Genomic DNA, 115,343 nt, shown 5'->3' on the forward strand with positions numbered 1-115,343 from the left:
TAAAACTAAGCCTAATTTAAAAGATTTGTTGAGATTTGCTATTTTAGGCTTCTTTGGTTTCTTTGCATATAATGTATTGTTAAATTCAGGAGAATCTAGAATTACAGCATCTAGTGCTAATTTTATTATAGCTCAGGCTCCTATAATTGTAGCTGTATTTGCATTTATATTCTGGGGTGAAAAAATTAATAAGTATGGTGTTTTTGGGTTTATCTTAGCTATTATAGGTGCTGCAGTAATTTTTTGTTCAAAGAATGATACATCATTTGAGTTTATTGGTATTTGCTTAGTTTATGGAGCTTGTTTTTCAGGTGCTATTTACTCAGTTTTCCAGAAAAGTTTATTTATAAAGTTTCATCCAATTGAAGCTATTACCTATTGTATTTGGTTTGGCACAATTATGTTGATGGTATATTCTAATGAGGCTTATGCGGAATTATCTACAGCAAATTTCACAAGTATCTTTGTTGTAATTTATATAGGAGTATTTCCTGGGGCATTGGGTTATTTATTTTGGGGTTATGCTTTTAGAAATATTCCTGCAACAGTTGCTATTAGCTCATTATATTTTATGCCTATAATTTCTTTATTCTTAGGTTGGATTCTCTTAGGAGAGACAGAAGCATACATATCGATAGTTGGCGGAATAATAAGTGTTGTAGGAGCTTTTATAATCAGTAAATATGGCTTAAATAAAAAAACTAACTAAAACTCTTAAATTGTTTGTCTTACCACATTTTAATAAAAATCTTTTTTGTCTATAATATCTGCAAGTTTTTAAATAAAGGATAAATATGCAAATAGTTGATCAAATGAGAGATCAAGCTCTTGAAGAGTTAAATCTTGTCAATGATAAAAAATCTCTAGATGATATTCGAGTAAAATATCTTGGTAAAAAAGGTGAGCTGACAGGTATGATGAGACTAATAGCTACACTACCTAATGAAGAAAAGCCAAAGCTTGGTCAAGCTGTTAATATTGCAAAAGAAGCACTTCAAAATGCTATTAATGAAAAATTAGCAAAATTTGAAGAAGCAGAATTGAATGAGAAATTAGCAAGTGAAAAAATTGATGTTACATTAAAAGGAGTAGGGCAAAATCAAGGTTCACTTCATCCTGTAACAAAAACACTTAATCGAATTGAAGCTTTCTTTAAGCAAAATGGTTTTGCAGTAGAAGTAGGACCTGAGATTGAAAGTGATTATTATAATTTTGAGACTCTAAATATACCATCGCATCATCCAGCTCGTGCTATGCATGATACTTTTTATATTGATGATACTCATGTACTTAGAACTCATACTTCAGGTGTTCAGATCAGAACTATGGAAAAGCAACAGCCTCCGATTAGGATTATAGCTCCAGGTAGAGTATATCGTTGTGATTCTGATATTACACATACACCTATGTTTCATCAGGTCGAAGGGTTGCTTGTAGATAAAGATGTTTCATTTGCTGATCTAAAAGGTTTGTTACATGCTTTTCTTAACTCATTCTTTGAAAAGGATCTAAAAGTAAGATTTAGACCATCATATTTCCCATTCACAGAGCCATCTGCAGAGGCTGATATGGAGTGTGTAATGTGTGATGGTAAAGGTTGTAGAGTTTGTAAACACACTGGTTGGTTAGAAGTTCTTGGTTGTGGTATGGTGCATCCTAAAGTTTTAAAAGCTGGAAATATAGATTCTGAAAATTACCAAGGATTTGCTTTTGGTATGGGTGTTGAGAGATTGTCAATGCTTAGATATGGTATTGATGATTTAAGAATGTTCTTTGAGAATGATCTAAGATTTTTGAAACAGTTTTAATTATTATTTGAGGTTTATAAATGAAATTTTCACATAATTGGTTAAATGAATATCTAGGTGATACTCAAAATAGCCAAAATTTGGCAGATACTTTAACTTTAGCTGGTTTAGAAGTAGACGCAATTGAACCAGTTGTCGCAGAGAAAGTCAGTGGTGTTGTGGTTGGTCAGATCAAAACTATCAATAAACATCCTGATGCCGATAAGCTTAATATTTGTACTGTAGATGTAGCTGAGGACGAACTCCTAACTATAGTTTGCGGTGCTAGTAATATATATGAAGGCATGAAAGCACCAGTTGCAAAAATTGGAGCTGTTTTACCAGGTGATTTTAAAATCAAAAAATCAAAGCTAAGAGGACAAGAATCTTTTGGGATGATGTGTTCTGAAGAAGAGCTTGGCTTAGCTGAAAAAGCGGATGGCTTAATGGATCTACCTACAGATGCTCCAGTTGGTGTTGATATTAATAAATATCTAAATTTAAATGATAATATTATTGAAGTTGATCTAACTCCAAATAGAGCAGATTGCTTGAGTGTATACGGTATAGCTCGCGAGGTTTCTGCTCTTACAAAAACAGAACTTAAAGATTTGGAAATACTAGAGCCTAAAGTAATTATTACAGATACTAAAGATGTTAATATTACTGCGACAGATGCGTGTTATGCATATTATGGTTGTATTATCAAAAATGTAAATAATAATGTCCAAACTCCATTATGGATGGTTGAAAAACTAAGAAGAAGTGGTATTGGAAGTATTTCATTTTTTGTAGATGTTACGAATTATGTATTGTTACTAACTGGTCAGCCAATGCATGCTTTTGATTTAGATAAGCTAGATGGCAGTATAAATGTTCGCTATGCAGATAATAATGAACAACTAACTCTTTTAGATGAAACTCAAGTAAAGCTTCAGTCAGATACTCTAGTAATAGCAGATGATTCAAAAGCTCTAGCTATAGCTGGTGTAATGGGCGGTTTAGATTCATCAATAACTGATAGCACTACTAGTATATTCTTAGAAAGTGCATTCTTTGTACCAGAAAAAATAGCTGGTAAAGCACGTAAATATAATCTACATACTGATTCATCACATAGATTTGAGCGTGGAGTTGATCCGCAACTAGCTAAAAAAGCGATGAAAATAGCTATCAAATTAATAAATGAAATAGCAGGTGGTGAAGTCGCTCCAATCCATGGAGCAGAGGATTTACAAAAGTTAAATAAACAAAATAAAATTACTCTTTCTATCAAAAAACTAAATCGTGTATTAGGTACTGATTTTGATATAGAATATGTAACAGAAGTTCTCAAAGCATTACACATGGATGTAGAAACAAGCTTTGATAGCAATTGTATAGAAGTATTACCTCCTTCATATCGTTTTGATATGGAAATACCTGAGGATCTAATAGAGGAAGTTGCTCGTGTATATGGTTATTCAAAACTGCCAGAAACTATGCCTAAGTATGCAGCAACTAAGATAAATATTTCAGAAACAAAGCAATCTTATGATGTTTTAAACTCTAGGTTAGTTGATAGAGGCTATCATGAAGCTATTAATTATAGCTTTATAGATCCTAAGTTTGATGATTTTTTCTTTGAGCAAAAGGGTATCGCTATTAGAAATCCAATTTCTCAAGATTTATCTGTAATGAGACAATCTTTGATACCTGGATTGATCAATTCATTTAAGGCAAACACATCACGTCAACAAAATAGAATAAGAATATTTGAGAAGGGTGCTTGTTTCAAGTTAGAAAATAATCAAAGAGTTCAATTTGATAAAATAGCTGGCTTAGCGTATGGAGAATTACTAAATCCAAACTGGTCTAGTACAAAAAAAGTAGATTTCTTTGATGTTAAAGCTGATATTGAGGCGCTTTGTGCCGACATTGCCGATCTGAACTTTGAAGTATGTGATGATGTTAATTGGCTACATCCTGGCCAATCAGCTTATATACTTGCTGGCAATAATAAGATTGGTGTTATTGGGGTAATTCATCCATCAGTTTTAAAAACTTTCCAAATCAAAGCAAAAGCTCCTATAGTATTTGAATTAGACTTGGATATTTTAGTTAACAAGAAAATACCTAGTTTTGAAAAAATTTCTAAATATCCATCAGTATCAAGAGATATATCATTCTTAGTTGATAAATCTGTACTTGCTGGAGATATTATCAAAGCTATAAGTGACCTTAATATAAGTATACTAAAAGATCTAAATATTTTTGATATCTACGAGTCTGAAGAAAATGCAAGAAAGAGTATAGCCTTAACTATGCTTTTCCAAGATAATGATAAAACTTTAGATGATATAATTATAAACCAAGCTGTAGATTCTGCTTTATCTATTCTAAGAGATATGTTTGGTGCAGAACAAAGAGTTTAATTTTATGATAGAATGAAATAACATAGTCACACTCTAAGGGATGAGTAGATGTTATTTCTAGCTGTTTGTTTTATCATTACAGGGATGATTGTTGGTATTCTTTCAGGGCTTTTTGGTCTTGGTGGTGGCTTAACAATAGTACCTTTGATGATGACTTTTATGACAATTTATGAACCTGCATATAGCTCTAATGCTATGCATGTTGCTATTGCAACTTCTCTTTTTGTAATGATATTTACTTCTAGTATTACGACTTATTCTCATCATAAATCTAATAATATAATATGGGAAGTAGCTATTCCTCTGAAATTTGGAGTTATAATTGGTGCCATACTAGGAGCAATTTTTGCTAGTTTTTTACCAGGTAACATACTCAAGATATTTTTCATAATATTCCTTATATATACAATAGTTAAATGGGCTATCAAATCTTTTGCAAAAAAAAGTACTAATAACAATAATGCTAATAGACTAAACCCAAAAAAAATAATATCGGTCATTTATGGTGGCTTTACTGGCGCAATAGCTGTACTTCTTGGTATAGGAGCTAGTGTAATGATAGTACCTTTTCTAAAACATAAAAACTTTACTATGGGTCAGGCTGCTGCTATAGCCGCTGCCGTAACACCATTTATTGCATTACTTGGCGCTAGTACCTATATAATCACAGGTTTATCTGAATCAGCATTGCCTAAGTTCTGTCTTGGATATGTATATATCCCTGCGGCTATTGGTATGATATTTGGTTCGTTGCTGGGAGCTCCAATTGGTACTAGACTATCATCTGTAATACCGCATGTTGTTCAAAATACTATATACTTTCTATTCTTAATCATAATATTTTTAGTAATGGTGAGCTAAATTTATTATTAATTTAAATTAGATGTATAGAGTTGTAATATATTTTTTATTCGTAATTTTTTTTATATATGGCTATTCTGTCGATTTAAGCAGTTCTCAAGAAAACAACTATTCTTCAGATTTAACACAAACAGTTGATGATGTAACTATGCAGTATGGAGAGTCATTAAATAAAAATAAAATTAATCAGATAAAAACCTACACTTATGATGATTTGATAAATAGTCAATTAAATATATCTTATCTTAAATATAAATCTTTTAATGGTTTTAGGGTTAATGAAATATTTTCACATGCAATGTTAAATCCACTTAAACGTACAGGGCATCCTCTATTTATGATGCAAGCTAGAAAAGATGGCCTACTAGAAGATGGATATATTTATACAGGTGGCAAAACGGCTTTTATTGATTGGAATAGGCTTCATGCAATACATAATCAGGGAGCAACTAAAGATTTTTCTTATTTTATAGATGGATATATAGCTTCTACATTATCTAAATGGATTAGCGCTTTTGGTAGTCTTACTGTATATAACGATGGAGCTGGAACGCATGTGATTCCTTATTCATGGTATGTAACAGTAGGAGATTTATCAGAGAGTAATATTTTTGGTTATGTAGCAAATGATGTAGTCATGTTTGGTAATTTTGATATTGTATCAAATTATGTTTCTACTCTAACCCGTTTATATTTTATGCAATCAGGAGGTAATGCAAACCTATCATATGCAACAGACAGTATTCTTCTGAATGCAGTTATACTTAACTCAAATACAAAAGGCTATTTTGGAACTACTAATGCTGATAGCAAAGGAGGTATTGGCTATACTTTAAATGCTAAATATACCTATAAAATGTCGACCGAAGGAAATTATCAGTATTTTGGTATAGCCTATACAAATTCTTCGGGATTCAATTCAACCACTAATGGTAGAGTAGGGGTATTTGATGCTCATTACGTTGCGGCAATATCTGATTTTAATTTTTTCGTTGAAGGAGCTGTTACAGATAAAGGTGTTAGTGGAGTTAACTATTCCTCAGCAATTAGCTCAAATAAAATTTCAGGAGTTCCTTTCTTTGGATCAATTAGACCAGATTCTCAGTATATTTATGATAATTTTTTAAACTCTGGTGGTGTGGTTGGATCATGGTCAATACAAGGTAGTTATACTTGGAACTTATTTGAGAAAAGTTTTATAACATATTTAGATTATTCTCAACTTTATCAAAATATAAATAATAATGCTCTTCAGTATGGTGGAGGATTTCGTTATAACTTATTATATAGTTCATGGCTTGGCTTAGATTATACAAGTATTGCAACTAAAAGTACCAAGTATAAAAGCTCACAAAATTATTTGTCTATTAGTTATGTGATTTATGTGTAATATATTTTAGCCTTTCAAAATTAAATTCTTTTGTATTCCTAAGCCCTCTATTTCTAATTCAAGTACATCATTTTCTTGTAAATAACTAGTTTCTAATCCAAGAATTTCATTTTCAAGCTGAACTCCCTGAGGAGTTCCTGTTAAAATAACATCTCCAGCTTCTAAGGTAAAATACTCACTTAATTTAGCTATTAATGTTGGGATTTTAAAAATCATTGTTTTAGTTGAACCATTTTGCATGATTTGATTATTTACTTTAGTTTTTATGTAAAGATTATCTGGGTTAATCTCATCTTTGCTAACGAGATAAGGTCCTAGTGGACAGAAAGAGTCACAGCTTTTACCCATATTATATTGCCCAGGTTGTTGAAATTGTAGTCCTCTTTCAGAAGCATCATTAGCTATACAATATCCAAATATGTATTCATAGGCATCAGATACTTTGATATTCTTCGCAGGTTTACTAATAATAACAGCAAGTTCGTTTTCATAATCTAGTTTATTACAATTTTTGGGGATATATATAGGATCGTAAGGTCCTGTGATACTACTTGAAGGTTTCTGAAAAAATATAAAATTAGTTGGTTTAATTTTAGGTCCACTAAGAAAATTGACTCGCTCTAAATGATCTAAATAATTCATTCCTATAGCGACTATTTTTCCAGGGTTATTAATGCAGCTAGTTATATTATTTTCGTTTATATTTTTTGTTAATACAGATAAAGTATTTATATCAATATTGCTTATTATAGAGGTAAGTTTGACAATATTTTGCGGTGAAATATCTGATACGAAATCTTTAATATTGTATAAAATGTCTTTTGATAAGATACATGGATAAATATCATTATTATACTTATAATGTAGAAACTTCATGATAATTCCTTTTTTTTGTTAAAATTTTAGATGTATCAATAATCTTGGAGCAAGTTGAAATTATAGTTAATTTAGTGCTATAAAACTAATATTACACTAACTTTTATTGAGACATTTATCGCATAATCCTCTTAACTCAAGATTCCAACTTTCAATTTGATAAGGTGTAAGTTTTTGAAACTCTTTAAAAATATCTAGATTACAAAAATGTGATTCATCAACAAAACCACAATTTTGGCAAACAAATACTTCAAAGCCTTGATGCTTGTGATTTTCTTTACATTTTACATAACAATTTTGACTTTCTATCCTATGGATAAAACCATGTTTTAACCAAAAATCTATTGCTCTATATACAGTAGGGGGATTTGTTTGTTTTTTTGCTGAAAGAATCTCTAAAATATCATAAGCACTTAGGGGAGTGTCTTGATTATAAATAGTTTGGAGCACTTGTTCTCGAGGTTTAGTAAATCTGTATTTATTCTTTTCACAGAAATTTTTAGCTTTTTGTATACTTTTACTCATTAATAGAAGTCAAACTTTGATTAATTTACTCGACAAAGTATAACTCATTTCTTATTATTTAATAAACTGTTATATTGTAACATATTGTGTGTTTATGTATTATATCAATCAAAATTGAACTACAAGAAAACTCTATATGAAAAAATTACCTGTTACAGTTTTATCTGGCTTTCTAGGGGCCGGTAAGACTACTTTATTAAGTAATATTCTCAATAATAGTAATGGTTTAAAAACTGCTATGATTGTTAATGACATGAATGAAATAAATATTGATGCTGAGCTAATCAAAAATCATGATTCACATATTTCAAAAACTGAAGCAAAGATGGTTGAGCTTAGTAATGGCTGTATTTGCTGTACACTACGTGAAGATTTGTTAGTAGAAGTAGAGCAGTTAGCAAAATCACAAAAATATGATTATTTAATTATTGAAAGTACTGGTATCTCAGAACCATTACCTGTTGCGACAACTTTTGAGTTTAGAGATGAAGAGGGCAAGAGTCTTGCAGATGTTGCTTATATAGACACAATGGTTACGGTAGTCGATAGTGTTAATTTTATGAGTCATTATAGCTCTTGTGAATATCTAAAAAATACTGATGAAAGCTTAGGGGAAGAAGATGACCGAGCAATAGTTGATCTTATGGTCGAGCAAATAGAGTTTGCTAATGTCATAATATTAAACAAAATTGATGAATGCTCGACGGCAGAAAAAGAGACTGTCAAATCTATAGTCAAAGGTCTAAATGTTGATGCTGAAATAATCGAAACAAGTTTTTCAAAAGTTGATATAAATAAGGTAGTAAATACCAAAAAATTTAACTTAGAAGAGGCTGAGAATCATCCGTTGTGGAGCAAAGAGATTTATAATTTCAAAGAGCATGTACCAGAAACTGAAGAATATGGTATTAGATCTTTTGTTTATAACTCAATAAATCCTTTTGATCCTGTTAAGATAATGAATTTTTTTGATAATGTTGACTGGCCAGGAGTAGTCAGAGCAAAAGGCTTTTTCTGGTTAGCTACTAGACCTGATTATGTTGGAGAAGTTTCTCAAGCAGGTGCATTAGTTAGACATCAAGGTATGGGTATGTGGTGGGCTAGCATGGACAAAGAGCAATGGCCAAATACTCCAGAATTTCAACAGATGCTAAAAGATAGATGGAATGATATCAGTGGTGATAGAAGACAAGAGATAGTCTTTATTGGCTTAAAAGACGAAATGGATGATGATCAAATCAAAGCAGCTTTGGATCAATGCTTAATAAATGACTATTGGGATAATCCAGAAAAATACACTAATTTAGCAGATCCATTTCCTAGTTGGTTTGAATCAGATGATGAAGAGGTATAAAAAATGAGTAGTTTTCAATTAACAGTCTTATTGGTTATTTTAGTAGTTACAGCTATCTCTGGTATTTATCCATTTGTTAAAAAAGCCAATAATCAGGACGGATTTCATTTCCCAGTAGGAGAAGCTCTAGCAAGTGGAGTATTTTTAGGGGCTGGACTAATTCATATGCTGGGTGATTCAGCTGGAGATTTTTCAGAACTAAATATAGATTATCCATTTCCATTTTTGATAGCAGGGATAACTATTTTACTCTTTTTGTTGTTAGAACATATCGGTGGAGCATTATCAAAGAGCAATAAAGGCAACTTATCTTTTATGGCTATAATGGCAACAATAATGCTATCTATACATAGTTTTTTTGAAGGTGCTGCTTTAGGTCTATCTGAAGAGTTAAGTGTAGCACTTGTGATATTCTTAGCAATTATTGCACATAAATGGGCAGCAAGTTTTGCTTTAGCTATAAGTATTAATAAGACAAGCCTAAGATTTTTAGCAAGGCTAATCCTATTTATAATATTTGTTTTTATGACACCATTAGGAATATTATTTGGACAGGCTGCACATAACTACGTTTCAAATCCATTTGTTGAGCCTACATTTACTGCTATAGCAGCAGGTACTTTTATATATATGGGAACTCTACATGGTTTAGATAGATCTGTACTTATTAAAGACTGTTGTAATACAAAGCAATATAGTTTTGTAATTATTGGCTTTTCAATTATGGCAATAGTCGCTATTTGGACTTAGAAATTAACAATAATTTAGACTCTAATTACCGCTATAATATTTATTATCTTTGAAATTCTTACAATAATTAATTGTACCATGCTCTAATATTCCTGATTTAATTCTATCATAGCAACTTTGAGTAGGAGCAGTAACAGTCATCAACATACAGTTGCTAGGATTATCATAGTTATTAGGTACTATATTACTTTGGAATAGCTGATTTGGGAATTTGACTTTTAAACCACTATGAGAGCCGTACCAATCAGTCATTTGATCACCAATAGACATCAGCCAATATACATTTCTTTGCTCTGATAGGGCTTGTCTAAATGAATCTTTATAAGCGACTTTATCATTTGCACTTGATGCACAAAGACTATTTTCAATTGAACCTGACAAAAACACATATTTATTAATCTGATTATCTGTAAGATTGAGATTATTTTTTAGCCATTTTGCAGTAGTAGTTGCTGAGGCACTATTACAATACCTAGCAGTTATAAAATAGCAATTAACACCATCTTTAAAACATTGATTTTTGACAAAGTCAGTAATATATGGAGTTGGTTTGGTACCTTTGCTATCGTAATCATCATTAAAAGAAGTTAACTCAAGAGTGTTATCAATATCGAACATAATAGCAGGGTGTTTACCACTTTTCTCTATAGCTTTAATAAAGCCAATATTTTTAAATTCGTACATTAGATTATTTAGACTATCTACTAATTTTTTTGCTGTTTGGGCATATTGAGAGTTATCTGTATAATCATAACCTGTTTTGCTATCCATATACTTAAATACATCTGAGTTTTTGGTAATATTTGTAGTACATTGTTTAGCATTTTCTGGTAGTTTAAAAGTATCACCATATTGTTCATCAAAAGCAGCTTCAAGCTGAGTTACTTTGTTATAAAGTTCTAATGGATCAACATTGCTTTTGTCATCATTATTTGAACATGATGTCAATATTGTTATGCCTAATCCTAGTATTAACAATGCTTTCGATGTGGCTTTAAGTTTTTGCATAATAGTATATCTCCTTGGTTTAACTAAAATAAATCAAAAACAAGGACATAATAATTTACAAATTCAAGAGATTAACCAGCTTTTATCAAATAAAAAAATATCAACAAAAGTCTATTTAAAAGATAGTAAATAAGTGTTACGATTTAGGGTTACATTAATGGAGTAAGTATTTTAAGAATACTTTCTGCAATCAGACTACCCCTGCTTGTAGTCATATGCTGTGTGCTTTGAGTAGAGTCAGCTAATATTTTGTCAGCCCACTGATATATTTTTTCGACATCGTTCTTACTATATAAAAAAGTAGCAATTTCATAATTCAAAAATAAGCTACGATTGTCTAAATTAACAGAACCAAGCATAGCGATATTATTATCTATTAACACGGCTTTTGCATGGATCATATTCTTTGTAAAATGAACATCAATATCATTTGCTAGAAAATCTCTTATATAACTGGCTCTGGCACGATCAGCTAATTGATGATTAGATTTTTTAGGTGTAATAATTTTGACATCTATGCCTTTCTTTTTCGCTAGTATAATTGAGTGGTATAGTTCAGCAGATGGTATTAGATATGGAGTTATTATCCAGAGCTTTTCTTTGGCTGAATTAATAGCTGTAATAAGACCAGAATATAGTTGATCTTCCTGTAAGTCTGGTCCTGAAGGTATTACTTGAACAAAACCTTCCTGAGAAATAGTGTTTTCAATTTTAAATTCAAGCTCTTCACTTGTAGCAAAGTGCCAGTCTGAGCAAAAAACTTTAAGAAAATATGCTAATGAATCTCCTTGTATTTTAAACAAAATATCATCCCACATTCCTTCATGCTCAATTGGCGACATATATTCATCACCTATATTCATACCACCACTAAATACAGTTTGATTATCAAAAATATATATTTTACGATGATTTCTGTAGTTAATATAGTTACGCAATGGGTTTGATATTACCGGCATAAAAAATACAACTTGAGCACCTAATTTACGTAAGTTTTTAAAGATTTTTCTATTATGGCGATATATATAGAATGATCCTAAAGAATCTATCATCATTTTAACTTCAACACCTTCAGCAGCTTTTTTTTCTAAGGCACTGATTACAAGTTTAGATGTTGTGTCATTTTTAAATACATACGTTTGAATGTAGATATTTTTCTTAGCAGCTTTAATCGCTTCCATAAAAGCTTCGAATGACTTAACCCCATTAGCATACATCTCAAAAGAGTTTTTACTTGTTAAGGTTGGTAGATCCATATTTGTAAAAACATTTATTGTTTCTATCGGCAAATTTTTGCAACTATCACTATCATTAATACAAAATGATTGTAAGCCTGATTCGCTAATATCCATATTTTCCTTTTGCCAAAAGCTACGCTTATCTTTGCGTTGGAATATAAAGAAAAAAGGTATAGCTACATACGGAATAAAAAGTATAGCAAGTAACCACGCCAATATATTAGAAGCAGACTTCTTATCGACTATTAATTTTAGAACAATTAATATTGTAAATGCCTGACATACAAATAAAATGATGTTTGCTTCCAGGATGTATAGTAAATGTAGTAAGAAATTTTCCATTTATTTATATGGTGATAACAATTTATTAAGCTAGATTGTAACACAGCCTAAATTTTATAGGTAATTTACATTAATGGTGTCAATATTTTCATTATACTTTCAACGATTAAACTTGTGCGTTTCGTTGGTAGGTGAGATGCATCTTGTGTTGAGCCTTCTATTACAGTTTCTGCCCATTTATATAATTTCTTAACTTGTTTAGGTGAATATATAAAAGTTGCTACTTCATAGTTCAAAAATAGACTACGATTATCTAAATTTACTGAACCTAAAATAGCTATGTTAGAGTCAACAAGTACAGCCTTTGCATGTAGCATGTTTTCAGTAAAATATACATCTATGTTACATTCGAGTAAATCTCTAATATAGCTGGATCTAGCTCGATTAATTATTTTATGGTCAGAGTTTTTAGGTGTGATTACTTTTACATCTATTCCACGACATTTTGCTAATAGTATTGATTGTAATAAATCAAGTGATGGGATTAAGTATGGTGTTATAATCCATAACCTATGTTGAGCAGAGTTTATGGCAGTAATTAATCCAGCATAAAGCTGATTTTTATGCATATCTGGACCAGAAGGTATTACCTGAGCGAAACACTCAGTTGTGATTTGACTTTCAATTTTGAAGTTTAGTTCTTCTGATGTTGCAAAGTGCCAGTCTGAACAAAAAACTTTCAGAAAGTGGACTACAGATTCTCCTTCAATTTTGAACAATAAATCACTCCACATTCCATTATGCTTAGTCGGTGACATATATTCATCACCTATATTTATTCCACCACTAAAAACGGTATTATTATCAAAAATGAATATTTTACGATGATTGCGATAATTTATATAATTACGCAAAGGATTAGATATTATAGGCATAAAAAATATTACTTTAGCGCCTAGTTTTCTTAGATTCTTAAATATTCTTTTGTTATGACGATAAACATAAAATGATCCTAATGAATCTATTAATATTTTAATATCTAAACCATCAGCTGCTTTTTGTTCTAATGCTCTTATTACAAGCTTTGATGTAGTATCATTTTTGATAATATATGTTTGAATATAAATACTATGTTTGGCTGATTTTATAGCCTCTATAAATACTTCAAATGACTTTGTTCCATCAGTATAAATATCAAACGAGTTTTTCATAGTTAGAGTAGACAACTCAAGATTTGAAAATGTTCTAATGACACTAACAGGTAAGTCCTGACAACTATTTTGATATATACATGATTTATCAAATGATTCGGTATCATCCATACTCATAGCATTTTTTTGCCAAAATTTACGCTTATCCTTGCGCTGAAAAATAAAAAAGAATGGAATCGCGATGTAAGGAATAAAAAGTATAGCTAATAGCCATGCTAATATATTTGATGGTGATTTTTTGTCAACAATTAGTTTTAAGACTACAAAAATAGTAAAAGCTTGGCATATAAACAAAATTGTATTTGCTTCTAAAATATATATCAGACTGTTTAGGAAGTTTTCCATGGTAAAACTAAATAAAAGAAATATGAGAAAAATTTTATCATAATGATAGCAATCTATATAGCTATGTTATGTTGACCAAATTTTTTAGTGATAAGTAAAATTATAATGGAAATGACAACTACGGTTAATATTAGATATAGAGGCGTTAATATGTATCCTTTAGCAATACCTAAGCTCGCTAAAGCCAAAAAAGCACCATTAAACACTGCAAAACTAATATTATAACTAAAACCTAATCCACTAGCTCGTACTCCTGGCGTAAATAAAGTGCTCGCATAATTAGATGCTACTCCAACAACAAGTCCCATAAAAATATTGTTAATAAGCATTATTTCTAAAAGATATTTTGAATTAGTTATAACACTATAGTAGAAAAAGCTTCCAAATATCATTAAGCCTAAAGCACCAATCAAAAGTATACGTAAAGGTGTAAATTTATCAGCGAGATATCCTGCAGGTATAGAAACTACTGAAAAAACAAAAAGATTAATAAGTATTAAACTAGGTCCATTTTCTATATGATTTAGCTGAAAGTAAGTTGGTAAATATAATGAGAAAAAACCAACTACCATAGCAAATATTGAGACTGCAGCTGTTGCTCTTACGATTGCGAGCTTTTCTGTTTTGAATAAATCAATTAATGGAACTTTGTGATGATCTTTCTTATTTAAAAAAGTGTTGGTTTCATGTATCTCTTTTCTAAAAAAATAACTAATAATAGCAGCAAGGCCACCAAACATAAAGGCTACACGCCAAGCATAATCATCAGTAAGAAAATGAGTTGTTATAATCTTTGTAATCTCTGCAAAGAAAATACCAAAGTTAATAAAGCAAAAAATAATTCCACAAGCAAGACCGCCATTTTTAACTAAAGATTCCTTCACAAAAACTACAGCACTTGGAATTTCGCCACCAATTGCTGCTCCTTGGATAATTCGTAGTACTACAAATAGTAATGTAGCCAATATACCTGCATTCTGATATGAGGGTAGTAACGCTATCAAAAAAGATGCTAGACCCATAAATAGTATTGTAAGAATAAATGATTTTTTACGTCCGTATCTATCGCCAATATGTCCAAATAATATTCCACCAAATGGCCTAGCAAAATAACCTACTGCAAAAACTGTAAATGCAGAGAGCGCTTGTAATGCAGGAGATCCTTCTGGTGGGAAAAATGTCTTGCCTAAGACGATTGCAAACATACCAAATATGACAAAGTCATAAAATTCTAACATTCCACCAATGCTTGTTAACAAAATCGTTTTAAAATCATCTTTTTTAAGCATATTTAATTAAGTATAATTAGAGTCAAATTGTATCTATGATAGCGAAAACGCTAGTAATTTGAAATCATGAAAATTGAAAATGTGGCTAAAAGGAAAGTCCAAAAAGGACAGAAGCTTTTGCCTAATATAAAAAATATAATCTTGGTTGCATCTGGTAAGGGTGGTGTTGGTAAATCGACTGTTACGGCTAATCTTGCAGTTAGTTTCGCAAAGATGGGGGCTAGTGTTGGTATATTAGACGCTGATATCTATGGTCCTAGCCAACCAACATTATTTGATCTGAAACAGAACCCTAATACAACAGATAAGAAAAAGATTATTCCGTTGGAAAAATACGGAGTTAAGATGATTTCTATAGGAAATCTAATAGACTCTGAATCAGCAGTAATTTGGCGCGGTCCTATTGTATCTAGAGCGTTGATGCAACTTTTGAATGATACTGACTGGGGAGATCTTGATTATTTATTTTTAGACTTGCCACCTGGAACAGGAGATATCCAGCTTACTATCTCTAAAAATATGCCTGTAACAGGAGCTGTAATCGTTACGACACCACAAGACTTATCACTAATTGATGCAAGAAGAGCGTTAGCAATGTTTGAAAAAGTTGATATAAAAACTCTTGGTGTCATAGAGAATATGAGTTACTATATTTGTCCGAAATGTGGTAATAATGATCATATCTTTGGTGAAGATGGTGCTCATCTATTGTGTGGTAAAAATAACATTGAATTTTTAGGAAATTTACCACTGCATAAATCCATCCGTGAAAATGCTGACAATGGAAAACCATATGTCAGTTTAGATAAAGATGATGCTATCAATACTAGCTATATGACTGTTGCTGAAAATATTATAAATGAAATTGAAAAACTACCTAAAGCGAGTAGTTTAGATTCTATTGGTGTTAAATTAGAAAATTAAGAGAGAAATAATAGTAATGACTATAAAATCAGATAAATGGATCAAAAAAATGTCTCAAGAGCATAATATGATAGAACCTTTTGAGGCAGGACAAATTAAAGTTTCAAATAACCAAAAAATTGTTTCTTATGGAACTTCAAGTTATGGATACGATGTACGTTGTGCTGATGAGTTTAAAATATTTACAAATATAAACTCTTCAATAGTTGATCCTAAAAATTTTAATGATAAAAATTTTGTCGATTTTAAAGGAGATGTTTGTATTATTCCTCCTAATTCATTTGCATTAGCTCGTACAGTTGAGAAATTCAAAATCCCAAGAGATACTCTAGTAGTCTGCTTAGGTAAATCTACCTATGCTAGATGTGGAATTATTGTTAATGTAACGCCTCTTGAACCAGAATGGGAAGGCTATGTAACACTAGAATTCTCAAATACTACGCCACTTCCTGCAAAGATATATGCAAATGAAGGCGTTGCTCAAATGTTATTCTTCCAATCAGATGAAGAGTGTGAAACTTCTTATGCAGATAAGGGTGGCAAATACCAAGGTCAGGTTGGTGTTACATTGCCTAAGTGTTAGTTTTTAGATTATCTATTCTACCTCTAATATCTTGGAATGCTCTTAAACCAAATAAGTGCATACTTGCATAAATATAATCAAAGATTCCTGCTTGTATCGCTTCATAGTTAGCCCATACTGTATCTGTTGTATACATATATAGCTGGATTGGTAAACCTTTCTCTGTAGGTTGTAATTCTCTTACAATAAACAACCAACCAGGCTCTGTATGAATTTTTGGATGATCTTTTAGATAGTGTTCTAAGTATTTTCTAAACAATGTTGTATTAATTAATTCATCCTTATTACAAGAGTTTATAATATCATCCATGTAATTTAGTTTTCTTAAATTATCAAGAGTTTCTGCATCACAAAACTTGATACTATCAACATCAATATTAAAAGATCTTTTGATCTGTCTACCACCCATTTCAAACATTCCACGCCAATTTTTGACGCTATTTGTGATTAATGAGTAAGTAGGGATATTGTAAATTGTCTTATCAAATCCTCTAATTTTTACAGTATTAATAGATATTTCTTGGACAGTTCCCTCAACCCCTAATGACTGTATACTTATCCAATCACCAACTCTAACCATATCTAAAGCAGCTACTTGAATATTGGTAGCAAAACCCAAAATTGTATCTTTAAACACTAACATTAATACGGCTGATAGTGCGCCTAAACCTGTTAAGAAAGCAATAGGTGATTTATTTAGTAATAGTGATATTACTAATATTGTACCCACTAGATATAATAAGATCTTTACTACTTGAGCATAGCTTTTTAGAGAATAATATTTAAATTCGTGCAGGGATTGAAAATAGCTAAAAATAGCATCAATCAAGGATATGAAAAAAGAAATTATTGATATTGTAATATATACCTCAGCTATCAGCTGGATAAAAGAAACTAATTGTTCAATCCATGGGTAAGTAGTACTACTTAAAAATCCAATTACAATATATATAAAAACAGCAGGGGCTATATGTGCTAACTTATCAAAAATTTTATTTTTGATAAGAGACTTACCCAATGATGAATTTGCTTTAAAAAAAACTCTTTCTGCTAATGATGATATATATTTACTAATTATCTTATTTATTATCCAAGAAAATAATAAAATGGCTAACAAAAATACTATAAAAATCAATATAGCTACTGATGTTGAATTATTAATTAATTCCATATAGTACGCTTTTAACAAATCCATTATATTAATTCCTTTAGTTTCTATTTAGTTTCTTTACTTGGCAATAATTCTGCTATTTGAAGGACTATTCTTGTTAGTAAGTCCGACTGTTGATAATCATAAATTCTAACTAACTCATTATTTTGTGCTAATTGAGTAGTTGAGTTTGACTGCCAAAACATCTGTGCGTTTACAGTTTTATCAGGTATCACGGGAGTTTTTACTTCTGGTTTAACAACGTTATATGTAATTGTATAAATTGCTTGGTATGTATTATTTGAAGCACCCCCAACAATGCTAGTTAGTTCGGTACGTTGGCTAGCCTCTTGTATGTTTATAATATAATCAGCATCTTTTTCTTGATTTTTATTTTTTAATACAACAGCTTGGTATCCAATTAGTCTACGTCTTAACTCATTAATTAAACTAGGTGGTGCACCACCTGCATTATAGATATAAAACTTAGTATCAACTAAGCTGCTAAAATTTCCAGCATTGCCATCCGCAAGATCTCCACGTAGGTGAAAACCACAACTAGATAAAAATGCAGCTATTACTAATAAAAATAAAGTTTTGGTATAGTTTTTTATCATTGTGTATACCTATTTGACTACAATATTAATTAATTTCTGAGGCACATATATAACTTTGACTATTTGTTTATCTTCGATAAAAGTTTTAATATGCTCATCAGATAATACCTCTTGTTCAACTTGCTCTTTTGTTAATGAGGCTTCTAATTCAAGTTTCACTTTAACTTTGCCGTTAATTTGTACAACTAATAAAAATTCATCCTTCTCAAGAGCTATGTCATCAACAGTAGGAAATTGTGTATGCAAAATATCTTCACCTAAGCCAATTTCTTGCCACAAATAATGACAAATATGTGGTGTGAAAGGTGATAATATTCTTAATAAAATACTAAAACCCTCTAACTTAACACTATCAGATAAATTATCATAATTGTTAAGCGTATTTAAAATTTTCATACATGCTGAAACAACTGTATTAAATTGACTTTTATCAAAATCAAAAATAGCTTGTTTTAAATTAGCATATATCTCATAACGAGCTTTCTTATCATTTTTTGATAATTTAGTTACATCTATAGTTATATTTTTAGCCAAGATTTCTTTGTTTGTATAAGCATAATTATATACTTTACGCAAAAACTTATTAGCACCATCAACTCCAGTATCAGACCACTCAAGTGATTGCTCAGGAGGTGCTGCAAACATACTAAATAATCTAACAGTATCTGCACCATATTTATCGATAAGCTCTTGGGGGTCTACAGTATTCCCTTTAGATTTAGACATTTTAGCACCATCTTTTAGCACCATACCTTGAGTAAGTAAGTTTTTAAATGGTTCATCAGATGTAACTAGTCCTTGATCTCTCATTAATTTATGGAAAAATCTTGCATATAATAGATGCATAATAGCATGCTCAATACCACCAATATACTTATCAACTGGTAGCCAATAGTTAGCTTCTTCACTTAACATCTTATCAGCAGTAGGGCATGTATATCTTGCATAATACCAAGATGATTCAAAGAATGTATCAAATGTATCCGTTTCTCTAGTTGCTGGTTTACCACAATTTGGACATGCTACATTTAAAAATTCTGGCATATCTTTAAGTGGAGAGCCTGCTTCTGTAAGAGTTACATTAGTTGGTAATTTAACTGGTAAATTTTCTTCTTTTTCTGGTACTAATCCACAATCATTACAATGGATCATAGGAATAGGGCATCCCCAATATCTTTGACGTGAAATACCCCAATCATGAATTCTAAAATTTGTAGTTTCATAACCTTTATCATTGTCAAAAAGATATTTTTTAATCGCTTGATAAGCAGATTTAAAATTTAAACCATCAAATTCACCTGAATTAATCAAAATACCTTTTTCAGTAAATGCTTCTTTATCTAAGTCTAATTTTGACTTATTATCACTATGCTTAATAACTTGTTTTAAAGCAATATTATATTTCTGTGCAAATTCCCAATCTCTTTGATCATGTGCTGGGACTGACATTACAGCTCCAGAACCGTATCCCATAAGTACAAAGTTTGCTACCCAAACATCAACTGTTTCTCCTGAGATAGGGTGGATTGCTTGTATTGAAGTTTTAAAGCCTTTCTTTTCTTGAGTTGCTAAATCAGCTTCCATAGTAGAGATTCTTTTACACTCATCTATAAATGATTTTAATTGAGAGTTTGTTTTTGCTTCTTCAATAGCAAGAGGGTGCTCAGGTGCTATACCTAGATAACTAACTCCCATAAGAGTATCTGGACGAGTTGTAAATACTTCGATTTCCTTATCAGAGTTTTGAATTTTAAACTTAACAGTCAGACCTTTTGATTTACCAATCCAGTTAGTTTGCATAGTCTTCACAGCTTCTGGCCAGCCATCTAATTGATTAATATCTTTTAGAAGCTCATCTGCATAATCAGTTATTTTTAAGAACCATTGTGGAATCTCTTTCTTTTCAATTAGGGCTCCAGATCTCCAGCCTCTACCATCTACAACTTGTTCATTCGCTAAAACAGTTTGATCAACAGGATCCCAGTTTACAACTGAGTTTTTGCGATATGCTAAGCCTTCTTTGTAAAGTTGGATAAAGAACCATTGTTCCCATTTATAGTAATCTTCGTCACAAGTTGCTACCTCTCTAGACCAATCAAAGCTAAACCCAAGAGAATCCAACTGCGATCTCATATATGCAATATTACTTTTTGTCCACTCATAAGGAGATTTTTTGTGTTTTATTGCAGCATTTTCGGCAGGTAATCCAAATGCATCCCAACCCATAGGATGAAGGACATTCTTACCTTGCATCTTTTGATATCTTGCAATTACATCTCCAATCGTATAATTACGCACATGTCCCATATGAAGGGTACCACTTGGATATGGTAACATTGACAAACAATAGAATTTTTCTTTATTTTTATCTTCTTCAGCTTTAAAAGAATTATTTTCACGCCAATATTTTTGAGCCTGTTGCTCAATCTGAGTAAAGTTATATTCGCTCATTTAGATATTAATTCCAGTTAATAATTTATTGAAAATATAATTGCTTAATTTTATTTGAAAATGAGTAAAATATCTAGGAAGTTTATTATGATAAAGTATTTACTTAGCCAAAAAGAAATATCTAAGAGTATTATTAAAAATATATTTTAATTTTCCGCCATCCAAGTTTCTAAAATCACACAAGCTGCCAAAGCATCTACTTTTATATGAGATACTTTTTTACTTTTTACTTCTTCTAAGCGCCATCTTGCTTCACGAGTAGAATATGCTTCATTAATGAGATGAACATTTCTTTTATAGCGTTCTTTAACTTCTTTAGCAAAATCTTTAGCAGCTTTTGTAATATCTGTCTCAAAATCTTGAGTGTCTAATGGTAATCCAATGACTATATCAGAAGGATTCCAACGTTTAACAATCTTATCAAGCTCGATCCAGTTAGGTACACCATCATAAGCTTCAACTGTACCTATAGGAGTTGCTGTTTTGGTAATCATTTGACCACTAGCTAGGCCAATTCTAGCTTTACCATAATCTATTGCTATTAAAGATTGAAACATTAACAATTTCCTATATTTTTGAATAAACTATCTAAACTTTGCAGAGTATATCCTGCATGTTCAATATGATTTTGCCATTTTACTTTGTTCTCGTGATTAAATAGTATCTTTTTGCTTAGTTTATTTGTTACGATCCAATCATTAGACTTTATTTCGTCTGTAAGTTGATCAGCAGTCCAACAACTATAGCCGACTACTGGCAGAAAATACTCAGGTAAAATATTATTGGCTAAATCTTCTAAAATATCCATAGAAGCAGTTATAGCAAGACCTTCATCTAGCTTGATTGTGGAACTATAGTTTCTACCATTGGTAGTATGTAAAATCATGATTTTATGGGGACTAATAGGACCGCCCATATAAAGAGGGTAATCTAAAATTTCATTAAAAGTGTTATGATGAGAAATTTCTAGTTCTTCAAAAACATCTCTTAATGTATCACTTAAAGGTTTGTTAATAATTAAACCCATAGCACCATGACGATCATTTTGGCATAGATAGATTACAGATTTAGTAAATATAGCATCATCTTTGATAAGTGGAGTTGCTAATAAAATTTCACTTTTATGATTTTGGAACATATTATATTTCTTAAGTATAAAAATTTTTTGTAAAAAATGGCAAAAATAAATGCTGCAGTGGCAATAATTTTAGATGAACAGAATGCTAAAGTCTATATAAGTCTAAGACAAAAGTTTCAGACATATAGTAACTATTGGGAATTTCCTGGTGGTAAAGTAGAAAAAAATGAAACTTTTGAACAATGTATAAGAAGAGAGGTTTATGAAGAAGTTGGTATAATAGCTAAATCAGTAAGTTTTTATTTTCGCAAAAAACATATAAATAAAGATAACGATGAAGTTAATCTAGAGTTTTTTATAATTAAGGATTATGAAGGTAAACCTTATGCTAAGGAAAACCAGCAATTAAAATGTATAAACATCCTAGAGCTTAATAATTACAAGTTTCTTCCAGCAAGTTTAGAAGTAATAACGATGTTACAACAAGATTACTCATACGATAGTTAGTATCAGTCAATAATTAAGCATTTTGTGAAAAAGGTTAGTAAGTATGTAATTTAACATAATATATATTATGCGCATTTATATATTTTATTATTTCGCAGTAATAACCTTACATGATTTAGTTATATTTGCCCAAATTATTATAAATATAATAATTGTTGCTATGCCTACTATTATATTGATTACAGGAATTACATTTAATAAAGTCAATCCCACATACCAATATACAAGTGAAGCTTTAAATTTTAATTTTTTTTCGTGCGTTTGATTATATAATTTAGTTTGCTCATCTAACTTTACAGCTGTTACCACTAATGCTATATATGACCATATTGGTATTAGTTGAGTCCATAACCATGCTGGATGTATTTGTTCACCACTATTTATAGTAACTAAAGCTTTTGCAAATTTTTGTTGCGATAAAATAAATAAAACTGAAACAATCAAAGATGTAATTATTAAAGCTACTATACATATTTGTATAATGAGCATCATTGTTTCTGGAGATATAGAGTTTATCATTTTGGACTAAATGTATAAATTAAACATGATGATTATTTTATATAATAATTAAGTATCAGTAAATCCTACAGTTAATTTTGCTAATTAATATTTCTTATTATTTTGATATTTAAATATTTTGTTAAAGACTTAGATTATGGAATAATTCATATAGTTGAAATATTTCTGAAAATTTAATATGAAAGACAAAAATAATTTAAAAAGAGATATATTATCACGCCATATAGTCATGATATCTCTAGGAGGTACTATCTCAGCAAGCTTTTTTCTTGGTATAGGTAGTATTCTAAACTCAGTTGGTGCATTTGGTACTGTATTAGGGTTTTTAATTGGTGGGATAATTATGATGCTAGTAATGGTAAGTCTAGCAGAAATGGCTATAGAGATGCCGGTAAGTGGATCCTTTCAAAATTATGCTACCAGATTTATTTCGCCATACTCGGGCTTTTTGACTGGCTGGTTATACCTAATAAATTGGCTTACAGCAGCTGCTGGAGGTCTTGTTGCTGCTGGAATTATATGTCATAACTTTTACCCTGCTATTAGCGTTTGGCAGTTTTGTATAGTTACTATATTTATCATAAGTTTATTAAATTTATGTGCCGTAAAAGTCTTCGCAGAAATTGAGTTTTGGTTATCTGCAATAAAAATCATAACTATTATAGTATTCATACTAATTGGTATTGGAATTATAACAGGATATTTAAATACTAATAGGCAAATTTCAGGCTTAGTAAATTTCTATGCAGATGGTTTATTTCCAAATGGATACAAAGCATTTTTATTTGGTCTAGTTATTATAGTATGCACATTCCAAGGAGCCGAACTAGTTGGTATTGCTGCCGGAGAGACAAGTAATCCCGAAAGAAATATTCGTAAAGCAATAAAAAGTGTAGCTATTAGAATATTACTCTTTTTTGTATTATCATCATTCATAATAGCCTATATTATTCCATATAAAGACTCTAGCGTAGCTAATACTCCTTTTATTACAGTGTTGCAACTAGTCAATATTAAGTATGTTGATACCATTATGCAACTTGTGATTCTTACAGCAAGTTTATCAGCTGTAAACTCATGTTTTTATACTTGTGCAAGGCTTATGTGGTCTATGGCTTCAGATAAACAAGCACCAAAAATATTTACAAAACTTAGCAAAAAACAAGTTCCGATATATGGCGTCATATTTGTAGCTATACTTTCTTGTCTTTGTTTGATTACAAAATTTGTTGGTGCTGAGAAAATATTTATACTCGTAGTTTCATCTTCAGGTATGGTTGGATGTATGATTTGGATAATTATTAGTTTATGTCATATCTACTTTAGAAAATCTCTTTCTTCAGAACAAACTAAAAATCTTAAATTCAAAGCATGGGCTTTTCCACTAATCCCATATTTGAGCATATTGTTTAATTTTTGTGTAATATTAGGAATGTTTTGGGATCCTGATCAACGCATGGTTATTTATTCAGGGATTAGTTTAATTATTTTATTTTCATTATGTTATAAGCTATTTTATAAAAATGAATAAATTCTGCTTTGAAAGTCCCCTACTTTCGTGAGCTTTCTTTTTGATTTTTCACATTTTGAAACATATAAAGTACCATTAATTACATAATAGATCGCATCCTGCGAAAATTTCTCACCTAAATTACAAGCATCATCAAGCGATTTAGCATCAAACATAAAACCATTTTCTTTGTGCTTAGATGACTTATCAAAACCATTAATTTCATAGACCCAACTATATGACTTTTCTAGTTGATTTCTTAATATTTGGTTTCTAGCTAAATTTTCTTGATCTTCAAGAAGCTGATTAAATGGATTGTATGCTGTAATAATCGCAAATTGGTTAGGATACCTGCTAGGTAATATAGGAACTTCAAATTTAGTTGTAAAATACCATTCACAAAGATCTAAATTAGAATTATTATTCATAAGCCTTTAGCTTCTGCTCTAATTGGCTACCTGTATGGACACCAGTAAGCGTTTCTACAGGCTGACCTGCTTTGAAAATTATCATAGTTGGTATACTTCTTATGCCAAATTTAGCTGCTAGACTTTGATTATCATCGACGTTAACTTTGACAATCACAGCTCCTGCATAATCTTTTGATAGCTGATCAAGTATCGGCGATAAAGTCTTACAAGGACCACACCAGTCAGCATAAAAATCTACTAATATAGGTTTCGTAGAACTATTTATTAGTTTATCAAAATTAGCTTCATCTGTTTTTATTACTTTACTTAATGCCATATTTATTTCTCCATAAATGTTACATTTGCTCTTATATTAATATCTTGAGATACAGATACTGGACTATAGCTACTTGCATCACTTTCATTATAAGCTGCTGATTTCATTAACATAACCGTATTTCTAGGCTTATAGCCATCTATATCAATATATTGTACTGACTGAATAGTATAGTTGCTATTAGTTTGTTTATTAAAACTAGTAAGGTAGTCTTTTGTATCCTTAAAAAGTTGTATCATAAGCTGCTGTTTTGCAGCTTCTACTTCTTTAGCAGGAGGATTGTAATCTAATACTTTTACAACTAATCTCTTTCCAGAAGATCTGTCTTGATTTTCAATTGCTTGTTGTAATTTATTTAAATCACCTTGAGATATTCTAGATTGAAGTTGTATCGTAATATTGATAGCACCACTATTACTAGTATTTTGCTCAATATTTTTGACTTTCCAGTCGGATTTTACAATGTTGTTTATACTATCTGTAATTTGATTTTCTATACTATTTTGCTTATCTAAAGTAGTTGTTGCATAGCCAGTTACTTCGACAAGTATACTATCACTTTTTATAGTGGTTTCAGCTTGAGTTGTATACTTGATAGTATTGTACTCGACACAATTATCCGAATCTGCTACTGCAAAAGATACTGTACCAACAAGCCCTATTAAACAAAATGGGATTAATCTCTTCATATATACATCCTCTAAGAAATATTTCTACAAATTCAGTTTAGCAGATATTAAAATATTAAGCAGGCGCAATTTCAGCAATTGTTACTAACAATTATATTATATCATGAAGAATATCATCTAATGATTCTAAAATTTGCTCTTTAATTTCATTTTCAAATGGGAAATCATCAGATGTTAGTTGAGATTTGACAAAGCTCTCTAGAAGTAGATGCTGAGCGCTTTCTAAAGTCAGTCCTCTTGACTGTAAATAGAAAAGAGCATCTTTATCAAGCTCCCCTATTGTTGCACCATGAGTGCACACTACATCATCAGAGAAGATTTCTAATTCTGGTTTTGTATTAATCTCAGCTTTATTGCTTAACTGAATATTTTTATTGTTCTGAAAAGCTTGTATTTGCTCTATACCTTTGTTAACTACTGCTTTTGCATTAAACCATGCTTTAGAGCTACCATTAGCTACACCACGGAAATTTACATTACTATATGTATGAGATGCATTATGATTAACTAAAAAACATGCATTAGCAATAGCATTATCAGCTACTAAATATAATCCTCTGATATCAAATCTTGAATGTGGCTTATTTAGATTTACTACGAAATCATTTCTAAGTAGTCCATCCTTATTCAGCAAACTAAATCCATTAAACTCCGCTGCACGATCTAAATTAATCAAATAATTAGCAGTAGTAATTAACTGGGTGTTATTTGGGTTATCTGCATTATTTGTAAAGTTTACCTTAGCAGATTCTGCGACATTCACATCCAAAAACAAATTGATAGCAGAATTTTCAGTAAGACTTACAAAGTCAATATCCAAATCTAGATTTGCAAACATATCGACATCTAACTTCAATGAGATATTAGTTAGCTTATTTTTAGCCATATCTGTATTTATAAATATAAGGCTAAGAGAGTCTTTAGTATCTTTAGGTATATTTATTGCAAAGTGCTTAGAATTTTCGATAGCTAATCTAGACATAGTTCTATCATCTCTATGTAGCTCTAGAGCGCTAATATGGTTTAACTTTTTGTTATAATCAATAGCCAAAACACCATCTAGAATTATTACAACATTTTCTTCAGTATCAAATTTAAAGCCTTCTAAATAATCCTTAGACTTAGGAGAATCTTTAAGCATTTCAGATATACCACTTTTACTATAAATAGTAGCTAAGTTTGTATATTTCCAGCTTTCTTGTTTAGTAGTTGGTAGCGATTTATTATCTATTAACATTTTTAATCAACCTTTAGCTATTTAACCAAGAATAACCTTTTTCTTCTAGCTCAAGAGCTAGCTCTTTACCACCTGTTTTGACAATTTTACCATCAGCTAAAACATGGACAAAATCAGGCTGTATATGATCTAAAAGTCTTTGGTAGTGTGTAATAACTAAGAAGCTTCTCTCTGGAGATCTCATAGTATTCGCGCCTTGAGATACTACCTGAAGAGCATCAATATCTAATCCAGAATCAGTCTCATCTAATATAGCAAGTTTTGGCTCAAGCATCATTAATTGAAGCATTTCATTACGTTTTTTCTCTCCACCTGAGAAGCCTTCATTAACTCCACGCGACATATATTTTTGATCTATCTTTAAGACTTGCATGTTTGCTTTTAGCTTTTTCATGAAATCTATAGCATTGATTTCTTCTTCGCCATTTTGCTTTCTAATGCTATTTACAGCTGTCTTTAAAAATTGAACATTACTAACACCAGGAATCTCAATAGGATACTGTAAGCTTAAAAAGATACCTGCTGCAGCTCTTTCAGATATAGATAGATCATCTAAATCTTTACCGTTAAATGTTATCGACCCTTGAGTAATCTCATAGCCATCTTTACCAGCTAGAACATTACTTAGTGTACTTTTACCAGCTCCATTAGGTCCCATAATTGCATGGACTTCACCTTTGTTAACTTTTAGATTTAAGCCTTTTAGAATCTGTTTCTTTTGTTCGCCAACGCTTACATGTAAATCTTTAATTTCTAATAACATTTTATTAACCTTTTAACTTATATAATTCTAAAGTTTAACCAACAGCACCTTCTAAACTAACTTCCATTAGTTTTTGAGCTTCAACTGCAAACTCAAGTGGTAACTTTTTAAATACTTCTTTACAAAAACCATTAACAATCATAGCAATTGCATCCTCTTCTGAAAGACCTCTTTGCTTACAATAGAAAAGCTGATCATCAGAGATCTTTGAAGTTGTAGCTTCATGTTCGATTTGAGATGAATTACTCTTATTTTCTATATACGGGTATGTATGTGCACCACAATTATGCCCTATTAGTAATGAGTCGCATTGAGAAAAGTTTCTAGCATTAGAGGCATTAGGTGATATTCTCACAAGCCCTCTATAGGCTTGAGAAGCTTTACCTGCAGAAATACCTTTTGAGATAATCGTACTCTTAGTATTTTTACCAAGATGAATCATTTTTGTACCAGTATCAGCTTGTTGAGCATGACGAGTTAAAGCTACAGAATAGAATTCACCAATTGAGTTATCTCCACGTAATACTACTGAAGGATATTTCCATGTAATTGCAGATCCTGTCTCAACTTGTGTCCAAGAGATTTTTGCATTTTTGTGACAAACTCCTCTTTTAGTAACAAAGTTGTATATACCGCCCTTACCTTCTTTATCTCCTGGATACCAGTTTTGCACTGTAGAGTACTTAATCTCAGCTCCATCTAAAGCAACCAGCTCAACCACTGCTGCATGAAGCTGATTTTCATCACGCATTGGTGCTGTACATCCTTCTAAATAACTAACATAACTTCCTTCATCTGCGACAATCAATGTTCTTTCAAATTGTCCAGTATTCATCGCATTTATTCTAAAATACGTTGATAATTCCATTGGACAAGTAACACCTTTAGGAATATATACAAATGAACCATCACTGAATACAGCAGAGTTAAGTGCTGCATAAAAGTTGTCACCCTGTGGAACTACAGAGCCTAAATACTTTTGAACTAGTTCTGGATACTTCTGTACTGCCTCTGATATGGGACAAAAAATAACTCCCGCTTCAGCTAGTTTTTCTTTGAAAGTTGTTACAACTGAAACTGAGTCAAATACCGCATCAACAGCTATATTCTTAACTCCAGCTAACATTTCTTGCTCATGCAGAGGAATACCAAGCTTGTTATATGTCTCTATAATCTCAGGATCAACTTCATCTAAACTTTTAGGATGATCTTTTAATGATTTTGGCGAAGAATAATAACTTATTGCTTGAAAATCAATAGCAGGATAACTTAAATCAGCCCACTCAGGTGACTTCATCTCCAACCATTTTTTATATGCTTTTAAACGCCATTCCAATAGAAATTCAGGCTCTTTTTTTCTTGCAGATATCAAGCGGATTACATCTTCATTAAGACCCGCATCGATAGTCTCAGCTTCTATTTCAGTTACAAAACCATGTTCATAATCTTGCTCAATGATTTTATCTAAATTTTCGCTCATACTTTAACTTCTGCCCTTATTGTTGACAATATCATAGATTGATGTTTTTGAAAGTAGATCTAGCAATTGACTATTTAAAACTCTCCAATAATTACTTACCATACAGCTTCCCAAGCTACATTTTTTATGTAAATCACAACATTCTGTAAGATTCACATCTTTCTCTACAGCTTTAACGACATCCAGAACAGTAATATTTTGTGGATCATCAACTAATGTGTAGCCACCCTCTATACCGCGCTTAGATACTACAATATTTGATATTGAAAGCTGATTTAACAGTTTTCTAACTGTAGGAATATTTAGCCCAGTAGTTTCAGCAATTTTTGCAGCACTATAGGGATTTAAGTTATTTTCAGCAATTGTTACAACCACAAGTAAACCGTAGTCGAGTAATTTACTTATTTTAAGCATAATTAACTCTAATCTATACTAATTTAGTATCATATGGTAGATATAATAATATTTATGATGCTCAATGTAAATTAAAAATTTGATTATTTTATAACCTTAGAATAGTATTTGTAAATAGTTAACCACTACAAGTGTTATTATAACAATTAATCATGAGAATAGCTATTTTAGGTGCAGGACAATTAGGAGTTTATTTGACTCAACGATTAAGTCTAGATCATCAAGTTTCTATAATAGATTTAGATGAAGAAAAATTAGGATTCATTTCATCTGCTTTTGATGTCCAAACAATCATTGGAGATGTAACAAAACCTAATATAATGATGGAAGCTAATTTTAAAGATACTGATATGATTATTGCTGTAACATCTAATGATACTACCAATATAGCAGTATGTGATATGGCTTACAAGCTATATAAAACACCATATAAAATAGCGCGAATTCGTGATACAGAATATAATAGATTTCCAAAATTACTCAATAATATAGACTTAGTTATAAAATCTTTTTTTGAAACTACAAAAAGATTAGAGCAATTGATTTTTCTATCTGGAGCTTATTTCATATCGACATTCTTTGATAAACGTGTGCAATTAGTTGGAGTTGAGGTTTCACAAGATTCATCACTTATTGGTTTATCTGTCAAAGACATATATCTTGGTTTAGGAGATATTAAAGTTGATATAATTTCAGTTCATAGGGGTGGGAATAAGCTAGATATTAATGATACTGATATTTTAGTTGAACCTGGTGATAGAGTTATGTACTTATCAGAAAAAGCATATTCATCCCAAATTCTATCAATATTTCAGCCTAAAAAAGCAAATATTAGAAAAATTTTTATTGCTGGGATTAATTACGCGAGTATTACTCTTGCAAAATCATTAGAAAATAAAGGTTATATTATAAAGATGATTGATCCAAATGCTGAAAAATGTGAATTTGCTCTAAATGAGTTATCAAAGTCTACAATTCTGCACTATAATCCAGTAAATAATAATCTATTAGTTGCTGAAGGTATTGACGAAGCTGATATGTTTTTCGCGTTAACTAATTCAGATGAGATCAACATAATGTCATCTATTTTAGCTAAAAAACTTGGTGCCCGAAAAACTGTAGCAACAGTAAATAGTTCAGAATATTACGATATTACTAGAGATCTTAAGCTTATTGATATATCAATTTCTCCACATAATTTTTCATACACAACAATCAAAGCATTTTTAACCCAAGTTGATATGCTTAAAATGTATGAGGTTGAAGATAGTGAAGAAATGTTTGTTGAGTTAAAAGTTCATGGTCAAGAGAATATGTCTACAGTAATCGGTAAAAAAATATCTGATCTGAAATTGCCAAATGGTTTACAAATTTTAGCTATCATGAAGGATGATAATATTCCTAGATTCTTTACTGATAATTCTATTGTCAGTGATGGAGATAGAATTATAATCAAAGTTGATAACAAAAGTGCTCTGCAGACACTCGAAAAACTTTTTCAAGTAATGCCTTTATACATTGCATAAATGATTGCTAAAATACGAGAAATTAGGTTATGATAAATCTATCATAAAATTTACTCATAAGTATAACTCATGGTATCAAACTCAACAGGAAAAGAAAAAATTGGCTTAATTTTACTTATATTATTGATGACTGGAGCAATTGATAATATAAGAAATCTCCCCTCTACTGCCACATCAGGCACCTATATATTTTTCTTTTTTGCTGTTGCGGTTTTGTTATTTCTAGCTCCTGTAGCCTTAGTATCTGCAGAAATGACTGCAACATATACAGCAAAAGGTGAAGAAGGTGTATATGGTTGGGTTAAAAAAGCTTTTGGACCTAACATAGCTATGCTAGCAATCTGGTTTCAATGGATTAATACATTAATATGGTTCCCAAGTATACTGACATTTATTGCAGGAACTATTGCATATCTATTTAATCCAGATTTTGCTCAAAATATTAAATTCACTATTATTTTTATTACAGTAGTTTTTTGGTCTTTAACTATTCTAAACCTCAAAGGTTTACGTGTCTCTGCGATTTTTGCAAGTGCTTGCACATTTTTTGGCATGGTTGTTCCAATGCTGCTTATGGTTATTTTTGCATTAATATGGTTACTCAATAGCTATACTATAAACATTCATTTTGAATTAGGAAATTTAATCCCTAGTTTCACATCTACCGAGTCTTGGATGGGTCTGACAGCGATAATCGCATCTTTCTTAGGGCTTGAATTAGCAACAGTTCACATAAGAAATGTAGCAAACCCTAAAAAAACATTTCCATTAGCACTATTAATTTCAGTGATTTTTATAGTATTTACGATGGTATTAGGTGCTTTAGCAGTAGCGATCATATTCCCTCAATCTGAAATAGATGTTGTACATGGAACAATTAAGACTTTTAAAGTTTATCTAGAAAGCTTAGGTATACCTATGTTTTTCTATTATGTTCTAGGATTGATGATCTTCATAGGTTCTATAGGATCGATGATCAATTGGATGATTTCACCTGCTCGAGGTTTGTTACAAGCTGCAGATGATCATTTTTTGCCTGATGCTTTAGATAAAACAAATAAACATGATGTACCCAGCGGGATTCTTATATTACAAGCAATCATTATGACTATTATATGTCTTTTATTAGAGCTTGTGCCATCAGTTCAAGCTTACTATTGGCTTCTTACTGCTTTAAGTACTCAAATTTACTCTTTGATGTATTTGATGATGTTCTTTGCAGCACTCAAGCTAAAACTTACAAATAAGGAATCCACTCGTAACAATGAAGATTTTAATATACCTGGTGGTAAATTTGGTATGGTTTTTGTTTGTATCTTAGGTATCGTAGGAACAATCTCTTGTGTAATAGTTGGCTTTATTCCGCCTGATAATTTATATGAAAATCCTTTTGAATTTATTCAAATGTTATCAATATGTTTTGTATTATCAATCGTTCCTGTAGTATTATTCATGATTTATAGAAGGATCAAACTTAAAAATATCTAATGCTTGAATCACTAATTCTCTTTATATTCCTAATTATTGGCTATTATATTTTTAATTTCTCACAATCATTAAAAATTATAAAACTTATAAATTTATCATTAGATTTTATTGTAATTTCTATAATTTTTTTACTAGGCTATAACTTTAGTATATTTACTAATACAAATACCATAGTTCTAGAGGTTATAGGTATAAGTTTGATATATATTACAATTATTACAGTTGCTAATATATTGGGGATTTTTATTTTTTGTAAAAAAGATCCTAATATAAAAGCTCAGTTTAAATCTGATAACATAAGTGAAACTAAAGAAAATCTATTTATTACAATTCTTAAAGCAAGTAAGTACTTAATATATCTAATAATAGGTTATATATTAGGCGAAATTATTAATATAAATATTACTTCATTTATAAATGACATTGTATTTGTGATGTTATTACTTCTTATGCTAATTATTGGTGGTTTATTAAGATTTGAAAATATATCACTAATAAGTCTCTTTAAAAATAAATTAGCTATGTCCGTGGTTGTTATAGTTATTGCAACATCGATAATTTCAGCTATTTTGATCAGCTATATGATTAATATACCAGTCAAGCAAAGTGTTATGATCAGCTCAGGCTTAGGCTGGTACTCTTTATCAGTTGTCTTAAACACTGACTTCATTGGTGAATATTATGGAATGATAACATTTATGGTTGATTTTTTACGAGAAATATTAGTGATCGCGATGGTACCATTACTCAAACGATATTTTTCTGTAGAGATGGTCGGATATGCCGCAAATACTGCTATGGATTTCTGCTTACCCATACTTAGAAATAATTATGGTAATAAAATAGTTCCATTAGCTATAACTATTGGCTTAACGATGACTATTATAACTCCAATTCTTCTCGTGTTAGAAAATATAATTTTATAACTAATCTAAAAAAATATTCTAATATTATGAGATTTATCTCTTATGAATGGATTAAGTAAAGATAATGGAAAAATTATTTGCTACGGAATTTGATACGACCTTTAGTTAAGTCATAAGGAGTTATTTCAACTACTACCTTATCACCAGTTAATATACGAATATAATTCTTTCTCATTTTACCTGAGATATGCGCTGTTACAACATGCCCATTCTCAAGTTCTACTCTAAACATTGTGTTTGGAAGAGCTTCTAAAACAACACCTTCCATTTCTATACAATCTTCTTTTGCCATATTGGCCTCATCTCCGGTTAAATTAGTTTTTAATAATTACATAAAACAGCATCTATTTTAAAAGGAATTATTTAAAAACTCAAATCTTTTGAAAAAATACTTATGAAAAGGTTATAATTCATTATCAAAATCCCAATATTTTAAGTATTCCATAGTGGAAAAAGTTTTTTTCTTTGAATTAATAATCTTTCTAGTAGCCATTTTAGGTGGTGGCATAGGAGCTATTATAGGTATTGGAGGAGCACTGGTAATAACTCCTTTACTATCAACGATATTAAATGTACCTCTTCACTATGCTATTGGAGCATCACTAGTAGCAATAATCTGTACATCAACAGCAACTTCTCTTGTTTCTTTAAAATCTCATGGATTGACTAAAGAAAAATTAGGAATGTTTTTAGCATTAGCTACTGCTATTGGGGCTATATTTGGAGCTAAACTAGCTTTAACACTAAAATCGCAAGCATTATTTCTTATATTTGGTGGAATATTATTTGTAGTTGCTGTTTTAAGTTTTGTAAAAAAGAAACAAAATAGCACTATTCAAGAGTCTACCAAAATATCAGTTATTGCTGAAAAACTTCAGCTTAATGATTCAATCACTGTAAATAAATTAAAACAGCAATATAATGTCAGACATCCTATTCTTGGTTTTATATTTATGTCTGGAGCTGGGTTTATTGGAGGTTTACTTGGTATTGGTGCTGGTATTTTTAAAGTAATAGCGATGGATAAGGTTATGAAGATACCTTTTAAGGTAAGTGCATCTACTAGTAATTTCATTATGGGTATTACAGCATTTGCAGCGACTTCAACATATTATTTCGCAGGATATATAGATAGCTCGATAACTGCTCCTGTTGCTTTAGGTACTTTATTAGGGGCTACTATAGGCTCTAAAATTATGCCTCATATTTCAACAAGAGTTTTAAGACTTACATTTTTTATAGTTTTATTTATCTCAGCGTTACAAATGATAATTAAAGGATTAATATGATCAAAGATAATGTCATATATCGTGTTATAAAGCTAAACTTATCATTGGCTGTTTTTATAATATGCTTAGGTGCTGTAGATGCTATTTTGGTAAGTCCATATGTTGCAAAAAACATTGTTAATCTTGGAATTTTTTTAATAATAATAACGCCTGTGTTAAGGATTCTTTTAGAATTTATCTTTTTTATAAAAGCAAAAAACTTCACTTACATGCTAATATGCTTACTATTATTCCTAATAATAGCCGTTAGTATAGTCTGTTAGATAGTATATTTATTCTAAAAATGTTAATATTTTGTCTATTGTGATAATTGTGCTCATAAGGGCTGAAAACTTATTGAAATATGTTTACTAGTTTATCAGATAAATTACAATCTTCTTTTAAGAAGATAAAGGGACAAACGTCTTTAACAGAAGAAAATATACAGTCAGCTTTACGTGACATTAGAGTATCTCTACTAGAGGCCGATGTTGCATTACCAGTAGTCAAAAAATTTATAGAAAATATAAAGCAAAAAGCTATAGGTGAAGAAGTCAAAAAAAGTCTTACACCAGATCAAACATTTATTTCATTTGTAAAAAAAGAAATAGAAAGAGCATTAGGTGAAGAAGCTGTACCTATCAACTTAAAAACACAACCTCCAGCTATTATACTCATGGCTGGTTTGCAAGGTGCTGGTAAAACAACTTCTACAGCTAAACTTGCTAAGTATTTAAAAGAGCAGCATAAGAAAAAGGTAATGGTAGTCAGTGCCGATGTCTATCGCCCTGCTGCTATTGATCAGTTAAGAACTCTTGCAAATAGTTTGAACATAGAGTTTTTTGAATCTGACACATCTCAAAAGCCTGACTATATTGTTACAGAAGCTATTAGAGCTGCTAAAACAAAATTAATAGATGTTCTGATAATAGATACCGCTGGTAGATTGCATATTGATAGTAATATGATGGATGAAATCAAACAAATCCATAAAATTGCAAATCCAATAGAAACATTCTTCACTGTAGATAGTATGACAGGTCAAGATGCCGCTATTACTGCTAAAGCATTTAATGATGCTTTAGAGTTAACAGGTGTGATTCTTACAAAAACTGATGGTGATGCTAGAGGTGGAGCTGCTCTTTCGATTAGAGAGATTACAGGTAAACCTATTAAATTCTTAGGTACTGGAGAAAAAACAGATGCATTAGAGCCATTCCATCCTGATAGAGTAGCCTCTAAAATACTAGGAATGGGTGATGTGCTTAGTTTAATCGAAAGCATTGAACAAAAAACAGAGAAAAAATCTGCTGAAAAACTTACCCAAAAGCTTAAAAGTGGCAAAAGCTTTGACTTAGAAGATTTTAAAAGTCAGATACAACAAATGAAGAATATGGGTGGTGTTGGCTCAATTATGTCTAAATTACCAAATATGCCTGCAAATTTACCGGGTAATGTTGGTGATGATATGTTTAAAAAAATTGAAGCCATGATAGACTCAATGACTCCGCTTGAGCGAAAGAAGCCAGAGTTAATCAAACATAGCAGAAAGCAAAGAATTATAAAGGGATCAGGAACTACAATACAGGACCTTAACAAACTTCTACAGCAACATACACAAATGAAAAAAATGATGAAAAGTGTAGTTGGTAAAAAAGGAGGTATGGCTAACATGATGAAACGGTTGTCAGCTATGCAAGGTATGGGTAATATGCCGGGTCTTTTTGGTAAAAGAAAGTAAGAATATAAAATATAAGGAAATCTCTAATGATAGGTGATAAAAACTTTGATAAAGTTTCTAATATAAATATTAAAAAGGAAAAAGTATTGATTCCAGCTGAAGTTCTAATTCAAGATATACCTCTTTTAAAGACTTCTTTTGAAACAGTTAGGAAATCGCGAAAAGAAATAGCTGAAATTATTCATGGTAAAGATGATAGAGTCGCTGTTATTGTTGGTCCTTGCTCAATTCATGATACAGAAGCTGCTATAGAATATGCTAAGAAGCTAAAAGAACAAGTCAAAAAGTTCCAAAAAGAAATTCTTATAATTATGCGAGTATACTTTGAAAAACCTCGTACAACTATAGGCTGGAAAGGACTTATAAATGATCCGGATCTTGATAATTCTTATAATATCAATAAGGGGCTTCGTATGGCTCGTACCCTACTATCTGATATTACTAGTATGGGATTACCTTGTGGAACAGAGTTTTTAGATGTAATCACTCCTCAATATTTCGCAGAACTTATTACTTGGGGAGCTATTGGTGCTAGAACTGTTGAGAGCCAAGTTCATAGAGAACTTGCTTCAGGCCTTTCTGCTTCTATTGGCTTCAAGAATGCTACAAATGGAGATATCCAAGTAGCTGTCGATGCTATTAAGTCAGCTACTTATCCTCATCATTTCTTAAGTACTACAAAATCTGGCTCTACAGCAATTTTTGCAACTAAAGGCAACCAAAACGGTCACATAATTCTTCGTGGTGGCGCTTCAGGACCTAACTTTAGCAAAGAACATGTTGATGACTGTATCGAAAAGCTTAAAAAATCTGAAATTGATACTAAAGTTATGATTGACTGTAGTCATGGTAACAGCAAAAAAGATCATACTAAGCAAATCGCAGTATTAGAAGATATTTGTGAGCAAATCAAAACTAGTAATGATGTATTTGGAATAATGATTGAAAGTAACCTTGTAGCTGGAAATCAAGATATTAATAATAAGCCTCTAACTTACGGACAAAGTGTAACAGATAAGTGTGTTGATTTTGATGAAACAATCAAAATGCTTGAAATGTTAGCCGATGCAGTTAAAGCTAGACGTAATTCTCAAGAAAAAGTAGAAGCTAAAGAAGAGTCTCAATTTTCATTACTATAAATATTTTTATTAATATAAATGAGATACTTTATTCTAAAATATATTAAGATATTTTTAATAGGATTCAGTATATTATTACTTTCTAATTGTGCGGATCAAAGTGTTACTTTTAAAAATATTCCTCCAGATAAGCAACCAATTATTGGTAAAGTTCCTAATATCTATATACTAGGTGGATTGGGACAAACATCAGAGGTAACTCCTGCTGACATTTGTGATGGGCATCAAGAGAAAGTTGCAAAAGTTACTTTTACAAAACCATTTATTTGGGATGGATTAATATCTTTGATAACTTTAGGTATTGTAACACCTCGACATACTTATGTTTATTGTGTGTAAGTTTATGAAAAATATAGTATTTATACTTATTTGCTTATTCTTAGGAAGTTGTGCAACACAAACTGTAAATTTTGAAAAACCTAAACAAGTATTACAAAAGCCTACTTATTATAAAAAAGATACCTTTTTGTTAGGTATGGGACCCTCAACAGATATAAATGCCAGTAAAATATGTAATGGTAGTAACAATATTTATAAAGTTGATTCTGAGCAAACAACTTCAGATTTAGTCATAGCATGGGCTACTTTTGGAATATATACGCCACGTAGTATAGCCATTTATTGTAAATAGCAGTCAACCATTGTCATAAGAAAATATTATACACTTCATAAAATCAATATATTTAACTTCATATTATTTATTTGTCATAATACTCACAGAAAATATATAAGAATTCCAAATAAGGTATAAAATGAAAAAAATAATTATAGCATCAATAGTATTAAGCCTAGCGAACATTGTTTTAGGAAGTCCATTACATCAAATGAATAGTTTTTCAAATAATGCGGTATTCCCAGCACCAGTAATGATTCTTGCAGAGTAATAAATAAAAAGGAAAGTTATTAGTTATTAATTAATGTATGTTTTATCTGTTTACCAAAGTCTGTAGCTGATTGGGGATTTTGAGCAGTAATAATTTTAGCATCATTTTTTACACAAGATTGCCATTCCAAAGCACTACTATATTTAGCACCAACTTTGACTAAACTATCTTCTAGAGAAAAAGGCATAACATCAGTTAAACCGACAATTTTTTCTTCATTATTACTAAAGCCGGTTACTTCTTTATCTCTAATAATATTTTGCCCGTCATTATCTTTAACATTTATCAGAGCTGCTACACCATGACATATTGCGCCAATTACTCCATTTCTAGAATAAACATCTAAAATCTTATTCTGTACATTAGAATCATTTGGGAAATCCCACATTGTCCCATGTCCACCAGCAAATACTATTGCATCATATTCTTTGATATTTACATCTCTGAGACTAGTGCTATTTTTCATAATATTTTTCAAATTATCATCGGCTAAAAACCTATCATTTAAAAGATCTTTTTCAGCAACACTATTAGGATCAATAGGGATTTCTCCACCAGCAATTGACACAATATCAATTATGATATTTTCATCAAGAATACTGTAATATGGGTGAGTAAGCTCTGATAGCCATAATCCAGTTTTTTCATTTAAATCACCCATTTTGCTATGACTAGTTGTAACCATTAATACTTTTTTCATGACGTTTTCCTATTTGTTAAAAACTTTATCTAGATGGTTTTTATAATTCTCAGTATACTCCTCAATTTTAGGATCTTTAATAACATCGTTTGCAATAAATGTTGGTAATCCTTTCATGCCTATGAATTCATGAGCTTTATGAAAGTGTAGATATACCCCATCAACTCCAACACCTTCAAAAAGCTGGTCTTTCTCCACAAAAGCCTCTAATGGAGCATTCCATGTTAATGAGAGCATATATGTTTTACCCTGAAGTAAACCACCAGAACCATATTTTTTGCTAGCATCATGTCTAGATCGACCATCACTAGCATACATAACACCATGACCTGTGGTGAATACTTCATCGATATATTTTTTAACAATCCAAGGTGGACCCATCCACCAACCTGGCATTTGATAAATGACTGTATCAGCCCAAAGCCACTTTTGAATTTCCTCATCTATATCATAACCATCGTCAACAACTGTAACTTTGACATCATGGCCAAAGCTTTTAAGATGATTCTCAGCGATATCATTTAGATATTGATTCAAAGCACCTTTTGAATGCCCAAATTCCTTTTTTCCATTAATTAATAATATTTTTTTCATATGTTTTGCCGGTAATAGTTAGATAATAGCCAAGTTAATCAATTGGCTTCCTTGACAGACTGCACCGGTATTATGAATACTGATTACAACACCACCATAAGGCAGAACCAAGTCTTTCTTTTGCATAGTAGATGTTTGGATATATTGACCAATTACATCTCCAGCTTTGAAAATATCACCTGGTTTAATAAACCACTCATATAATCCACCTTCAATTGCTTTTAGGTGTTTGTAGTTAGGCCCATAGACATGGTGTCTAATGTCCATATTTAATAAATCAGTATCAAAAGGTGAATCAATAATATCTTTGTGCTTCAGGTAATTAAGAATTCCTTGAGTTTGCATTTTAGCATTTGTGAAATTTATATACTCTTCAGAGCCTAATTCAAGTGTGTAACCCTCTTTTAGTACTTTTTCATCTCTACCCTGTTTTCTAAACTCTTGAGATAGGTGCCACCATGGACAAAATATAGCTTCATCAAGAGAGCCGCCTGCTTTATCATTATTAATGATTAACATATCTTTATAGCCAAAACTTTCTGCGATTTCTTTTGCAAACTCTGCAGTATATAAATATGTAGTAGCATCTGTATCAGTATGTAAATCAAGGACATAATCCGCTTTTTGAGCTTCTCTTTGGACTAGAAGATTTAATCTTTTTGCTCTAGATAGCTCCCATTCATTAGATAACTCTTTATCTAACTCTTGCTGTAAAAGATTTTCAAAAGCGTGCTTATACTCTGCTGTAGTTGAGTTGATATGTTCTTTGACAAATGCAGAATAATCGATAGATGGGTAGAAATAGTATCTATTAAAGTTATCTCCTGTTGCTGAGTCAAATCTACCTTGGTGCCCTGCTCCTATAAATACATCTTTACCGATAGGATTACATTGAGGGATTAGATAGACATCACCTTTTGGCTGATGCTTTTTAAAATACTCAAGAAGCTCAACCATTACAGCATTTCCCTGTAATTCTGAAGCGTGCATACTTGCTTGCATATATACACTTGGTGCTGATGAATCAGAACCTTTGATAGTTATTTTCTCTACATGAATATCTTCACCTGTTGATGATTGACTTACTTTGATTTTTTGTTTGGAAATATAGTTAGACATAATACTAATTCAATTTTTTATGATTACGTAATTATATCAATATAAAACTTGTACTATAAGAATATTTACTATCAAAAACATTTATTGACTCAATAAGTATTTACTATTACACCACTAGTTCTAAAATGCTAAAATGTCTCAATAAATCTTAAAACTTAGTAATAATCTGATGATAAAAGTAATGACATTCAATGCTAATGGTATACGAGCAGCTGCTCGTAAAGGATTTTGGGAATGGTTTGCAACGCAGGATGTAGACTTCTTATGCATCCAAGAAACAAAAGCACAATTTCATCAATTAGAAAAAGATGAACAGCATTTCCCAGATGGTTATTACTATGATTTTAAAGATGCTGTTAAAAAAGGCTACAGTGGTACAGCTATTTACGCTAAGAAGAAGCCTCTAAAGGTAATCAAAGAGCTTGGCTTAGATTGGGCAGATGATGAAGGCAGATATATTCAATTTGACTATGAAAACTTTAGTATTGCAAGTTTATATCTGCCAAGTGGTTCTAGTGGAGATGTTCGCCAAGAGTATAAAATGCAGTTTCTTGAAAAATACAAAGAAATACTAAAAGAACAAACTGAATCTGGTAGAGATTTTATAGTTTGCGGAGATTTTAATATCGTGCATAAAGAGGTAGATATCAAAAACTGGAAATCAAATTATGGTAAGACATCTGGGGTATTACCAGAAGAGCAAGCTTGGTTAGATCATATTTTTGATGATTTAGGTTGGGTTGATACTTTCCGAGTGATTAATCATGAGCCGTTACAATATACTTGGTGGTCAAACCGTGGTCAAGCGCGTGCAAACAATGTTGGTTGGAGAATTGATTATCATATTTCAACACCTACTCTAAAAGATAAAGTTGTACCAGAGTCTGATTATGTTTACAAAGAAAATTGGTTCTCAGATCATGCGCCACTAACTATTAGTTATGATTATGAGGTTTAAGATATGAATATATCAGCAATTTTATTGCCAATATTTTCGGCACTTCTAGAGTATTGGTATTTGTGGGCCATTGCACTATTTATTTTATTTATAAGAACTCCTTTTTTTAAAGGATGGATTGGTGAAAAGATCTTAGCGTTATCAGTAAAAAATATTGTCAAAGATAAAAAAGGCATATTGTTAAATAACTTACTATTGCCTACTGATAAAGATACTACCCAAGTAGATCATATATTGCTTCTTCCATCAGGTATATTTGTAATTGAAACTAAAAATATGAAAGGATGGATATTTGGAGATTCTAAAAGTCATAACTGGACACAGCAAATATATAAACATAAATCAAAGTTTCAAAATCCAATTCATCAAAACTATAAGCATGTTAGAACTATTAGTACTATGCTAGATCTAGAAGATGAAACCCTTATTCATAATATTGTAGTTTTTGTTGGTAGTGCGACTTTTAAAACAAAGATGCCAGAAAATGTATTTAAAATCTTTCGATTAAGAAATTATTTAAAGCAGCAAAATCTTGATAGGCTTAGTTATTCTAAATTAGAAGAATACTCAAATATATTACAAAATCAGAAACAAAAAAATAATATAGTAAATAATTATAAACATGTTAAAAATCTTAAAGAAAAGTATAAATCAGAAGAAATTTGTCCAAAATGCTTAGGCTTACTAGTAGAGAGAACTGTTAAAAAAGGAGAAAAACAAGGGCAGACTTTTCTAGGGTGTAATAATTTTCCAAAATGTAGATATACTAAAAGTTAAAATCATGCCAAAAGCTTACATATTCTCAGGCCTGTCAGGAGTAGGCAAAACAACTTTAGCTAAGCAGTTAGCTCAGGCACTGACTAATGCAGCCTACTTTAGAGTAGATACTGTTGAGTACTATCTCAAAAAAGCATATTCGCAAGAGCTAACTAAACAAGGCTATGAAATAGTTTATTATCAAGCTAAGGAAAACCTTGAGCTTGGTAAAAGTGTAATTATAGACTGTTGTAATCCCGTTTTAGAATCTCGAGAATTATGGGATTCATTATCGCAGATAAATAATACAAAAGTTATAAATATAGAAATCATCTGTAGTGATATACAAGCTCATCAAAATAGAATAGAAACCAGATATAAATCAAACCCAAATAAGTACCCTACTTGGCAAGATGTTGTAAATAGAAACTATCAATCATGGAAAGAAGACATTATTAGAATTGATACCGCAGAAACTGATATTATAGAATCGTTTAATATACTTATAAATCAACTCGAGGAATATTAATGAAACATAAATTATTTTATAAGTTATTTATTTTATTTACATTTCTATTTATCACATTAGATAGCTTCGCAGAGAGTTTCAAACAGTATAATGTTTATCTAATCCCAGATACTACAGCTGATAAATATGTTAAAGAATTTGATGATTCTTTAGATAAAACAAATGTACTAGAAAAATACAAGACTACTCCGTTTATCAAAAATCATCCAGTACATTTGACATTGTATTTAACAAGTTTTCAAAGCAAATATATTAAAGATATTAACAGTCAATTAGCTAATCTTGCTAAGAACACAGAACCATTTTATATAGAAACTACTGGGTTTAGTGCTGGTAAAAGTGGCTTTGTAATGCTTGATATCAAAAATTCTCAATCATTACAGCAATTATCAAACTCTGTAATAAGTAACTTAGCAAAGTACAGAGATAAAGACTATCCTGCCCCAAGTTGGGTTAAATTCTATCCGAGTAAATTAGCATCTTTTGAAAAATATGGTTCACCTAATGCTTTTGCAGAATTTAATCCTCATATAAGTATATTAGCTGCTAATTTACAAACAGATCAAGAAAGAGATAGCTTTGACAAAGATTTTAATGAAATTATCAAAGATACTAAATTAAAACCAATTAGCTTTAAGATTAAAGCAATCGGTTTTGGTGAAGTAGATGAAAATGGACAAGTAACTAAAACTCTACATATTTACAAACTAAATAAGTAAAATTGTATTCATAAAATAAATAGTAAGGAAATAAAATGAGTAATAATCATTTTGATGTAATAAGTTTAGGTGGTGGTTCTGGTGGTATAGCTTCTGCTGTACAAGCTGCTAAGTTTGGTAAAAAAGTTGCAATTATCGAAAAACATGAACTCGGTGGTACATGTGTAAATAGAGGTTGTGTACCTAAAAAAGCTATGTGGTATGGTGCTAATCTAGCAGAAGCTTTGAAACACGATGTCGCAGGCTATGGTTTTGACGTTGAAGTTAAAGGATTTAACTGGGCAAAGCTTAAAGAAAAAAGAGCTACTTACATAGGTAATATTCATGGTTTCTATGACAGGCTATTAGATAAATGGAACATTACCCATTTTAATAATTGGGGTAAGTTTAAAGATAACAAAACTATCGTACTTGATGATGGTACAGAGCTAACAGCAGATCATATCTTTATTTCTCCAGGTGCTTACCCTATTGTGCCAAAAAATATCGAAGGTTCTGGACTTGGTATCACATCTGATGAGTTTTTTGAATTAGAAGAAACTCCAAAAAAAGCTGTAATCGTTGGTGGTGGCTATATTGGTGTTGAGATCGCTGGAGTGCTAAATGCTCACGGTACAGATACAACTGTTATGGTGCGTAGAGATAAGCCATTGATGGAGTTTGATAATTGTATTAGTGATGCTCTGGTTGAATGTATGCAAATGACAAACCTAAATATCATGAATCATACAAATATCATTAAGGTTGAAAAAGCTGGTAGTACTCTAAAAATTACTACTGATACAGGTAAGGTTTTAGAAAATGTTGATACTCTAATATGGGCAACTGGTCGCGCGCCAAATACTCATAATTTAGGTATAGAAAACACCGATATAGAAATTACTGATAAAGGTATAATTCCTGCTAATGAATGGTCTGAAACAAATGTTAAAGGGGTGTACTCTTTAGGTGATGCTTCAGGCGTGCCACAACTTACACCTGTAGCTATCAAAACAGGTAGATATCTAGCTCGTAGATTATTTAATGGTGAAACTAATCTAAAAGCTAATCTAGAATATATCCCAACTGTGATCTTCTCACACCCTGCTATTGGTACTGTAGGATTAACTGAAAAAGAAGCTAGAGATAAATATGGTGATGATAATGTAAAGATATACAAATCTCGCTTTACAGCTCTATATTGTGCTATCTCGGGTCATAGAATGCCAACCGTTATGAAGCTAGTTGTAACAGGTGATAATGAAAGAGTTGTTGGATGTCATATGATTGGTATAAATGTTGATGAGATGCTACAAGGATTTGCAGTAGCTATCAATATGGGCGCTACAAAGCGTGATTTTGATGATACTATAGCTATCCACCCTACTAGCTCAGAAGAGCTTGTAACTATGTAAGGAAATCTTATGATATTGACTACAGCTGATACTCTTGGTAAAAGAGAAATCATAGAATATAAGGGTTTAGTTACAGGGATAATTGTGCGAACTCCAACTATAACTCAAGGGATATTGGGTGGACTAAAAAATATAATAGGAGGAAAAAATACCTCTTATACTAATGTCTGTAAAGAAGCTAGATTACATGCTGAGCAAGAGATGATAAATCAAGCTCAAGAGTTAGGTGCTAATGCTATAGTAGCTATTCGATATGACTCAAGTAGTTTAGGTGGAACTACTAGTGGTACAGAGGTCTTTTGCTATGGCACTGCTGTTGTTATCAGGTAATATATTAAACCTATATTAAGTCATATTGAATAAAAATATAATCCTTCCTATTATTTATTATTGTTTTTACAGCTTAAATATTCTATGATGAATTTTTGACCTTTTTCAAAGGTTATTTATATTGTTCAAAATAGGAGAATAATTGTGACTATAAATGATGTGAGTCATTCGAAAAAAAGTAATCTTACCCCTTTTTGGGTTCTATGGACATTAGAGTTATGGGAAAGATTTGGTTATTATGGTCTTCAGGCAATATTAGCTATATACTTTGCTAAGAAGTTAGGCTTCAGTGAATCTGAAGCAATGTTGATCTTCGGTTCTTTTTCAGCATTATTATATGGTGGTCCATTAATTGGTGGATGGATTGGTGATAACTATTTGGGTGCTAAGCGTACGATATTTATTGGTGCAGGAATTTTATTTTTATCTTACCTATCTCTAAGTTTTAGTACAGCTATAGCTGATTTATTAAACAGTACAGAAAAAACTATCGTAATGTACTCATTAGCAGGTGTTGCTATTGGGGGCGGGTTATTTAAAGCTAATCCTACTTCTTTGATTTCAAAATTATTTGAAAAAGGCGATCCAGCTCTAGATGGTGCTATGACTTTATACTATATGGCGGTTAATATTGGTTCATTTGTATCTATGCTTATAACACCAGTATTAGCAGCAAAATATGGCTATCTACATGCTTTTTTATGTTCAGCGTTTGGGATGTTTCTTGGTTTGATTAGTTATACTGTTTTCTATCCAAAAATTCAAAGAATTGCTACAGAAGCTGGTAAGCAAAAGATGTCTTGGATGAAAGTCTTTGTAGTCATTATAGGAGCTTGTATAGCTATATTTATTACAGGTAATATTCTAGAAGATACTACTTTATGTACTAGTATAGTTGTTGTAATCGCGATACTAGCACTAATATACTTCTTTATGCAAATGTTCAAACAGTCTGAGCATGAAAGAAAAAGAATGTTAGTAGCTCTAATATTGATTGTTCAAGGAATTATCTTCTTCGTACTATACCAACAGATGCCTACTTCACTTAATTTCTTTGCCGTTAATAATGTTAACCCTCACTTCTTAGGTATGACTGTTCATGGTGAACAATGGCAGGTACTTAATCCATTAGTGATTGTATTAATGTCACCTTTATTATCTGTAATATATAAGAAAATACCTGGTACGCATGTAACAAAATTCTGTTTTGGTATGACACTATGTGCTATGGCATTTTTAGTACTATACTTTCCACAGTTTACAGCTACTGATGGCATTGTATCCGGATGGTGGTTAGTTGCTAGTTATTTCTTCCAATCTACTGGAGAGCTTTTAATCTCAGCGTTGGGATTATCTATGGTTGCTGAGCTATTCCCTCGTAAGATGAGTGGATTTGCCCTTGGAATGTGGGCTCTAACAACAATGGTCGCTGGTCCTATTGGTGGTTATGTAGGTGCCTTGACTGCTCCTGCAGAGGGTATTGTATTTACAAAAGTAGAAGGTCTAGCAGTCTATGGACATGTATTTTTAACTATAGGAATATTTGTAACAGTAATCGCAGCTATTATGTGGATTGCTCGCGGATGGTTAAATTCTATCATTGAAAGTACGAGAGTACATTTCGTATCTGAGAACACTCATGGAATGCATGAAGAGACTTCGGTATTACCTACAAAATAATTAATCTTGAGCCTTTGGCTTTCTGACACTTTTATTCTGATGAATTTTTTGTTTTATTTTTTTTGCAAAATCTTTATTATGATTTGAGCTTTTCTTTTGACTAGTGTTTTTATTATTTTTATTTGCTCTCTTTGTAGCTATTATTTTAACTTCATCAATTTTTTTAGCCTTAGTTTTGCGCGACATACTTGTAATAGGCACATTATGAGTAGCCTCAAAACCTTCTAACTCTTCTCGTGGTAATAAATGCCCAATTAAATGTTCTATATTTGATAGTGATTCAACTTCATCTGCGCTTACTAAAGAAATAGCTAGACCATCTTGCCCTGCTCTACCAGTTCTACCTATTCTATGGACATAATCTTCAGCTACATTTGGTAGATCAAGATTGATCACACATGGCAGTTGCGCGATATCAATTCCTCGTGCTGCGATATCAGTTGCAACTAAGACATTTATATCTTTGGATTTGAAATCTGCTAATGCCTTTGTTCTAGCTGTTTGGCTTTTATTACCATGTATTGCACTACTTGTTATACCAGCATTATTTAGTTTCTCTGATATCTTATTAGCACCATGCTTTGTACGTGAAAAAACCAAAACCTGATGTAGATCTTGATCTTTTATTAGTGAAATCAAAGCATTAATCTTAGTTGATTTATCTAGTGTATAAATTTTCTGAGTAATCTTTTTGACTGTTGTATTTACAACATCAGCTGATACTGATTGAGGATTATCAAGAAACTCATTTGCAAGACTTGTTATTTCTGGTGAAAATGTAGCTGAGAACATTAATGTTTGTAACTTTTTTGGTAAAAGCTTATGGATTCTTTTTAAATCATTAATAAAACCCATATCTAACATTCTGTCTGCTTCGTCTAAAACAAATGTATTTAAGCTATCAAATTTGAGAGCATTTTGACTATATAAATCAAGCAATCTACCTGGAGTAGCTATCAAAATCTCAACTCCTTTGCGTAACTTCATCATTTGAGGATTGATACTAACACCACCAAAAACCACTGCTGAACGAATATGAGTATTCGCTGCATATATTTGAATTTGTTCTTGTATTTGTGCTGCCAACTCTCTTGTTGGAGTTAGGATTAGAGTTTTGATTCGATTTGCTTGAGCTTTTGGTTGATCAAGAAGTCTTTGGATAATCGGTAATGTGAAGCCTGCTGTCTTGCCTGTTCCTGTTTGGGCAGATGCCATGACATCATTACCTTTTAGAACTAATGGAATCGCTTTGGCTTGAATTGGAGTTGGTTTTGTATAGCCTTTTTTTTCTAAAGCGCTACATATCAAAGGATTTAAACCTAAATCTGAGAATTGCATGAATTTTTTATTTCCGGTATTTTTTAGCATAGCTATATTAACACTAATAGCCTCTATTTACTCTATAAAGATGAGTTATTAAATAATATAATACTTAAAGCCCATTTAATTAAATTGAAAACTAATAAAACATGAATGATAAATACTGTTCTAAGCTAGGTAGAGATGTACAACAACATCTCATAAAATTAGGTCTAGAACAAGCTAGAAATTTTGAACTTGATAACGATGCTAAAATTGCTAAGATCTCAAAAGCATATCGTGAAATATTAGATGCTCTAGGCTTACAGACACATGAATTTGAAAAAACACCTTTTAGAGTAGCTAGGATGTTTACTCAAGAAGTATTCAATGGCTTAGATTATGCTAATTTTCCAGCTTGTGCATTATATGAGAATGAATTTAAGTATGAAGGAATACTTACACAAAAAAATATAACTATAATGTCATTTTGTGAGCATCATTTTGTGCCATTTGAAGGTATTGCTGAAGTTTCATTTATTCCTAAAAATAATAATATTATAGGCTTATGTCGTATCAATAGTATTTGCAACTTTTTTTCAAGACGTCCACAAATACAAGAAAGAATGACTGCTCAAATATTTGAAACTCTAAAATTCATCCTCTCAACAGATGATGTAAGTGTAAAGATAAAAGCAAAACACACTTGTGTATCATTTAGAGGTACAAATAATCAAAACTCTGAAACATACACCGAAATGCTTGGTGGTGTCTTTGCTAAAAAAGAATGATTCTAAAATGAGTAGTTTATTAAATATTGGATTTTTATTTTTTATTATCCTAATAATTGTTTGTATATTTGCAACAGGCTATCTTAGATATTTTGTTATCATTGTAACAATTATCTACTATCTTGTGGGTAATGGCCTTATTGCTAATATCTTGGCTAAACCTATTAGATTAGAATCTACAGATATTAAACAATGTGCGAATACCAAAGCTATAATATTATTAGGAGCTGGTATCAATCAAGCATTTGATAAATTAGAACCTAGCCTCAGTGCTTATGATCGTATTCTCAAAACTGCTGAGGTCTATAACCAATATCCTCAAGATATCATAATAAGTGGTGGCTCTCCATCTGGTTATAAATTATCAGAAGCTGAAGTTTATGCTGATATTCTCTATAAGTTAGGAATTCCTAAATCAAAAATAAGATTAGAAAAACAATCTAAAAACACTTACGAGAATGCTCAATTTACCAAAAAGATTTTAAGCGATCACAATAATACATATTGCTTAATCACTGGGGGTATCCATTACCAAAGAGCTAAATTAATTTTTGATAGCTTCAATATAAATACAATAAACATAGCTTCATCTAAATTAGCTCCCGAAATAAGTTTTTTGCCTAGTGCATATAGTTTTTATATAACACAGGCAATAATTCATGAGTATTTAGGAATTATTAAATTTTACTTATCCGTTAAATAAAGGAATATTCTAATTTCATTAAAACATCAACCCAAGATTGAAGAAAGATTTTAAAACTATATAATGGTATAAATGTTATAATTTTATATTGTGGAATGATATGTTCAAAGAAATGTTACTGAAAGTCGCAATTATATTTGGTCTGACCATTGGTATGCTTTTTTTGCTTTTAGATACTTCTGATGCTCATGCTGTAAGCAATCCACCTATTTTAGAGATAGTCTCGTTCGAAACCTCTAAAGATACTTCTACTCAACAAGTACTAGATTTATCTAATAAAGTAACTCAAGACTTAAAAAACTACGAGGGATTCATAAAGAGAACCCTAACACAAAATACTAAAAACCCAAATGAATGGGTTGATATCATCGAATGGAAATCTATAGATGATGCTCATACAGCTATGAATCAAGCTCTTAAAAATAAAGATGTAAAAGCTTTTCTTAAATTAATGAAAAATGGTTCTAGAGTTTATCAAACTAAATCAGAATATTTGAGTATTCAATCTCAGGCATCTTAAGGTCTAAAAAGTCAATTACTTTTACAGGAGAGTAATTAGAATGATTAAACATCTAAAATATCTGATACTAATTATTATATCTATTAGCAGTTATGGATATAGCCAAACAATTAATATTGCTGCTGCGCAGATGCTAATCAAACAACAGTCTTTTGATGAGTTTGCCAATGATATGAATAGACTAACTAAGCAAGCTAAAGACCAAGGAGCTGAAATTGTAGTTTTTCCTGAAGATAACACGATAAACTTAATTGATGATTTACCATGGAATAAGCAAAGCATAATCAAACTTAGCGAGTATTATAGTCAAACTAGAAACTTAATAGCTAATCTAGCTAAAAAGTACCAGATAATTGTTATAGGTGGAACTATTGCTAAAAACAACAAAGATAAAATATCTAATACTGTTTTAGTAGGTTTGCCCAACGGGCAAGTAATAGAAAATGATAAAATTTATCTAACTCCAGAAGAAAGAAATGTTGGCTATAATAAGTTTGGTAAAAATATATTAGTACTAGATTATAAAGGCACTAAAATTGCTGTTGTAATATGTTATACAAGTGAATTTCCGAATGTCTCTGAACAACTCTCAAAAATTAAGCCAGATATTATAATCGCACCATCTTACACCAATGATTTGTACGGTTTAAATAGAGTTCATACTGCAATGAAAATGCTATCTATCCAAAATTTTGCATATGGTATGGTAGTAGGTATGGCTTCAGGCTTAGATAAACAAAATACCCAAGGAGTTGATGGAGTAAGTCAAATAATTTTTACATCTCCTCAGAATAAAGCTTTTAAACTCAATCATTTAAATATGGGTAATTTCAATAAAGAAGATGTAGTTATAGAAAAATTAGATATTACAAAATTACACCAAGCTCGTAAGAATTATGATGCATTCCCTAACGCAGATATTAAATATAATCCAACACTATCGACTAAATCAGTATCTATAGCTCAATAGAAAGATTTCATTAGAATAACTTAAGTTTTAGGCTATAATTTCTATACAGATTTAAATTTAAAAATTAGCTATGAAGTATACTAAACTTGGTAAAACTGATATTGATGTTAGTAGAATATGTCTTGGAACTATGACTTGGGGACGTCAAAATACTCAAGATGAAGGCTTTGAGCAGATGGATTATGCTCTTGCACAAGGTATTAATTTTTGGGATACTGCCGAAATGTATGCAATCCCCCCTACTGCTAAGACTTATGGCAAAACTGAAGAAATAATCGGTAACTGGTTTAAAACAAGGCAGAAACGAAATGATGTAGTATTAGCGACTAAGTTCTCGCCTATGACATGGGCTAGAAATGAGCAAAATCCTATTACTGATAAGACAAACATCATTGATGCTGTAAATAATAGTCTAAAGCGCTTACAAACCGATTACATAGATTTATATCAATTCCATTGGCCGACAAATAGACCTCACTATCATTTTGGTAATTGGTGGGATTTTGAACCTTTAGCAGGTCAACAAAATAAACAGCGTATAGTTGATAATATCTATGAAATTCTAATTACTTGTGATGAGTTAGTTAAAGCTGGAAAAATTAGACATATAGGGCTGTCAAATGATTCAGCTTGGGGGATAAATCAATTTATTAACTTAGCAGAAAAACATAATCTACCACGTCTTGTAAGTATTCAGCATGAATATAATCTGAATCGCCGTAGAGATGAAACAGATATCATGGAGACATGTGCTCTTGAAGAGATATCATATCTTGCATGGTCACCACTTGAACAAGGAGTTTTAACGGGTAAATATCGCAATGGTGCTCGCCCTGCTGGTACTAGAATGTCTGCTGAAATTCTAGATGGACAAGAAGATCGCTATGCTTTTAGATTTGCTACTAATGATGATGCTGTCACTGAATATATCAAAGTTGCTAAAAAACATAATCTTGATATATGTCAAATGGCTATAGCTTTTACAATTAGAAAAGCCTATATGAGTTGTAGCATAATTGGTGCTACATCTATGGAACAACTAAAAACAAATATTGAATCTATTAATCTAAATCTCTCTGATGAGGTTTTAGCTGATATTGAAAAAGTTAGAAGAAAATATCCTGTTCCATTTTAGAAAAACTAAATACAAATCAAATTTTGGCCATTATTTGTTATAATTTTCACAGTTTTAAATAATTAAAGATAAATATGAAATATACAAAACTAGGTAAAACTAACATTGATATAAGTAGAATCTGCCTTGGAACTATGACTTGGGGGGCACAAAATACTCAAGATCAAGGTTTTGAACAAATGGATTATGCTCTTTCTCAAGGAGTTAATTTTTGGGATACTGCTGAGCTATATGCTGTTCCACCAACACCTGATACTTATGGTAAGACAGAAGAAATTATTGGTAACTGGTTTACTTCTAGACAAAAAAGACATGATATTATACTAGCTACAAAATTCTCCCCTATACCTTGGGCTAGAAATGAGGAGAATCCTCAGATAAATCGTGAAAATATTATTTCAGCTGTTGATAATAGTCTTAGAAGATTAAAGACAGACTATATCGATTTATATCAATTTCACTGGACTGTAAATCGACCGAACTATCATTTTGCAGATTGGTGGTCATTTGAACCAGCTCAGGGTGCTAATGCTAAACAACAAATACAAGATAATATTTTTGAAACACTTAAAGCATGTGATGAGTTAATCAAAGCTGGAAAGATTAGACATATTGGATTATCAAATGATTCGGCTTGGGGTCTAAATCAATTTATTAACTTAGCCGAAGAACATAATCTACCAAGAATAGTTAGTTTACAAAATGAGTATAACTTACTTAGAAGAAGAGATGAAACTGATGTAATGGAGACTTGTGCTATTGAAGATATATCTTATCTAGCATGGTCACCACTACAAATGGGAATTTTAAGTGGTAAATACTTAGATGGTAATATCCCCGCTGGAAGTAGAATGTCTGATGAGGTTATGGGATCACCTGAGCAGAAAGCTCGATTTGCAACTAGACAGAATGCTACAGTTGATTTGGCTGTTAAAGAATATTTAGAAATCGCTAAGAAACATAATTTAGATGTTTGTCAAATGGCTATAGCTTTCACAATTAGAAAAGAATATATGAGCTCTAGTATAATTGGGGCAACTACTATGCAACAACTAAAGACTAATATTGATGCTATAAATCTTGAGTTGTCAGCTGAAGTACTAGCAGATATCGAAAAAGTTAGAAGAAAATATCCAATACCGTTCTAATACAGGTTCAAAACATTGTCCAAAAAAATCTTCCTAATCTTAATATGGTTAAGTGCAGTAGCATTTTATATGTATACTCGCATGATAAATACTTCACTTTCAGCATTTTCTATACCATTGATAAATCAATATGGATTTTCTAGTATTGACATTGCTTTTGCTATATCAATATACAGCATCGCAATGCTAATTATGAAAATACCTGTTGGAGTTATAGTTGATAGATATGGTATTGATATCCCTGTAATGATTGCGATGACAATAGTTCTAGTTGGAACTATAATTTTTGCGTTTCCTACTAACTCAACGACTCTACTGACTTCACGATTTATTATAGGTGTCGGTACAACTTTTGCTATGATGAGTGCTTATAGACTAACAAGTATTATCCTGAATAAGCGTCTATTTGCAATTGCGACAGGTTTTATTTATTTCTTTGGCTCGTTAGCAGTTTCTATTTCAGGAGCTCCGCTAAATTATGCTGTTAAGCAATATAATTATACTTACATAGTTTTGACATTAGCAGGTATTATGCTTGTTATATTGATGCTCTACTCTATTAGCAGATTTAAATATGGTAGGATTCCTAGAAGCGATGATATCAAATCATTTAGTGATTATTTTGCTGGTATTAAAGATATTTTCAAAGATAGACAAATAATCTTTACGATACTTTATGCTAGTCTTTTTACCTGTGTATTTTTCAACACTATTGGCTATTGGGGAAATACTATCTTATTAAATACTAAGCTAGATAGCCAACAAGCTGGTTTAATAGGCAATAGCATTGCATCACTTGCTTCTGGTATTGCTTCAATCATTGTTGGTTTGATTATTGCTACTCAACTACTCAAAAGAAGTCATATCTTTATTTTTACATCACTAGCTAGTATTTCAGTCATTATGATCTTTTATACAGATATCACAAATATTTATATACTTAGTTTAGCTGCATTGTTTTTTGGTATTGGTTTTGGTTTTACAGGTATAGTTTTTGATACTGCAAATAAACGCAAACAAAGCTATCTTGTCAGCATATTGTCACTACTTTTTTTAGTTGAATATGTCTTAAATAGTATTATTAATCCATTAGCTGCGTATATCCAAAAAACTTTAATAGATTATGATTTTGCTACTTTTTTGAGTTATAAAATAGCTTATGGTTTATTCTTGGGATTATTGATTATTGCTAATATTTTAAGCTTTTATATAAAACCTCAAAAAATATAATCAAAGAGCTAAAAAATTCTTTAAAGTTAATAAACCGTATTCGGTCAAATATGCTTCTGGATGATATTGAACACCAAAAATATTTGCATTTCGATGAGCAAAAGACATAATTTCATCATTCTCGGTTGAGGCTAAAGTAATCAAAGGCTCTTTAATTTCATTAACAATTAAAGAATGATAACGTGTTACAGCAAATTTCAGTGGATGATCTTTGTATAATGAAGATGATTGAAGTTGTTTAATCTCAGAGAGTTTACCATGGTATATTTGTTTAGCTTTTATGATTTTTGCACCATAATATTGAGCAATAAGCTGATGACCTAAACATATTCCTAACAAAGGCAAATTATTTTGCTGACAATACTCAATGATTGGATATATATTTTTGAGCTCATCTGGATGACCTGGTCCCGGGCCAATAATAATATGTGAATATTGCTCAATATTATCAATTTGCTCATCAGTTTTTACCATTGATACTTGATAGCCAAGATAAGTTATATAATCGACAATCGTACTACTAAATGAATCATAATGATCGATATATAAAACCATCTTAAATCCCCAAATACGCTGGTATCAAACCTCTGACACTATTAATAAGATATATTTTATCAGCGTTTTTTAGATCATCAAAATTTAGGCTTTTGGATTGCAGTTTGCCTTGAGAAATTAAAGATTTTCTTGCAACACCTGCTAAGACACCATCTTCTAATTTTGGTGTGTAAAGTTTATCATTTTTCTTGATGATTATATTATGAAACCTAGTTTCAGTAATATTATCTTTTTCATTTAAATAGATAAGCTCACAATTATCTTCATGAATGTATTTGTGATGCATTTGAGTATAAAAGCCTCGTGTCGAACTATGTGTAGTTTTGTGCTGAAATAATTTATTCGCTGAATTTATTTTCTCAGGGCAGATTTTTAGTTTAATAGCTTGTTGATCTGTAGTATTAATTTCAGTATGCTCGATATTTATAGACTTATCATAATGATATTCTAGTCGGATTTTATATTCTTTATCATCAGTTAATTGCTCTACATAGTCATATAGTTGATCTCTAATCTTGCAAATATCGATATCAAAAAATAACTGTCTAGCAGAGTCCTCAAGCCTATCAAAATGTAACTCTAAATTTCTAAATTTATTATGGTAATAAATACTCTCAATTAAGCAAAAATCTGGTTGGTAAATTTGGCGTACAAAGTTTATCTTGGTATTCATTTCTTGCCATTCTGACTGTGCATCTGAATAAACAGTAATACCACCACCTACACCAATCTGTAAGTTATCACGATATTTTTGAATAGTCCGAATAGCAACATTAAAACACATATCATTATTTGGCATAATATATCCAATACTTCCGGTATATACTCCCCTTTTATCTTTCTCTATTTGTTTAATTAGTTCCATAGTTCGTTTCTTAGGTGCTCCTGTAATCGAACCACAAGGAAATAAGCCATCTAGGATCTTCCTAAAAGATATTTGTTTATCTACTTTTGCTGAAATTTGCGAAGTCATTTGTAGTAAATTTTTGTATTTCTCTATTGAGAAAAGTTTATCTACCTTAACAGTATGAGTTTTTGCAATAGCAGATAAATCATTACGTAAAAGATCGACAATTATTAAGTTCTCTGCCCTATTCTTATCACATGATGATAATTCTTGATATATCTTTTGATCTTCTGAATCATTACCTGTAAGCCTTGCTGTACCTTTCATTGGGTTAACAATCAAATTTTCAGCATCCTTTTTAAAGAAAAGTTCTGGTGATATTGATATTATATCTGGGTTTAAAAATGGTAAATATGCAGCATATTTAACTGATTGTTGTTTGAGCTTATTGTACAACTCATAGCTAGTAAGCTTTGTAGTAGCTAAGATATTTTTAGTTAAGTTAATCTGATAGCTTTCACCATTGATAAGTGCTTGTTGAACTTCATCAAAGCTTTTTTGATAATCTGCAAAATTAAGACTATCTATCATTAGATCTATATTTTTATCTGAAATTATATTCTTGAGGATTTCATTTGAATAATTACTAAAAGCGACAAAATGAAGTAATTTAGTATTATCATGATCGCATAAATCATAAAGATTGTTATTAAGATAATAGCTAGCTTCATAACTTAAATACCCAACTAGATATAAGCCTTGTTGCTGCAGTTCTTCCAATTGCCCAAAAGCTAACTCAAGTGATTCATTATCATTAGCTATAACTTCTGCAACTGGATTGTAAAAATAGTAACTTTGGTTATTTGTTAAAGTATCTTCAAGAATTGCAAATTGTGGTAATTGGGTATTACTCATGATTAATCATTTCTTTTAGTTTTTTTCTATCAGTTTTGCCAGTTGTAGTAGTTGGAATTTCATCAATATAAATAATTCCATCTAATTTTTTGTATTCAGCTATGTAATTACCTAGCTTATTATTTATAAACTCTAATGAGTATTGTTCAGATGCCACCAAATATGCCCAGATAGTTTCTCCCCATATTTTATCTTTTTTAGATGTAACTATACAATTATCAATATTTGGTATTTTCAAAATCGCTGCTTCTAACTCAATTGGAGATATGTTTGAGCCGCCTTTTATAATTATATCTTTATAACGCCCATAAAAACTAAGCTCATGGCTTTGAGCATCGAAACTACCTATATCTCCTGTTTCTAACCACTCAGTTTGGATATTTAGAGGTAGCATATTATTTTTGATGAAGATTTTACCATAGTCACTATTTTCAAATTTAACTATTTTTACTTGAGTATCTGCAAAAACTTTAACTTTATTAACTTTATTAGCAGATATATTTTGACCATATCCAAAAACCTCTGTCATACCTAAACCATTTCGTAATGATATACCAAACTTATTTTCAACTTGATTTGCTAAACTTTCGCTAACTATATCACCAGCAACACTTAGATAGCATAAATTATTGTTACTATGAATATTTTGCTCTAACAAAAAATGATACATTGTTGGTAACAGTGCTAAAGCAGTTACATTATTTTGGTTAATAATCTCGACTATTAATCTTGCATCAAATTCACGGATAATTGTTATATTTAAACCCATAGCTAATGCTGGTAAGATTTGATAAGAAAAAGCAAAAGCATGATTTATTGATAATGCTACTAATAAGTGGTCATTTTGTTTAAGACCTAAATCATTAATTCTATCATTAGCATATTTGATTATTTGATTAATATCATGAAAATGCTTTTGATAAAATCCTGTTGTCCCAGAACTTACATGCGCTGTTAGAGATCTAGCATAAATCGAATAATCTTCCGTATATTCAAGACTTTCAAAAAACGATGTCGGATTTTCTATATACAATTTATTTACTTCAAGACTAGATATTTTATCTGTAATAAATAAACTATCATCTTCAACTATCGCTGCTAGCTCATTATCAACTAATCTTGGATTGATTGGCACAAAAATATCTATATCTGCTATCCAACTAGCTATATATAAGCTTACAGATAATGGCGAGTTTTTTAGATTTGAGTATATTTTCCTATAACTACAAGACTCTAAGAATCTAGATAAACTATATGATTTTTGCAAAATTTCATAATAGCTATATTTAGTATTATCAAAATATATATAAGTATCTTTACCATATTTTTCTATATTTGCTAAAAAATCTCTAAGTTGGTGCATATTTGCGAACAATAAGTTATCTAAGCATTTGCCAATATGATATATTAAATAACAAAATTTACTCTAATTTATCTAACAAAATGAAACAATCTCTGTTTTTATCTAATATGGAAATATATGTAAGTCTTGGCTGCTCTGAAGAGGAAAGATCTCACAAGCAAATGATAACTCTAGACTTAGAACTTGAGTTTAGCCAAAACTATAGCGCAAGTAATTCTGATAATCTTGAAGAAACTATTTGTTATTATACTCTGAGAAATAATATTCAACGCTTTTGTGATAACGTTAGCTGTAATCTTATAGAGTACTTAGCTAAGCAAATTTATCTGTTTATCGGAGAAAAACATAGAGATATAACAATCAAATACTTGAAACTTAACAAAAAGCCCCCAGTTTCACAGATAGGTTCTGCTTCTTTTATTATTAGGAATTAATGTGCAATATATTATAGGGATTGGAACAAATATTGGTTTCACTATCGAGAATATTCATCTTGCGTTAGATGCTCTAGCATCACACCAAAGTATAAGAATTATTAGAAAAGCTAGCTTATATAGTAGTAAAGCATTACTCAAAGAAAATGCCCCCAAAGAATGGGATATTACATTTTTAAATACTGCTGTTAAAATTAGTACTCATCTTAAACCTGAAAATTTGTTGAAAGCTTTAAAAGATATAGAAGCAAAAATTGGTAGAGATCTTAATGCTCCGATTTGGTCTCCTAGGCTTATTGATTTAGATATTCTTGCTGCTGAAGATCTGATTTTAGAAACAGATAAACTTACGATTCCACATAAGGAACTACTCAATCGCAACTTTGCTCTAGCACCATTATTAGAATTATCTAAAGGTTGGAATCACCCAATCCGAATAGAAAAAGATCTAAGTATTAAACTTAAGGAATTAGAACCAATTGAGAAGCTTAATCAAACACTATCAAATACAATGCGTATGGGTATAGTTAACTTGTCAGATCAGTCTTTCTCAGATGGTGGTTTTGATGATACTCAGCGTAAATCAAATTTTCTTGAGCTAATAAAAAATGGTGCTGAAATTATTGATATTGGTGCTGAATCAACTAAGCCTAATGCTACTGCTACTAGTGTAGATGAAGAGTTTAATAAATTAGATGAGTTCTTAGAATATCTTAAAGAACAACTTAATAATTTAAGCTATAGACCTCTTGTAAGTATTGATACACGTAGATTTGAAGTCATGAGTAAAATCCTAGAAAAACATTATGATATTATCTGGATGATAAATGATGTTGAATGTAATGATATTGATAAAAAAGCTCAACTTATAGCTAAATATAAAAAGAAATATGTAATAACTCATAATTTAGGTATTACAGACAGAAATCAATATTTAGATAAAGAAGATGCTACAGATAAAGTATGTGAATTTATTGAAAACAAAAAACAAATTCTCCTAAACCATGGTGTAGAGCAACAAAATATATACTTTGATGTAGGCTTTGGTTTTGGTAAAAAAGCAGATACTGCAAAATACTTATTAGAAAATATTGTTAATATAAAACAAAAACTAAATCTAAAAGCACTAGTTGGACATTCACGTAAACCATCTGTATTAGGTATTCCTAAAGATAGTCACATCAGTACTTTAGATAGTGCTACAAGAGAACTTTCAAGAAAATTAGAAAAACTCAATATTGATATTATAAGAGTACATAAAATTTAGTAAGGAAAAATTATGCCATACCATCCAGCATTAGAGTCGCTATTAGATACTCCCGAAATAAGAAAAATAAAAAAATTAGATTTAAGAGATCAGCGTAAGATATTTGCAGATCTTTCAATAGCACAAATCAAACGTCTACCTCGCCCTGATATTATCGAAGAAGATATTAAGTTAGAAAATGATACTATATTAAGACACTATAAACCTAAAAAAGCATCTGATAAAGCTGTACTTTTTATTCATGGTGGTGGTTGGTGTTTGAGCTCTATAGATACTTATGATCACGTATGTAGATACTTATGTGATCAAGGTAATTTAAATATTTTCTCATTAGAGTATGGCTTAGGCCCTGAAGATAAGTATCCTGCTGCTGTTAATCATGCGCTATATGCTTATGACTGGCTTTATGAAAATATTACTAAGTTTAATTTATCTACTGAAAATATCTTTGTAATGGGCGATAGTGCTGGTGGAAATCTTGTAACTATAATATGCCATGAACGTCAAGAAAATATGCCAAAAGCACAAATTTTGGTTTATCCTGCTGTCGATATGTATACTAAATATGACAGCAATACTAAATTTGATGAGTATAAATATCACCTAACTACCGAATGGTGCGAGCTATTTCTAAAAGCATATATAGGCGAAGATATCATGTCAGAGCCTAAAAAACTTAGACAACCTACAATATCTCCATTATTTTATAAAGATACAAAACAACCTGATACTCTAATTGTAGCAGCTACTCATGATATCCTTATAGATGGAATTTATGCTTATGAAGAGAAGCTAAAACAACAAGGTACTTATGTTGAAACTCACTATGATGATGAAATGTATCATGGTTTTATTGGAGGACTTGGTGTAGTTCCATTTGAAAATCCTAAAATAGCTTTAGATAAAATAATTGAGTTTATAAATAAAAGATAAATACTGGTTAAATTATATGATTCCATTTTTTAAAACTGATAAAAAATCTGGCGAAAAATCAGAAGAACTTATTAAAAAATTTAATGACCTACCTGCTTTTGTTGCAACTGGTGGAGAAATAGTTTTTGTCTCAGATGATTTTCATGAAGTACATCTAAGATTTAATTTGACAGATAATACTAAAAACTATCATGGTACTGGTTTTGGTGGAGCTATATACTCATCACTAGATCCAATTTATCCATTACAGTTATGTAATATTCTTGGTGATGATTATGTGGTTTGGGATTTATCAGCTAATATAGATTATCTTAGACCAATTACGCATCATGTTTATGCAAGATTTCTACTATCACAAGAGATTATCAATAAAATAAAGCAAGATGTTATAACCAAAAATAAATCTGTAATTAGTTTACCAGTCTGCTATGAAGATACTGATAATAATATTTATGCTGAAGCAACCAAAACTATATATATTGCCGATCGAGAGTATTTCAATAATCGTAAAAAGTAGTTTAACTAAATGTATTTAATATAGATTGTCTTGTTGCGTTCTTTAACAACTCAATTTCTTGTTGTGTACTATTTAGTGGTGGTAGCCAGTAGATAGTATTTCCTAATGGTCTTAATAATGCGCCTAATTTTATAGCTTCTCGATAAACATCTAGGCCAGCTCTTTTTTTATCAATATTTAAATCTGCTGCAATAATTGCTCCAATACCTCTGATATTTTTTATAATCGGTAATTGCTCTTGTAGCTCAAGAAAAGATTTACTAAATTGTTTTTCAAGATCTTTAACATTGTTAAGTATATATTCTTCTTCAAATATATCTAATACTGCATTTGCTACTACAGCTCCTAAAACATTACCACTATGAGTATGTGAATGTAAAAAAGCTTTAGTTAACTCATCATCATAAAACATCTCATAATATTGATTTTTTGTCAAAACAATACTAAAAGGTATAATCCCAGAGGTTAATCCTTTTGAAACACACAAAAAATCAGGCTTAATATCAAGATATTCATAAGCAAAAAATTTACCCAGTCGCCCTACTCCGGTCATTATCTCATCAAAAATAATATAAACATCATTTTCCTTACACCACCTACAAAGTCTATTTAAGTAATCTTTGCTATAAATCAACATACCTCCAGCACCTTGACAAATTGGCTCTACTATTAAAGCATTAATAAATTCTTTGTGTTGTTCAAGATATTGTTGAGATTTACTCCAATAGACTTCAGCATTTGCCCATAGTGGATCACTTTTGCCACTAACATACGGAATATTTTTTAACTTAAAACTATCAAATAATAATGGTTTATATGGATCAGAATATAAACCACAATCACTAACACTCATAGTTGCCAATGTCTCACCATGATATGAGTTTTCAAGACAGACAAACTTAGTCTTTTTAGTTTGATTTTGAAAGCTTCTAAGGTGTGTCGTCATTTTTAGAGCTATCTCTACAGCACAAGATCCATCACTTGCGTATAAAGTTTTATCCATACCTGTCAAATTACAAATTCTTTGACTAAACCTATCTATTTCATCATTTGTAGTATTTGCAAATATCGTATGCTCATATTTATCTAGTTGTGTCTTAAGCTTATCTATTATGTATGGATGTCTATGTCCAAGAGATTTACACCACCAACTTGATGTAACATCAAAAAGCTTTCTATTATCTTTAGTGTAGATATATCTCCCTTCAGTTCTATAAACATTCATAGGAGGTGATTTTTCAAAGTCTTTCATTTGCGTGCATGGATGCCATATATTTGAGCTATACATATTGTAAACCTTTTGTAAAATATTAAGTTGACATAAATTGTACACAAGATATAAAATACTTTACAACTTTAAAACAATTTTTTATAAAAAATGACATTGGAACAAATCAAAGAAATTTACTCAAGACCATTAACAGAATTAATTTTACAAGCCTTAGAAATTCACAACAAAAACTTTGGTAATGATATTGAGTTATGCTCACTAAAAAGTATCAAAACTGGTACTTGCCCAGAAGACTGTAAATATTGTCCTCAAAGTGGCCATTACAATACTAGTATCGAAAAGCATAAACTATTAGATAAAGATAGTATATTGGCAGAAGCAAAAAATGCGAAAGATGCTGGATCCAAAAGATTCTGTATGGGTGCTGCTTGGAAGCACATTCCTAAAAAAGACTTTGATCAAGTTGCTGAGATTATTACTGAAGTCAAAAATCTTGGCTTAGAAACATGTGTGACTCTCGGAAGTATTAATGCTGATGAAGCAACTAAGCTAAAGCAAGCAGGACTGGATTACTACAATCATAATCTTGATACTTCAAGAGAATTTTACCCAGAAATAATTACCACACGTAAATTTGAAGAAAGAATTGAAACTATTAGAAATGTTGCTAACGCTGATATAAATGTCTGTTGTGGTGGTATATTGGGTATGGGTGAATCTCTAGATGATAGATTTAATTTATTACTAGAGTTATTACAACTACCTGCTGCTCCAAAAAGTATTCCTATCAATACATTAATACCTGTTAAAGGAACTCCTTTAGGAGATAAATATACAAATGCTCAAATTGATAGTTTTGAATTAGTAAGATTTATTGCAACTACAAGAATACTATTTCCACAAGCACGCCTAAGATTATCAGCAGGTAGAGAAAATATGTCTTTGGAAACTCAAACTCTATGTTTTCTTGCTGGTATTAACTCAATATTTTATGGTAATAAATTATTAACAGAGAATAATGCTACTGTTAATTCTGATAATTTTTTATTAGCTAAGCTTGGTTTGGAATCAAATGTCGAATTATGTTAAACCTACAAGACAAATATACTCAATATCAAAAGGATAATTTATTAAGAGAGTTAACTCCTTTTGTAAAGGATGATTCCACTATTGATTTTACAACTAGCGATTATTTAGATCTATCATCAGCACACAATCTTAAAGATGCCATAGTAACTGGTTTTGATAAATATGGTTTTGGAAGTAAGGGATCTAATATAGTCTGTGGTTACACCGATGAAACACAGCAATTTGAATATGAGTTTGCAAAGTTTGTTAACTATCCTAGAGCTATATTTTTTAGTTCAGGGTTTATGGCAAATTTAGCAATTTATTCAACACTATTTAGTAAGCATGATAGTATCTTTGCAGATAAGTATATCCATGCATCTATTATTGATGGAATCAAACTTTCACAAGCTAAACTAAAAAGATACAAACATCAACAATTAGGTCACCTTCAAGATATATATGATGGCAAGAGCTTCACTACAACAGAAGGAGTCTTTAGTACCTCAGGTTCAATTACTCAACTTGATAAATTAGCTAAAATCACACCAGAAAAGCTTATAGTTGATGAGGCTCATAGTTTTGGAGTTTTAGGTAAAAATGGTCGTGGCGCAATCAACTACTTTCAAATAAGCTATAAAAATTGTCCTATCTGTATTTTTCCTCTTGGTAAAGCATTTGGTGGAGTCGGTGCTGTGGTTTGTACTACAGAAGCAATTGCAGAATACCTAATACAATTTGCACGTAACTATATCTATACAACAGCATTACCACCAATGATATTAAAAGCTGCTTTGATACAACTAAAAAACCTTGAAAAGGCTAATGATAATCGAGCAAAACTTCAACAAAATATCATTTTTTTTAATGAACTATGTGATGATAAAGATCTTGAACTAGTGTCTAAAGATTTATCACCTATTAGAAGTATCCAACTAAATGATGCTAATCTAGCGATTAGATTAAAGGATAAGCTCTTTGAAAATAAAATAATAGTGTCTTGTTTTAGATATCCTACAGTACCTAAAGATCAAGCTATATTGAGATTTTCACTACACAGTAATAACACCTTTGACCAAATTCATCAGGCTTTAGAAATTATCTCAAAAGAGGTCAAATATGAACATATATGATCAAGTTAAAAGTAACTTTGCAAAAGCTACAGATTACTCTAAAAACTCAACTATCCAAAATCAAGTACGCCAATTACTTTTAGAGCAGACACTAAACTACTCAAGACTAGTTAGCTACAATCATACTAACAATATTCTAAATTTAGGAGTACGCGACTTATCAGAGCCATTAGAACTTAATAGGATATTTTCAGCAAAGCAAATAGATGCTTGCGATATTGCTTTAACAAAAAATTCAAAATATACAAATATAAACACACTAAAACTTAATTTTGATACAGATCTACGTCTACTTAAAAATAGCTATGATTTAATATTTTCAAATATGTCGTTCCAATGGAGCCAAAACATAGAATCATTAATTAAAAATCTGGCAAAAAAATTAAATAATCGTGCAATTTTAGCCTTTAGTACTGTTTTAGATAACAATTTTCATCAAGTAAAAGACATACTAAGAATAAATAAAATGCACAGTAGTTCTAATATTTTAGACTTTATCAGAAAATCTAACTTGAACTGCCTACATCATGAAGATTTATATTTAGATATTAAATTCAATAACTTTAAAGAACTAACAAATCATCTAAAATCTACGGGAGTTAATACTTATACAGGAAGCAATAATAAACCTAGCTTTTCAAATATCAAAAAGTTTCTTACAAATACTGACCGTATAAACCTTAGTTATCATATTGGTCTATTTATATGTTTTAAGGAATAGTTTATGAAAAAGTTTTTTATAATTGGTACTGATACTGAAGTAGGCAAAACATATATCTCTACCAAACTCATTGAAGCTTGTGAGTATGAAAATATTAAATCACTTTGTTTGAAACCTGTAGCATCTGGACAAAGTCAATTTTCAGAACTGTGTGAAGATATAGAGAATATTCTAAATGCTTATAAGAACAAATTTACAGCAGATGAAATAAACCTAATTTCATTCAGTGAAGCAGTTGCCCCACATATAATAGCAGCAAAATCAAAAGTAGATATTTCAATTGAAAATCTCAAGCAATTTATTGAAGATAAGTATACTCGTCGAGATTTAGATATTCTATTTATCGAAGGAGCTGGTGGATTATTAACTCCATACTCAAACTATTCTACCCAGTTTGATCTAATAAAAGCTCTGCAAATACCAGTACTACTAGTATCAGCTATAAAAGTTGGTTGCATAAACCATACCTTACTAACTATAAATGAGTTAAATCGTCATAATATTAAATTAGCTGGTTGGATTGCTAATTGTAATGACTCAAATATCAAATACATTGATGAACAAATAAATACTATAGAACAACTATCAGGATATAAGTGTAGTGCAAAAATTTCTCAAAATGCTGATTATTTAGATTTTATAGATTTATCCAAGATACTAATATCGCCAGAAGAAAATGAATAATTCCCTTCACTATTCTTAATAAGAATTTCGCCATTATTTGCTAGGCCAACATAGTTACAGTTATTATAAGTTTTATCAACTAAAGCCAATGAAAACTCTTTATCTCTTAGATAATTAAGTGATTCAAATTCATTTTTAAAATATGTAAAACCTTTATTAATAAAAACTGCTAAATCTTCTTTAATAGCCTTGATAATTTGTATAGTTAGGTTAGTTCGATTAGCATGGCGTTGAGATTGTAACTTTATTGATGTCCAATCTTTAGATATTTCTTCATTATATTGCATATTAACATTTATACCAAAACCTATAAATAGCTTCGCTCTACCATTAATTTCGGCACTAACATTTATAATAATACCAGCTATCTTTTTATCATCTACATAGATATCATTAGGCCATTTTAATTTAGCATCTAAGTTAATATTTTTTAGAACTCTTGCAATACTGATTCCTACAACTAAGGATAATCCATTAAGTTTCGATATATCTAGCTCAACTACTTCAAGCATAGTACAATAGATATTTTTACCAAATGGTGAAATCCATTTACGTTTAAATCGTCCAAATCCATCTGTTTGAAATTCTGAGATAAAAATTGCATTCTCACTATACTTAGCTTGATTTTCTATTGCATATTTAGATGTTGAGTCTATAGAATAAAAATAATTTATATTATTAAAAACTTTAGCTAGTTCATCAACCTTTATTAGATCTAATTTTTCTTGGAGTCGATATCCAACTCTTGAGTTAGAAGATACTATTATTTGATAGTTATCCTTAAGTGCTTTGATATTTTTTGAAATTGCTGCTCTTGATATACCTAACTTTTGGGCAATATCTTCACCACTTACATATTTTTTATCATCTAAAAAGGTTAATATTTGTTGTTGAGTTTTGTTCATTTAGCCTTGCTCTTTTAACAAAATCATAAATTGCTACTTCTATCCAAATAAACAGCTGCAGCACCAAAAACCTGAAAATCACCTTCGGTTTCTGACCATTCTATTTTAATTTTTTTAGCCGACTGAGTAAAGGCAAATGTTTTAATCTCTTCCCACATTGCTTTTTCAAAATATTCTCTAGCTGACATTATTGATCCTGCAATTATTATCACCTCTGGATCTAAAGTATACATAATAGACTTTATTGCTACTCCAAGATGTTTACCAAATTGCTTATAGATGTCTATAGCATCGCTATCATTATTTCTTGCTCGTTTAAGGATCTCAACACCTTCAATACCTATCTTTTTTATAAAGAATTGGCCACTACAATAATCCTCCAAGATTCCATCTAAATATGGTAACATGCCAAACTCTCCTGCTCCGCAATTAGAGTCTTTTAGTAAAGAGCCTTTATTGATAATACCGCCACCAATACCCGTGCCTATTGTAATACCAACGAAATTTTCATGCTCTTTGCCCTTGCCATATAGTCTTTGACCTATAGCAAAACAATTAGCATCATTATCTATAAAAACTGGTACTTTAAACTTTGCCTCTAGTATTTCTTTTAGATGAATCTCTTGCCATGATTTAATATTTTGTACATCATATACAATTCCCTTCTCTCGATCTGCAACACTAGGAATACCAACGCCTATGCCCTCTACTTCAGAAGTGAAAACTTTTGCTATAGTATCTATGACAACATCAATAACAGATTGAGCATTATGTTCTGCATCTGGCGGAATTTTGCTCAAGTAAGAGTCTAATAAATTTTCTCCACATACCCTACCAGCATTCACTTTAGTGCCACCAATATCAACACCAACCACAGTTCTATTCTTAATTTGAATTTCTTTACTCATATCACTTCAACTTATTTTTTAAATAATTCTGTTAGCTTTATAGTTTTATTATCAATTAATGGCTTAGCTGTTATGGCTACATATAAAATATATATTATAGTTAGATATACAAAACACATTCCTATTCTTAAGCCTAAGATATCTCCAATATTACCAACCACTAATGGCACTATAGCACCACCAATTATCCCCGTACAGAATATTCCTGATACTGTTCCATGATGTGATTTTAGAGAATTCATTCCTAATGAGAAAACCCCTCCATACATTATCGATGTCAAAAAACCACAAACAGGGAAAAATATCAAAGCCATAGTAGCCGATCCAAACAATGCTAGAGACAATGATATTAGTTGTAAGATTAGAAATACTTTCAAAATATTTTTGACATTATATAGTTTCAATAAAACTATACCTAAAATACCGCCAACACATTGCATGATCCAGAATAATGCTACTGTAGTATTGCCTACAGTTTCGGTATTAAAGCCATGATAATCACTCAAGAATTTAGAAATCCAGACACTAATTCCTTGTTCTTGACCAACATAAGCAAAGATCGCTAAGAAATATATTATTACGACTTTATTCTTTAAAAGATGTAATACAGTAGCAAAACCCTCCAATTTCTCATCTTCCTTCAACTCAACTTTTGGAAACTTAATTAAAGCAATAAATATTACTAGCAAAAACATTACAATTGCATTGAACCAATAAATAGCAACCCAACTAAAGTTTGTCCCTGTTAGCTTATTAAAAAATAGTAAAAAATAATTACTATCTCCAGAATATGGAAGATTCATAACTAAATAAGATAGTACAAATGGACTAACAAATGATGCTCCTCCAAAAAATACTTGCTGTAATACAGAGAAAAATGAGTAATTCTCCTCTCCACCAGCAACTCTTAATAAAGGCCAAAAAGCAACTTGTAATATCGCAGCAGCTGTACCAACTATAAATAAACTTACAATATAAGTAAGATAGCTAACTTTTAGACAGAATAAAATTGAACCCAGAGAGCCCAATAAAAAAGCAAATAAGATCATCTTTTTGGATCCATATTTCTCTAGCGCATAGCCTGCCGGAATTGAAATAATGTAAGCTATAAAAAATGCAAACGGTAAAACCCCAGCTTGCGAAAGTGTCAAATGCAGATCATTAGTTGCATCTGGGATTATAGGTCCTAGAATATTAGTCACAAATGATACAGCAAAAAAGCCAATCATCACCACAGATACTATTAAATAGTTTTTTTTCATAAAATTTGCCTCAAAAAATTTCTAAGTATGAACCCGTAAGCCTTAAATTACCACTTAATAAAAGCATAAGATAATCAAAAGCTTACTTTTAACAAATATAATACATAATTCAACTTTATACTATTAAATAGATATTTTTATTGAGTATTTTTAATTCAAAAAAATAGTAAATATGCTTTTAATCAAACATCTTTGAGTTATTACTATTACTAAAAAAAATATTAAAGCTTATAATGTTAACTGGAACAAAAACAATTCTGGAGATCTAAATGAAAATAGAAGATGTTAAAAAAAATGTTTTTTCGATGCCGCTAGTATCGCCTACAGCAAATAGAATAGTTTATAAATTTACAAATAGAGAATACTTCATAATCGACTATATAGCAGATATAGAAATCCTAAAAAAATATGTACCAGAGCCCCTTAAACCAACTGGTCTTGTAAAATTTGAATTCATGAAAATGCATGATGCAAATGGTTTTGGTAGCTTTAATGAAGCTGGACAACTTATTGAAGTTGAATTTGAGGGTAAGAAAGGCTTATATTCCCATATTATGCTATTAGATAATTTACCGTCAATCGCTGCCGGACGTGAAATATGGGGCTTTCCAAAAAAATATGCTCACCCTACTCTTACAGTAGATTCTGATACATTACTAGGTACAGTAAAATATAACAGTGTTGATGTGGCTTTTGGAACAATGGGATATAAATATCAAGAGCTTGATAAAGATGCTATCAAAAAATCGCTAGAAGAAACCCCTAACTTCTTACTTAAAACCATACCTCATGTTAATGGTAGAGATGTAAGTATTTGTGAACTTGTAAAGTACCATGTTAAAGATGTAACTGTAAAAGGTGCATGGACTGGACCTGTAGATTTGCAAGTATTTAATCATGTTCAAGCAGCTCTTCATCATTTACCTGTTTTAGAAATTGTCAAAGGTTCTCACTTTATCGCTGATGTTACATTAGGTTTTGGTAAAGTAGTTTTTGATTATCTTAAGTAGTATTTTCCTAGATTCTTTTTAAAATTGTTCTTATATTTTTTGATAGTATGATTATTGTAGCTACTATAACTATACCTATAACAGTATAAATTAGTCTAGATAAACTTATCTCATACCCAGATAAATGTGCTAGTTTTAAGAGCATTGCAATAAATATTGTCAAAAAGAATACATAGCTTCCATAATGCTTAATGATACAGCATATAGTAAAAAATGTTGTTATAAACAAAATCATCCAAATAATGTAAGCATTTGATAAATAAATAGCTAAAGGTATGGCAAATAATGACCCTATTATAGTACCTATCAAACGATGCTTAATAGCTGTAGATGATCTAATTACATCCGGTTTAAATATTAATAAAACTGTCATAGGTATCCAGTATCCTATTTCAATGTCAAAGTAAATCGATATAAAATTACCTATAATTAAACCAAGTGATAAACTAACCGCATAAATAGTAGAATCTATATCTGGCAGTATTCTTATACTTCTATAATTATCATCAAAAGTATCTTTTATACTTATTTTTTTTAGAATAACTACTAAAACTATTATAAATGCTAATGCTCCTATCAGTGTAAATAATCCGATGAGTATTGAATCAGTGACGTCAGCATTAAATCCAGTTCCTATAACATATATATCAGCAATAAAGAGAATGCCATTAGCAAAAACCAAATCTGATTTTGCGGTGTAGCCAATCAAAAAAGAAAACCCTAGTAATATAAGTGAACTTGTAATTAAATCATGTGAGTAATAACTACCTAAAGATATTGCTATACTCATACAAAATATAAATAATACTCCTGCATGTAGCTTAAATTTAATACTATGATTACGTATTGAAACTTGATGAAGTGCTACTACAAAGCATCCTAATGCTGCAAACAAAGCATAAATATTTTGTAAGTCTAAGACAACTTGTAGAACTGTAAAAAAACCTATTACCAAAGAGGCAGTAATACCTAAGATAATACTGTTCTTTTTAAGACATATATATTTAGACATCTAAAACATTATTCAATCTGAAATAATATAGATTATATATATGATTATTGTAATTAATCTATTATTTTCTCATCTATCTGATAATTAGTAATATATAATAAACTTAGATAACCAACGATACTTTTTATAGTTAGGAGATTTTAAATGTCAGTTAAAAATAAAGTGACTTTAATTACCGGAGCTGCATCAGGTCTTGGACTAGGTATGGCGACAGAATTTGCAAAACAAGGCGCTAAAGTAATAATCGCAGATTTAGATCTAGAAAAATCACAAGCTGTAGCAAAAGATTTAGCAGATAAATATACTGTAGAAACTTTAGCTGTACAAATGGACGTTACAAATGAGGACCAAGTGAAATCAGGTGTAGATCAAACTGTCAAAAAATTTGGTCGTATCGATACTGTGATTAATAACGCAGGTATTCAGATAATATCACCTATAGTAGATTTTAGTGTATCAGCTTGGAAAAAATTATTTGATATTCATATGACTGGTACATTACTTGTAACTCAAGCTGCTATGAGACATATGATTGAACTAAAAACTGGTGGTAGAGTTATAGTTGTAGGCTCTGTTCATTCAGTTCTTGCATCAAAAAATAAAGCCGCTTATGTAGCAGCTAAACATGCACAAGTTGGTTTTGTAAGAGCTTTAGCTAAAGAAGGTGCTGAGCACAATATCTCATCTAACCTAATTGGTCCAGGTTTTGTGATGACTCCATTAGTAGAAAAACAAATTCCAGAGCAAGCAAAAGAGCTAAATATCAGTGAAGAAGAAGTGGTCAAAAATATTATGCTTGGTGGCACTGTAGATGGTGAGTTCACAACAGTTCAAGATATTGCTGATACAGCTATATTCTTAGCTGGATTCAAAACCAATGCTCTAACAGGTCAGAAGATTTTGGTAAGTCATGGTTGGGGAATGTAAACAAAGCTAATACTTCTGTGATATATTTATTCTCATATTAATTATTATTCTAAAACTGTAGATGTCTACAAACTCAAATATAAGACAAAAACTTGGTCAACTAATTATGTTGGATTTTCGCTATTGGGGTGAAGATTCAAATAATCAGCGTATACCTTTTACAAAAACTAATGATATCGTCAATAAGATCTTTCAAGATTATAATTTAGGTGGTTTTATTCTCTTTAGGGAGAATATTCAAAATAATGAGCAAGTTATTTCTCTATTAAGAGATCTTCAAGCTAATATCAATACACCAATATTTTTTGCTACAGATCAAGAAGGTGGTAGAGTTAATCGCTTACAACAAGGTACTAGTGGCTGCGGTAATATGGCACTAGCTGCAACAGATAATCCTAGTAATGCTTATACTATGGCTAAAATAATTGGTGATGAATTATATTCTTTAGGTATTAATATTAATTTTGCTCCAGCTGTGGATGTTAACTCTAACAAAAATAATCCTATAATTGGTGTAAGGTCTTACTCGGATAATCCTAATGTAGTTACTGACTATGCCAAAAATGCTATAAATGGTTATCATGATGCTAAAATCATAGATTGTATTAAGCACTTCCCTGGTCATGGTGACACTACAACAGATAGTCATTTAGGTAATGTAATCTTAGATAAAACTTCGGAAGAATTAGAGATTACAGAGCTACTACCTTTTAGTAAACTTGCTAAAGATTGTAGTATGATAATGACAGCTCATATTAGTATTCCAGCCCTGGATGATACTCAGTATCAATCAGCTTCAACAAGTGAGAATATTTATGTGCCAACTACTCTTTCTTATAAGATAATAACTAAATTACTAAAACAACAAATGAAATTTAATGGTCTAGTAGTATCTGATGCTATGGACATGCATGCTATTGCTAAACATTTTGGAACTATTGAAGCATCTAAATTAGCTATTTTAGCTGGTATAGATATTTTATTAATGCCTGTTCGAGTATGGTCAGAAAATGATCTTTATAAGTTAGAAGAGCTTTTTTGTGAACTAGAAAAAGAATATAATCAAAATCCTAATTTTGCTAGTGCAGTTGATAATGCCTACACGAATATTACTGATTTCAAAGCAAAACATAAACTCAAAGAAGGCTTAATATTCAAACTCTCACACGATGAGCAATTAAAATATGCTAATCAAATAGTTAACTCTAGTAAACATCAACAAATATCTTTAGATATAGCCAAGCAAAGTACAACTGTAGTCAAAAATTCAGGAATTATTCCATGCGATCTCAATAAGCTAAAAAATATCTTGATTGTAGATAGCGATAATCAACGTATGGCAGATTTTGATGATGAGTTACAAAAAATAATATCAAAAAATAACTCCCCTACTATCATAAACTCTGAAAATATTAATAATCAAGATATAAAAATTAGTATCGAAAGTGCTGATATAATTTTGCTAATTTCAGCAAATCTTCGTGAATATAATCAGATTTATAGTTATATAACTTCTATAAAGCCAGAGCAAACTATAAATATAGCAGCACTTGCTCCTTATGATATTAATTATATCGATAATATTGTCAATTATGTTTGTATTTATGGTGCAACTTCTATGGACCAGACAAATTATACAAAGACTTCTCTAAAAATTAACATTCAGGCAGCGTTAGAAAATATTTTTAGCGGTAATATCCTAACAGGAAAATTGCCTGTTCAAATTTAATGTCTTAAGCTGTTTTTGAGCCAAAGAATTCATAGTGAATATTTTTTTCTCTAACACCATTTTTTAATAACTTTTCATGTATAGAAAGCATAAATTCTTTAGGTCCACAAAAGAAGTATTGAGCATCATTTTTGTCTTCACTAAGCTGTTGTTGGACAGTATGTATACAGACTAGTCCTTGCTTTGCGTCAGATTCAGAATTATCTTCGTAAAAGAAAATAGTTTTAAGTCTTGGGTTCTCATTTGATAGTTTTTCTAACATCTTAGCAAAAGGATGTTCATTTATATTTTTTTTACCACAGACAAAAAGTATTTGTCTTTGATTTTGTGTTTTTAACTCTGATAAAAGCATACTCATTAAAGGCGTAATACCGATTCCTGCTGAAATTAGAACTATCGGTTTATCAAGATTTTTATTTACTTCCAAGAAAAATTCGCCGCAAGGAGGCGCTATTTCTATTCTATCACCAACTTTTATCTCATGCGATAGGTATTGAGATACATAACCTTGCCCCTCTCTTTTAACAGTTATTCTTATATAATCTTCACCAGTAGCTGAAGAAATACTATAATTTCTCATAGTTGTAGTTCCATTATATGGAACTCTAACAGTAATATATTGTCCTGGTTTGAAATCATATCTTCTAAAAAGATTATTTTTAAAATAGAAAGAATATGTATTTATACTCTCATTTTCTTTTTTGATTACCTCAAACTCTTTAAAATTATTCCAACCATAATGCTCTAAATTCTCTTCGTATATACTCTTTTCACGATTAATCAAAATTTCAGCTAATAAATTATAGGCTTCTGTCCAAGCTATAACTATGTCATCATTATCATTTAAGTCTAGGACTTCTTTAATTGACTCGATTAAGTTAAACCCTACTATTGGATAATGCTCCGCTTTGATTTGTAATGATGCATGTTTTTGAGCTATTAGCTCTACTGCATTGCCTAAAACCTCAAGATTCTCAATATTTTTTGCATAAGCCAAAATTGCTACAGCTAAAGCTTCTGGTTGAGATGAGTTTTTTTGTCTTGAGGTATTAAAAAACTTTTTAACTTCGGGATTATGCCTAAACATTCTATCATAGAAATGTTTTGTTAAAGCAACTCCATTTTCTTCTAAAATAGGAATTGTTGCTTTTATTGTATCTATATTCTTTTGACTTAACATAAGATGTCTCCATATATTCAAATTATAATATGCATTATATATGCATATTATAATTTATACAAATTTATCCTATACTTTGAAAACATCTTTACTAAAATATTTTATATGAATTTAACTTCTTTTACTGATTACTCTCTCAGAATATTAATAATTTTAGGATCAAATCCTAAACAAAAATATAAAACTAAGGATCTTGTAGAAATATTAGATATTAAACTTAATCATGCTACTAAAATTATTAATAAATTATCCAATCTGAACTATATAGAATCATATAAAGGTAGATTTGGTGGTGTGTCAATTTCTCAAGCTACATACAATATCAATTTATCAACTATTGTCAAAGAACTAGAACCAATGAACATTGTAGAATGTTTTGATAAGGATAAAGCAACCTGTCCATTAATACCGAACTGTAAACTCAAATTTATACTAAATCAAGCAAGCAATGATTTTATAGCGAGATTAAGTGACTATAGATTTATTGATATATGCAATATCATGCCCCCAAATCAAAATAACGAATAAGTCTTTAAACTATATTTTTATATTTTCGCTAGCAACTATCGTCGCATTATCTTGACTAGAGATTACATAAAACTTACTTAGATTAAGTTGTTTTTTATAGTCAGCAAAAGCTAGAGGACTATGCTCTTTAGCCTTATTTTTTACAACAAGAATATTTAACTGATTTGAGTTATTCCAATATTTAACAAATTTATCAAATTTCATTAAATATTTATCTACATTTGATTTAGGGAACTCTCTAACATCATCTAACTCACCTTCATCATTAATAATAATTACATTATGTTTAGTGTAGAAGATAATGTCATAAAAGCGATCACTCTCAAAAACTTGAGCATTTGGATATTTTTGATATATTTTAGATATTTCTTGGGCTGTCTTATATTTAGAGCTTGTATCAAAATAATCTCCTAGTACATAACCTAAATTTGCAATAGTCATCATCATAATACAAATATAAGCAACTAATTTATTTACTGAAAAAGTATTTAATTCTTTGATTAATTTGATCGTGATTACAGTAGCTATTATTGCAATTGCTAATAAGATTAAGAAATATTTATAGCCAAAAATCCAATACTGAGGAAGACATAAAAGAGCCACAGCAACGATAGGTAGCAAAGTAAAAATAAGGATAATAAATTTAAAGCTTATACTATCCCACTTATCAAACTTTTGTAAGTCTATACTCTTAAAGTGCATAGCTACAAGTATTGATAATGGTAATATTAATGGTGCTAAATAACCAAATAAGAAAGATTTAGAAATCCCAAAAAATATAAATATAAATGTCGCCCAACTAAATAAAAACCACTTATCTGAATTTTGCTTACGATTTTTAAAAGCCTGTTTTGAGAAGAAACTCTTAAGAATTTTAGGTAAAAACAGAGTCCAAGGAAAAAAAGCTCCCATAATTGCTAACAAATAAATAATTTTAGAAACTTCTCTATTTTGCTCATCTGTAGAATATCTAAGTATCTGTTGTACTACTATGTAATAATAAGCAAAATTAGGATGATACTGTTCAACTGCAAATATCCATGGTAACGAAATAACTGCTACAATTACCAAACCTAGGTAAAGCCTAATATCAAGTAACCTTTTATACTGTCCCATAATAACAGAATATAAACCTACTATAGCCATAGGAAAAACTATTCCCATTAGTCCTTTAGTCATAACAGCTAAACCAGCAAATATAAATGCTAAAATAAGCCAATACGTACTTTCCTTGTAGTCATCATCATATTTAAGGCTTACCCAATAACTAAGCATAGTCATATTTAAAAATACAGCTATTGCTAAGTCCATGTTCAAATATCTACCAACAAATAGAAATAAAATCGTACTTAAACTTACTGCTACTGATAATAATGCTGTTTGACGGCACTCTAATACTTTGCGTACTGCTATATATGTAAAAATTAAACATGTACCTAGTAATACAGGATTTACAAGTCTTGCTCCCCATGTATTCTCGCCAAATATGCTCATAAATATACAAGTAATCCAATATACTAGCGGAGGCTTATGAAAAAATATCATTCCATCAATATATGGAACTATAAAGTTATGATTTGCAAGCATCTCTCTTGCTACTTCAGAATATCTAGTTTCATCAGGAGCATAAAAATTAGCTACGCCATACATACAAAAAGCTACAATCATTGTAGCTAAAATTAGCAAAATATCTTTAAATTTGTTATTCATTGGGATTAATTAACTTTGATTATCTTGGAAGAACTTTTTAGTGAGACAAATAGTTTTTTCGATATCTTCATCACTATGAGCAATTGATATAAAGCCCGCTTCATAAGCAGATGGAGCGAGATATACTCCATTATCAAGCATATATGCAAAATATTTATTAAACATTTTAAGATTAGTTTTACCTAAATCTGTAAATGTATTAACAGCAACCTTTTCATTACAGAAAAATAGTCCAAACATTCCACCTAAATATTTCGCATGAAAATTAAAGTCATAAACTCTAGCGGCCTCATTCAATCCATCAACTAATTGTTTAGCTTTAGCTTCTAATTTAACAAAAAAGTCATCTTGTGAAACTTTTTCTAATGTTTTGATACCAGCCGCCATAGCAATTGGATTACCTGATAAAGTACCAGCTTGATATACTGGTCCAGCCGGAGATACTTCTTGCATAATTTCTTTGCGACCACCGAATGCGCCTACTGGCATACCACCACCAATCACTTTACCTAATGTTGTTAAATCAGGCTTCACATTATAAATACTTTGAGCACCACCCAAAGCAACTCTAAAACCAGTCATCACTTCATCAAAGATAAGTAAGCTATTATTTTCATCACATACCGCTCTAAGTTTAGCTAAGAAATCATCTTGTGGAAAAATCATATTCATATTGCCCGCGATTGGCTCAACTATGATACAAGCGATTTCATCTTTGTATTTTTCAAAGAGAGCTTGTATTGAGTCTATATCATTGAAGCTAGCAACTAAAGTATCCTTAACTACATCCTCTGGTACACCTGGTGAATTTGGCTGACCTAATGATAGTGCTCCAGATCCAGCAGCTACAAGAAACTCATCAGCATGTCCATGATAGCAGCCTTCAAATTTGATAATTTTATTTCTACCTGTATATGCTCTTGCTAATCTAATAGCACTCATTGTCGCTTCAGTACCGGAATTTACGAATCTAACTTGTTCAATATTTGGCATAAGCTCTACTATTTTTTTAGCAAGTTCAATCTCTTGTTTACAAGGAGCGCCATAACTTAGACCATTTTTTAGCTGACATTGTATAGCTTCAAGGACATCATCATCACCATGACCCAAAATCATTGGTCCCCACGATCCGATATAATCTATATATTTGTTCCAATCAACATCATACAAATAAGCACCTTTCGCTGATTTTATGAATCTTGGAAATTCTTGCCCAACACTCTTAAATGCTCTAACTGGAGAGTTAACTCCACCAGGTATATATTGTAAGGCCTCTTGGAATAAACTTTGAGAGTTAATTTTATTCTCCATGTTCTTGTTCCTGTCTCATTTTATTTATTTTTTTCTCGACTGCTTGCATTAGTAAGCTTGCAGCATTAACTTTGGTAGCTTTATAGATCTCTTGAATACCAGTTGGACTAGTAATATTAACTTCTGTTAGTTTATCTCCTATCACATCTAAACCAGCAAACATTACCCCTTCTTTTTTCAGCTTTTTAGCAACTTTTTTAGCTATTTTATAGTCTTGCTCCTGAAGTTCTCTTACTTCAGCTCTAGCTCCAGCTGCCAAGTTACCACGATTATCACTATCACTAGGAACCCTAGCTAAGAGATATTTAATAGGTTCTCCATTTACTATCAAAATTCTCTTATCGCCATCTTTGATTGCTTCTTGATAATCTTGAACCATTATATATCTGGTTTCATGATGAGTTAGAGTTTCAAGGATAACATTTTTGTTTTTGTCGCCATCTTTGATCCTGAAGATAGAGCTGCCACCCATTCCATCAAGAGGCTTAACAATAATATCTTTATGCTCTGCGTAAAATTGATTAATCTGCTTATAGCTTCTAGTTATCAGAGTGTTTGGTGCAAATTTAGGATAATTTGAAATAGCTACTTTCTCATTAAAATCTCTAAGTGCTTGCGGATTATTTACGATTAACACTCCATGTTTTTTTGCCAAATCAAGCATATATGTCACATATATATACTCCATATTAAATGGTGGATCTTTGCGCATAAATATACAATCAAGATCTAACAGTGATAAATCATGATGTTGAGATAATATTTCATACCAAGACTCTTTTGCTTTATGGATTTTTATCTTAAGCGCATCGCCTTTTGGCTTACCATTGATTATAGATAAATCATTTAAATAAAAAGTATAAATTTCCCAGCCTTTATCTTGAGCAGCTTGTAGCATCATATATGTGCTATCTTTTGAAATATTAAAAGAGTTTAAGTTATCTATTATAAATCCTACTTTCATTATTTATCCTATTTTATACCCGATATATTTATCTAAATCTTTGCCATTCAAAATATCTGCAATATTTAACATTTTCTTGTTGGGAAATTGTAATTGCTTAAATCTGATTATCTTGTCATTTGTAGCAATGTCAAAACCATTTTTAGTTATATCCGTAATTGCTGTAACTTCATCATTTGATGATTTTTCAAGTATCTCAAAATCACCTACTTTGACTTGCTCACCTCCTAGCATAAAAAATGCTGATGGCCATGGAGTAAATGCTCTAATATGACAACTAATTTCTTTGGCAGATTTTGTAAAATCTATAAGACCTTCTTGCTTAGTAATCTTATGTGCATAAGTAGGCTCACCTTGCTGAGGTTGCGGTTTGATCGTATCAATATTTTCTAGAGTTTCTAATAATGGTTTTATTGATAGTTTAGCGAATTTATCATGTAGTGATTGGGATGTATCTGTATCTTGTATCTCAACCTCTAGAGTATTCAATATATCTCCAGTATCAAGTCCAGCATCCATTTGCATTATACAGATTCCAGTTTTAGAGTCTCCTGCTTGAATTGCTCTCTGGATAGGTGCTGCACCACGCCATTTAGGAAGTAATGAAACATGAATATTTAAACAACCATATTTAGGAATATCCAAAAACTCTTGAGGCAGTATAATTCCGTAGGCTATCACAACTATGACATCTGGTTTTAGTTCTCTAATTTGCTCAAGTACTTGAGGATATTTCTTAAAAGATAATGGTTGAAGCACTGGTGTGTTGTTGGCTATAGCCACTTCTTTGACAGGTGAAAATTGTATCTTCTTACCACGCCCTTTTGCTCTATCTGGCTGAGTAAGCACCGCTTGAATATTGTGCTGCGATTGATATAAGTCTTTTAGAACTTGTGCTGAAATATCAGGAGTTCCAGCAAAAACTATATTTAACTTTTTCATTGTTACTAATCTCTAAAAGCATATGCCCGTAATTGAACACTACTTAATTCAGTAATTTGACCCTCTGGGAACAGACAAACGTATTTTATCTCATGCGCGCCATTTTGAGCAGCTAATTTTACAGCCTCTCTTATATTTTGATTACATAGTTTTTGGAAATCTCTCTCTTGATCTACACCTATTACCACTCTTATTTCACCTATGCTATCTTGTGTATCTGTTTGATAACGTAGATTAAATATTCTGACTTGTTTTGGATCTGTAGCTGGCAATTTTGCACTATATTTAGGTAAATATACACCTTTTGGTTCAGGGATATTCTTAGAAACAAAAAAATATATACAAGATATAAAAACTATAAACAATATACCAACATACATCAAATTTTGACTGAATCGACTCATTAAAAATTAAATATTACTCTAAACTAGCTAGATTTTAACACATCTAGTCTATATTGGCTAAATATTAAGTTATTCGATAAGTATTAGAAACAAATTGAAAATCATAATTAAAACCATTATTATATTTATAAATTTAAATATATATTTATTTCAATATGTCATCTATCACAAATTTTTTAAAAGTAATTTCTGATAAAAATAGATTAATTATTTTATATGTATTAAACAAAAATACTCTTTGCGTATGTGATATCCAAAAACTTATCTCATTAACTCAAGGAGCGTTATCAATACAGCTAAAAAATCTTGTAACTACTGGATTGCTAGAGTCTTTTAAACAAGGCAAATGGGTGTTTTATAAACTAGATAAAAATATTCCAGAATATCAATTAAACATTTTAAATGAGCTTTTCAAACAAATAGATAAAGACGAAGAAGTTCAACAAATAATATCTAAACTAGAAATTTCTGAAATTTGTAAAATTTAAGGAGTAATAATGAAATTAAAGTTTCTCGATAGGTTTCTGACCTTATGGATTTTTTTAGCTATGATTGCGGGTATCACTATTGGATATACTCTACCAGAAGCTAAAAACTTTATATCAAAATTTGATATTGGATCAGGTAATTGGTTAATAGGACTAGGTCTAATTGTGATGATGTATCCACCACTAGCAAAAGTTAAATACTCAACAATGCCAGAAATATTTAAAGATACTAAAATTCTACTTTTATCTTTAATCCAAAACTGGCTGATTGGTCCTATTCTGATGTTTATCTTAGCAGTTATTTTTTTCCATGACCAACCTAGCTTTATGATAGGACTAATTTTAATAGGGTTAGCAAGATGTATTGCTATGGTAATTGTATGGAATGACTTGGCCAAAGGATCTAGAGAATATTGTGCCGGATTAGTTGCGTTTAATTCTATTTTTCAAATAATATTTTATGCTGCTTACGCATATATATTTATTACAGTTATTCCAAAACTACTGGGATTTGATACGAACATCAATATAAATATATCAATGTTAGATATTGCAAAAAGTGTCGGAATATATCTAGGAATACCTTTTGTAGCTGGAATATTAACTAGAGCTATCTTAATCTCTAATAAAGGCGAACAATGGTATATAGATAAATTCACTCCAGCGATATCACCTCTGACATTGATCGCCCTACTATTTACTATAGTGCTGATGTTTACTACAAAAGGAAATGAAATAATTAACTTGCCATTTCAAGTAATCAAGGTTGCTATTCCGCTTTTGATATATTTTTTGATAATGTTTAGCATATCATTTTTTATGTCATATAAAGCTAAAGCAACTTATGAGCAAGCCGTATCTTTGAGCTTCACAGCTGCTTCAAATAATTTTGAGTTAGCTATAGCAGTTGCAATCTCAGTATTTGGCATAAACTCTACCGAAGCTTTTGTTAGTGTAATTGGTCCTCTGGTTGAGGTGCCAGTTTTGATTGGGTTAGTAAATGTGGCTTTGTGGTTGAATAAAAAATATTTTAATTAAGCCAATTCTACAATATTATTAAGAATATAATACCTAAATTATACATCTTCTATGCCATACGTATATCTAGTTATAGCTATAATCACTGAAGTCCTTGGGACAGTTTCGTTACCATTATGCAATGGTTTTACAAGGATTGTTCCTTCACTATTTGTTTTGATATTTTATGGACTTTCGTTTTACTTTTTATCATTAACATTAAAATATATGAATATTGCTTTTGCGTATTCTATATGGTCAGCATTTGGAATTATTTTAATAGGAATTATAGGATATCTATTTTTTAAGCAAAAGTTGGATTTACCATTTGTCTTAGGAACATCGTTTATACTTATTGGAACTATTATTATTTGTGCATATTCAAAAACTATTATGCATTAAGTTTATAATATTTATTTCTTGTATTTAATTTCCCAACAATTATGGATATTTTTGTTAGATAAAAAGTCTCTTGATAAACAAATTTTATCAATATTCTCACAATTAAACTTAGCTATTATTTCTTGTGACATTTTGAAGCGACGATAATTGTTAGAGAAATATAATACTCCATCTTTTTTGAGGGAATCCATAGCTAAATTTATCAGCAATTCATGATCTCTTTGAATATCAAGAATATCATCCATACGCTTAGAGTTTGAAAATGTTGGTGGATCTAAAAATATCACATCAAACTTCTCGCTGTTGGATTTTAACCAACTAATACAATCTGCCTGAATAAAATTATGCTTTTTAATATCTAAGTTATTTAGCTCAAAATTATTCTTACCCCACTCAAGATAAGTGTTAGACATATCTACACTTGTAGTTTTTGCTCCTTTTAAAGCAGCATGAACACTAGCTGTGCATGTATAACTAAATAAATTCAATAAAGTCTTATTTTTTGAAGCTTTTGCCACAAGCTGTCTAATTTTACGGTGGTCTAAGAAAATACCAGTATCTAAATAGTCATCAAAATTCACATAAAATTTAGCATCAAATTCATTAATAACGTGAAAGTTATTTTTGTCATTATTTTTTTGATACTGTTCTTTGCCTTTTTGACGCTGACGGACTCTTGTATGTATATTTTCATATTGAATATCTAGAGTTTTATGTATCTGATATATAGCTTGATAAAATCTTTGTTTAGCAATATTCTGATCTATAGTAGCATCGGCACGATATTCTTGTAAAAACACATGCTCACCATATATATCTACAGCTACAGCAAAAGTTGGAATATCAGCATCATATAAACGATAACACTCTACTCCCGACTGCTTTAACCATGGTTTTAGGTTTTTAAGATTCTTCTTCAGTTTATTAGAAAAATCTATATGCTCATCTGACTTTTGTGCACTTGCTTCAGCTATACGAATATTTTTCTCAAGCTGGCTTTCATGTTTAAATCTTGCATGCTCATTTATATCAAACTGATACAATACTGTTTCAATAGCGCCATTATAGAATTTATTCTTCTTAGTAGTACGTAGCTGCATTTCTTTAATTGATTCATCAAAACTTGTCAAAATCGCAACTTTCCAACCATAAAAGTCTTGAGATAATCTATCACCGAAACCATTAAATATGTCTAAAAGTTCATCAAGCTGATCACCATATAAACGCTCACCATAAGGAGGATTTGTAACTATCAAACCCTCACTATCAAACTCATTTTCAAGATCACGGATATCTTGTCGCTTAATATTAACAACATCTTCAACACCAGCTTGATAAATGTTTCTATCAGCCTTATCTAAAACATTGTTATCAATATCATAGCCTTGAATAATTGCATTTGTTGGCTTTTGAGCTTTTTTTGCTATTTCTAATAAGTTACTCCATAAGTCTTGATCATGAAGCTTTGAATTGAATAGCTTAAATTCTTTATTTAACAACACAGGAGCTATATTTTTTGCCATAAGAGCAGCTTCAATAAGAATAGTCCCAGAACCACACATTGGATCAATCAATATAGGTTGATCTTTTTCAAGTTCATCTAACCACCCTGCTTTGATAAGTATCGCTGCTGCTAAAGATTCTTTTAAAGGTGCTTGGCCTTGAAATTGTCTATAGCTACGCTTATGTAGGCTCTCTATATTTAAGCATAAAAACACATTCACATACTGCTTATGTAAATGTAATTTTATTATATTATCGGGATTATCAGTATCAATATTTGGTCGTTCATTAGTTTCTCTACGAAACTGATCGACTATAGCATCTTTTGTCTTTTGCGAAACAAACATAGTATTATTAAAATCATAATGCTTACCTGAGATTATGATTTTAAAAGCTGTGTTAACATCAAAGTAATCTAACCAATTTATTGATGATATAAAATCATATAAAGCTTGCTGATCTGTAGCTTTTTGAGTAGCTATTTTTAGCATAACTTGGCTTGCTAGATGAGAGTAAATACAAACTTTGTAGGCATCTTCAAAAGATCCCTCAAACTCAACTCCAGCAAGTTTTTCAGATGATGATATGCCTAACGCATCTAGCTCATCTTTTAATAAAAGCTCTATACCCTTTGCACAGCTAGCGAAAAATGTAAAATTTTGCATAAGAAATTATAAAATATAAAATATGTGTTAAATGATATATTAATTCCAATAAATAACAATTAATAAGCGAAAATCTATTGATTTTATAAGATATAAAATATAATATCTATTCTAAATACTCGCATAGCTCAGTTGGTTAGAGTACTATCTTGACATGGTAGGGGTCACTGGTTCGAATCCAGTTGCGAGTACCAGTAATTCATCTCGACTATCTAATACACATAATCGATATCAAATTTGAAAAATCAAAACCTAATAAATTTTTAACTTCATCACTTTTTAGCAATGCTACTAAGCCTGCTTTGGTATTATCATGTTTGAATATTTTTTCTATCGTAGCGTCATTTTCAGTCAGCTGAATTTTCAAAAAATCTTTTTCTAAAAAAATCTTACACCCTTCTTTTAAACTTGGGTGATGTGCTAGACCATATTCGTATGCTTTTAATTGATTATCATTTAATGTCATATTTACAAACTCTCATCTTCTTTGATCCAACTTTGCATAGCTGTAATAAGCTCAGCAAAAATATCTGCCATCAGCAATAAATCAACTTCATGACCAACATTATCTTCTTTATTTAGATCTTTTATACCATCTAAGAATTTAATACTTTTAAACTGTAACTTAGTATTTGCTGTCATAGCAAGCTGCTCTTTCCAAGTTATAGCTAACTCTGTAATGTACCCTCCACTATCAATAAATGATTTGATATTATCATTCAACATCGAGCTACCTTGACATGAGATATTTGCAATACTATCTCCTATAGCACTTGTTAGCTTACATTTTTCTGCTATTTCAATATCTACTGGATAAGTATCTTCGACAAGCCACTCTGTTAGAATATCTGTTTCTTCTTTAATGACAGGCTCAAACCTTGCTTCACATCTATGCAATAGATCTAAAACTTCTGTAATCTGTTTTTCTGAAACACTATCAATTATTAAATAGTTATTAGTCAGATCCAAATAGCCGTGAATCTTTCTAAACTTACTAAATGCTAGAGGTAGTAGCTTTTGCTCCATATCCTCTTTTATTTGTGTTTTTTCTTTTTTACTTACATATCGAGTAAGTTCTAACTCTTGAATATATTCTTGTGCTTGTTGGTTGATAACTTGAGCAGGAAGAATTTTTTCTTCAGTAAGCAAACAAAATGCAGCTAAATGATTAAACTTAAAAAGACATCGTTCATCTTTTATAAACGGGTTTGTAAAACCTCTCGAAGATTTCTGAGAATTGCTACAAGGAATAAATGCGAGTTTATTCATCGAATCTTCAAAAACATCTATATTAATATCAGTAATTTTGAATGCTGTAAGATTTTTAAAAAACATAAAAAACGATTAAATATAATAAAACTGTCTCAAAATAATAAAACATCTAATCATAAAGTAAAACTATTAAACTACAAATTTAATAGTTTATATGATTTAACTATCTCAAAACTCATGACTGTTGTTGCTGTATCTGCTGGGAAATATTTGATTATAGCTATTTTGTCAAAGATGATTTTTTTAGAAAGTTGATATTTCAAAAGCTTGTCATGATTAGTCGCACCATACACTAAGCTAACATGAGGATCTAAATTATATTCACTTTCTGTATCTAATTTTCTTATACTAGCAAAAAGATTATCTAACTGTATAGTTTTTGATAACTTGAGATAATAGTTCATAAAATAAGAGTATCTATCTATAGTCGTATCATCAATATCTAATGAAATATTCTGATAATTAAGCTGACACGCCCAACACCCAAAATCTTCAACAATATTTTTAGCAGAGCTAAATAATGTCAAATGAGGTATAAATGATGGTTGTCTAGCAATATAAGAATTATAGTTTATACATCTAGCTAGAGCTAGGAGATATTTCTGTGCTGGTATTAGCCAAACACTATATTTATGAGATGACACAATTATTAACTCATTCTAACAAAAATTGTAATATTTGTTATAATAGCAAATCTTTAGTTATATAAATTATGAATTTCTAGGAATAAATATGTCACAAATAGTTGTTTGCGCAATGTACAAATTTGTAACGCTTGAAGATTATGAAGCTATGCGCCAGCCTCTGCTTGATACTATGATAAAAAATAATGTCAAAGGTACACTACTTCTTGCTAATGAAGGTATTAATGGGACAGTAGCAGGATCTCGAGAAGGTGTAAATGCGTTATTAGCATATCTAAAATCTGATTCTAGATTAGCTGATATTGACTACAAAGAGTCTTATCATCAAGAAATGCCTTTCTATCGTTCAAAAGTAAAACTTAAAAAAGAGATTGTAACTCTTGGTATCGAAGAGATTGATCCAAATAAAGTCTGCGGAAAGTATGTGGAGCCTAAAGATTGGAATGCTCTTATATCTGATCCAGAGACTATACTTGTAGATACTCGTAATGATTATGAGATAGAAATAGGTACATTCAAAAATGCTATTAATCCAAGCACAGAGACTTTTAGAGAATTTCCAGAATATGTCGATAAAAACCTAGACCCTAAAAAGCACAAAAAAGTAGCTATGTTTTGTACCGGTGGGATTAGATGTGAGAAATCTACAGCTTTAATGAAAGCTAAAGGTTTTGATGAGGTTTATCACCTAAAAGGCGGTATCTTAAAATATCTAGAAGAAGTACCAAAAGAAGAATCCATGTGGGAAGGTGAATGTTTTGTATTTGACTCAAGAGTAGCTGTAAATCATGATCTTGAGAAAGGTAGCTATGATCAATGCTTTGCTTGTCGTATGCCTATCACCGAAGAGGACAAAAAACGCCCAGAGTATGTCAAAGGTATAAGCTGTCATCATTGTTATGATAAAGTTACAGAAGAGCAAAAAGCACGCTTTGCAGAACGTGAAAAACAATCTCAACTAGCTGCTGAAAGAGGGTTTTCACATGTTGGTGATGATGCCAAAAAATTAGCAAAATTAAATAAACAACAAAAACAACAAGCAAAAGAAATAGCTCGTAAAAAAGCAAAAAGTGAAATTTGACTTCTACTTATAAACAATCAAAATTCAAATCATATTTTTAGAAGCAATTTTATACTCCTACTGTTAAAATAACATATATTTAAATATTTCTTTTAAGATATAAATTCTCAACATAAAAGGCTATAACTCTTATGCAAGAAAAAATCACACAATTTGAGAACTTTTTAGCTCAACTACAACAAAAAATCACATCTACTCTTGAGCAATCTGAAACTAGCTCAGCTAAATTTATTAGTGATAAATGGCAAAAGCCAGATACTCCTGAACAAAAACTCAAAGGCTATGGTAACTCTATGATTATAGAGGGCGGTGAAATCTTTGAAAAAGGCGTCGTTGCATTCTCTAGAGTACACGGAGATGCTTTACCACCATCAGCTACCGCAAAAAGACAAGAACTTGCTGGTAAATCATTTATTGCCACAGGTGTTTCGTTAGTTATTCATCCTCGCAATCCTTTTGTGCCAACATCTCATGCTAACTTTAGAATCTTCGTTGCTGGTGCTGATACAGATAATCCTATATGGTGGTTTGGTGGTGGTTTTGATCTAACCCCTTACTACCCTTTTGAGGAAGATGCTATTCACTGGCACCAGACTGCAAAAAATATTTGCGATAAACATGACACTAGCTACTATCCTAGTTTCAAAAAATGGTGTGATGAATACTTTTATCTCAAACATCGTGATGAATGTAGAGGCGTTGGAGGTTTGTTTTTTGATGATTTAAATGATAAATCTTTTGATGAATGTTTTAAATTTGTGACTGATTGTGCAAATTCATACTTAGATGCTTATATACCAATAGTAGAAAAAAGAAAAAATATCGAATATTCACAAAAGCATAAAGATTTTCAACTTTACCGTCGTGGTAGATATGTCGAATTTAATCTAGTCTTCGATAGAGGTACAATATTTGGCCTTCAAAGTGGTGGACGCACAGAATCAATACTATCATCAATGCCACCTATGGCTACTTGGAAGTATAACTGGCAACCTGAGCCTGGTTCTGAAGAAGAAAAAGTATATGAATATATAAAGCCAAGAGATTGGATTAAATAGTGTTCACAAGTAAAAAACATATCATTTATGTAAAAAATAATTATGTTACAATAAGCTCAAATTATTAGAGGTTTTTTTAGATTATGAAAATTAATTTTTGTGCGGGTCCTGCTGTTGTGCCTACATCTATAATAGAACAGTTGCAACAAATGATGATTGATTATAAAAATACTGGCGTATCTTTATTATCTATTTCACATCGTGATAAAGTTTTTGATGAAGTGCATGCCTCTATTCAAAAAAATCTCAGAAGTTTGCTTAATATTCCGGATAACTACTCTGTGCTTCTGATGCAAGCTGGAGCTACGGCACAATTTGCTGCTATACCTATGAATTTAGCAGATAAGTATAATAAAGCATTGTATGTATGTAGTGGGCAATGGTCAGAAAAAGCTGCTCAAGAAGCTGCTAAATTCATCTCTGTAGATGCTGTGAAATATGATGATAATATTGCTCAAAGTTTCCAAGCTGATACATACGACTATATATATTACACAGATAATGAGACTGTAGATGGTTTTCAGATTAACAAACTTGCTAAGTCTTGCAACACTGAAATAGTCTGTGATATGTCCTCAAGCTTTCTATCAAAGCCGATCAATATTAGTGATTACGGTTTGATATATGCTGGTGCGCAGAAAAATGCTGGTATACCAGGTTTGACTATAGTTATCGTCAAAGATTCTTTAATCAAAGCAAAAGATAATATTCCAGTAGTATTTGACTATCTAGTTACCAAAAAATCAAATTCAGTTTACAACACTCCTTCTGTAATCTCATGGGTTACTTTTGAGTTGACTCTAGAATATTTAATTAACAAATTTGATAATTTGAAAAATGTAGAAACTTTTAGTAACCAAAAAGCAAATCTACTCTACTCAGCTATAGATAGTTCAAAAATTTTCAAAAATGATATCAAGCCAGAATATCGTTCTAACATGAATATTATATTTCATTTATCAAATGAGGAACTAACCAATAAATTCCTAAGTGAGGCTAGTAAAGCTGGTTTTTATGGCTTAAAAGGACATCGAAGTGTCGGTGGCTGTAGAGCTAGTCTTTATAATGCTGTTAGTCTAGAAGATGTTGAAAAATTAGTACAATTTATGCAAGGCTTTGAGAATGAACAACTCTAAAATAATAACAGTAGATGGACCAAGTGGTGTCGGTAAAGGAACATTATCAAAAAAATTAGCCAAGTACTTTGACTATAAGCTTTTGGATAGTGGTGCAATATATAGAATAGCAGCATTACACTGCTACAATGCTGGTGCTAATTTAGATAATCAAGATGATGTTTGTGATAAGCTTGAATCACTAAACATATCGTTTAAAGTTCAAAATGATTCTATAATAGTTCTTCTAAATAATGCTGATGTGACTAAAGCTATCCGTACTGAACAAACTGGGATGCTAGCATCAAAAACTTCTGCATATCCAAAAGTACGCCAAATGTTACATGATAAAATGCTCTCTTTTGCAACTGATGCTGGACTTGTAGCAGATGGTAGAGATATGGGTACAGTTGTTTTCCCTGATGCTAAATACAAATTCTTCTTAGATGCTAGTTCAGAAGTTAGAGCCCAAAGAAGATATGATGAGTTACTGACAAAAGGTGAAAATCCTGATTTTTATAAAATCAAAAATGATATTGAACAAAGAGATTTTCAAGATAGAAATAGAAAAGTAGCTCCTTTGAAGCCTGCTGATGATGCTATTTTAGTTGATACTAGCAACCTATCTATCGAAGAAGTTTTCCAAAAAGTTTTAAATCACATTAACAATCTTTAATTTCTCCACACCAACAACATAAAATATCACAACCATCAGCTCCTGAAACGACAGAGTGTTGTGAGTTAATAGGATTGATAAAAAAATCACCCTTACTAAACTCTCCTCTTTCATCACACATAGAACCCTCTATAACATATACCCATTCAACATCTGGATGACTATGTTGGCTTAATCTTGCATTTGGCTCCAATCTAATAAAGTCTATTTGAAAGTTTCTTGAGTCATCTCTCGCTAATAACTTTTTAGAAATTCCTGGCTTAAATGCTTCAAGGTTGATATCTTTTAAATTTGTTTTCATTTGTCTAACTCCACTCAAACTAAACACTGCTAATAATTCTACTTTATCATAGATAAAAATAACTTTATAATTACACGATTAAAAAAGATTTTAACTAAATTAATCAATGTCTGAAATTAATTCTCTAAATAAAAAGTTAAATAAAATAATTATTGAAACAAATGGTTTATCAATATTTAACACCCTTGAACTACTAAGTTATGAGAATCTAGATGAACATGCATCGCAATGCCTTCAAGATTTCATAAAAAAACTCAAATTATTTAATAATGATGAGCTAGATATAGAAGACTTACTAAATCACCCTATTGGTATAGCATTTTATGACTTTTTAAAGAGTTTTCCTCTTAAATATCATGAAGAGCATATCCACCTAACAGGCTCTCTCTCAGCAGAGTTTATTTACCCACGCCTCAAGAAACTTTTAGATGGTAAAAATGGTAATATCTATAGCCAAAAAATAGTAAATATCTATGGCGAAAATGCACTACCAATAAATTCTGTAGAAGATGTTGAAAAACTTATAGTTTTAAAAGATGGTGAAAAATTCTCAAGATATTTAGATCTTTTGTATCTTGCAAAAATTATTCTCAATACAAAACAAGATCATATAGATGCCGCTTATCACATGGCTAGTGAACTATATCATAAACATAATGTTGGAAGTATTAGACTTAAATTCACACTATCTCGTTCTACAAGTGATGAAAAAGAAGCAATTTTAAATGAGGACTTGGCAACAGAAGAAGATGTAGTTCTTGGACTTTATGAAGGTTTTGAGAAATTCAAAGAAGAATATCCAGATTTTGGTTATGTGCTTTCTCCATCATTTAGAAAAGAAGCTAATTTTTTTGATGCTACAAAGTTTAAAACAAAAAAAGAAAGTTTTGAATACCAAGTGAATTGTCTAATCGATATATTAGAAAAGTATCCATTTCTACAGAATGTAATGAAGGATATAGATACTGTTGGTGATGAAAAAAATATCTACAAAAAAGCCCATTTTGAAACATTAAAACAAGGAATTAGAAAACTGCAATATTATGGTTTCAAAATTCGCTCACATCATGGAGAGACTTTCCACACACTAAAGAAAGGCGTGCAAGCAGTTGATAATGCTTTAAATATTTGGAATATTGATACACTAGAACATGGTCTATCAATTGGTATCAATCCGAACTATTACTTTCAAAGATTGCTACAAAAGGTTCTAAAACTTAATCAGAACTCTCAGCCTCTTGATGACAAATCCATGGAATATCGAGAGATACAAGAAATTCATTGGAATGAAAATAACTCTTTAATTAGAGATAAAATCACAAATGGAATAAAACTAAATTCTGATGAAGTTTTAGAATTTACAAAAATAAAATTCCATACAGCTATTGAAATAGAAAGATATCAGCACGATGTTCTAAATAGAATTATCAGTAAAAATATTGGTGTTGTTGGTCTTCCTTCTTCTAATCTCAAATTAACTACAGCCATCCCAGACTACAAAGACCACCCTTTCAGCTGGTGGGAGAAAAAAGGTATCAAACTAGGTATTGGTACGGATAACTACATTACTTTAGATACTAACTATATTAGAGAAATGCTAATTATTTTATTTTCTGATGCACATAATCTAAAAATCACTAAATTGCTAATGGTGGCTTGTAAAGAAAATAGACGAGCTTACATTAGTAGCCTACTATGGAAAATGAATAAGAAATAATTTAAATAAGATGCGGTATTATTAAAGTAACTAATATTACACTCTAAGAAAATGGCTTCCTACACTATGTTTTCTACTTATTGCTTGTTCTACAGAGAGCTTAGCTAACTTGAGTACTTTACGATATACCTCTAATTTTAGGTCGTAATTTTCTAAATCATGATTATGGGCAATAGATTTTTCTAATACTTCTAGCTCTTTATAAACATTTATTAACTCGTTTTGCTTTCTGACTAATCCAACACTATCCCACATTAACTGGCGTATATGAGTTATTTGTTTTGTATAATCATAATTAGATTCAACTAATTTTAACTGTTGATTGTCCTCTAGATAAGTATCTTTTATATTTATTAAAATATGTTTACTTGCTGCAAGTGCATACACAATACATTCTAATAGTGAATTACTCGCAAGTCTATTTGCTCCGTGAAGACCAGTACAAGAAACCTCACCAACTGCATAAAGTCCATCGATATTTGTTTGGGAATATTTATCTACACTAATTCCTCCACAACTATAATGCGCTGCCGGAGATATTGGGATTCTATCATTTGTAGGGTCAATATTATTATCTAATAACTTCTGATATATGTACGGAAAATTTTCTTGCCATTGACTAGAGCTCAAATGAGTAGCATTTAGGTAAATATCTCTTCCAGCTTGCATATTTATGTATATTTGTCGTGCAACAATATCTCTAGGAGCTAAGTCTTGTCTTTCATGAACTGACTTCATTATTCGCAAGCCTTTCTCAGTTTCTAGTATTGCTCCACTACCCCGAATAGCTTCTGATATTAATACAGGATCTCCATTTCGAGCAAAAAAACATGTTGGATGAAATTGTGTGAATTCTAAATTCTCAAGCTCACAACCAATATCATAAGCCATTATCATAGAACTACCAGTTCCAGCTGTTGCGTTAGTTACATATTTGTATAGTCCTGAAGCACCTCCCGATGCTAATATTACTTTCTTTGCAATAAACTTAGTCACATTATGACTTATGTCATGAGTATATAAGCCTATACATTTATTATCTTTTTTAATCAATTCAATAACATTATGTTCAGAATATATAGTGATATTTTTTAATCTATCTAGATTTTCATATAACTTAGTAATAACAGCTCGACCAGTATAGTCTTTGATATGCAAGATTCTTGCTAAAGAGTGTCCTCCCTCTAAATGTAAGCTATATTTACCATCTGACTTTCTATCAAAATCCACACCATGTTCTTCTAACCACGATATTGAGGAGTTAGATTCTGTCACTACTTTTGTAATACTATCAAGATTTGCAATCTTTCCACTAGCTATATATGTATCGTTGACATGTGATTGTATTGTATCTTCTTGAGAAACTATTGCTGCGATTCCGCCTTGAGCATACGAGCTTGCGCTATGGCTTAATTTTTGATCAAAAATCAAAGCCACATTTAATCCATGCTCAGCTAACTCAATAGTGGCTACTATACCAGCTAATCCTCCACCAACTATAACTACATCATGCTTTCTAGTAATCATTGTTATAATTGAACCTGCATAGATAAATCTATCGCCGTAATATGTTTAGTAATTGCTCCTACAGATATAAAATCCACACCCGTTTGAGCCATCTTCACTATAGAGTTACTATCTATATTACCTGATACTTCAAGCGCTACCTTATCTTTAGCAATCTCGACTGCTTTGTTTATATCCTCAATCGAGAAATTATCTAGCATAATGATATTAGCACCAGCTTGAATCGCTTGATTTAACTCATCAAGATTAGTCACCTCAACCTCTATAGTTTTTGTAGGTTGTAAACGAGCAGCTTTTGAAACAGCTTTTGCAATGCCGCCAGCTGAACGGATGTGATTCTCTTTGATCAAATATGCGTCAAATAAGCCTATGCGATGATTAAATCCTCCACCACATGTAACAGCATATTTTTGAGCCATACGAAAGCATGGAATAGTTTTACGCGTATCAAGAAGCTTTGTCTTATAATCAGCAATCAATTTAACTAAATTATTTGTTGCTGTTGCTGTAGCAGAAAGCATCTGAATAAAATTAAGCATTGCTCTCTCTGCTGTTAAAATACTCCGAGCATTACCTCTAAGCTCAAAAATCTTCTCATCAGCAGATATTTTGTCTGCATCATCATAAAACCATATTATCTGGATATTTTTATCCACTTGATTTATAACTTCATTAGCAAACTCTTTACCACATAAAACCATATCTTCACGTGTAATACAAAATGCTGTCGTATCTACATCTTCGGCAAGTTGTGCTGTAATATCACCATCAGCAATATCTTCGACTAAAGATTCTGCTACTAATTTTTTAATAACATTCTCTGGAACACTAGTAATCTGATTAGTATTTAACATTATTTCAGACATAATACTTCCTTAGAAATTTATCATTCTGTTTAGAGGAATAAGAGCTTTTTGGCGCACTGTTTCTTCTACGAATATCTCATTATCTTGATTAATCAAACAATCTTTTAGATTCTTAAGCTGATTTAGCTTCATCCATGGACATTTTGCACATGATTGACATGTTGCACCACGACCTGCTGTAGGTGCTGGAATAAATTGTTTATGCGGTGATAACTGTTTCATTTTATAAAACACACCTGTATCAGTCGCTACGATAAACTTATCATTGTCCATGTCTTTACTTGCAGCTATTAATTGAGAAGTTGATCCTACCGCATCTGCTCTTTTTATAATCTCAGCAGGTGACTCAGGATGTACCAAAACTGCAGCATCGGGATGCTCAAGCATCAGATCATCCAGCGCTTGTGCCTTAAACTCTTCATGCACTATGCAGCTACCATCATATAGTAGCATATCAGCCCCTGTTTGTTTTATAATCCAATCTCCTAGAAATCTATCAGGGCCCCAAAGTAATTTTTTACCTTGCTTATGCAGATGTGAGCATATTTCTAAAGCATTTGATGATGTCACAGTCCAGTCAGCTAGCGCTTTAATCTCTGCAGATGTGTTGACATATACAACAACTTCCCTATCAGGATTGGCTTCTATAAACTTTTTAAACTCATCATTACTACAGCTTAAATCTAGCGAACACTCAGCTTCTAAAGTTGGCATAAGAATTTTTTTCTCAGGACTGAGGATCTTAGCAGAATCACCCATAAATCTAACACCCGCAACCACGAGAGTATCGCATTCACTTTCAAGACCAAACTTTGCCATAGCAAGCGAATCTCCAACAAAGCCACCAGTTTTCTCTGCTAACTCTTGTATTTCTGCATCAACATAATAATGTGCTACCAAGCAAGCATTATTCTGCTTCAATAGCTCTTGTATTTCATGCATATATTGTTGCTTTTCAGTATCTTTTATTTTCAAACTAGGTAACTCTTGTCTAGCTTGTGATATTTTGTCTTTTATAAGTTTTTGATTTAACATCCAAATGTCTCCTTAGTTATTAGCTTTGGATATTTTCTTCGAAATATTTACATAATTGCTCTAATGATTGACTAAAATCATCATTTACGAGTTGATAATCATATTCATCTGCATGAGAGATTTCAGACTCTGCTTGACTCATTCGATAGTCTATAATATCTTTAGAGTCTGTATTTCTAGTTTCTAGACGCTTTCTCAACTCATCCATAGACGGAGGTAAAATAAATATACTTTTTGCCTTGTGTCCATATATAGATCTTGTTTGTTGGGCACCTTGCCAATCAATCTCAAGAATTATATTTTTGCCTTGCGTAAGTAATTTATCTATTTCAGACTTAGATGTCCCATAGTAATTTTTGAAAACTTTAGCATATTCAATAAAGCCATTAGCGTCTAGCATCTTTTCAAACTCTATAATCGAAACGAAATGATACTCTTTACCATTAGTTTCACCTATCCGAGGATCTCTGGTTGTATGTGATGTTGCCACAGCAAAATTTTCTTTGCCAATTTCAGTTTCTAAAAAAGCTTTTAATAAGGAGCTTTTGCCGGCACCAGAAGGCGCAGAAACTATAAAAATATAGTTACTCATTTATAGAAAAAATTATTGTATAGATAGTTCGATGAATTATACAACTTTAGATAGGTAAATAGAATAATACACAAGAAATTATTTATTTGAGAATATAAGAAACCAGTATTATTGAGCTGTAAGATTTAATTTTTTGCCAGCAACCCAAACATTTCTAAGGTGACTTATAACTTTTGGAGATAAATTTGCTGGCAAATCTACTAATGTATGATCTTTTTGGATAGAGATATTACAAATATGCTTGCTATCAATATTTCCTTCATTAGCTATAGCACCTACTATATTTCTTGGCTGAACATCATTATCACGACCTACTTCAAGTTTATATGTAGTCAAATCAATATTTACAGCTCTACGAGGCTTTCTATCAGACCTGTCTGATCTGTCAAATTTATCAGATCTATCAAAACGACTATTTCTATCACTACGATCGCCTCTACGCTCAAACCTATCATTTCTGCCACCATCTCTAGAGTTACCTCTTAAATTTCTATCTCTTTGAGGTCTATCATCTCTAGCTTGGATTTCTCTCGGGAAGAATGATTTCTTACCTTGAGCTAATAATGTAAGTACAGCCAAAAGCTCATCAGAGTCTAACTCTAGCTCATCACGTATACTTGTAATAATTTCTTTATAATTATCCAAAGATTTATTTTTATCTAATGCTGAAGCTATTCGAGTCTTGAAATGATCTATTCTACTTTGTGCTAAGTCTTTTGCACTTGGCATAAACACTTCTTGCATTGGAGAGCCTGTAAATCTCTCTAAAGTACGCAAAAATCTCATTTCCTTTAATGGAACTAGAGAAATTGAAATACCCTCACGTCCAGCCCTACCTGTACGACCAATTCTATGTACATACGTATCAGAATCATTAGGCATATCATAGTTAATTACATGACTAATACGCTCAAGATCTATACCTCTGGCAACAACATCTGTAGCTACTAAAACGTCAGATTTAGCGCTTCTAAATTGATCAACTATATATTCACGTTGAGATTGTTGCATATCTCCATTAATAGCTGCTACTCTATAGCCAAGAGCTTTTAGATTATCAGCTACTTCAATAGTGCTTGTCTTAGTTTTAACAAAGATAATGACGCCATCGGTTTCTTCAACTTCAAGCAATCTATCTAATGCATCTATCTTTCTAAAGCCTTTTATTACTATGAATTTTTGTGTCACAGTATTTGCAGTTTTTGTTTTTGCTTTTACTTGTATCTTACAAGGATTTCTTAGATACTCTTGGATAATATCTGCTATATCAGTAGGAATAGTCGCTGAGAAAAGCAATCTTTGGCATTCATCTGATACATGGCTTAGAACATATCTAACATCATCAATAAAGCCCATTCTAAGCATCTCATCAGCTTCATCTAATACTAATGCTCTTAGATTATCAAGCTGTAATGTACCTTTTTCGATGTGATCCATCACACGACCAGTAGTACCAACTACAACTTTTACTCCTTGCTTAAGTGCTCTTATTTGAGAACCATACTCTTGGCCACCATAGATACACGCAACATCTAGGTTTGGTATATTCTTAGCAAAAGCTTGAAATTGCTCTGCTACCTGGATAGCTAACTCTCTTGTTGGAGCTAATACCAAAACTTGTGGAGCTCTATCTCTAGATTCTAAATCCATATTATTTATTAAAGGTAATGCAAAAGCTGCTGTTTTACCCGTACCCGTCTGTGCTTGACCAAGCACATCTCTACCCGATAAGATATATGGAATAGCATACTGTTGAATTGGTGTTGGATTTTCGTAACCTAATTTTATAACAGTATCTATAATATCTTGATTCAGCCCAAGCTGACTAAAATCTTTTTTAGTTTCAGAATTCATTTTTATCCGTAAATTTTTATATGAGAAATTTATTTAATAATTTGAAAATTATGAGAAATTTAAAATTATCCGCGAGATGTAATTTCTAATAAATGATAACCAAATTGAGTTTGAACAGGACCGTGAACTTTGTGAAGTTCATCGTTGAATACAACTTTATCGAACTCAGGAACCATTTGACCTTGAGAGAAAGTACCTAAATCACCACCTCTAGCTCCAGATGGGCATAGAGAATGTTTTTTAGCTGCTTCTTCAAAAGTTATTTTACCTTCAGATATATCTTTTTTGATTTGTTGACACTCAGATTCTGATTGCACTAATAAATGTCTAGCTGAAGCTTTCATAATTATAGTTCCTTATTTTTTGATTTAACTATCAGTAATTACAAAGTAAAGAATACATTATTTGATAAAAATATACAACTTTATTAAAGGGCACTACTCTCCCAAATTGCGTAGTTTTTTGCCAGAAATAAGATTATCTTCAATTTTTTCTAGACTAGTACCTTTTGTTTCAGGGACAAACATTTTTAAGAAGAATATAGAAGCCAAACAGAAGGCAGCATAAACCAAGAAAATAATAACATCTCCAAATGCTACTTTAGTCATAATAACATTTGAATTAGCAATCACAACTCCTGCAAACGTCCAGTTAACAACTGTTGTGACAGTCATACCTATTTCTCTAGTTTTAATAGGAAAAATCTCTGAACAAAGAGTCCATGCAACAGGTCCCCATGAACAAGCAAAACCAAAAATGTATACTAAACAAGATACAAGTAATACATATTTGATAAAATCAGCTGGATCTTGAGTATGTTTAATGAAATAGAAACAAATCGCAGAAACTATCAGTGATGACATCATCACAACTGCACCGACAGTTAAAAGTTTTTTCCTACCCCATTTCTCAACCCACTTGATAGCTGGGAATGTAGATAAAAAGTTAACTAAATATACTGCTAACGCGGCGACTAATACATTAAGACCAACATCTGATAGAAAATGTGGTGCATAATAAATCATCATATTAATACCAACTAACTGTTGAAACATTTGAATAATTACACCAACTATTAGTATTTTCCAAAAATATTTTTTAGCTAAGCTTTCTACCACAGAGCCATGATTAGTACTAAGAACTTTTTTAGTCTCCGCAATTTCATTATCAATTTCATGAGCAGCTCTCAGTTTAGTTAAAACTTTATGAGCTTCTTGATCTCTACCTTTAGATAATAACCATCTTGGGCTTTTAGGCAAGAAAAAACATCCAACAAACATCAAAAATGCAAATAGTGTAATAACACTAAACATTAGTGATAATGAAATTTTTTCATGACCTAACCACATTACGATAATTATGTTAGTTAGAGAAATTAAGAATATACCAAAAGTAATCATCAACTGGAATAATGTTGAAATTGATCCTCTAATCTTTGTTGGAGCAGTTTCGGCAAGATACAATGGCGTAGCAAAAGATGCTAAACCAACACCAAAACCAAGTAGAAATCTACAAAATGTTAGTATGTTTATTGGAGGCAAAAATGATGAAACTAAAGCCCCAACAAGAAAAGCAAATCCTGCAATCATTAGCGTGTTTTTTCTACCAAAAAATTTAGTAAAAAAACCACTACAAATAGTACCTAATATACCCCCAGTTGCTAATATAGCATTGAAGCTACCAGCAGCCTTTGCATCCAAACCATAAAGTTTGTTAAGAGTATCACCTGCATTACCGATAAAACCCTGATCCAAACCAAATAGTAAACCTCCCAATGCCGCTATTGTTGCTATTAGATAAACTATCTTTTTATATTCTTGATGAGCATCCATATTTTAACCCCACTAGTTACTCAATGATTAACAAATTAACTACCAATCTTAGCTAGACGCTTGCCAGCTCTCAGATTATTTTCAATCTCTTCCAATGAAACATCTTTTGTCTCTGGTACAAAAAACTTAACAAATAGTAAGCAAACTATACAAGATATCGCAAATCCAAAGAACGTACTATCAGGATGGAACGTTAACCAAGTTAGTGCAAAGTTACCAATAATAGCATTACAAATCCAGTTACTCATAGTCGAAGCCGTTACACCAAAGTCTCTACCCTCAATAGGTTGAATCTCAGAGCATAAAATCCAAATCACAGGCCCCATAGATATCGCAAAACCAAAAATAAATAGTAGACAAAAAATTAACGCAGTCCATTGTAGTGTCTGAGATAAAACCATTGGTTGACCATATGCAAAGTGCGCTTTAAATATAAACCCTACTACTAGGCATGATGTAATAAGTAGACTTAAACCAAAGTATAAAATAGGCTTACGCCCAAACTTATCAACGTACTTAATCGCTAAGAATGTAGTCAACATATTAAGTAAACCAATTACTATTGTAGATGTTGAAGGATTAGTAAATCCTGCTAACTTAAAAATATCAGTTGAGTAATACATAAAAGCATTCATACCTGTAAATTGTTGAAATGCTTGTAGAGCAATACCTAGTAATACTACTTTTATAAAAAACTTTTGCTTTAGTAGAGAAAAAATACTAACACCTGTATGAGTTGTTTGTCTAATTTCCTCATGCTCTTCTAAAGCTTCTGCTTCACTTGATCTTATCTTCTTAAGAACTAGTGCTGCTTCTTCATTATTACCTTTTAAGACCAGCCATCTAGGGCTTCTTGGTAATGTCAAACATCCAAAAAACATTATCACAGATGGAACTGCTAATACTGCTAACATTATTCTCCATGAACCAGTACTTTCTAATGCAGAGTTTGTTAAAAAAACCAAAAATAGACCAATAGTAATCATTAACTGATACAAAGCTATAAGTGCTCCCCTAAATTCTTTAGGCGCTATTTCAGATAGATATAATGGAGCTATAAATGAAGCTATACCTACTGCTATGCCCAAGATAAATCTTGATGAAATAAACACTTCATAATTTGGAGCTAAAATACCCACGATTGTAAATACAGAAAATATAGCTGCTGCAATTAATAAAACTTTTCTACGACCATAATGCTTTGACAAAAAGCCACTAAACAATGCTCCACATGCAGCACCCAATAATAAAACACTAGATACATGGCCACTCTCAGCTACGCTCAAGTCAAATGTCTGGGATATAAAATGTAATGAACCATTGACATAGCCAATATCCATACCAAAAAGTAGACCAGCAAGTGCTGCTATTATAGCCACACGAATGACTACAAAATTAATTTTTTTTTCACTCTGCATACAAACTTCCTATATTAATTTTTACTAAATACTCCAATTACTCATGATATACTATACTCAAAATACAAAACAACATTTTTTTAATTATAAATGAAGATTTCAGCTACAGTCTCACAACTAAAATCCTCCCATCGTCGTAAAAATATTTTGACTAACGAATGGGTATTAGTGTCCCCTCACAGATTAAATAGACCTTGGCAAGGTCAATCAGAAGAAACACAAAAAAACACCCTTCCTGAGTATGATGATAAATGTTATCTTTGTCCAACTAATACTCGAGCAAATGGAGAAGTAAATCCTGACTTCAAAGAAACTTTTGTATTTGAGAATGATTTCTCAGCACTTTCTAAAGAAAAAATAGATCCTAAACTTGAGATAAATGATGATTTATTCAAATTAAGTGGTGCTGCAGGTATTGCTAAGGTTGTTTGTTTTTCTGCTAAACATAATCTGACAATGGCGTCAATGCAAGAAGAAGATATAACTAAAGTTGTAGATTTATGGGCGACTGAAGTCAATCAACTCAGCAAAAAATATCAGTGGGTACAAGTTTTTGAAAATAAAGGTTCAATTATGGGTTGCTCAAATCCTCATCCTCATGGACAAATTTGGGCTTGTGATTTCTTACCTACAGAAGCTCAAAAAGAGTATGAGTCGCAACAACAATATTTTGAGAAAAACAAATCTAGTATGCTGATAGATTACGCCAATAGAGAAATAAAGGAAAAAGACCGAATTGTTTATCAAAATGATGACTGGTTAATTGTTGTACCATTTTGGGCAACATGGCCATATGAAACATTATTGCTACCAAAATTCAAATGCGCTCATATTAATCATCTGAATAATTTGCAAAGAAAATCACTTGCTAATGCTCTAAAAGTACTATTAGTAAAATATGATAAGCTATTTGATACCTCTTTCCCATATTCAATGGGTTGGCATGGTTCAATAAATGCTACAGAGTCTGATTACTGGCAGCTTCATGCACATTTCTATCCGCCATTATTGCGTTCAGCAACGGTTAAAAAATTCATGGTTGGTTTTGAAATGCTTGGAGAATCACAAAGAGATATCACTCCAGAGCTAGCGGCACAAGTTTTAAGAGAGCTATAATTATGATGGACTGTATTAAAGATAATTTAATTAATCGCTTCGTTAAACTTTATGGTAAAAAACCCCAAGTTTTTTTCTCGCCTGGCAGAGTAAATTTAATTGGAGAACATACTGATTATAATAATGGTTATGTAATGCCATTTGCTATCAACAAAGGTACTTTTATATCTATCGCAACAAGAAGTGACAATATTGTAAATGTTTATAGTGAAAATCTTGATGACTCAACTTCTTTTAATATCAATGAAATACAGCAAGTAGTATCAAACACATGGCAAAACTATATAAAAGGCGTTATAAATATAATTAAATTAGATTTCTATAAAGATATCAAAGGAGCAGATATTTATATCTTTAGTGATTTGCCTTTTGGGGCTGGCCTTTCATCATCTGCCTCGTTAAATACTGCATTAGCTTATGCTTATAATGAGATTTATGAGCTAAACATCTCTAAGCTTGAGCTTGCAAAAATTGCTCAAAAAGTTGAGCATGAATATATTGGTACAAAATGTGGAATTATGGATCAAATGGCTTGTTTATTTTCAAAGCAGAATGCTGCAACAATGATTGATTGTAATGATAATCATTGTGACAACATACCTTTTGAGCTTGATAACCTATCGGTGCTTATTTGTGATACAAATATTAAACACAATCTAGCAGATTCTGCTTATAATAAACGTCGTCAAGTCTGTGAAGATATAGCTAAATTTAATAATATAAAATCCTTACGCGAGCTAAATATAGAAAAATTAGAGCATACTAAAGCTAATTTTAACGAGGAAGAATATAAACTGGCATTACATGTTTACACAGAGAATCAAAGAGTGATAGATGCTACTAGTGCAATGACAACTAAAGATTGGAGTAATTTAGGTAAACTAATGTACCAATCTCACAACTCTTTAAAAAATAATTATAAAGTTAGTTGTAATGAGCTTGATTACTTAGTTGAGCTATCTCAAAGTTTTGCCGGAGTCTATGGAGCTAGAATGACGGGTGGCGGTTTTGGAGGCTCAACTATACACCTTCTGCCGACTAAACTTTTGAAGGATTATACTGACTACTTAGAAAAAAACTATTCTAAAAAGTTTAATATAAAGCCAACTTTTTATATTTCAAAAGCTTGTCAAGGTACACATATAATTTCTTAATAAAGATCTCTAACATTATTTAGAACCTATAAATAATTATATTAAGATGCTATTCTTTTAAAGAGAAAATACATCTTACCATACTATAAATAATGCTGCAAAAACTCTGGCTACTAACAATTTGTATCCTTTTAGCTTTGATTATGCCAGTACTATTATTTGGTTCAGAATCTCTTAAAGATGAAGATATATTAAATCAAAAAGAGTACTACAATGTCTTTAATTTTGATGATATAAATAGTAAAGATTTCAAACCAGCACCATTTATTGGAGTTAGCGGTGGCTGGGGACATGTCACTTCAGGTCCTTCAGCTGGAATTATATTTACAGCTGTTGGCTATAGATTTACTGAATCTTTTGGAGCTGAGTTTGCCTATGCTGGAGCTATTTCAAATATATATTCTACTACTCAAGTTAATAGCAATTACATGGGTATTTTAAAATATTTTTATAGAATAAATAATTATTTAACTTTTAGCTCAGGAGTTGGTGCTGGACTAAGTTATAACAGTATATTAAATATAGAAAATGCCAATAACGCCCCCGAAGAATACCTTCAAAGTAATAATGCTAAGACAGGTTTTGTAATTTTCCCATTTAGTCTAGGAATTCCTATAAAATCTATTGATAATCTTAGTATGGATATTAACTATATTTATGTTAGAAACTTTAATAAAACATCTGTAAATATTGTAACCACTGGCTTAATATACTCATTTTTATAAATTACAATTAAACATAATAATTTATGTTTTAGCTAATTTCTCAACCTCTTGATAATACTTTGAATCTTTAACAAGTATATAGCCAGTATCACTATTAGAATCTGTAAGATAAGCATGTTCAAATATATTTGAAATTGTCAGTGGCTCATTTTTTGCATTAGCAATCCCTAGATAGTAATTATAGATAACTCCTCTAGGATGTTCTTTCGATATCTCAACTTTAGTTTTTGATCCACCTTTATCTTTCATCTCTTGAGAACTTAAAGAAGTTACATGAATATACATTCCTTCTATATTGTTGCTATTTGTCAAGTAACGTAGATAAGAATCTAGATTATAGCTAAACTCTATAGCTTTTATTATACTTTTAGGATTTTCAGGTTGATCGTAAATATCTATGACAACATTTTCAATCTTAATTTGAGCCTTATATTTATCAAACCACTCTTTTGCACTCAAATTCCAGTTATTATCTTGATTAAAGATCTCATAACTTCGCTCACTATTATATGATAACCTCTCATAGTCACGATGATCCTCTGATGAGTTATAGCTTATCTTTATACGAAAATTTACAGTATTCAAATCATAGTAGTTAGCTATAAAATTACTATCTATGTATTTTTCAATCTTGGGCATCAATATACTCTCGCCACAATTATCACTATTTACATTATACTTCCCATCTATGCTAGGTACAGTTGGATTGGCATTTATAAGATTATTATCAAGTTGATTAGCTACAAACACAGTACACTCATTCACTTTTTCACTTGATAGCCAACCAGTATCAACATACTCTCCTAGAACTACTGATAACCCTCGATCATATGTTCTTTCAACCTTATATTGTCTATCGTATTTTTTCTCAGCATAGTTTTGAGCAATATCTTTAATTTGCCCGCCAGTTGTTAGAGCAAAACTATAACAAAACTGTATAGGAATAAATAAAACTGAGACTGCTATTAATATCTTGTTTAATTTCATAGAAATTCAAGCTCATTTAAAATAAAAAATGTTTAATTATCATTATAACTAATTAATAATTTAAATGTTAATTAGAGTAGGTAATATATAAAGATTAATTTAACTAGAATATATCTTTGACTTTTCCTAATAACTTGATTTTTTCTTGCTCAGTATACGGTTTGGACTGAATATTACCCCATACAGGAGCTGGCCATACAGGATCATTTTCGAAACGTCCTACTACATGAATATGCATTTGCTTAACTACATTACCTATAGTAGCTATATTTAATTTATCTGCTTTATATTCTTTAACTATAAAGTTAGATAGTTTATTAATAATCTTATTGATATTATATTGCTGTGAATCATCAAGCTGATACCACTCTGTTCTATCTGTAAATGGTACAACTATGAACCAAGGTACTATAGAATTATTCATTAGCAAAATTTTACAATCTAAGTATTCGCAAACTTCAAAAGTATCTGCCTCTAAACGAGAATCTAGCTTAAACATTAAATAGTTTCCTTACTTTTTCTAAATCTTGAAGCGTATCAACACCTGCAGGAGTTGGTTTAGCTGATTGTTCAATAGCAATTTTATAACCATTATATAATACTCTTAATTGCTCAAGAGCTTCATATTTTTCGATTGGTGATATTGCAAGCTCCGCATAGTGCTTCAAAAAGCCAACTCTATAAGTATATATACCAATATGCCTAAAGAATTCAGATATACTAACTTGATGATTCTCTGAAAAACCTCTTTCAAAAGGGATTGAGGCTCTACTAAAATACAAAGCATAATTATTTTTATCAAAAACAACTTTGACATTATTTGGGTTGTATATATCTTCTGCTTCAGTAATTCTCTCACATAATGTTGAGACAACTGCTTCTGGCTTTTCGATTAATAATTGTGCTGCTTGTTCGATGTTTTCAACAGGGATCAAAGGTTCATCACCCTGTACATTGACAACAATATCTTCATCAGCAAAACCTAGCTTAGTAACAGCCTCAGCTATCCTATCTGTACCTGACTCATGATCATCTCTTGTCAATATTACTTTTGCACCAAAATTTTCTGCAACTTCTTTTATTTCTTGAGAGTCTGTAGCTATGATTATGCTCTTAAATTTTGATTTAGCTACCTGTTCATATACTCTTTGAATCATTGGCTTACCTGCGATATCTGCAAGCATCTTACCAGGTAGGCGTGTTGATTTAAGCCTAGCAGGGATTACAACATGAATATTAACCATATTTTTTCACCTCTTCTAGCGTTAGTTTTTTGGCTTCTTCAACTAACATTACTGGAATATTCTCACGAATTGGATAGGCTAATTTATCAGCCTTACAAATTAAGAGTTGATTTTCTTTGTCATAATGTAAGTTTGAGTTACAAACTGGACAAACTAATACATTTAAAACTGAATGATCCACTATTTCACCTCTATTATAAATTCATATTTATCTGCTACTTGTTCTGCTTTTACAAGTGTATAATCATTTACTTTACACCATGCTGGAATATCATGCATAGTCCCAGGATCTGTACAAACTACCTTTAGTTGTTCCCCTGACTGCATAGCTTTCAAAGCATTTTGTGTTTTGATAACTGGCATTGGGCAAAGAAGTCTTTCTAAATTTAATTGTTGCATTATATATACCACTCTTTTTTAATCTCATCAGCAGGCATTGGCTTAACTACAACTTCTTTACTAGTATCATCAAGATAGTTAAATACCATTGTTACCATTTCAGCATTTTTACCCTGTGTAAATCTACCTAAAATTTGTGCTGTAAAATCTTCATCAGCCTTGTCAAAGTCGCCATCAATAAGAATTAAAGGACCCTGATGGGATGAGCAGTATACATGAGTAAACTGATTTTTATAGCCATTTAAATAATTATTCTCACCTTCTTCACGACCAATTATAAGTTTATATTCAGGTTTATAACGAATATGTCTACCTACTTTAAGAAGCATAATATCATCAAATTCATACTCTTTTGAGTTACGCGCCTGCCATAAATCAACTAGTTTATCAGAGTATTGTTTATCAGTAAGAAAACAACATCCTCCAGCAGGAGATGCATAATCTTCTATACCCCACTCACGCGCCATTCTCATTTGATCTTTTCTACCTCTACCAGTTATTCCCATTAGCTTAGATCTATCAACCCAACCTTCTCTTTCAGGTTTTGTTTCTGGCAAATTTTTAGCGCTTAGCGGTCTAAGTAATAAATCATCTACACCCGATTGTTTTTGAACAACTGGCATTGTACTTTTACGCTGTGACATTGGTCTTTGACCTATTACTTCACCTGTAATTATAAAATCGAAGCCATTTTCCTTTGCCCATTCTTTTGCTTTACGCACCATAAAGATCTTACAATCTAAACATGGATTCATATTCGCACCATAGCCATATTTAGGGTTTAGTAATACGTCTTTGTACTCTTCAATCACATCAATAATATGTAACTTAATCCCTAACTGTTCAGCAACCCATAGTGAATTGTTACGTTTTTGTTTTTCCTTATCTTGCTTACGGATTGCATGAGTATGTCCCTCTACACAAAAACCAGTAAAAAAATTTATACCTTCTACATGTATACCCTGCTCTAGCATCATCTTTGTTGCAAGCATCGAATCAAGACCACCAGAGATTAGTGATACTGCTTTAACTTGTTTCTTTTCCATTATTATTTTTGTCTAATTAAATCAAATATTAAATATTTGTAATAATTCTAACATATCAACATTTTATAACTATAGTTTTGTAAGATTTGTATTTTTTATTTAGACTGTTTAGATTTCTGATTATAAGACTGGGCTGCATAATACCCAATAATTGATCCTAGCATTGACCCAGCAATTAAATCACTAGCAAAGTGGAAGTATTGTAGCAATTGCGTAACCACAACTAAAAATGCCAATAATGCCCAAATCCATCTATACTTTGGAAATAAAATCCACATACTTGCACTAAATGAAAATATAAATGTAGCATGACCAGATGGAAAAGAGTTGTTAATATTATCGAATGAAAACCAATTGAATCCATATAAATCATTTCTAATCAAAGAAGGATTATTCTTAAAAGTTTCCGTCCAATATCTACCAAAAACACCCTTCAGAATATCTTTGATAAATTGCCCAATTATAATTGCATTAGCTACTAGCAAGAATTTTGTATCAATATCTACTACTTTTTTAAGTATAAGCTTAATGAAATAGTATACATAAAATACAAATACCAAAACTTTTATAAATGAAATAATATCATCTGAGAAAAACTTCATAATCGTGTATTGTCGAGAATTATGCTCATATAGAAACCAAACAATTTGTCTATCGACAAAGTAGTAACAAAAGAGTATTGAAAATATTCCTAAAATAATTAGTAGCAAACCTTTTTTATTCATTTTTTTAATTTGATAGTTTTTAAAATGCGAATATTCTACGCCATTATGTTGCTGATGTTTAGTATTTTTTAATGAAAACATTCCCAAATCTCTTGCGCTAGTTTTTTACTAATCCCTTTGACTTTTGTGATTTCATCAACAGATGCTCTAGATAGTTCTTGCCAGCCTCCAAAATACATTATCAAAGCTTTACGGCGTTTTGGTCCAACTCCTTCTATTTCTTCAATAATTGATGATTGTCTATTTGCACTTACTTTTTTACGCTGACCCTTAATTGCATGATCATGAGCAGAGTCCCTAACTTGTCGTAATAATAAAAACCCTGGATTGTGTTCATCTAATGTATATTCGGTATCATCAAAACCTTTGTAGATTTTTTCTTTACCACTAATACGCTCAACACCTTTACCCAAACTTACAAGTTGAACTTTATCTTGAATTCCAAACTCTCTAAAAACTGCTTCTGCTTGATGAATCTGCCCTTTACCACCATCTATTATCATAACATCAGGAAGATTATCAGCTTCTAATCCTGAACTAACTCGACGCGATACTGCTTGATGAATTGCTGCATAGTCATCACCAGCCTTGATATCTTTGATATTGTATCTGCGATGAGATTTGCGATCTTCGCCCTCATCTGTATATACAACACATGATGCTATAGTTGCCTCACCTTGGAAGTGTGAAATATCAAAACACTCAATACGCTTAATATCTTTTTCTAACTCAAGAAATTCTTTGAGTGCTTCTAAGCGTTTTTGATACTGAGATTTTGAACTTGTGTAGATATTTAGCTTTTGTCGTGCATTTACCTCAGCTAATTTCAACCACTTGAGATTGTCAGCAGCTGGTGCAACTATCCAATTTATGGCTTGACCAATTTTTTGGGAGATACTATTCATAAGATCAGTAATATCAGCAAACTCAACTTTTGATAGGATTATATTTTTAGGCCAAATATTGCGAATTTCATCACCTAAATAAAAATGAGATAAAAAAGCATGCATGATTGAGGTTTTATCCTGCCCTTTGGCATCTATACTCCAATGTCTATCTGCGACAACATCACCATTTTGAATTTGTAATAAGGCTATACTTGCATAGCTATCTTGCATATAGATACCGATTACATCAAATGTTTTATCTTCTTGAATATCGACTATTTGCTGCTGCTGTAGTTTGCGTAATATCACTAACTGGTCGCGATATACTTGAGCCTTTTCATACTCCATATCTTCAGAAGCCTGATACATTTTAGCTGAAATTTCTTCTAAAACACTACTAAACTTCCCAGCTAAAAACTTCTTCAAAATAGCTAACTGTTCATCATATTGCTCTTGAGAAACCAAGCCTACACATGGTGCTAGACAGCATTTAATTTGATATTGCAAACATGGCCTAACCCTAGACTTATAGTATGAGTTTTCACATTGACGAATTGGAAAAATTTTTTGGATAATATTTAGAGTATTCTTAACTGATGATATAGATACATAAGGTCCAAAACATTGACCTTTTTTATATGCTGATTTACCACGATAAAAAGATACTCTAGGAAATTTATCGCGAGAAATTACTAGATATGGATAACTTTTATCATCTTTAAATAAAATATTATATTTAGGGCGATGTTGCTTAATGAGATTATTTTCTAACAAATATGCTTCATAGTCACTAGGAGTAATAGTTATCTCAATTCGAGCCACCTGCTCTACCATCATTAGAGTTTTACTATCTTTCGCACCTTTAGAAAAATAACTATTCACCCGATTCTTAAGATTCTTTGCTTTACCAACATAGATTATCTCTCCGTGCTTATCAAGCATACGATAAACACCAGAATGTGTGGTTAAGTTTGCTAAGAAACTTTTTAAATCAAAATCTTTAGGATTATCAGCAATCATCTAATTTTATTAAACAATAAGTTTATGAAAAATGTTAACATATATAAATTTTTATACTAACTAAATAGATAAGTTTAAATTTCTATAAGTATTTTAACTAAAAAAACGATGATAATTAATACAAATAAACAATTAAATAACGTGATTGAAATTCTTAAAAGTACTTCACAAATAGCTGTAGATACAGAATTTTACTGGATGCGTACATATTACCCAGAGCTTTGTCTTGTACAAATAGCTACTGAAAATGAAATTTTTTTGATAGATACTCTTGAAGATCTTGATTTTAGTAAACTCAAAGATATTTTTGAGGATACGAATATCCAAAAAATAATCCATTCTGCAACAAATGATATCCCAATTATAAAAAGATTTTTTGATTGTGAAGTTAATAATATTTTTGATACTCAGCTTGCAGCTTCATTTTTAGGTACTCAATCGCAAATATCTCTCAAGGCTCTACTCAAAGATATACTTGATATTGAAATGGAGAAAGAATCACAGTTTTCAGACTGGCGTAAAAGGCCACTTTCTCAAAAGCAGTTTGACTATGCTCTAAAAGATGTTGAGCATCTTATAGAAATCAAATATCATCTTGAATCAAAACTTAATCAAACTGATTACAAGCAATACTTCTATGAAGAACTATTAGATATACAAAAAACAGAATTTAACACTGTTGAGAATATTCACAATAAAATTGGTAATATCCAAAAATTTAGTGAAAAAACACAAAAAAACGCTATATTAGTAGCTCAATGGCGTGAATCTATGGCTCAACAAAAAAATATTCCTGTTAGATTTATTTTTGATAATAAAATTCTTTATGCTATAGCTCATAAAAATCCTAAGTCTTTAAACTCATTTGATACTGAAGAACTAAAAAAACTTAAGCCTTGGATCAAAAAAAGTATAATAACAGTTATTAACTCTAACCAGAATCTAGAGCATATAAACTTAGAACAAAAATCTGGAGCTAAAATCTCCACCGAGATAAATGACAAAATAACTACTTTTTTTGATAATGAAACAAGAAACTTCAAATTCGATGCTTCATTAATAGCATCAAGAAAAGATATCCGTTCAGTAGCATATAATCTTAGTATCGACCCTAACTACTCGAGTAATAAGCTATTGGTTGGTTGGAGATATGAAATAGTTGGTAAAAAATTAAAAGAGTATATACTTGATACCATAAAATAATATATGACATTTTCTTCTATCTACTTATGAAAAATATAACTCGAGATTCTAAATTATTCCCTATAGTATTGGCATTGTTTGCTGCCCTTCCGCCACTAGCTGTCAACACTTACGCTCCTGCTATTCCACTGATAGCTAATGACTTTGGTGTTAGTAATAGTACTGTTCTTACAACATTTGCAACATATTTTATTGGCTTTTCATTTGGTATGCTTTTTTGGGGAGCTATCTCTGATAAATATGGACGCAAAAAAGTTATTATCATCGGTAGCGTAATCTATATCATAAGTACTGTCCTATGTTCGTATAGTTATAACTTTAAAATGCTTGAAATAATGCGTTTAATACAAGGGTTATCCGACTCAGTAGGTGCTGTAATAGCCTTCTCAATAGCTCGTGACTGTTACAAAGGTGCTAAACTTACAAACCTTGTAGCATCAATAATAATAATATTGCTAATAGCTCCAATAGTAGCTCCAATAATTGGTACTATTCTTACAAATTTAACTCATACTTGGCAAAGTACATTTCACTTTTTAACTATATATGGTGTAGTTATGCTTCTATGTGCTTTTCTAATCGAAGAAACTCTAGAGTCTAAAGATAGAAAATCTAGCCTAATAAAATTAATCCCAAGCTACTTCCAACATTTAACTAATCCTCGCTTTATGCTTGCTACAATCGCTAGTGGAACTATTTTTGCAACTCTTTTTATCTTTATATCATCATCAGCTTTAATATATTTAGGTGATTATGCTACCGGATCTTTATGGTACTGTATCTACTATGGAGTTTGCTGCTTAGGCTCTATACTTGCAAATGTTATTATCAAAAAGAACTCACACCATGTTCAACAATTAAAATTTTTATACTATAGTGTCATATTAATAGCGTTAAGCTGTATTATTTTGATTCTATTTAATGCTCTAAAACTAGACAATGCTTTTATCTATACTGTTATAATGTTTGTTTTGTGTGCTAGCGTTGCTTTTAGTTCAACTCTTATTTATTCATTTGCAATAGATCAAATTGATCATAGTTTTGGTACAGCTAATTCAATTGTAAACTTTATCAAAAATATGATTGCAGCAAGCGGAAGTTATTTTATAAGTTTCTATCATGGTAGAGACTTGGTAGTAGCATCACCAATTGCTCAGTTCATCTTTGCATTAGCAACAGTTATACTACTTTTTGGAATTTATAAACTAAATAAAAAAGCTGATAGAAGCTAAACCTCTACAGAGTGAGCCTTTTCTAACAGATATTCTTTCTTAACTACTTGTAGAGTTTTCTCATTAGTTGACTCAAGCACTACTTCTGGAGCTACTCCATTTTGATATGCCTCTAACCATCTCAACGCACACAAACACCATTTATCTCCAGCTTTAAGCCCTGGAAAATCAAATAAAAGATTAGGTGTAGACAAGTCATTGCCTCTTGATGCTGTATACTCTAGAAACTCTTTGGTCATAATGGCACATACAACATGTAAGCCATGATCATGATTATCAGTGCGACAAAATCCATCTCTATAAAACCCAGTCTTAGGCTCTAAACAACACAGCTTCAACATACCACCTAAAACATTTTTTTGTTCTGACATATTTTTTTAAAAAAAGATTGCTTTATTAAATATAATAAATCAGAAAAATAATGAAATAAATATTTTAAGATTAAAGTTTTGAAATATCAGCTACACCAACAAACATTTTATGAATAGTTGCAAGTAATGCAATTCGATTATCTCTGACACTGGCATCATCATCCA

Annotated in this window: 121 protein-coding genes and 1 tRNA gene (2 of these 122 cut by a window edge); 61 read left to right on the forward strand and 61 right to left on the reverse strand. The window is 31.1% G+C overall.

The window, feature by feature from the left end:
- The 5 genes from FTPG_RS07050 to FTPG_RS09905 form a co-directional block, all read left to right on the forward strand.
- Positions 1–709: the 3' portion of a DMT family transporter gene (locus FTPG_RS07050; RefSeq protein ID WP_004287745.1), read on the forward strand. Its footprint begins 185 nt before the window's first position; the window shows 709 of its 894 coding nt (coding positions 186–894); the start codon falls outside the window, past its left edge; it ends in the stop codon at positions 707–709.
- An 85-nt stretch (positions 710–794) separates the two neighbouring features.
- Positions 795–1,808 (forward strand): phenylalanine--tRNA ligase subunit alpha, encoded by a 1,014-nt coding sequence (gene pheS / locus FTPG_RS07055; RefSeq protein ID WP_004287746.1) that lies wholly within the window; start codon positions 795–797, stop codon positions 1,806–1,808.
- Between the two features lie 20 nt (positions 1,809–1,828).
- On the forward strand, positions 1,829–4,201 hold the full coding sequence (gene pheT, locus FTPG_RS07060) for a phenylalanine--tRNA ligase subunit beta (protein WP_004287747.1): 2,373 nt from the start codon (positions 1,829–1,831) through the stop codon (positions 4,199–4,201).
- 48 nt (positions 4,202–4,249) lie between these two features.
- Complete coding sequence (locus FTPG_RS07065; RefSeq protein ID WP_004287748.1) at positions 4,250–5,062, forward strand: sulfite exporter TauE/SafE family protein; 813 nt, start codon at positions 4,250–4,252, stop codon at positions 5,060–5,062.
- A 22-nt stretch (positions 5,063–5,084) separates the two neighbouring features.
- Positions 5,085–6,452, forward strand: coding sequence for a hypothetical protein (locus tag FTPG_RS09905; protein ID WP_004287749.1), 1,368 nt, complete (start codon positions 5,085–5,087; stop codon positions 6,450–6,452).
- Positions 6,453–6,458: 6 nt separating this feature from the next.
- Here FTPG_RS09905 and FTPG_RS07075 read toward each other — a convergent pair whose 3' ends face one another.
- Both FTPG_RS07075 and FTPG_RS07080 read right to left on the reverse strand, forming a co-directional pair.
- The gene (locus FTPG_RS07075) at positions 6,459–7,328 is read right to left on the reverse strand and encodes a fumarylacetoacetate hydrolase family protein (RefSeq protein ID WP_004287750.1); all 870 of its coding nucleotides are present in this window, start codon (positions 7,326–7,328) and stop codon (positions 6,459–6,461) included.
- Positions 7,329–7,424: 96 nt separating this feature from the next.
- On the reverse strand, positions 7,425–7,853 hold the full coding sequence (locus FTPG_RS07080) for a Fur family transcriptional regulator (protein WP_004287751.1): 429 nt from the start codon (positions 7,851–7,853) through the stop codon (positions 7,425–7,427).
- 136 nt (positions 7,854–7,989) lie between these two features.
- On the opposite strand from FTPG_RS07080, the gene FTPG_RS07085 reads away from it, so the two are divergent.
- Positions 7,990–9,207: a GTP-binding protein gene (locus tag FTPG_RS07085; RefSeq protein WP_004287752.1), complete on the forward strand. Its 1,218-nt coding sequence runs from the start codon at positions 7,990–7,992 to the stop codon at positions 9,205–9,207.
- Between the two features lie 3 nt (positions 9,208–9,210).
- Entirely contained in the window at positions 9,211–9,957 is a 747-nt protein-coding gene (locus tag FTPG_RS07090; protein ID WP_004287753.1) for a ZIP family metal transporter, read from the forward strand.
- A 21-nt stretch (positions 9,958–9,978) separates the two neighbouring features.
- Here FTPG_RS07090 and FTPG_RS07095 read toward each other — a convergent pair whose 3' ends face one another.
- From FTPG_RS07095 to FTPG_RS07110, 4 genes are all read right to left on the reverse strand, one after another.
- Complete coding sequence (locus FTPG_RS07095; RefSeq protein ID WP_004287755.1) at positions 9,979–10,965, reverse strand: HAD family hydrolase; 987 nt, start codon at positions 10,963–10,965, stop codon at positions 9,979–9,981.
- A 149-nt stretch (positions 10,966–11,114) separates the two neighbouring features.
- Positions 11,115–12,545: a cardiolipin synthase gene (gene cls, locus FTPG_RS07100; protein ID WP_004287756.1), complete on the reverse strand. Its 1,431-nt coding sequence runs from the start codon at positions 12,543–12,545 to the stop codon at positions 11,115–11,117.
- 65 nt (positions 12,546–12,610) lie between these two features.
- A complete protein-coding gene (gene cls, locus FTPG_RS07105) occupies positions 12,611–14,041 on the reverse strand; it encodes a cardiolipin synthase (protein ID WP_004287757.1) in 1,431 nt (476 codons plus the stop codon).
- Positions 14,042–14,094: 53 nt separating this feature from the next.
- Positions 14,095–15,330 carry an MFS transporter gene (locus FTPG_RS07110; RefSeq protein ID WP_004287758.1) on the reverse strand — a complete coding sequence of 412 codons (1,236 nt, stop codon included), beginning with the start codon at positions 15,328–15,330 and terminating at the stop codon, positions 14,095–14,097.
- Between the two features lie 63 nt (positions 15,331–15,393).
- Between FTPG_RS07110 and FTPG_RS07115 the strand changes: the two genes are divergently transcribed.
- Entirely contained in the window at positions 15,394–16,254 is an 861-nt protein-coding gene (locus FTPG_RS07115; RefSeq protein WP_144401356.1) for an Mrp/NBP35 family ATP-binding protein, read from the forward strand.
- Between the two features lie 16 nt (positions 16,255–16,270).
- Positions 16,271–16,837: a dCTP deaminase gene (gene dcd, locus FTPG_RS07120; protein ID WP_004287760.1), complete on the forward strand. Its 567-nt coding sequence runs from the start codon at positions 16,271–16,273 to the stop codon at positions 16,835–16,837.
- Here the strand turns inward: dcd and FTPG_RS07125 are convergent.
- The 5 genes from FTPG_RS07125 to FTPG_RS07145 form a co-directional block, all read right to left on the reverse strand.
- A complete protein-coding gene (locus FTPG_RS07125; protein WP_004287761.1) occupies positions 16,827–18,032 on the reverse strand; it encodes a mechanosensitive ion channel family protein in 1,206 nt (401 codons plus the stop codon). The genes dcd and FTPG_RS07125 overlap by 11 nt on opposite strands.
- A 20-nt stretch (positions 18,033–18,052) precedes the next feature.
- Positions 18,053–18,604, reverse strand: a complete 552-nt coding sequence (locus FTPG_RS07130) for an LPS-assembly lipoprotein LptE (protein ID WP_004287762.1) — start codon at positions 18,602–18,604, stop codon at positions 18,053–18,055.
- Positions 18,605–18,613: 9 nt separating this feature from the next.
- Positions 18,614–21,055, reverse strand: coding sequence for a leucine--tRNA ligase (leuS, locus tag FTPG_RS07135; protein ID WP_004287763.1), 2,442 nt, complete (start codon positions 21,053–21,055; stop codon positions 18,614–18,616).
- Between the two features lie 146 nt (positions 21,056–21,201).
- Positions 21,202–21,612 (reverse strand): Holliday junction resolvase RuvX, encoded by a 411-nt coding sequence (ruvX, locus tag FTPG_RS07140; protein WP_004287764.1) that lies wholly within the window; start codon positions 21,610–21,612, stop codon positions 21,202–21,204.
- The gene (locus FTPG_RS07145; protein WP_004287765.1) at positions 21,612–22,193 is read right to left on the reverse strand and encodes a YqgE/AlgH family protein; all 582 of its coding nucleotides are present in this window, start codon (positions 22,191–22,193) and stop codon (positions 21,612–21,614) included. Before FTPG_RS07145 ends, ruvX begins: the two co-directional genes overlap by 1 nt.
- A 36-nt stretch (positions 22,194–22,229) precedes the next feature.
- On the opposite strand from FTPG_RS07145, the gene FTPG_RS07150 reads away from it, so the two are divergent.
- Positions 22,230–22,640, forward strand: a complete 411-nt coding sequence (locus FTPG_RS07150; protein WP_004287767.1) for a (deoxy)nucleoside triphosphate pyrophosphohydrolase — start codon at positions 22,230–22,232, stop codon at positions 22,638–22,640.
- 87 nt (positions 22,641–22,727) lie between these two features.
- On the opposite strand, the gene FTPG_RS07155 is transcribed toward FTPG_RS07150, so the two are convergent.
- On the reverse strand, positions 22,728–23,159 hold the full coding sequence (locus tag FTPG_RS07155) for a hypothetical protein (protein ID WP_004287768.1): 432 nt from the start codon (positions 23,157–23,159) through the stop codon (positions 22,728–22,730).
- Positions 23,160–23,337: 178 nt separating this feature from the next.
- Between FTPG_RS07155 and FTPG_RS07160 the strand changes: the two genes are divergently transcribed.
- The gene (locus tag FTPG_RS07160) at positions 23,338–24,690 is read left to right on the forward strand and encodes an amino acid permease (protein WP_004287769.1); all 1,353 of its coding nucleotides are present in this window, start codon (positions 23,338–23,340) and stop codon (positions 24,688–24,690) included.
- Here the strand turns inward: FTPG_RS07160 and FTPG_RS07165 are convergent.
- The 7 genes from FTPG_RS07165 to FTPG_RS07195 form a co-directional block, all read right to left on the reverse strand.
- Positions 24,675–25,097, reverse strand: a complete 423-nt coding sequence (locus tag FTPG_RS07165; RefSeq protein WP_004287770.1) for a DUF3293 domain-containing protein — start codon at positions 25,095–25,097, stop codon at positions 24,675–24,677. The genes FTPG_RS07160 and FTPG_RS07165 overlap by 16 nt on opposite strands.
- Positions 25,090–25,416: a thioredoxin gene (gene trxA, locus FTPG_RS07170; RefSeq protein ID WP_004287771.1), complete on the reverse strand. Its 327-nt coding sequence runs from the start codon at positions 25,414–25,416 to the stop codon at positions 25,090–25,092. Before trxA ends, FTPG_RS07165 begins: the two co-directional genes overlap by 8 nt.
- A 2-nt stretch (positions 25,417–25,418) precedes the next feature.
- Entirely contained in the window at positions 25,419–26,105 is a 687-nt protein-coding gene (locus tag FTPG_RS07175; protein ID WP_004287772.1) for a hypothetical protein, read from the reverse strand.
- 91 nt (positions 26,106–26,196) lie between these two features.
- On the reverse strand, positions 26,197–27,342 hold the full coding sequence (sufD, locus tag FTPG_RS07180; protein WP_004287773.1) for a Fe-S cluster assembly protein SufD: 1,146 nt from the start codon (positions 27,340–27,342) through the stop codon (positions 26,197–26,199).
- Positions 27,343–27,355: 13 nt separating this feature from the next.
- Entirely contained in the window at positions 27,356–28,105 is a 750-nt protein-coding gene (gene sufC / locus FTPG_RS07185) for a Fe-S cluster assembly ATPase SufC (protein ID WP_004287774.1), read from the reverse strand.
- Between the two features lie 34 nt (positions 28,106–28,139).
- Positions 28,140–29,585, reverse strand: a complete 1,446-nt coding sequence (sufB, locus tag FTPG_RS07190; protein ID WP_004287775.1) for a Fe-S cluster assembly protein SufB — start codon at positions 29,583–29,585, stop codon at positions 28,140–28,142.
- A gap of 3 nt (positions 29,586–29,588) precedes the next feature.
- Positions 29,589–29,999, reverse strand: a complete 411-nt coding sequence (locus FTPG_RS07195) for an SUF system Fe-S cluster assembly regulator (protein WP_004287776.1) — start codon at positions 29,997–29,999, stop codon at positions 29,589–29,591.
- A 152-nt stretch (positions 30,000–30,151) separates the two neighbouring features.
- Between FTPG_RS07195 and trkA the strand changes: the two genes are divergently transcribed.
- The 3 genes from trkA (at position 30,152) to FTPG_RS07210 (ending at position 33,939) form a co-directional block, all read left to right on the forward strand.
- The gene (gene trkA / locus FTPG_RS07200; RefSeq protein WP_004287777.1) at positions 30,152–31,525 is read left to right on the forward strand and encodes a Trk system potassium transporter TrkA; all 1,374 of its coding nucleotides are present in this window, start codon (positions 30,152–30,154) and stop codon (positions 31,523–31,525) included.
- Between the two features lie 69 nt (positions 31,526–31,594).
- The gene (locus tag FTPG_RS07205) at positions 31,595–33,013 is read left to right on the forward strand and encodes an APC family permease (protein ID WP_004287778.1); all 1,419 of its coding nucleotides are present in this window, start codon (positions 31,595–31,597) and stop codon (positions 33,011–33,013) included.
- Positions 33,014–33,210: 197 nt separating this feature from the next.
- Positions 33,211–33,939, forward strand: coding sequence for a LysO family transporter (locus FTPG_RS07210; RefSeq protein WP_234367132.1), 729 nt, complete (start codon positions 33,211–33,213; stop codon positions 33,937–33,939).
- Positions 33,940–34,012: 73 nt separating this feature from the next.
- On the opposite strand, the gene infA is transcribed toward FTPG_RS07210, so the two are convergent.
- Complete coding sequence (gene infA, locus FTPG_RS07215; protein WP_004287780.1) at positions 34,013–34,231, reverse strand: translation initiation factor IF-1; 219 nt, start codon at positions 34,229–34,231, stop codon at positions 34,013–34,015.
- Positions 34,232–34,385: 154 nt separating this feature from the next.
- Here infA and FTPG_RS07220 point away from each other — a divergent pair, with 154 nt between their 5' ends.
- The 7 genes from FTPG_RS07220 (at position 34,386) to FTPG_RS09950 (ending at position 38,971) form a co-directional block, all read left to right on the forward strand.
- Positions 34,386–35,228 carry a sulfite exporter TauE/SafE family protein gene (locus FTPG_RS07220; protein WP_004287781.1) on the forward strand — a complete coding sequence of 281 codons (843 nt, stop codon included), beginning with the start codon at positions 34,386–34,388 and terminating at the stop codon, positions 35,226–35,228.
- Entirely contained in the window at positions 35,225–35,491 is a 267-nt protein-coding gene (locus FTPG_RS07225; RefSeq protein WP_004287782.1) for a DUF1634 domain-containing protein, read from the forward strand. Before FTPG_RS07220 ends, FTPG_RS07225 begins: the two co-directional genes overlap by 4 nt.
- 80 nt (positions 35,492–35,571) lie before the next feature.
- Positions 35,572–36,948 carry a signal recognition particle protein gene (gene ffh, locus FTPG_RS07230; RefSeq protein WP_004287783.1) on the forward strand — a complete coding sequence of 459 codons (1,377 nt, stop codon included), beginning with the start codon at positions 35,572–35,574 and terminating at the stop codon, positions 36,946–36,948.
- Positions 36,949–36,974: 26 nt separating this feature from the next.
- Positions 36,975–38,087: a 3-deoxy-7-phosphoheptulonate synthase gene (locus FTPG_RS07235; protein WP_004287784.1), complete on the forward strand. Its 1,113-nt coding sequence runs from the start codon at positions 36,975–36,977 to the stop codon at positions 38,085–38,087.
- Between the two features lie 18 nt (positions 38,088–38,105).
- Positions 38,106–38,426, forward strand: a complete 321-nt coding sequence (locus FTPG_RS07240) for a Bor/Iss family lipoprotein (RefSeq protein ID WP_004287785.1) — start codon at positions 38,106–38,108, stop codon at positions 38,424–38,426.
- A 4-nt stretch (positions 38,427–38,430) separates the two neighbouring features.
- Positions 38,431–38,718 carry a Bor/Iss family lipoprotein gene (locus tag FTPG_RS07245; protein ID WP_144402369.1) on the forward strand — a complete coding sequence of 96 codons (288 nt, stop codon included), beginning with the start codon at positions 38,431–38,433 and terminating at the stop codon, positions 38,716–38,718.
- A 121-nt stretch (positions 38,719–38,839) separates the two neighbouring features.
- Positions 38,840–38,971, forward strand: coding sequence for a hypothetical protein (locus FTPG_RS09950; RefSeq protein ID WP_267906282.1), 132 nt, complete (start codon positions 38,840–38,842; stop codon positions 38,969–38,971).
- 19 nt (positions 38,972–38,990) lie between these two features.
- Here the strand turns inward: FTPG_RS09950 and FTPG_RS07250 are convergent, their stop codons facing one another.
- Genes FTPG_RS07250 through FTPG_RS07260 form a run of 3 tightly spaced genes read right to left on the reverse strand, consistent with a single transcriptional unit; the run spans position 38,991 to position 41,384 of the window.
- Positions 38,991–39,656 (reverse strand): type 1 glutamine amidotransferase domain-containing protein, encoded by a 666-nt coding sequence (locus FTPG_RS07250; RefSeq protein WP_004287787.1) that lies wholly within the window; start codon positions 39,654–39,656, stop codon positions 38,991–38,993.
- A 24-nt stretch (positions 39,657–39,680) separates the two neighbouring features.
- Complete coding sequence (locus tag FTPG_RS07255) at positions 39,681–40,265, reverse strand: NAD(P)H-dependent oxidoreductase (RefSeq protein WP_004287788.1); 585 nt, start codon at positions 40,263–40,265, stop codon at positions 39,681–39,683.
- A gap of 18 nt (positions 40,266–40,283) precedes the next feature.
- Entirely contained in the window at positions 40,284–41,384 is a 1,101-nt protein-coding gene (locus FTPG_RS07260; protein ID WP_035722576.1) for a M14 family zinc carboxypeptidase, read from the reverse strand.
- Positions 41,385–41,553: 169 nt separating this feature from the next.
- On the opposite strand from FTPG_RS07260, the gene FTPG_RS07265 reads away from it, so the two are divergent.
- The 7 genes from FTPG_RS07265 (at position 41,554) to FTPG_RS07295 (ending at position 47,750) form a co-directional block, all read left to right on the forward strand.
- Positions 41,554–42,342 carry an exodeoxyribonuclease III gene (locus FTPG_RS07265; RefSeq protein ID WP_004287790.1) on the forward strand — a complete coding sequence of 263 codons (789 nt, stop codon included), beginning with the start codon at positions 41,554–41,556 and terminating at the stop codon, positions 42,340–42,342.
- A gap of 3 nt (positions 42,343–42,345) precedes the next feature.
- Complete coding sequence (locus tag FTPG_RS07270) at positions 42,346–43,119, forward strand: NERD domain-containing protein (protein ID WP_004287791.1); 774 nt, start codon at positions 42,346–42,348, stop codon at positions 43,117–43,119.
- A 4-nt stretch (positions 43,120–43,123) separates the two neighbouring features.
- Positions 43,124–43,627 (forward strand): P-loop nucleotide/nucleoside kinase family protein, encoded by a 504-nt coding sequence (locus FTPG_RS07275; RefSeq protein ID WP_004287792.1) that lies wholly within the window; start codon positions 43,124–43,126, stop codon positions 43,625–43,627.
- Positions 43,627–44,346 carry a 2'-5' RNA ligase family protein gene (locus tag FTPG_RS07280; protein ID WP_004287793.1) on the forward strand — a complete coding sequence of 240 codons (720 nt, stop codon included), beginning with the start codon at positions 43,627–43,629 and terminating at the stop codon, positions 44,344–44,346. Before FTPG_RS07275 ends, FTPG_RS07280 begins: the two co-directional genes overlap by 1 nt.
- Positions 44,347–44,381: 35 nt before the next feature.
- Positions 44,382–45,740 carry a glutathione-disulfide reductase gene (gorA, locus tag FTPG_RS07285; protein ID WP_004287794.1) on the forward strand — a complete coding sequence of 453 codons (1,359 nt, stop codon included), beginning with the start codon at positions 44,382–44,384 and terminating at the stop codon, positions 45,738–45,740.
- A gap of 9 nt (positions 45,741–45,749) precedes the next feature.
- Positions 45,750–46,070: a YbjQ family protein gene (locus FTPG_RS07290; RefSeq protein WP_004287795.1), complete on the forward strand. Its 321-nt coding sequence runs from the start codon at positions 45,750–45,752 to the stop codon at positions 46,068–46,070.
- A gap of 144 nt (positions 46,071–46,214) precedes the next feature.
- Complete coding sequence (locus FTPG_RS07295; protein ID WP_004287796.1) at positions 46,215–47,750, forward strand: oligopeptide:H+ symporter; 1,536 nt, start codon at positions 46,215–46,217, stop codon at positions 47,748–47,750.
- Here the strand turns inward: FTPG_RS07295 and FTPG_RS07300 are convergent, their stop codons facing one another.
- Positions 47,751–49,088 carry a DEAD/DEAH box helicase gene (locus FTPG_RS07300; RefSeq protein ID WP_004287797.1) on the reverse strand — a complete coding sequence of 446 codons (1,338 nt, stop codon included), beginning with the start codon at positions 49,086–49,088 and terminating at the stop codon, positions 47,751–47,753.
- Between the two features lie 131 nt (positions 49,089–49,219).
- Between FTPG_RS07300 and folE the strand changes: the two genes are divergently transcribed.
- From folE to FTPG_RS07335, 7 genes are all read left to right on the forward strand, one after another.
- Positions 49,220–49,840 (forward strand): GTP cyclohydrolase I FolE, encoded by a 621-nt coding sequence (folE, locus tag FTPG_RS07305; RefSeq protein ID WP_004287798.1) that lies wholly within the window; start codon positions 49,220–49,222, stop codon positions 49,838–49,840.
- 7 nt (positions 49,841–49,847) lie between these two features.
- Positions 49,848–50,543: a YdcF family protein gene (locus FTPG_RS07310; RefSeq protein ID WP_004287799.1), complete on the forward strand. Its 696-nt coding sequence runs from the start codon at positions 49,848–49,850 to the stop codon at positions 50,541–50,543.
- 100 nt (positions 50,544–50,643) lie between these two features.
- Positions 50,644–51,063, forward strand: a complete 420-nt coding sequence (locus FTPG_RS07315) for an antibiotic biosynthesis monooxygenase (RefSeq protein ID WP_012281065.1) — start codon at positions 50,644–50,646, stop codon at positions 51,061–51,063.
- Positions 51,064–51,103: 40 nt separating this feature from the next.
- The gene (locus FTPG_RS07320; protein WP_004287802.1) at positions 51,104–52,033 is read left to right on the forward strand and encodes a nitrilase-related carbon-nitrogen hydrolase; all 930 of its coding nucleotides are present in this window, start codon (positions 51,104–51,106) and stop codon (positions 52,031–52,033) included.
- A 70-nt stretch (positions 52,034–52,103) separates the two neighbouring features.
- Entirely contained in the window at positions 52,104–53,168 is a 1,065-nt protein-coding gene (locus FTPG_RS07325) for an aldo/keto reductase (protein WP_004287803.1), read from the forward strand.
- A gap of 74 nt (positions 53,169–53,242) precedes the next feature.
- On the forward strand, positions 53,243–54,316 hold the full coding sequence (locus FTPG_RS07330; RefSeq protein WP_004287804.1) for an aldo/keto reductase: 1,074 nt from the start codon (positions 53,243–53,245) through the stop codon (positions 54,314–54,316).
- A gap of 69 nt (positions 54,317–54,385) precedes the next feature.
- A complete protein-coding gene (locus FTPG_RS07335; RefSeq protein WP_035722581.1) occupies positions 54,386–55,546 on the forward strand; it encodes an MFS transporter in 1,161 nt (386 codons plus the stop codon).
- Here the strand turns inward: FTPG_RS07335 and FTPG_RS07340 are convergent, their stop codons facing one another.
- Genes FTPG_RS07340 through FTPG_RS07350 form a run of 3 tightly spaced genes read right to left on the reverse strand, consistent with a single transcriptional unit; the run spans position 55,547 to position 59,226 of the window.
- Positions 55,547–56,101 carry an anthranilate synthase component II gene (locus FTPG_RS07340; protein WP_004287806.1) on the reverse strand — a complete coding sequence of 185 codons (555 nt, stop codon included), beginning with the start codon at positions 56,099–56,101 and terminating at the stop codon, positions 55,547–55,549. It abuts the gene before it with no gap.
- 1 nt (position 56,102) lies between these two features.
- The gene (gene pabB / locus FTPG_RS07345) at positions 56,103–57,863 is read right to left on the reverse strand and encodes an aminodeoxychorismate synthase component I (RefSeq protein ID WP_004287807.1); all 1,761 of its coding nucleotides are present in this window, start codon (positions 57,861–57,863) and stop codon (positions 56,103–56,105) included.
- Entirely contained in the window at positions 57,856–59,226 is a 1,371-nt protein-coding gene (locus FTPG_RS07350) for a class I adenylate-forming enzyme family protein (protein WP_004287808.1), read from the reverse strand. Before FTPG_RS07350 ends, pabB begins: the two co-directional genes overlap by 8 nt.
- 80 nt (positions 59,227–59,306) lie before the next feature.
- Between FTPG_RS07350 and FTPG_RS07355 the strand changes: the two genes are divergently transcribed.
- From FTPG_RS07355 to FTPG_RS07370, 4 genes are read left to right on the forward strand one after another with little or no spacing between them, the layout of a single operon-like run.
- A complete protein-coding gene (locus FTPG_RS07355; RefSeq protein ID WP_004287809.1) occupies positions 59,307–59,660 on the forward strand; it encodes a dihydroneopterin aldolase in 354 nt (117 codons plus the stop codon).
- 1 nt (position 59,661) lies between these two features.
- Positions 59,662–60,927, forward strand: coding sequence for a dihydropteroate synthase (gene folP / locus FTPG_RS07360; protein ID WP_004287810.1), 1,266 nt, complete (start codon positions 59,662–59,664; stop codon positions 60,925–60,927).
- Positions 60,928–60,939: 12 nt separating this feature from the next.
- Positions 60,940–61,860 (forward strand): pimeloyl-ACP methyl ester esterase BioJ, encoded by a 921-nt coding sequence (gene bioJ, locus FTPG_RS07365; RefSeq protein ID WP_004287811.1) that lies wholly within the window; start codon positions 60,940–60,942, stop codon positions 61,858–61,860.
- 16 nt (positions 61,861–61,876) lie between these two features.
- Positions 61,877–62,377, forward strand: coding sequence for a PaaI family thioesterase (locus FTPG_RS07370; protein WP_004287812.1), 501 nt, complete (start codon positions 61,877–61,879; stop codon positions 62,375–62,377).
- A gap of 1 nt (position 62,378) precedes the next feature.
- On the opposite strand, the gene bioA is transcribed toward FTPG_RS07370, so the two are convergent.
- Complete coding sequence (gene bioA / locus FTPG_RS07375) at positions 62,379–63,665, reverse strand: adenosylmethionine--8-amino-7-oxononanoate transaminase (RefSeq protein WP_035722585.1); 1,287 nt, start codon at positions 63,663–63,665, stop codon at positions 62,379–62,381.
- 90 nt (positions 63,666–63,755) lie between these two features.
- Between bioA and bioB the strand changes: the two genes are divergently transcribed.
- From bioB to bioD, 4 genes are read left to right on the forward strand one after another with little or no spacing between them, the layout of a single operon-like run.
- On the forward strand, positions 63,756–64,697 hold the full coding sequence (gene bioB / locus FTPG_RS07380) for a biotin synthase BioB (protein ID WP_004287814.1): 942 nt from the start codon (positions 63,756–63,758) through the stop codon (positions 64,695–64,697).
- The gene (locus tag FTPG_RS07385; RefSeq protein ID WP_004287815.1) at positions 64,691–65,809 is read left to right on the forward strand and encodes an aminotransferase class I/II-fold pyridoxal phosphate-dependent enzyme; all 1,119 of its coding nucleotides are present in this window, start codon (positions 64,691–64,693) and stop codon (positions 65,807–65,809) included. The genes bioB and FTPG_RS07385 overlap by 7 nt, the downstream gene beginning before the upstream one ends.
- A complete protein-coding gene (locus FTPG_RS07390; protein WP_004287816.1) occupies positions 65,796–66,530 on the forward strand; it encodes a methyltransferase domain-containing protein in 735 nt (244 codons plus the stop codon). Before FTPG_RS07385 ends, FTPG_RS07390 begins: the two co-directional genes overlap by 14 nt.
- A gap of 3 nt (positions 66,531–66,533) precedes the next feature.
- Positions 66,534–67,214, forward strand: coding sequence for a dethiobiotin synthase (bioD, locus tag FTPG_RS07395; RefSeq protein WP_004287817.1), 681 nt, complete (start codon positions 66,534–66,536; stop codon positions 67,212–67,214).
- On the opposite strand, the gene FTPG_RS07400 is transcribed toward bioD, so the two are convergent.
- From FTPG_RS07400 to FTPG_RS07410, 3 genes are read right to left on the reverse strand one after another with little or no spacing between them, the layout of a single operon-like run.
- Entirely contained in the window at positions 67,157–68,119 is a 963-nt protein-coding gene (locus tag FTPG_RS07400; RefSeq protein WP_004287818.1) for a biotin--[acetyl-CoA-carboxylase] ligase, read from the reverse strand. The two genes, bioD and FTPG_RS07400, sit on opposite strands and share 58 nt — an antisense overlap.
- Before the next feature lie 23 nt (positions 68,120–68,142).
- Positions 68,143–69,027: an ROK family protein gene (locus FTPG_RS07405; protein ID WP_004287819.1), complete on the reverse strand. Its 885-nt coding sequence runs from the start codon at positions 69,025–69,027 to the stop codon at positions 68,143–68,145.
- 11 nt (positions 69,028–69,038) lie between these two features.
- Positions 69,039–70,289 carry a sugar MFS transporter gene (locus FTPG_RS07410; RefSeq protein WP_004287820.1) on the reverse strand — a complete coding sequence of 417 codons (1,251 nt, stop codon included), beginning with the start codon at positions 70,287–70,289 and terminating at the stop codon, positions 69,039–69,041.
- Between the two features lie 269 nt (positions 70,290–70,558).
- Between FTPG_RS07410 and FTPG_RS07415 the strand changes: the two genes are divergently transcribed.
- Entirely contained in the window at positions 70,559–71,299 is a 741-nt protein-coding gene (locus FTPG_RS07415; RefSeq protein ID WP_004287821.1) for an acetoacetate decarboxylase, read from the forward strand.
- Positions 71,300–71,306: 7 nt separating this feature from the next.
- On the opposite strand, the gene FTPG_RS07420 is transcribed toward FTPG_RS07415, so the two are convergent.
- Positions 71,307–72,311, reverse strand: a complete 1,005-nt coding sequence (locus tag FTPG_RS07420) for an FUSC family protein (RefSeq protein ID WP_004287822.1) — start codon at positions 72,309–72,311, stop codon at positions 71,307–71,309.
- 144 nt (positions 72,312–72,455) lie between these two features.
- Between FTPG_RS07420 and FTPG_RS07425 the strand changes: the two genes are divergently transcribed.
- On the forward strand, positions 72,456–73,238 hold the full coding sequence (locus tag FTPG_RS07425) for a 3-hydroxybutyrate dehydrogenase (RefSeq protein ID WP_004287823.1): 783 nt from the start codon (positions 72,456–72,458) through the stop codon (positions 73,236–73,238).
- A 61-nt stretch (positions 73,239–73,299) separates the two neighbouring features.
- A complete protein-coding gene (locus FTPG_RS07430) occupies positions 73,300–74,967 on the forward strand; it encodes a glycoside hydrolase family 3 protein (RefSeq protein ID WP_004287824.1) in 1,668 nt (555 codons plus the stop codon).
- Positions 74,968–74,971: 4 nt separating this feature from the next.
- Here the strand turns inward: FTPG_RS07430 and hmpA are convergent, their stop codons facing one another.
- On the reverse strand, positions 74,972–76,147 hold the full coding sequence (gene hmpA, locus FTPG_RS07435; RefSeq protein ID WP_035722589.1) for an NO-inducible flavohemoprotein: 1,176 nt from the start codon (positions 76,145–76,147) through the stop codon (positions 74,972–74,974).
- Positions 76,148–76,252: 105 nt separating this feature from the next.
- Between hmpA and FTPG_RS07440 the strand changes: the two genes are divergently transcribed.
- On the forward strand, positions 76,253–76,675 hold the full coding sequence (locus FTPG_RS07440; protein WP_035722708.1) for an Rrf2 family transcriptional regulator: 423 nt from the start codon (positions 76,253–76,255) through the stop codon (positions 76,673–76,675).
- A 9-nt stretch (positions 76,676–76,684) separates the two neighbouring features.
- Here the strand turns inward: FTPG_RS07440 and FTPG_RS07445 are convergent, their stop codons facing one another.
- From FTPG_RS07445 to fvfA, 5 genes are read right to left on the reverse strand one after another with little or no spacing between them, the layout of a single operon-like run.
- Positions 76,685–78,385 carry a phospholipid carrier-dependent glycosyltransferase gene (locus FTPG_RS07445; protein ID WP_004287827.1) on the reverse strand — a complete coding sequence of 567 codons (1,701 nt, stop codon included), beginning with the start codon at positions 78,383–78,385 and terminating at the stop codon, positions 76,685–76,687.
- A 9-nt stretch (positions 78,386–78,394) separates the two neighbouring features.
- Entirely contained in the window at positions 78,395–79,696 is a 1,302-nt protein-coding gene (hemL, locus tag FTPG_RS07450; protein WP_004287828.1) for a glutamate-1-semialdehyde 2,1-aminomutase, read from the reverse strand.
- The gene (gene gshB / locus FTPG_RS07455; protein WP_004287829.1) at positions 79,686–80,660 is read right to left on the reverse strand and encodes a glutathione synthase; all 975 of its coding nucleotides are present in this window, start codon (positions 80,658–80,660) and stop codon (positions 79,686–79,688) included. The genes hemL and gshB overlap by 11 nt, the downstream gene beginning before the upstream one ends.
- 3 nt (positions 80,661–80,663) lie before the next feature.
- Positions 80,664–81,602: a methionyl-tRNA formyltransferase gene (gene fmt / locus FTPG_RS07460; RefSeq protein WP_004287830.1), complete on the reverse strand. Its 939-nt coding sequence runs from the start codon at positions 81,600–81,602 to the stop codon at positions 80,664–80,666.
- Between the two features lie 5 nt (positions 81,603–81,607).
- Positions 81,608–82,006 (reverse strand): Francisella virulence factor A, encoded by a 399-nt coding sequence (fvfA, locus tag FTPG_RS07465; protein WP_004287831.1) that lies wholly within the window; start codon positions 82,004–82,006, stop codon positions 81,608–81,610.
- 155 nt (positions 82,007–82,161) lie between these two features.
- Between fvfA and FTPG_RS07470 the strand changes: the two genes are divergently transcribed.
- From FTPG_RS07470 to FTPG_RS07480, 3 genes are read left to right on the forward strand one after another with little or no spacing between them, the layout of a single operon-like run.
- Positions 82,162–82,494, forward strand: a complete 333-nt coding sequence (locus tag FTPG_RS07470) for an ArsR/SmtB family transcription factor (protein WP_004287832.1) — start codon at positions 82,162–82,164, stop codon at positions 82,492–82,494.
- Between the two features lie 9 nt (positions 82,495–82,503).
- Positions 82,504–83,532, forward strand: a complete 1,029-nt coding sequence (arsB, locus tag FTPG_RS07475) for an ACR3 family arsenite efflux transporter (RefSeq protein WP_004287833.1) — start codon at positions 82,504–82,506, stop codon at positions 83,530–83,532.
- A gap of 51 nt (positions 83,533–83,583) precedes the next feature.
- A complete protein-coding gene (locus FTPG_RS07480) occupies positions 83,584–83,913 on the forward strand; it encodes a DMT family transporter (RefSeq protein WP_004287834.1) in 330 nt (109 codons plus the stop codon).
- A gap of 11 nt (positions 83,914–83,924) precedes the next feature.
- Here the strand turns inward: FTPG_RS07480 and rlmKL are convergent, their stop codons facing one another.
- Positions 83,925–86,081 (reverse strand): bifunctional 23S rRNA (guanine(2069)-N(7))-methyltransferase RlmK/23S rRNA (guanine(2445)-N(2))-methyltransferase RlmL, encoded by a 2,157-nt coding sequence (gene rlmKL, locus FTPG_RS07485; protein WP_004287835.1) that lies wholly within the window; start codon positions 86,079–86,081, stop codon positions 83,925–83,927.
- A 117-nt stretch (positions 86,082–86,198) separates the two neighbouring features.
- Between rlmKL and FTPG_RS07490 the strand changes: the two genes are divergently transcribed.
- Positions 86,199–86,275, forward strand: a tRNA-Val gene (locus tag FTPG_RS07490).
- Positions 86,276–86,289: 14 nt separating this feature from the next.
- On the opposite strand, the gene FTPG_RS07495 is transcribed toward FTPG_RS07490, so the two are convergent.
- The 3 genes from FTPG_RS07495 to FTPG_RS07505 all read right to left on the reverse strand — a co-directional run bounded on the left by FTPG_RS07495 (position 86,290) and on the right by FTPG_RS07505 (position 87,997).
- Positions 86,290–86,547, reverse strand: a complete 258-nt coding sequence (locus tag FTPG_RS07495; RefSeq protein WP_004287836.1) for a hypothetical protein — start codon at positions 86,545–86,547, stop codon at positions 86,290–86,292.
- 2 nt (positions 86,548–86,549) lie between these two features.
- Positions 86,550–87,416 carry a recombination-associated protein RdgC gene (locus FTPG_RS07500; RefSeq protein WP_004287837.1) on the reverse strand — a complete coding sequence of 289 codons (867 nt, stop codon included), beginning with the start codon at positions 87,414–87,416 and terminating at the stop codon, positions 86,550–86,552.
- A gap of 71 nt (positions 87,417–87,487) precedes the next feature.
- Positions 87,488–87,997 (reverse strand): hypothetical protein, encoded by a 510-nt coding sequence (locus FTPG_RS07505; RefSeq protein WP_004287838.1) that lies wholly within the window; start codon positions 87,995–87,997, stop codon positions 87,488–87,490.
- Between the two features lie 88 nt (positions 87,998–88,085).
- On the opposite strand from FTPG_RS07505, the gene trhO reads away from it, so the two are divergent.
- The 4 genes from trhO to cmk all read left to right on the forward strand — a co-directional run bounded on the left by trhO (position 88,086) and on the right by cmk (position 91,927).
- Positions 88,086–89,078 (forward strand): oxygen-dependent tRNA uridine(34) hydroxylase TrhO, encoded by a 993-nt coding sequence (gene trhO / locus FTPG_RS07510; RefSeq protein WP_004287839.1) that lies wholly within the window; start codon positions 88,086–88,088, stop codon positions 89,076–89,078.
- A gap of 131 nt (positions 89,079–89,209) precedes the next feature.
- On the forward strand, positions 89,210–90,136 hold the full coding sequence (hemF, locus tag FTPG_RS07515) for an oxygen-dependent coproporphyrinogen oxidase (protein WP_004287840.1): 927 nt from the start codon (positions 89,210–89,212) through the stop codon (positions 90,134–90,136).
- Positions 90,137–90,219: 83 nt separating this feature from the next.
- The gene (gene serC / locus FTPG_RS07520) at positions 90,220–91,272 is read left to right on the forward strand and encodes a 3-phosphoserine/phosphohydroxythreonine transaminase (RefSeq protein ID WP_004287841.1); all 1,053 of its coding nucleotides are present in this window, start codon (positions 90,220–90,222) and stop codon (positions 91,270–91,272) included.
- The gene (cmk, locus tag FTPG_RS07525) at positions 91,259–91,927 is read left to right on the forward strand and encodes a (d)CMP kinase (protein WP_004287842.1); all 669 of its coding nucleotides are present in this window, start codon (positions 91,259–91,261) and stop codon (positions 91,925–91,927) included. Before serC ends, cmk begins: the two co-directional genes overlap by 14 nt.
- On the opposite strand, the gene FTPG_RS07530 is transcribed toward cmk, so the two are convergent.
- Positions 91,914–92,228: a cupin domain-containing protein gene (locus FTPG_RS07530; protein WP_035722592.1), complete on the reverse strand. Its 315-nt coding sequence runs from the start codon at positions 92,226–92,228 to the stop codon at positions 91,914–91,916. The genes cmk and FTPG_RS07530 overlap by 14 nt on opposite strands.
- A 106-nt stretch (positions 92,229–92,334) precedes the next feature.
- Here FTPG_RS07530 and FTPG_RS07535 point away from each other — a divergent pair, with 106 nt between their 5' ends.
- Positions 92,335–93,945, forward strand: coding sequence for an amidohydrolase family protein (locus FTPG_RS07535; RefSeq protein WP_004287844.1), 1,611 nt, complete (start codon positions 92,335–92,337; stop codon positions 93,943–93,945).
- Between the two features lie 36 nt (positions 93,946–93,981).
- On the opposite strand, the gene nadB is transcribed toward FTPG_RS07535, so the two are convergent.
- From nadB to FTPG_RS07575, 8 genes are all read right to left on the reverse strand, one after another.
- Positions 93,982–95,472: an L-aspartate oxidase gene (gene nadB, locus FTPG_RS07540; RefSeq protein WP_004287845.1), complete on the reverse strand. Its 1,491-nt coding sequence runs from the start codon at positions 95,470–95,472 to the stop codon at positions 93,982–93,984.
- Positions 95,473–95,474: 2 nt separating this feature from the next.
- Positions 95,475–96,338, reverse strand: coding sequence for a carboxylating nicotinate-nucleotide diphosphorylase (gene nadC, locus FTPG_RS07545; RefSeq protein ID WP_004287846.1), 864 nt, complete (start codon positions 96,336–96,338; stop codon positions 95,475–95,477).
- A 9-nt stretch (positions 96,339–96,347) separates the two neighbouring features.
- Positions 96,348–97,373: a quinolinate synthase NadA gene (nadA, locus tag FTPG_RS07550; protein ID WP_004287847.1), complete on the reverse strand. Its 1,026-nt coding sequence runs from the start codon at positions 97,371–97,373 to the stop codon at positions 96,348–96,350.
- 19 nt (positions 97,374–97,392) lie between these two features.
- Positions 97,393–97,965, reverse strand: a complete 573-nt coding sequence (gene gmk / locus FTPG_RS07555; RefSeq protein WP_004287848.1) for a guanylate kinase — start codon at positions 97,963–97,965, stop codon at positions 97,393–97,395.
- 108 nt (positions 97,966–98,073) lie between these two features.
- A complete protein-coding gene (locus FTPG_RS07560; RefSeq protein WP_004287849.1) occupies positions 98,074–99,819 on the reverse strand; it encodes a DEAD/DEAH box helicase in 1,746 nt (581 codons plus the stop codon).
- Positions 99,820–99,884: 65 nt separating this feature from the next.
- Positions 99,885–100,163 carry a peptidylprolyl isomerase gene (locus FTPG_RS07565; protein WP_004287850.1) on the reverse strand — a complete coding sequence of 93 codons (279 nt, stop codon included), beginning with the start codon at positions 100,161–100,163 and terminating at the stop codon, positions 99,885–99,887.
- Between the two features lie 93 nt (positions 100,164–100,256).
- On the reverse strand, positions 100,257–101,651 hold the full coding sequence (locus tag FTPG_RS07570; RefSeq protein ID WP_004287851.1) for a sugar porter family MFS transporter: 1,395 nt from the start codon (positions 101,649–101,651) through the stop codon (positions 100,257–100,259).
- A 35-nt stretch (positions 101,652–101,686) separates the two neighbouring features.
- Entirely contained in the window at positions 101,687–103,069 is a 1,383-nt protein-coding gene (locus FTPG_RS07575; protein ID WP_004287852.1) for a sugar porter family MFS transporter, read from the reverse strand.
- Between the two features lie 90 nt (positions 103,070–103,159).
- Here FTPG_RS07575 and FTPG_RS07580 point away from each other — a divergent pair, with 90 nt between their 5' ends.
- The 3 genes from FTPG_RS07580 (at position 103,160) to FTPG_RS09585 (ending at position 106,064) form a co-directional block, all read left to right on the forward strand.
- On the forward strand, positions 103,160–104,185 hold the full coding sequence (locus tag FTPG_RS07580; protein ID WP_004287853.1) for a UDP-glucose--hexose-1-phosphate uridylyltransferase: 1,026 nt from the start codon (positions 103,160–103,162) through the stop codon (positions 104,183–104,185).
- Positions 104,186–104,187: 2 nt separating this feature from the next.
- Positions 104,188–105,339, forward strand: coding sequence for a galactokinase (locus FTPG_RS07585; RefSeq protein ID WP_004287854.1), 1,152 nt, complete (start codon positions 104,188–104,190; stop codon positions 105,337–105,339).
- A gap of 143 nt (positions 105,340–105,482) precedes the next feature.
- A complete protein-coding gene (locus tag FTPG_RS09585; protein ID WP_144402368.1) occupies positions 105,483–106,064 on the forward strand; it encodes a hypothetical protein in 582 nt (193 codons plus the stop codon).
- 21 nt (positions 106,065–106,085) lie between these two features.
- Here the strand turns inward: FTPG_RS09585 and FTPG_RS07595 are convergent, their stop codons facing one another.
- The 8 genes from FTPG_RS07595 to uvrC all read right to left on the reverse strand — a co-directional run bounded on the left by FTPG_RS07595 (position 106,086) and on the right by uvrC (position 112,372).
- Entirely contained in the window at positions 106,086–107,051 is a 966-nt protein-coding gene (locus tag FTPG_RS07595) for a hypothetical protein (RefSeq protein WP_004287856.1), read from the reverse strand.
- A gap of 103 nt (positions 107,052–107,154) precedes the next feature.
- The gene (locus tag FTPG_RS07600; RefSeq protein WP_004287857.1) at positions 107,155–107,550 is read right to left on the reverse strand and encodes an HIT domain-containing protein; all 396 of its coding nucleotides are present in this window, start codon (positions 107,548–107,550) and stop codon (positions 107,155–107,157) included.
- Positions 107,543–108,295 carry a 3-deoxy-manno-octulosonate cytidylyltransferase gene (gene kdsB, locus FTPG_RS07605; RefSeq protein WP_004287858.1) on the reverse strand — a complete coding sequence of 251 codons (753 nt, stop codon included), beginning with the start codon at positions 108,293–108,295 and terminating at the stop codon, positions 107,543–107,545. The genes FTPG_RS07600 and kdsB overlap by 8 nt, the downstream gene beginning before the upstream one ends.
- Entirely contained in the window at positions 108,288–108,476 is a 189-nt protein-coding gene (locus FTPG_RS07610; protein ID WP_004287859.1) for a Trm112 family protein, read from the reverse strand. Before FTPG_RS07610 ends, kdsB begins: the two co-directional genes overlap by 8 nt.
- Positions 108,476–108,694, reverse strand: a complete 219-nt coding sequence (locus FTPG_RS07615) for a sulfurtransferase TusA family protein (RefSeq protein ID WP_035722596.1) — start codon at positions 108,692–108,694, stop codon at positions 108,476–108,478. Before FTPG_RS07615 ends, FTPG_RS07610 begins: the two co-directional genes overlap by 1 nt.
- On the reverse strand, positions 108,694–109,740 hold the full coding sequence (locus FTPG_RS07620; protein ID WP_004287860.1) for a tRNA (5-methylaminomethyl-2-thiouridylate)-methyltransferase: 1,047 nt from the start codon (positions 109,738–109,740) through the stop codon (positions 108,694–108,696). The genes FTPG_RS07615 and FTPG_RS07620 overlap by 1 nt, the downstream gene beginning before the upstream one ends.
- Positions 109,741–109,835: 95 nt before the next feature.
- Entirely contained in the window at positions 109,836–110,465 is a 630-nt protein-coding gene (locus tag FTPG_RS07625) for a phosphatase PAP2 family protein (protein ID WP_004287861.1), read from the reverse strand.
- Positions 110,466–110,533: 68 nt separating this feature from the next.
- Complete coding sequence (uvrC, locus tag FTPG_RS07630) at positions 110,534–112,372, reverse strand: excinuclease ABC subunit UvrC (protein ID WP_004287862.1); 1,839 nt, start codon at positions 112,370–112,372, stop codon at positions 110,534–110,536.
- A gap of 108 nt (positions 112,373–112,480) precedes the next feature.
- On the opposite strand from uvrC, the gene FTPG_RS07635 reads away from it, so the two are divergent.
- On the forward strand, positions 112,481–113,575 hold the full coding sequence (locus FTPG_RS07635; RefSeq protein ID WP_004287863.1) for a ribonuclease D: 1,095 nt from the start codon (positions 112,481–112,483) through the stop codon (positions 113,573–113,575).
- A gap of 26 nt (positions 113,576–113,601) precedes the next feature.
- A complete protein-coding gene (locus FTPG_RS07640) occupies positions 113,602–114,807 on the forward strand; it encodes a multidrug effflux MFS transporter (protein ID WP_004287864.1) in 1,206 nt (401 codons plus the stop codon).
- Here FTPG_RS07640 and FTPG_RS07645 read toward each other — a convergent pair.
- The gene (locus FTPG_RS07645) at positions 114,804–115,178 is read right to left on the reverse strand and encodes a DUF2237 family protein (RefSeq protein WP_004287865.1); all 375 of its coding nucleotides are present in this window, start codon (positions 115,176–115,178) and stop codon (positions 114,804–114,806) included. The two genes, FTPG_RS07640 and FTPG_RS07645, sit on opposite strands and share 4 nt — an antisense overlap.
- A 70-nt stretch (positions 115,179–115,248) precedes the next feature.
- On the reverse strand, positions 115,249–115,343 hold the 3' portion of the coding sequence (gene glyS, locus FTPG_RS07650) for a glycine--tRNA ligase subunit beta (protein WP_004287866.1). The gene runs 1,993 nt beyond the window's last position; the window shows 95 of its 2,088 coding nt (coding positions 1,994–2,088); its start codon lies off the right edge, out of view; it ends in the stop codon at positions 115,249–115,251.

The sequence above is a fragment of the Francisella philomiragia subsp. philomiragia ATCC 25015 genome, from assembly GCF_000156715.1.
Lineage (GTDB): Bacteria > Pseudomonadota > Gammaproteobacteria > Francisellales > Francisellaceae > Francisella > Francisella philomiragia.

Excerpts from the sequence above, each read along its gene's own strand:
- FTPG_RS07270 (WP_004287791.1), top strand. The coding sequence starts at position 42,346 with ATGAATATATCAGCAATTTTATTGCCAATATTTTCGGCACTTCTAGAG.
- FTPG_RS07495 (WP_004287836.1), bottom strand. The coding sequence starts at position 86,547 with ATGACATTAAATGATAATCAATTAAAAGCATACGAATATGGTCTAGCA.
- FTPG_RS07145 (WP_004287765.1), bottom strand. The coding sequence starts at position 22,193 with ATGTTCCAAAATCATAAAAGTGAAATTTTATTAGCAACTCCACTTATC.
- trxA (WP_004287771.1), bottom strand. The coding sequence starts at position 25,416 with ATGGCATTAAGTAAAGTAATAAAAACAGATGAAGCTAATTTTGATAAA.
- FTPG_RS07595 (WP_004287856.1), bottom strand. The coding sequence starts at position 107,051 with ATGAAATTAAACAAGATATTAATAGCAGTCTCAGTTTTATTTATTCCT.
- hmpA (WP_035722589.1), bottom strand. The coding sequence starts at position 76,147 with ATGTTAAGTCAAAAGAATATAGATACAATAAAAGCAACAATTCCTATT.
- FTPG_RS07640 (WP_004287864.1), top strand. The coding sequence starts at position 113,602 with ATGAAAAATATAACTCGAGATTCTAAATTATTCCCTATAGTATTGGCA.
- arsB (WP_004287833.1), top strand. The coding sequence starts at position 82,504 with ATGAAATTAAAGTTTCTCGATAGGTTTCTGACCTTATGGATTTTTTTA.
- FTPG_RS07245 (WP_144402369.1), top strand. The coding sequence starts at position 38,431 with ATGAAAAATATAGTATTTATACTTATTTGCTTATTCTTAGGAAGTTGT.
- FTPG_RS07635 (WP_004287863.1), top strand. The coding sequence starts at position 112,481 with ATGATAATTAATACAAATAAACAATTAAATAACGTGATTGAAATTCTT.
- FTPG_RS09950 (WP_267906282.1), top strand. The coding sequence starts at position 38,840 with ATGAAAAAAATAATTATAGCATCAATAGTATTAAGCCTAGCGAACATT.
- FTPG_RS07385 (WP_004287815.1), top strand. The coding sequence starts at position 64,691 with ATGTTAAACCTACAAGACAAATATACTCAATATCAAAAGGATAATTTA.
- pheT (WP_004287747.1), top strand. The coding sequence starts at position 1,829 with ATGAAATTTTCACATAATTGGTTAAATGAATATCTAGGTGATACTCAA.
- FTPG_RS07625 (WP_004287861.1), bottom strand. The coding sequence starts at position 110,465 with ATGAATAAAAAAGGTTTGCTACTAATTATTTTAGGAATATTTTCAATA.
- FTPG_RS07130 (WP_004287762.1), bottom strand. The coding sequence starts at position 18,604 with ATGATAAAAAACTATACCAAAACTTTATTTTTATTAGTAATAGCTGCA.
- FTPG_RS07425 (WP_004287823.1), top strand. The coding sequence starts at position 72,456 with ATGTCAGTTAAAAATAAAGTGACTTTAATTACCGGAGCTGCATCAGGT.
- FTPG_RS07535 (WP_004287844.1), top strand. The coding sequence starts at position 92,335 with ATGTCTGAAATTAATTCTCTAAATAAAAAGTTAAATAAAATAATTATT.
- FTPG_RS07575 (WP_004287852.1), bottom strand. The coding sequence starts at position 103,069 with ATGCAGAGTGAAAAAAAAATTAATTTTGTAGTCATTCGTGTGGCTATA.
- FTPG_RS07165 (WP_004287770.1), bottom strand. The coding sequence starts at position 25,097 with ATGAATAATAATTCTAATTTAGATCTTTGTGAATGGTATTTTACAACT.
- FTPG_RS07290 (WP_004287795.1), top strand. The coding sequence starts at position 45,750 with ATGATATTGACTACAGCTGATACTCTTGGTAAAAGAGAAATCATAGAA.
- FTPG_RS07570 (WP_004287851.1), bottom strand. The coding sequence starts at position 101,651 with ATGGATGCTCATCAAGAATATAAAAAGATAGTTTATCTAATAGCAACA.
- FTPG_RS07420 (WP_004287822.1), bottom strand. The coding sequence starts at position 72,311 with ATGTCTAAATATATATGTCTTAAAAAGAACAGTATTATCTTAGGTATT.
- bioD (WP_004287817.1), top strand. The coding sequence starts at position 66,534 with ATGAAAAAGTTTTTTATAATTGGTACTGATACTGAAGTAGGCAAAACA.
- ruvX (WP_004287764.1), bottom strand. The coding sequence starts at position 21,612 with ATGTTTCAATCTTTAATAGCAATAGATTATGGTAAAGCTAGAATTGGC.
- FTPG_RS07600 (WP_004287857.1), bottom strand. The coding sequence starts at position 107,550 with ATGTTTAAGCTAGATTCTCGTTTAGAGGCAGATACTTTTGAAGTTTGC.
- FTPG_RS07440 (WP_035722708.1), top strand. The coding sequence starts at position 76,253 with ATGAATTTAACTTCTTTTACTGATTACTCTCTCAGAATATTAATAATT.
- FTPG_RS07225 (WP_004287782.1), top strand. The coding sequence starts at position 35,225 with ATGATCAAAGATAATGTCATATATCGTGTTATAAAGCTAAACTTATCA.
- FTPG_RS07260 (WP_035722576.1), bottom strand. The coding sequence starts at position 41,384 with ATGTCTAACTATATTTCCAAACAAAAAATCAAAGTAAGTCAATCATCA.
- FTPG_RS07415 (WP_004287821.1), top strand. The coding sequence starts at position 70,559 with ATGAAAATAGAAGATGTTAAAAAAAATGTTTTTTCGATGCCGCTAGTA.
- FTPG_RS07150 (WP_004287767.1), top strand. The coding sequence starts at position 22,230 with ATGGCAAAAATAAATGCTGCAGTGGCAATAATTTTAGATGAACAGAAT.
- FTPG_RS09585 (WP_144402368.1), top strand. The coding sequence starts at position 105,483 with ATGCCAGTACTATTATTTGGTTCAGAATCTCTTAAAGATGAAGATATA.
- FTPG_RS07330 (WP_004287804.1), top strand. The coding sequence starts at position 53,243 with ATGAAATATACAAAACTAGGTAAAACTAACATTGATATAAGTAGAATC.
- gorA (WP_004287794.1), top strand. The coding sequence starts at position 44,382 with ATGAGTAATAATCATTTTGATGTAATAAGTTTAGGTGGTGGTTCTGGT.
- FTPG_RS07580 (WP_004287853.1), top strand. The coding sequence starts at position 103,160 with ATGAAGATTTCAGCTACAGTCTCACAACTAAAATCCTCCCATCGTCGT.
- FTPG_RS07080 (WP_004287751.1), bottom strand. The coding sequence starts at position 7,853 with ATGAGTAAAAGTATACAAAAAGCTAAAAATTTCTGTGAAAAGAATAAA.
- FTPG_RS07445 (WP_004287827.1), bottom strand. The coding sequence starts at position 78,385 with ATGAATAACAAATTTAAAGATATTTTGCTAATTTTAGCTACAATGATT.
- ffh (WP_004287783.1), top strand. The coding sequence starts at position 35,572 with ATGTTTACTAGTTTATCAGATAAATTACAATCTTCTTTTAAGAAGATA.
- FTPG_RS07160 (WP_004287769.1), top strand. The coding sequence starts at position 23,338 with ATGAAAGACAAAAATAATTTAAAAAGAGATATATTATCACGCCATATA.
- FTPG_RS07565 (WP_004287850.1), bottom strand. The coding sequence starts at position 100,163 with ATGAAAGCTTCAGCTAGACATTTATTAGTGCAATCAGAATCTGAGTGT.
- FTPG_RS07280 (WP_004287793.1), top strand. The coding sequence starts at position 43,627 with ATGAAACATAAATTATTTTATAAGTTATTTATTTTATTTACATTTCTA.
- FTPG_RS07355 (WP_004287809.1), top strand. The coding sequence starts at position 59,307 with ATGAAACAATCTCTGTTTTTATCTAATATGGAAATATATGTAAGTCTT.
- trkA (WP_004287777.1), top strand. The coding sequence starts at position 30,152 with ATGAGAATAGCTATTTTAGGTGCAGGACAATTAGGAGTTTATTTGACT.
- FTPG_RS07470 (WP_004287832.1), top strand. The coding sequence starts at position 82,162 with ATGTCATCTATCACAAATTTTTTAAAAGTAATTTCTGATAAAAATAGA.
- sufB (WP_004287775.1), bottom strand. The coding sequence starts at position 29,585 with ATGAGCGAAAATTTAGATAAAATCATTGAGCAAGATTATGAACATGGT.
- sufC (WP_004287774.1), bottom strand. The coding sequence starts at position 28,105 with ATGTTATTAGAAATTAAAGATTTACATGTAAGCGTTGGCGAACAAAAG.
- uvrC (WP_004287862.1), bottom strand. The coding sequence starts at position 112,372 with ATGATTGCTGATAATCCTAAAGATTTTGATTTAAAAAGTTTCTTAGCA.
- FTPG_RS07340 (WP_004287806.1), bottom strand. The coding sequence starts at position 56,101 with ATGGTTTTATATATCGATCATTATGATTCATTTAGTAGTACGATTGTC.
- pheS (WP_004287746.1), top strand. The coding sequence starts at position 795 with ATGCAAATAGTTGATCAAATGAGAGATCAAGCTCTTGAAGAGTTAAAT.
- FTPG_RS07500 (WP_004287837.1), bottom strand. The coding sequence starts at position 87,416 with ATGTTTTTTAAAAATCTTACAGCATTCAAAATTACTGATATTAATATA.
- kdsB (WP_004287858.1), bottom strand. The coding sequence starts at position 108,295 with ATGGTTAATATTCATGTTGTAATCCCTGCTAGGCTTAAATCAACACGC.
- FTPG_RS07065 (WP_004287748.1), top strand. The coding sequence starts at position 4,250 with ATGTTATTTCTAGCTGTTTGTTTTATCATTACAGGGATGATTGTTGGT.
- nadC (WP_004287846.1), bottom strand. The coding sequence starts at position 96,338 with ATGTCTGAAATAATGTTAAATACTAATCAGATTACTAGTGTTCCAGAG.
- FTPG_RS07585 (WP_004287854.1), top strand. The coding sequence starts at position 104,188 with ATGATGGACTGTATTAAAGATAATTTAATTAATCGCTTCGTTAAACTT.
- hemF (WP_004287840.1), top strand. The coding sequence starts at position 89,210 with ATGCAAGAAAAAATCACACAATTTGAGAACTTTTTAGCTCAACTACAA.
- FTPG_RS07315 (WP_012281065.1), top strand. The coding sequence starts at position 50,644 with ATGTTCAAAGAAATGTTACTGAAAGTCGCAATTATATTTGGTCTGACC.
- bioJ (WP_004287811.1), top strand. The coding sequence starts at position 60,940 with ATGCCATACCATCCAGCATTAGAGTCGCTATTAGATACTCCCGAAATA.
- FTPG_RS07325 (WP_004287803.1), top strand. The coding sequence starts at position 52,104 with ATGAAGTATACTAAACTTGGTAAAACTGATATTGATGTTAGTAGAATA.
- FTPG_RS07275 (WP_004287792.1), top strand. The coding sequence starts at position 43,124 with ATGCCAAAAGCTTACATATTCTCAGGCCTGTCAGGAGTAGGCAAAACA.
- gshB (WP_004287829.1), bottom strand. The coding sequence starts at position 80,660 with ATGAAAGTAGGATTTATAATAGATAACTTAAACTCTTTTAATATTTCA.
- FTPG_RS07530 (WP_035722592.1), bottom strand. The coding sequence starts at position 92,228 with ATGAAAACAAATTTAAAAGATATCAACCTTGAAGCATTTAAGCCAGGA.
- FTPG_RS07310 (WP_004287799.1), top strand. The coding sequence starts at position 49,848 with ATGAGTAGTTTATTAAATATTGGATTTTTATTTTTTATTATCCTAATA.
- FTPG_RS07175 (WP_004287772.1), bottom strand. The coding sequence starts at position 26,105 with ATGAAGAGATTAATCCCATTTTGTTTAATAGGGCTTGTTGGTACAGTA.
- FTPG_RS07265 (WP_004287790.1), top strand. The coding sequence starts at position 41,554 with ATGATAAAAGTAATGACATTCAATGCTAATGGTATACGAGCAGCTGCT.
- folE (WP_004287798.1), top strand. The coding sequence starts at position 49,220 with ATGAATGATAAATACTGTTCTAAGCTAGGTAGAGATGTACAACAACAT.
- FTPG_RS07110 (WP_004287758.1), bottom strand. The coding sequence starts at position 15,330 with ATGCTTAAAAAAGATGATTTTAAAACGATTTTGTTAACAAGCATTGGT.
- nadB (WP_004287845.1), bottom strand. The coding sequence starts at position 95,472 with ATGATTACTAGAAAGCATGATGTAGTTATAGTTGGTGGAGGATTAGCT.
- fvfA (WP_004287831.1), bottom strand. The coding sequence starts at position 82,006 with ATGAGTCGATTCAGTCAAAATTTGATGTATGTTGGTATATTGTTTATA.
- cls (WP_004287757.1), bottom strand. The coding sequence starts at position 14,041 with ATGGAAAACTTCCTAAACAGTCTGATATATATTTTAGAAGCAAATACA.
- leuS (WP_004287763.1), bottom strand. The coding sequence starts at position 21,055 with ATGAGCGAATATAACTTTACTCAGATTGAGCAACAGGCTCAAAAATAT.
- FTPG_RS07250 (WP_004287787.1), bottom strand. The coding sequence starts at position 39,656 with ATGGTTACAACTAGTCATAGCAAAATGGGTGATTTAAATGAAAAAACT.
- dcd (WP_004287760.1), top strand. The coding sequence starts at position 16,271 with ATGACTATAAAATCAGATAAATGGATCAAAAAAATGTCTCAAGAGCAT.
- FTPG_RS07195 (WP_004287776.1), bottom strand. The coding sequence starts at position 29,999 with ATGCTTAAAATAAGTAAATTACTCGACTACGGTTTACTTGTGGTTGTA.
- FTPG_RS07085 (WP_004287752.1), top strand. The coding sequence starts at position 7,990 with ATGAAAAAATTACCTGTTACAGTTTTATCTGGCTTTCTAGGGGCCGGT.
- bioA (WP_035722585.1), bottom strand. The coding sequence starts at position 63,665 with ATGTATAGCTCAAATATATGGCATCCATGCACGCAAATGAAAGACTTT.
- FTPG_RS07095 (WP_004287755.1), bottom strand. The coding sequence starts at position 10,965 with ATGCAAAAACTTAAAGCCACATCGAAAGCATTGTTAATACTAGGATTA.
- FTPG_RS07205 (WP_004287778.1), top strand. The coding sequence starts at position 31,595 with ATGGTATCAAACTCAACAGGAAAAGAAAAAATTGGCTTAATTTTACTT.
- pabB (WP_004287807.1), bottom strand. The coding sequence starts at position 57,863 with ATGAGTAATACCCAATTACCACAATTTGCAATTCTTGAAGATACTTTA.
- bioB (WP_004287814.1), top strand. The coding sequence starts at position 63,756 with ATGACATTGGAACAAATCAAAGAAATTTACTCAAGACCATTAACAGAA.
- FTPG_RS07410 (WP_004287820.1), bottom strand. The coding sequence starts at position 70,289 with ATGAAAAAAAACTATTTAATAGTATCTGTGGTGATGATTGGCTTTTTT.
- FTPG_RS07320 (WP_004287802.1), top strand. The coding sequence starts at position 51,104 with ATGATTAAACATCTAAAATATCTGATACTAATTATTATATCTATTAGC.
- FTPG_RS07390 (WP_004287816.1), top strand. The coding sequence starts at position 65,796 with ATGAACATATATGATCAAGTTAAAAGTAACTTTGCAAAAGCTACAGAT.
- FTPG_RS07620 (WP_004287860.1), bottom strand. The coding sequence starts at position 109,740 with ATGGAAAAGAAACAAGTTAAAGCAGTATCACTAATCTCTGGTGGTCTT.
- FTPG_RS07090 (WP_004287753.1), top strand. The coding sequence starts at position 9,211 with ATGAGTAGTTTTCAATTAACAGTCTTATTGGTTATTTTAGTAGTTACA.
- serC (WP_004287841.1), top strand. The coding sequence starts at position 90,220 with ATGAAAATTAATTTTTGTGCGGGTCCTGCTGTTGTGCCTACATCTATA.
- infA (WP_004287780.1), bottom strand. The coding sequence starts at position 34,231 with ATGGCAAAAGAAGATTGTATAGAAATGGAAGGTGTTGTTTTAGAAGCT.
- FTPG_RS07400 (WP_004287818.1), bottom strand. The coding sequence starts at position 68,119 with ATGAACAAAACTCAACAACAAATATTAACCTTTTTAGATGATAAAAAA.
- FTPG_RS07335 (WP_035722581.1), top strand. The coding sequence starts at position 54,386 with ATGTATACTCGCATGATAAATACTTCACTTTCAGCATTTTCTATACCA.
- FTPG_RS07615 (WP_035722596.1), bottom strand. The coding sequence starts at position 108,694 with ATGCAACAATTAAATTTAGAAAGACTTCTTTGCCCAATGCCAGTTATC.
- nadA (WP_004287847.1), bottom strand. The coding sequence starts at position 97,373 with ATGTTAAATCAAAAACTTATAAAAGACAAAATATCACAAGCTAGACAA.
- FTPG_RS07240 (WP_004287785.1), top strand. The coding sequence starts at position 38,106 with ATGAGATACTTTATTCTAAAATATATTAAGATATTTTTAATAGGATTC.
- FTPG_RS07370 (WP_004287812.1), top strand. The coding sequence starts at position 61,877 with ATGATTCCATTTTTTAAAACTGATAAAAAATCTGGCGAAAAATCAGAA.
- FTPG_RS07560 (WP_004287849.1), bottom strand. The coding sequence starts at position 99,819 with ATGAATTCTGAAACTAAAAAAGATTTTAGTCAGCTTGGGCTGAATCAA.
- fmt (WP_004287830.1), bottom strand. The coding sequence starts at position 81,602 with ATGAAAAAGTTAAATATAGTTTTTGCTGGAACTCCTGATATTTCAGCA.
- hemL (WP_004287828.1), bottom strand. The coding sequence starts at position 79,696 with ATGGAGAATAAAATTAACTCTCAAAGTTTATTCCAAGAGGCCTTACAA.
- FTPG_RS07255 (WP_004287788.1), bottom strand. The coding sequence starts at position 40,265 with ATGAAAAAAATATTATTAATTAATGGAAAAAAGGAATTTGGGCATTCA.
- gmk (WP_004287848.1), bottom strand. The coding sequence starts at position 97,965 with ATGAGTAACTATATTTTTATAGTTTCTGCGCCTTCTGGTGCCGGCAAA.
- rlmKL (WP_004287835.1), bottom strand. The coding sequence starts at position 86,081 with ATGCAAAATTTTACATTTTTCGCTAGCTGTGCAAAGGGTATAGAGCTT.
- FTPG_RS07430 (WP_004287824.1), top strand. The coding sequence starts at position 73,300 with ATGTCTACAAACTCAAATATAAGACAAAAACTTGGTCAACTAATTATG.
- trhO (WP_004287839.1), top strand. The coding sequence starts at position 88,086 with ATGTCACAAATAGTTGTTTGCGCAATGTACAAATTTGTAACGCTTGAA.
- FTPG_RS09905 (WP_004287749.1), top strand. The coding sequence starts at position 5,085 with ATGTATAGAGTTGTAATATATTTTTTATTCGTAATTTTTTTTATATAT.
- FTPG_RS07645 (WP_004287865.1), bottom strand. The coding sequence starts at position 115,178 with ATGTCAGAACAAAAAAATGTTTTAGGTGGTATGTTGAAGCTGTGTTGT.
- FTPG_RS07075 (WP_004287750.1), bottom strand. The coding sequence starts at position 7,328 with ATGAAGTTTCTACATTATAAGTATAATAATGATATTTATCCATGTATC.
- FTPG_RS07405 (WP_004287819.1), bottom strand. The coding sequence starts at position 69,027 with ATGAGTAAAGAAATTCAAATTAAGAATAGAACTGTGGTTGGTGTTGAT.
- FTPG_RS07155 (WP_004287768.1), bottom strand. The coding sequence starts at position 23,159 with ATGATAAACTCTATATCTCCAGAAACAATGATGCTCATTATACAAATA.
- FTPG_RS07125 (WP_004287761.1), bottom strand. The coding sequence starts at position 18,032 with ATGGATTTGTTAAAAGCGTACTATATGGAATTAATTAATAATTCAACA.
- cls (WP_004287756.1), bottom strand. The coding sequence starts at position 12,545 with ATGGAAAATTTCTTACTACATTTACTATACATCCTGGAAGCAAACATC.
- FTPG_RS07300 (WP_004287797.1), bottom strand. The coding sequence starts at position 49,088 with ATGCAATTCTCAGATTTAGGTTTAAATCCTTTGATATGTAGCGCTTTA.
- sufD (WP_004287773.1), bottom strand. The coding sequence starts at position 27,342 with ATGTTAATAGATAATAAATCGCTACCAACTACTAAACAAGAAAGCTGG.
- cmk (WP_004287842.1), top strand. The coding sequence starts at position 91,259 with ATGAACAACTCTAAAATAATAACAGTAGATGGACCAAGTGGTGTCGGT.
- FTPG_RS07235 (WP_004287784.1), top strand. The coding sequence starts at position 36,975 with ATGATAGGTGATAAAAACTTTGATAAAGTTTCTAATATAAATATTAAA.
- FTPG_RS07350 (WP_004287808.1), bottom strand. The coding sequence starts at position 59,226 with ATGCACCAACTTAGAGATTTTTTAGCAAATATAGAAAAATATGGTAAA.
- FTPG_RS07480 (WP_004287834.1), top strand. The coding sequence starts at position 83,584 with ATGCCATACGTATATCTAGTTATAGCTATAATCACTGAAGTCCTTGGG.